The sequence below is a fragment of the Methylophilus sp. 5 genome (genome assembly GCF_000515275.1).
Taxonomy (GTDB): domain Bacteria; phylum Pseudomonadota; class Gammaproteobacteria; order Burkholderiales; family Methylophilaceae; genus Methylophilus.
In genome coordinates this window covers 2833467-2948809 of sequence record NZ_KI911560.1, presented here as the reverse complement: position 1 = coordinate 2948809, position 115343 = coordinate 2833467, and the positions used below count along the sequence as shown (strand labels likewise).

The window sequence follows — 115343 nt, the reverse complement described above, 5'->3', positions numbered from 1 at the left end:
GGCCTTGAATCGCCACGTCTTTATCGTTGCTGGTTTGTTGCAGGTTACCCTGGGTGAAAATACGCTCGGTGGCGACCGGTTTAACACCAGTGCCTAATTGCAAGCCACTCGGCAGCTGGCTCTGTTGTGAGCTTTGCGAACCGACCTGGCGAATGTTCTGGTAGAGCAGGTCTTCAAACACGGCGCGCGACTTTTTAAAGCCGCTGGTGCTGACGTTGGCCAGGTTGTTTGAAATCACGTCCATCTGCATTTGTTGTGCATCCAGACCGGTTTTGGAAATCCATAATGAGCGTATCATCGTTCACTCCTTGGGCTTAAACCCGTTTTCATACTGTAATAGTAGAGCAAGCATTAACCATTCATACTGAAGAGCTGATCTGCTTTTCCAGCGTTGTTTTGCGCGTTTTCAAGCATTTTCATTTGCATTTCAAATTGTCGTGCCAGGCCGATCATATTGACCATGGTTTCTACTACGTTCACGTTGCTGCTTTCCAACGCGCCACCTGCCACTTTGACCGTCGGGTCTAGTGGTGCTGCCTGGCCGTTACTGGTCACAAATAAACCGTCTTCTGCACGTTTGAGTGTGGCGGCTGGCGGGTTTGTGAGTTTGATTCGACCAAGAATAGTGGTGGCGCCAGGGGCTGTGAAGTCATTGACGCTGGAAATCGTGCCGTCACCACCGATACTGACAATCACATTAGGCGGGATGCTGATCGGGCCACCATCACCCATCACATTCAGGCCAGATTCGGTTTGCAGCTGGCCATTTTCATTGACTTTAAGCGAGCCGTTACGGGTATAGCCTTCTGAACCATCTGCACGCTGTACGGCAATCCAGCCGTCACCTTGTACTGCAACATCGAGGTCGCGGCCGGTTTGTTGGATACTGCCTGCCTTGTAGTCGGTGCCTACTGTGGCATCAACGACAAACGCACGGGTTGGCAGGCCGTCACCCAAAATCGGCACAGCTCTAAAACTATCCACCTGGGCTTTAAAGCCAGTGGTAGTCGCGTTTGCCAGGTTATGGGCCGTGGTCGCCTGTTGCTCCAGAATGTGCTTGGCGCCGGTCATTGCGGTATATATCAGACGATCCATAAAGCAGCCCTTATCAAAGAGTTAATGATCAATGATTACTATCTCAGGTTGACCAGTGTCTGCATGACCTGATCTTGCGTTTTGATGGTTTGCGCGTTGGCCTGGTAGATACGCTGTGCGGTAATCATGTTCACCAGCTCTGCCGTCAGGTCTACGTTAGAGTCTTCTACCGCAGAGGATTGCAGTACACCCATGGTGCTGCTGCCAGGTGAACCAATCAGCTCATCGCCAGACTCATAAGAGGCCATCCATTGGTTACCGCCCAATGATTGCAACCCATTTGGGTTAACAAAGTTAGCCAGAATGACGCGACCGAGGTCTTTGGATTGACCATTGGTATAGCGGCCTTGAATAATGCCATCATCACCAATGGTAAAGCTGGCAATACGGCCAGAAGAGTAACCATCCTGGCTCAGCTTGTTCACACTGAAAGAGGAGCCGTACTGAGTGCTTTTTGAATAATCAAAACTGATATTCATCGCTGCGCCACCAGTGGTCGGGGTGAAGGTGATTGGCGTAATGCTTGAGTTGGTCGAGTCATAGCCACCAGCATTAAATACCATAGACGGGGTGGGGGTTGGCGTCACATCGGTGCCATCCACTGTGGTATACACGCCCCAGGTGTTGGCTGCTGTTTTCACATAAAAGTTTTGTACATTGTGCGAGTTGCCCAGGTTGTCATACACCGTAATCGCGGTAGAGTTGGTATAACTGGTTGGGTCCGTTGAGCTAAATGGCGTTACGGTCTGGTCAATGTTGGCACTGGACGAATTCAGGTTCAAGGTGCCACTGATTTTAGTACTTGCTACCGGTTGCAAGTCACTGGTGTCGATCTGGATTTCAACCGGGCTAGAACCATTGAGGTTGTCTGCACTGTTACCCATCAGGCGTTTGCCATCACTGGTCACAATATAGCCGTTTTTGTCCATTTGAAACTGACCATTACGGGTATAAGTGACTGCGCCATTATTGCTCAGGCGGAAAAAGCCGGCGCCGTTAATGGCAACATCCAGCGTGTTGTTGGTGGCCGTAATATTGCCTTGGGTAAACTGCTGGGCAACATCTGAAATTTTGGTACCGATACCAATTTGTGTCGTGCCAGCACCACTCAGGGAGGCGGCGAACACATCGGCAAACTCTGCACGAGACTGTTTAAAGCCAACAGTGTTGGCGTTGGAAACGTTGTTACCAATCACTTCCAGCGCTTTAGACGCTGCGTTTAAACCACTTAAGCCTTGTGAAAAAGCCATGTTATCTCTCCTTGGTAAGGACTAAAAATGTAAGTATTGAAAATTAGAAAATCTCTGAAATATCAGATGCAGACACAGTCGTGTTATTGCTTAAATTCAGTTTGGCGCCACTGGTGCTGGTGGTGACACTCTGTACCTGCGCCAGGCTCAGTGCAGTGCTGGTGACTGTGTTGTCGCCCGTTTTTGCGGTAATTTCATAGCTATAGTCGCCACTTGGTGCGGTGGTGCCATCATCGAGTTTGCCATCCCAGCTCAGTGCGTTGACACCAACATCCTGTTTGCCAAACGTGAGCGTACGTACGGTGGCACCAGAGCCATTTTTAATGGCCACGGACAAGCTGTCAGCCCCGTTAGGCACATTGACGCCGAAATAACCGCCAGTCTCTGTATGCGTGAGCGTTTTACCTTCGACTAATACATTGCGACCTATCATGCTGGTGGCCTGGTAGGCCTGGCCTAATTGCACGCTGCCGATCAGGCTGCTCATGGTTTCATTCAGCTTGTTAATGCCAGTCACCGTATTTAACTGTGCCATCTGGCTGGTCACCTGGGCGTTATCCATCGGGTTTAACGGGTCCTGGTTTTTCATCTGAGTCACCAGCAGGGTCATGAAACGGTCTTGTGTTTCATCGGTGGTACTCGTGCTGCTACGTGTGTTGACTGAGTTTAGTAAATCCTGTGACACTTGGTTGTTGGTATTGACGGTGGTCATGCTGAATGTCCTTTCTGCAGGTTATTGACCGATATTCAATGTTTTAAGCAACATGGTTTTGGCCGCGTTCATGGTTTCCACGTTGTTTTGATACGCGCGTGACGCTGAAATCATGTTCACCATTTCTTCGGTCACGTTGACATTAGGCATGGTGATATAACCATCGCCATTTGCCATTGGGTGTTTAGGGTCGTAGACCATTTTGCCAGGCTTGTCATCTTCAATCACACGGTCAACTTCTACCGTACTGCTCTTGTTCGCAGCGTCCTGTACAGCTTTAAACACCACCTGTTTGGATTGGTAAGGTTTGCCATCCGAGCTCACCACGCTGTCCGCGTTGGCCAAGTTACTGGCCACCGTGTTCAGGCGCAGCGATTGCGCACTCATGGCAGAGCCGGAAATTTTAAATACGTTAAACAGAGACATCACAGACCTCCTTTAATTATTGCTGACCGTTAATGGCGGACAGCATCTTTTTGATCTGGCCGCCTATCATCGTCAGGCTGGCCTCATAACGGATACCGTTATCAACATAAGCATTACGCTCTACATCCATGTCTACCGTGTTGCCGTCGGCCGAGCCTTGCACCACAGAGCGGAACAGCGGGTCACTGGCGCCACTCACATAACCACTGTTACCCATGCCGTTGAGGTGGCCACTATTGGTTTGTTGCAGTGCGCCACCGCTGGCCGGTGTGCCAGCAGAGGCATTCGGCTGCAAGGCTGCCTTCATGGCAGACTGAAAGTCGATGTCACGTGCTTTATATTGCGGCGTGTCTGCATTGGCAATATTCGATGCCAACAACTCTTGACGTTCATTGCGCACGCGCAATGCCGTCTGATGGAAATTCAGTGCGGCGTCCAGTTTGTTTATCATCGTTTATCCTTTCCTGGCTTTTCTCAAGCCTTGCTCAACGAGCCCTGTTTAACAAGGTGTTGCTCGCACCTCTAAAGTTTTGTCTGCTGTGGCCGATAACCCGATTAAGCAGGTCTGCTTTGACACACATGACTTTTACTAGCTATGCCCAGTGTACGCCGCGACCTATGCAATGATTCTCGAATTAAACGGGGGAAATCCCCTTTAATTCCGAAATTAAACCTGCCCTCAATGCGTAGAATAGGGCACATGAAACAACCCAAGCTCCCTGTTGTGATGATCATCGTCGGCCTGTTATGGCTGATGAGCGTTCCTGTGCAAGCGGCAGACCGTGCCGTGATTGCAAACCAGCATGCGCTAGCGTCAGCCGCAGCAGGTAATGATATGCACAGCCGCCTGTATCAAACTGTGATGCAGTATGTACAAAATCAGACTCAAGGGTATCCGGGCAAAGTGAATATTGAGATTCAGCCGCTGGATAGTCGTATCCGCATTGCTGACTGTGCCTTAATGGAAGGCTTTACCGTACAGGGCGCCCGTTTGTGGGGTAAAACCCATATCGGTGTGCGTTGCTTGCAGTCTGACACCAAGCTCTGGACGCTGTATGTGCAGGCCGATGTGCAAGTATGGGGCGAGTATGCTGTGACAGGCTTGCCTGTTGCCCAGGGCTCACCGGTACAAACCACAGATGTCGTCATGCAGTCAGGGGATTTAAGCAAACTGCCAGCGGGCATCATCACTGATCTGACCATGCTGGCTGGCAAACAGGCCACCTTAAATTTGCCATTGGGCACCGTGTTAAGACCAGAGTTGCTTAAGTCTGTGCCGGTGATTATGCAAGGGCAAACTGTACAGTTAAATAGTCGAGGTGATGGCTTTGTCATCTCGGCCGATGGCACCGCCATGCAAACCGCCAATGTGGGTCAGGTGGTTGATGTGAAAGTCAGCAGCGGCCAGATTATAAAAGGCGTTGCGCAGTCTTCTGGTAAGGTAGACATTCGCTTTTAGTCAGATGGACAACGTTTTTTAATTGAAAAATGTCTGAAAATTATAAACATGCGATAAAAAGTATATTAAGCACTAAAGTTCGCTTAAACTATGCCGATAGTACTGTTAACGAATGAGGGTTTTGGCTTTGATAAACCCTGACACAATTCAAAATCAGAAGAGGTACGGCATGAATATTTCAGATTCGATTAAAAAAATGGGTGTTGGCGTAGACAAGCCGACCCTGGATAAAGGCACTGCAAGTAAAGGCAGTGAAAAAGCAGCGAGCACATCGACTGCCTCTTCAGATAATGTGACTTTATCTTCTGCCTCGGTGCAGTTGCAGTCATTAAACGCTGGATCGGCCACTGGTGAAGTGTTTGACACGAATAAAGTCGAAGAAATTAAAGCCGCGATCGCACGTGGTGATTTTTCAGTCGATACCGCTAAAGTGGCGGATGGCTTGCTACAAACCGTGAAAGATTTGATACAACCTAATAAAGGGTGACAATTATGACCACTGCAAATCATTTATCTTCTTCTCCAGTGACGTTTGAAAAAGACGCCGCGCTGGTGTCAACACTGTTGAGTGATTTGCAGTCTGAGCAGTCGGCCTTGGTCACTGCTGACCTGGATGTGATTGAACGCATGGTAGACAAGCGCGTAGAGTTGCTGCAAGCTTTGGGCGCTGCGGCTAACTCTCGTTATGATGCGCTAGCCGCAGCAGGCTTTGAGCCTAACGAGCAAGGCATGTCTGTCTGGTTGCAAAAGCAGTCCAGCCAATTGTTAGATAGCGCCTGGGTCACTTTTCAGCAAGAGCTGACACAAGCCAAAGAACTGAATCGCCTGAATGGCATCCTGATTAACAAGCACTTTTTGCGCAATCAGGAAAAACTGGATGCTTTAAACGGCAAAAGTGCTGCGCCACAGTTTTATGGCAAAAATGGGCACGCCCACCGCGCAAACACCAGCCGCGGCAGTTTTTCAGTCTAAGCACGCATACAGATTTAAAAAGCAACAGCCGAAGGGTTTCCCCTTCGGCTGTTGCTTTTTGTGTGCTAGAAAAAGCATGCCCGGTGCAGGGCGAGCTAACTCAAACCATCTAATGTTTCCCAGCGGGTGAGTTTCTGCAAGACCAACGTTTCAATCTCTGCCAGCCTGTCTTGTAGCTGTTTCACGCGCTCAGGCGCCTGCTTGTAAATATCACCTTGCGCAAACTGGGCTTGAATCCCGGCTTGCTCTTGTTCCAGTTGCTCAATCTCTGCCGGTAGCGATTCCAGTTCACGCTGCTCTTTGAAGCTCAACGTTTTTCGGCTGGTTACCGTTGGTGTGGGTGTGTTCGCTACTGAAGCGGCAGCAGATACTTTTGGCGTAGGCGTTGGTTTGCTCACACGATCCTGGCTAAATCTTAACCAGTCATCGTATCCACCACCAAATTCGGTTAGCTTCCCTTGCCCTTCAAAAGCAATCACTTGAGTGACGGTATTTTCTAGAAATGCCCTGTCATGGCTGACCAGGAAAAGAGTCCCTGAATAATCCTGTAATAGCGTCTCCAATAACTCTAGTGTATCAATATCCAGATCATTGGTTGGCTCATCTAATACCAAGACGTTGGCAGGGCGCGCAAACAGGCGCGCTAACAGTAAACGGTTGCGTTCACCACCGGAAAGTGACTTCACTGGTGAGCGCGAACGTTGTGGTGGGAACAAAAAGTCCTCCAGGTAACTGATCACATGTTTACGTTCATTGCCAATTTCAACAAAGTCTGAGCCCGGGCTAATGGTATCGGCTAAGGTTGCCTCTTCATCTAGCTGCTCACGCATCTGGTCAAAATAAGCGACATTTATTTTTGTGCCGCGCTGAATGTCGCCACTATCTGCTTCAATGTCACCTAAAATAAGTTTCAATAGCGTGGACTTTCCAATGCCGTTTGGCCCTAATAAACCGATTTTATCGCCACGTAAAATACGTGTGCTGAAGCCTTTTATTAATGTTTTGTCGCCATATGACTTATAGACCTGATCCAGCTCTGCAACCAGTTTTCCGCTACGTTGGCCAGCATCCAGGTTAAGCTTGACATCGCCCTGGCGCTCACGTCTTGCTGCACGGTCTAAACGTAGCGCTTCTAATCTTCTCACGCGTCCTTCATTACGGGTACGACGTGCTTTAATCCCCTGGCGGATCCAGACTTCTTCTTGAGCCAAAAATTTATCGAATTTAGCCGCATGGGTTTCTTCAACGGCGAGTAACTCTTCTTTTTTAATTTGATATTGTGAAAAGTTGCCCACAAAATCTGTCAGATTGCCACGGTCAAGTTCGGTGATGCGTGTGGCCAACTTGTCTAAAAAACGGCGATCATGGGTAATAAACAACACACTGCCATTAAATCCCAATAGCAAATCTTCCAGCCACTCGATGGCTTCCAGGTCCAGGTGGTTAGTCGGCTCATCGAGTAATAAAACTTCAGGCTCTGCAACCAGCGCACGCCCAAGCGCGACCCGTTTACGCCAGCCACCGGACAACGTGGAGACCAATACATCTGCATCCAGCTTCAAACGGCTTAGCACGGTTTCAACGCGTGATTGTGCTACCCAGCCATTCTGCGCATCCATTTCATGCTGCAATGCCTGCATGCGTTCCATCAACGCCTCAATATTGGCATCTGGCATGCCCATGTCATGGGTGACCTGATGGTAGTCAATAATGGTTTGTTGCAAACTGCCTAACCCTTCTGCAACAGCTTCAAATACGGTGTGTGTATTATCCAGTTCAGGCTCTTGTGGTACATAGACCACGCGCACGTTTGGCGCACGCCATACGGTGCCATCATCTAGTTTGATGGTGCCGGCAATGGCTTTAAGTAAACTAGATTTACCGGCCCCATTGCGGCCAATCAAGCCAACGCGTTCACCAGGATCTAACTGAAAGGAGGCTTGGGCAAGTAAGGCATGATGACCAAATGCGAGACTGGCATTGTCAAGCGTAATATGAGGCATAAAGGGCGTAGAGCAGCGCTGATTGAAGGGGCCACCATTGTAAACGACATCAAACTATAGAATATGCTTAATACGTAAATATAAAGAAGTTATCAGTGTATGTGTTGTGAAGGTGAGGGCAGGGTATCTAGCGACAGTACGCCACCACGCAAAGAGACATCAGGTGCCGGGCGCGTATCCGGTTGATACTCCTCCACCCAGCGTTGCAAGTCTTGCTTGATTTGCGCCTCTTGCAAGTGTGGAGTATTGGTGAGCCATTCCAGCAGGTTGGCTAACCAGCGCGCGTCTGCACTACGTGCTTGTGCGATGCGTAATTTTTCATGGCTGGTGGGCAAGGTGTTCTCATCATCTGCCAGCAGCTCTTCATAGAGCTTTTCGCCCGGGCGCAAGCCGGTAAATTCAATGCGAATATCCTGCTCTTGCAAGCCTGATAGTTTAATCATGTCGCGCGCCAGGTCAATAATCCTGACCGGTGTGCCCATATCGAGCACAAACACTTCACCGCCATTGCCCATGGTCGCTGCCTGCAACACCAGCTGTGCCGCCTCGGGGATAGACATAAAGTAACGGGTGATTTCGGGATGTGTAATCGTCAGCGGCCCGCCATGTGCAATCTGCTCGCGAAACTTGGGGATCACACTACCGCTACTGCCCAGCACATTACCAAAACGCACCGTGATAAAACGCGTACTGCTATTTTCGGTATGTTGTAATCCCTGGCAAATGAGCTCGGCCAACCGTTTGCTGGCGCCCATCACATTGGTTGGGTTCACTGCTTTGTCGGTAGACACCAACACAAAGGTGGGCACGCCCGCTGCCTGGCAGGCCGCAGCAATCTGATAGGTGCCATACGCATTGTTTTGCAAAGCCTCCACCACGTTAAAGTGTTCCATCATAGGCACATGCTTATAAGCACCTGCATGTAACACCACGTCTGGCTGATGGCTTTGCAAAATACGCTGAATACGTGCCTGATTTTTCACATCTGCCACCAGATAAACCAACTCAGTATTGGTTGGCCACTGGCTAAACTCTTGCTGCAGGGTATACAGCGCATATTCAGAAATATCCAGGCAAATTAACTGCACAGGGTGAAAGCTCAAGATCTGCCGACATAACTCAGAGCCAATCGAGCCAGCAGCACCCGAGACCAGCACCACCTTATTCGCCAGCATACTACTCAGCCCATGTGTATCGAGCTGCACCACATCGCGCCCCAGCAAGTCTTCTACATCAATCTTGCGGATCTGCGACAAACTAATACGACCACTGATCAGGTCCGACATCGCCGGCAAGGTCAACACCTCCATGCCATCTACCTTACGCGCCGCCTCAACCGCCAGGCGCCGTTTTTCATGTCTGCTCCCTGGCATCGCAATCATGCAGTGTTGGCAGCCATGTCGCGCTGCAATCTGCGCCATATCGTCCAAACCACCTTCAACCTTGGTATGCATGATCTCGCGTCCAACCAGCTTATCGCTAGGGTCTATCATCGCCACCACACGCCACTCAGGGTTTTTGCTCAACTCTTTAATCAGGTTAAAAGAAGCGTCCTCTACACCAATCACGATCACAGGCTTGCCTTGCAAAGCAACACCGTTAAACAAGCGGCGCTCTTTCCAGGCACGATAGATAAAACGGCTGCCGCCCATGGTTAACAGTAATAGCATGGGGTTCAGAATGAGTACTGAGCGTGGAATGATGATTGTTGGATGCACCAATAAGGCGAAGGTGGCACTCAGTAATGCTGCAAAAGCCACTGCGCGCATAATGCGTTTTAAGTCAGGTAAGCTGGCAAAACGCCACACGCCTTTGTATAAGCCAAAGCTGTAAAAGCAAATGCTATGAAAAATGAAAATGACTGGCAGGCTTTCCAGTATATAACCGATGAATTTTTCTGGGATATGAAAATTGAAGCGTAGCGCAAACGCCATCCACCATGCAATCATGATCACAATTGCGTCATGAGTGTATGCCAGCAATGATAAAAAACGAGCCAGAAATTTAGGCATGCCTTAACTACCAATCAATTAATGCGTGATGTTATCACGTCTTAACACTTTGATTGCAGTTAATAAAATAATCTTGAAATCCAGCCAAACTGATTGGTGGGCAAGATAATATGCATCTAAAGCCACTTTTTGCGGGATTGGAATTTCATCCCTGCCATTGATTTGTGCCCAGCCTGTTATACCAGGTTTTAATATATGCACTCCGTGCTCTGTGCGCAGACTAACAAGGTCATCTTGGTTAAATAGGGCAGGGCGTGGCCCCACAATCGACATGTCACCTTTAAGTACACTCCATAATTGCGGTAACTCATCCAGACTGGTTTTTCGGATAAAACTGCCAATAGGTGTAAGAAAACTATTGGGATTGCTTTGTTGATTCATTAAATGCGTGGCAATTTGTGGGGTGCCTACACGCATTGAGCGAAATTTAGGCATACTAAACAGCTGGTTGTTTTGACCAACACGCTGACTCCAGTATAAAGCAGGGCCGGTTGAAGTGAGCTTTACCAATACGTAAGTCATCAGCACTAGTGGGCCAAGTAATAACACTGCAATCATGGTTAGCAGGATATCTAATATTCTTTTAATCAACATATATGGTCACAGCGCGTTTAATACCTTCATCCAATTGCAGGATGGGTTTCCAGTCTAATAATTGTTTTGCTTTGCTTACATCTACCTGCAGATTAGCCAAGAGCTGATCACTCAGAGTGCCTTTGCCTAACAGTTTAAAAAAAGTACGCAACCAAGACTCAGGAACGGGCAGTAGCCATGCAGGTCGATTTAACGCTTTTCTAATAATCGTAATGAGTTCGGTTAAAGACACATCCTGATCGTCGGAAATCAGAAACGTCTGATCAGCCGCTGCAGGGTGTTGGCAACAGAGGCTAATAAAATGACACAAATTATCAATACCAACCAAGCTCCGTTTGTTATGGATGGCTCCAAATGGCAACGGGATCGGATATTTGCACAAGGAAAGCAATGTTTTAAAGTTCGCTTTAGGGTTGGGACCATAAACGAGTGGTGGCCGGATAATTGTCAGCGCAGTTTCAGAGGCTTCAAAAAACGCTTTTAATGCCAGCTCAGCTTCCCATTTACTGCGTGCGTAATCATTATGAGGTTTAGGGATGTCCTGTTCAGTAAAAGGATGCGAGCCTGAATGTTTACCATTAACACCAATTGAGCTAATAAATACAAATCTCTTAATCGCAAGTTTTTTTGCTAACTCAGCCACCTTGAGTGTATATCCAATGTTTGCTTCATTAAATGCGTGGTAAGCGTCCTCGCTTGTTTCGCGCAATATATGTGCACGACCAGCCAAATGTATCAGACAGTCATACTTGGTGGTGGCTGTATTTTCATGGGAGCTGTTGCGTTGAATGGCTGTGATATGGTGGCCTTGGTTCGCAAGGTATCGCGTAAGTGATTTTCCAATAAACCCGCTCGCCCCGGTGATAAGAATATTCACGTCAGCTACTCTTTAGGTTTCTGGATAAATTGCCATATGCGATTAAACAGCTTCCCAAATATGAACTTTGCTATCGAGAAGTCAGGGTAGGCGGCTTTGAGTGTATGGATAATCTCTTTATTCTGCGCCCAGATGTTTTTCAGGTTTTTATTTGTTGTACCGCCGGTTCGCATGTTGACTAACACGTTGTCAATATACGCGGTTGTGATATTTTTTTGCTCAATAAACCTGAATAACAGTTCGAAGTCAGCAGCTATTTTATAGCTAAGGTCAAACAAGCCATATTGCTCATAAACTTCTTTTCTCACAAAGAAAGTCGGATGAGCAGGCATCCAACCACTTTTGAATAGCCCTTGTTGATAAGGCCTAGATTTCCAATAACGCACCACACGCGAGGTGTCGTGTTGGTCAACATATACCAGGTTTGCAAAACAGGCCTGTATGTTGGGGTTTTGGAATGCCTCTACGACTTGGGTAAGCACTGTGTTATCGGTATAAAAATCATCAGCATTGAGCAAACCGATGATATCTCCAGTGGCCAGTTTCAGCCCTTTATTCATGCCATCGTAAATACCTTTGTCAGGCTCTGAAATATAGCGTGTGATGCTGTCAGCACTTTTAACAATAGCCATGGTGCTATCACGAGAACCACCGTCTACAATGATATGTTCCTTGTCATTGTATTGCTGCGAGGCTACTGATGTGATGGTGTCTGTGATGGTGTCTGCACTGTTATAGCAGACCGTAATAATAGATATTTTCATTGGGTTTCAAACTAAGTTTTTTTCTAATCTGCTGTTGAGTGGTTTGACTCTAACAACAATATGCTTTGATCAGTAAAGTCGCTATGGAATAAATGTGCGAATTTTTCCAGTTTCTCAGCCGGCCAATCCCACCATGCAATCGAAAGTAGCTTCTGAATCGTAGCGGGATCGAATCTATAGCGAATCAATTTTGCAGGAACTCCACCAACAATTGCATAAGGCTCAACATCTTTATTAACAACAGCGCCAGCAGCAATAACTGCGCCGTGACCTATTTTCACACCATCAAGCACCAGTACACCAGCACCAATCCACACATCGTGACCAATATGAACATCAGCGAGCTCCTGAAAATGATTTTTTTTGCTGAATGTAAAATTAGCTTGTTTTAGCGTAGAAAAAAAAGCGGGGTGTGTCGAAATCCAGTGTGTTGGATGACGTCCAAGGCCACCTACTCTGGTGCCTGGACCAATACTACAAAAATTTCCTATGTGAGAGGATTGAATCCGAGCACCTGCAATGTAAGTGAATCGTCCCAGATCGGAGTTTTTCACAATGCTCCCTGCGTATAGCCTATTAAACCCCCTGAAAGTAGATCTATTGTCAGCGTAGCTGAAAGCCGAGCTTTTAAAGCAACTCAATTTAAATGAATATAAAAGCCGTCTAAAAAAAATCCAAATGAATACGTCAAACATATTTTCTCCACCCATTTGTGAGGCGGTAGACGAAGTTGATATATCGCAGTAATTTTACTTTTCTGTAATATGTAGCCAGTTTCTTTTCTACTTCTTGATCGACCACTACGTGCTCAAGTGAAACGGTTACTGGTTGATTCGAGATTGCACCAGAGAAGGGGTTATATCGCCATTCAGCACAATGAGTCCCAGAGCCATCTATGCCAATATTTCTAACTAAAGAGACACATGGCATAAGCGTTAATTTCTGTTTTAAAAACAAACTGGCATACCAGCGTATATACCAGGAGTTGTTTTTTCCTTTAATCTGGTTTTGGAGCATTTTGACGTAATTGTGCGGACCGTTTTTATTAAATGAACCAAGTGACTTACTTTGCGATAGTTTAGTGAGTAGCGCAGAGCCATCCACATTAAAATCACCCCAAGCTCTACTCCAAGTAGCCCAGCCCCAGCTTTGAGGCATTTTTGAAAGGAATGTTTTATTTTTTTCTGCCAGGTCTATGGGATACATATAGCCAGAGACACTGCTGACCTGAGTTTGAAACTCATATACTGATAGGCCATCATTCATATACTTTAAAAAGTAGGGAGATGTTTCCAGATCGTCTTCTAAAACAATCACTTTGCCATACTGGCGACAAAGCTGGGTCACGCCATCAATAATTGAATTTGCGAGCCCCCAGTTTTCTTCTCTTTCAATAATCGTAATGGTCTGAAACCCTGAAATTTGACGGACATACGCCCTGACTTCGCTAACAGCGTTTTGAGCATCTAGATTTTTTGCGGCATCTGAAAAAATATAAAGGTCAGACTGAGCACACTCAGGATTTTTTAACAGTGCTTGTACTGTTTCCAGTGTGTGCTGCGGGCGATTGTAAACAAAAAGGGCAATAGGAGCGTAATTCAAAGTTTTGTACTCATTGTGAGATCGTTACTGTTAACTGATTTTTCTTATTAAGATTTTAACAGGGATGCCATTGAAAAGTGATCGTATGCCTGAGCATGTTATTCGATCATTTTCCTTTGAGAAACTCTCTTATTGTTTTAAACCATTGTTGATTAAAGTAAAAACTTAGAACTAGGTAAGAAATAGAGCAAATTAATAAGCTAAATATTATCCTCAAAAGTGGAGCAGTGATAAACATAACGCTCAAATAACTGATCACTACAGCGCAGACTGACGTTAGTAGAGGTTTCAGTAAAAGGAGGGAGTATTCTATAAAAGTGATGCCCGAGAGCGGTCTGACCAAGAAAAACCAATTGGGCCAATAACCTATCAATCCCAGAAGCACCATGGATGTTGCCATGCCCGTTGCACCATAGTGACTGCCTAACCAAATCGCAGGTGGGGTGATAAACAGCCATGTCAGGTTCCATTTAAAACTGAGGTCTGCGCGGCCTTTAGCCATCAATAAGCTCCCCACCGGATTACCTGTAGATCTTAGTAGTGCCCATTCTGCAAAGATTTGCATTAACGAGATGGTCGAGGTCCAACTCTCACCCAGATACAAAGCGACCACTTCTGGGGCAAAAAAGATCAAAAAGATGTATATCGGAAAATTGATCGATGCCGTCATGAGCATCGTCTGTAAATAGATGCGTTTCAGCAAAGCTGGGTCATTTTGCGCTTGCGCCATTACAGGCAGGCCTACTTGCGTCACAATCGGGTTAACAATCATGGCGATATTCAAGTTAAGGCTTTTGGCGATGCTATATTGGCCAATGGCCTGCGCTGACATCATTTTGCCCCCCAGTAAAACATCAATTTGTGAGTTGAATGAGTTGGCAAGGTTGTTAGCCATCATATAGCCGCCAAATTGCAAGAATTCACGAATTTCGCTCAGCTTTAGTCTTATTAGTGGTCTCCAGCCATCTGATAAATAGATCCATGACAACAAGCTACTTAATACTGAGGTGATTAATGCACCAATGAGTAAAGAATAAACCCCAAACCCAACAAATGCGGAGGTGATGGCAGATATAAAGCCTAAAAGTGCCGCTGATACATCCACTTTGGCCAGAGGCGAAAAATTGAGGCTTTTCTGTGCTTTTAAGCGTAGCTGTAGGCCAATAGAGCTCGCTATCATTGCCAGCGCAGCCAATGTAATTAAGGTATCCAGATTTGGCTGTTCATACCATGTTGCCAGCAGCCCGCTAAACAGCACGAGAGTTATCGCTAATAAAGATGTGACACAAACATTGAGCCAATACAGGCTTGATTGCTGGGTGTTAGAAATGTTCTGGTGATGAATAATCGCATTACTGATGCCAGCATCTGCGAAAATCTGCAAGAAAGCCATGATGGACGTCACGATAGCAGCAAGGCCAAAATCCGCAGGCGTTAATACTCTGGCTAAAATGGCAATCTGAGCAAATTGCAAAAATGCTCTGGTAAACAACGAGAATGAGGTCCACCTGATGGCAGAAAATGCTTGTTTCTTGAGCGTCATTTGACCAATGGTTTTTTGGCTGTTACAAAATAACCTATTGTTTCCGCGCTCCAATCGGAGTCTAGTTTGTCCAGATGCGGGGCAATCATTTGACCGACATACCAAAAAGGCATGCAAGCAATCATAAAGAGTCTTTTAAGCAAACGAGGGCCGCGAATAACTCGCAAGCTAAAATAGTTAAACTTTAAAAACCACATGCTAAAAAAACCGGATTGCGGCTCAACCGCAATATCAATAAAGCCAGCCTTTTCTAATAGATACTTAAGACCATAGGGGGTATATCTAAAGAAATCGTATGGTACCTCATGCAACCACCATTGCCATGGCACCTGCATCACGAAGTTTCCACCAGGTTTTAGAATGCGGTTAGCCTCGTTGAGCATTGTTTGTGGCTCGCGCAGGTGCTCCATGACTGACATAGAGATAACAGTGTCGGCAACTTCTGAGTCGATAGGGAGTTCAAGATTGAGGTCGGCGCTAATATCCGCATGCGTGTTATGGTAGCTGCCAGTCCAGTCGACCCCTATGTACCTCTCGGCATAACTAAGAAAAAACTCCTTATGAGGAGCTTCGCCACAGCCCAGGTCGTAGAGTTGACCTTTGTATTTGTCGGTATGCTTTTTTAGAAAGCGATCACCGATATCATAAGCTAACCAGTTGTAAACGCGGCGATTGGAGTGCTTGCCGCTAATCTTTTTCATAAAAACTCACAACACTTTTGACTACATGGTTCAATGAATCTTGGTCAAGATTAAGCCACATGGGCAACCTAATCAGTCGCTCGCTCTCTGTAGTTGTGAACTGATCTGCACCATCGAATCGGGAAAACTCTTTCCCAGCGGGCGCATTATGTAGTGGTACATAATGAAAAACTGCATTTACACCCTCACGTTTTAAATGAGATAGTAATTCAGTTCTTTGTACCAGACTCTGAGTTTTAAGATAAAACATATGGCCATTATGTTGGCAATGTTCAGGAACGATCGGAAGTTCGAACTTTTTCTGCGTTGCTAAGTAACTTAGTTGTTCGTAGTATTTGTTCCAACTTACCAGCCTGTTCTCAGTGATTTGGTTTGCTTGCTCTAATTGTGCCCAAAGGTAGGCCGCTTGTATCTCGCTCGGCAGATAGCTACTGCCAATATCTACCCAAGTATATTTGTCGACCATGCCACGAAAGAACTGGCTGCGATTCGTACCTTTTTCCCGAATAATCTCTGCACGTGCAACAAATTGCGGATCGTTAATAATGAGTAACCCACCTTCGCCGCCACTGGTGAAGTTTTTAGTTTCATGAAAGCTGAACGCTGCTAAATGACCAATCGAGCCTAGTTGTTTACCTTTGTAGGTCGACATCATGCCTTGGGCTGCATCTTCTACCACATACAATTTGTGTCGATTAGCAATATCCATGATGACATCCATGTCGCAGCCAACACCTGCATAATGCACTGGCACAATCGCTTTAGTCTTCGGGGTAATTGCAGCTTCGATCAAACGCTCGTCTATATTCAAGGTGTCAGGCCTAATATCAACGAATACAACCTTAGCACCACGTATGACGAAGGCATTTGCTGTGCTCACAAACGTGTAGCTAGGCATAATGACTTCATCTCCAGGTTGAATGTCCAGAAGAATGGCAGCCATTTCAAGTGCTTGGGTACAGGAGGGGGTCAGTAACGCTTTTGAACATGCCAAATGTATCTCAAACCACGACTGACATTTTTCTCCATATTGTCCATCGCCAGATAGCTTTTCGCCTTGTAATGCGTCAGCAATATATTTTTGCTCATTACCTGTCAAGGGTGGTTTATTAAATCCAACGTTCATTTTTTAAAGCTTTTCATAAAACTAGGGGCATTTGGCCCGACATTAAAAATCAAGTCTAAAACACTGACGCCATGCTCAAATGAGCCAAACATCTGGGGGTATTCCGGATAGTCAGAGTAATCCATCCACTCCACTTTAATGCCCATTTCATCAGCAATATCTTCATTAAAGTAATCTTTCGCGGCTGGTCCGCTAATATAGCAGTCTGCGCCTGCCTGCCTGCAGATACCTAAAAGCTTTTCGGTTTGTCCTTCTTCCAGAATAAACTCGCTAGACCACGAAAGCTTGGTGGTGATGCCAAGAATGTCATTTATTATCTGAATTAACTTGAAGTTCACTTGGCTTAGGTACTCTTCATTCATCGACACATACATGTCTTCAAAGCGCGCACTATATTGCTTAAAGTAAGGTGCTTTTGAATAACACTGTTTGATACTAGACCAGTGTTGTTTGGCCCAGTCTGGATCAGAAATGCGTGTTTCATTAATTTTCTGAAAGTATTTACCTTTAACTTCAACAGGTATTGTAAGCCATGCTGGGCCTTGAGGCATTTTGATTTTGTTGCGATTACGCCAGTCTCTACGCGTATATTGCATATCATCATACAAAACAAATTCATCTACGCTATTAATTAAATCAAAATAGCCTTTCCAGGGAATGTAATTTGATTGAACAATTGCTACTTTTTTCATGCATTTTCCAATACTGCGAGCCCAAATCCTGTTTTTCCGTACCCATTGCCGTTGTAGAGCATATACCTGGTATTTTCATGGTCGAACACATATGGATAGCAGGTCATTTCGGCATCCCAACCTTCAGCCTCTGTGTCTAAACCATTAATTTCGGGATGTCTGAACCAATGTTTTCCATCTTCAGACTCTGCATATCGAATGCGATATGTCTGTATGCCTTTAGATGCACGCGAAGAAAACCACATTTTATAAAGTCCATTTTTTTCTTTTATTACTCTTGGGACGGAAATCGCGTATTCAAAATCATCAGCAAAGTCTATTGCGACAATGCCTTCTCTATTCCAGCTGATACCGTCACTAGATTCAGCATATTTTATGTGATACTTGTGAGTGACTTTCCCTGTATGGTCGTGAAACCAGCCTGTACATGAAAGATACCAAATCTTGAAGATACCTTCATCGTACATAACGCAATTGCTTGCTACGAAGTGAGGCTCATCTTTTGTTCGATCCAAGATAGGGCCTGCGAAAGGTTTTCTGAAGGTTAAGCCATTATCTAAGGACTCTGCGATGCCAATTGCATTTCTAAACGGGACGGTTTTTCCAAGATTCCATCCAATGTAATACATTCTTTTGATGCCATTGATATCTATAATATCTGAACCCATTACACCACTGTCATCGAAACAACCAATATCCCCTTTGGATAATACTGGTTGTTCAGATATTGCAAGGATATTTAATGTGTATAAATTGAATATCACGAAGCCAATAGATGACTCTTGATCACTGTTTCTTGTGCTAAAAAAAACTTTGATGTTGTCGCCATCAATTGATTCAACAAATGGAACCGATGCATGGGAAATCATCCAAGGAAAGTTACTTTTTGGCTCAAAAACTTGGCCTAATTTTTTCCAGGCTTGCATTAAGTTAAATGCCTTTAAGCCGCGAGCTTGGAACTCTCGAGCGTTCAGTTGATACGCCCATATAAACGCCATCTGGTAGAGCATCACTTAATAGCAAAACACCTGCCCCAATAACGCATTTATCCCCGATTACTATATGGTCTCTTAATGTTGCATTTACCCCGACAAAACATTGCTCTCCAATCTCAACGCCACCAGAAATAACGGCATGAGAGGCAATAAATGTATGGTCTTTGATTTTTGAGTGGTGCCCGATATGATTGCCACTCCATAAAGTAACGTTATTTCCAATAACAACAAATGGTTGAATAGTATTGTCTTCTAAAATGAAACAGTTCTCACCAATGAGACCATCGTTGAGTACGGTCGCCTTAGTACTGATATAGTTTCCTAATGAGTAACCCATTGATTTTGCGGCTAAGTATTTTTCTTTTCTAACTGCATTCAATTTCGAATAACTAAGGGCAATGAACATGTCATATTTATCAGGAGGATAGTGCGAAACAATATCTTCAAATGCTACGACAGGATGTTCAAGGAAAATGTTGCTTTCTAAAAATTGACCGTCAACCGTGAAAGCTGCTACTTCATATTCAGAATCGGAAGTAAAGTAATAATGAGCTAGCTGAGCGATATCGCCAGTACCGAAAATAATCAACTTCTTCATAATTGTTTCCTCACCAAAATAGTGAACTCATATAAACCATAATCATGGATTAAGGATACATGCCTAGAGTATTTTCGTTTGCATAGATCAAAAAACTGGCATGGGTCGGCGTAGTAAAGATAGTCACGCATTTTATCTTTATCTGAGTAAGAGGTGAGACAATTAAACGCAAAACCCACCTTACTTGTATCACTTAGAACATCTAGCGTTTGTTCTATGTAAGATAGCCACTCAGCATCTGAGTTTTCCATGCGAACATTAAATATCCCACTTGCAACGCCAAAATCGGCTACTAGGTTTGGCGTGCTAGCGCAGGAAAAAATTGCATTATTTTGGTCTCTATACCGCAACTCTGCGGCCCGGATCATGGCTTCCGAAATGTCTATGCCGTAATAGTTAAATTTAGAATTCTGTTCTAGCAAATACTCATAAAGTGCCCCATATCCGCACCCAATATCATTAATAGAGAATTCTCCATTAATATCGATTAATTTTGTTAGTTGTTGGAAGCGCAAAACTTGGCCATCTTTCCCATTCCAGTCAACACCTTGAGGGGTATCGCCATGAGCTGTTATTTTGGAGGTGTAGTATTCTGCAACTTCAGAAAAAATTTTGTTTTTCAAAATCATTCAATCCAGGTTTTTAGAGTTTCAACTAAGCTATCTTTTGAAAATGAGTTCTTTACGCTTTGTATATTAAGACGTTGTGTTGTGCTGTCGAGTAAGTCAATATTTAAGTTTTCATTAGTATCGAATACCTTAATGTCGTACTCCTTAAATACATCACTCAGTGTTGACTCGGAATTAATATAAACTTTTTTCCCGAGTCCTAGTAACGTTATCGCATTACCAAAGGCTTGCTGCCTTTTGTGATTGAAAATGGCTATATCAATACTGGCTAGAAAAGCTAAGTATTCATTAAATGGCATTAACTCTTTTAGTGGGCGGAGTTTATCGCCAAAGAGTTCATATCCTTTGTTTATGACAAGGCTAGCATACTTCATATCCCCATAAGATAACGGTACAAACAGTTGGATATTTCTGTCCCTGAATGGAATAAGCTTCTCAAAAATAAGTAAATGTTGGTTCGATGGGTCAGCTGAGTTGCCTACCTGAATATTGATAGTAGAGTGGGCGTCATCATCAATATCATAGTGTTTATATGTATTGCTGGGATAATTAAAGCACTTAATATGAGCACCAGTGGCACCATACCATTTTCTTGCTAAAACAACGTCTCCAGTGGTTCCATTAACCAAAAATCCTAAACGCTTGATAATGTGTTTGCGAATTTTTTCGTATATACGTGCTTTAAAGGTAATCTTGGGAGCCTGGAAATGATATAAATCGCCCCCCCACATAATCCAGTAGCACTTTTTTAGCAGCCAAGGCTGTAGAAATAGTAACGATACAACTATCGGATTGAAGAGGCTGTGTAAGATGATTTTTTTTGATGAATTCATTTTCAAAATCAGCTCAAATATCTGATAAGCGTGATTGATATGAATGACATTTTTATCTAACTTGGTAGGGAAAGTTTGCAGGTTTCCAAACAGTAAAAAATCATGTTTTGAGAATGAAAAGTTTTCTTTAACTAGGTCGATGAACGGCGGGATAAATTTATCTAGCCTGCAAATGTGTAATGTTTCATTATTTTGCATTGAGCTGGTTCCTGCCTGAGTATGGCTACCTGTTTGTGCTTCTGCGAAAGAGGCCGACGCTTAAGGTCTATGGAGCATTAAATTACGTTACGAGGCGATGTCCGACTTAATAAAGTCAGTGTAAGCAGCCTTTAAGCCATTCTTTAATTCAGTTTGAGCTGTCCATCCCATGTGGTTAATTCTGCTGGAGTCCATTAGTTTGCGCATAGTGCCGTCTGGTTTGCTGGTATCAAACACAATTTTTCCTTCGTATGCTGTTATTTCTTTAATGGTTTCGGCTAATTGAGCGATTGAAATGTCTGCGTTATAGCCGATATTTAGAATGGGAGGAATGCCATCATTTCTGTCTGCTGCTATGAGGCTAGCAAAGTCGGGATCCGCTAAGCCTAAAATGTGTGTGCATGCTTCAGCCATATCTTCGCTATATAAAAATTCACGCTTGGGGGTACCTGTTCCCCAAATCACTACCTCGGGTTGACACTTTACTTTTGCTTCATGAAACCTTCGAATCAATGCCGGAATCACATGACTGTTTTCTGGGTGGTAGTTATCGCCAGTGCCATAAAGATTGGTTGGCATGGCAGCCAAAAATTGTGTGCCATATTGGCGGTTATAACTCCAGCACATCTCTATGCCTGCAATTTTGGCTAATGCATATGGACGGTTTGTTGGCTCTAGGGGGCCGGTAAGCAAGTGCTCTTCTTTAATTGGTTGAGGTGCACTTTTCGGATAAATGCAGCTGGAGCCCAAAAAAAGCAGGCGCTTGACGCCACTTACATATGACTGATGTATGACGTTGGTCTGAATAGCCAGGTTTTCATGGATAAACTCAGCTGGAAAGGTGTTATTGGCGTGAATGCCGCCAACCTTGGCTGCAGCTAAAAATACGTATTCAGGCTTTTCTTGGGCAAAAAACGCAATGACTGCTTGCTGTGAAGTCAGATCAAGTTCCGCATGGGTACGCATCACCAGATTGGTGTAGCCTTGCGCTAATAACGCTTTGACGATTGCTGAACCAACAAGGCCTCGATGACCAGCAACGTAGATTTTTGCATTCTTTTCCATAGATTACTCGTGATAATCCATGGCTTGATAGCCGTGCTGCTTGATGAGTTCATCTCGCTGCGCAGATTTGTAATCTTCACGGACCATTTCAGCAACCAAGTCTTCAAAGCTGGTTTTGGGTACCCAGCCCAGTTTCTCTTTCGCTTTGGTCGGGTCACCCAGTAGCGTGTCTACCTCGGTGGGTCTGAAATAACGCGGGTCCACTTGCACAATACATTTGTCACCCCAGTAACCCTTTTCCTCTACACCGTTGCCTTGCCATGTGACGGTGATGTCTAATTCCTTGGCTGCTGCATTGACGAAGTCACGCACACTGTATTGCTTGCCGGTGGCAATGACGAAATCTTCAGCTTGCTCTTGCTGTAGCATCAGCCACTGCATTTCAACATAGTCTTTGGCATGGCCCCAGTCTCGCAATGAATCTAAGTTGCCAAGGTACAAGCAATCTTGCAGGTTAAGTTTGATCCTGGCCAGCGCCCGCGTGATTTTACGGGTGACAAATGTTTCGCCGCGGATAGGACTTTCGTGGTTAAACAGAATGCCGTTACAGGCGTAAATACCATAGGCTTCACGGTAGTTAACTGTAATCCAGTAAGCGTACATTTTAGCTACGGCATAAGGACTACGCGGGTAAAATGGAGTGGTCTCTTTTTGTGGTGTTTCTTGTACCAGACCATACAGCTCAGAAGTTGACGCCTGGTAAAAACGGGTTTTTTTCTCTAGGCCAAGAATACGAATGGCCTCCAGAATGCGCAATGTACCAATGCCATCCGCATTAGCTGTGTACTCTGGTGTTTCAAAACTCACCGCAACATGGCTCATGGCGGCCAGGTTGTAAATTTCATCTGGCTGAACCTGTTGAATGATTCTGATCAGGTTAGTAGAGTCTGTCAGGTCGCCGTAGTGCAGGATGAAATTATGATGCTCAATATGCGGATCTTGATATAGGTGGTCGATTCTGTCAGTGTTAAACAATGAAGATCTACGCTTAACCCCATGCACAATATAGTCTTTGCCAAGTAATAGTTCAGCGAGGTAGGCACCGTCTTGACCAGTGATGCCGGTAATTAAAGCGACTTTTTGTGACATAGTTTGAACTGCTGAGTTAAAAAGTGTTTGGATTATAACATGAGCAATATTTAGCTTACGTTTGGAGAAGTTCTAAGTCTTATGTTGTTTTACTTGCCAGCATCGCCTTAATATTCGCCATCTTGCTCTTACCATAATCTTTACTAGCCACCTGGTCCGGTCCGTTAAACGGGTTGCCGAAGTGTTTGACGTCATCTTTGGGGAGTTCTGCAATAAAGCGGCTTGGCTCACAGGCTTGCATTTCACCGGCGCGTTTGCGTTTTTTGCACCAGGTGATGTTGAGTGATTTTTGTGCGCGGGTGATGCCTACATACATCAGGCGGCGTTCTTCTTCAATTTGATCAGCGTCAATCGAGTTGGTGTGCGGCAAAATGCCTTCTTCGCAGCCGATTAAAAACACGTGGCCGTACTCCAGGCCTTTGGAGGCGTGCAGGGTGGAGAGTTTGACGGCGTCTGGCTCGCTGTCTTCGCGGCCCTCCAGCATGGTGATGAGTGACACCATTTGCGTCAGTTCGAGCAGGTTTTTGCCATCTGATTCATTGCCGTATTCGGTTGAGCCTTCGCCTTTTTTGCTGAGCCAGCTGACAAACTCAATCACATTGCCCCAGCGCGACTCAGCAGCACGGGCTTCTTCACCATCATACAAATAAGTTTCGTATTGGATGGCGGTGAGCAAGTCGTTGAGCACTTCGCCAGCTGGGTCTTTGACAGCGCGGCCTTGTAGTGTCTGGATATAGCGGCAGAAGGTGAGCAGGTCTTCGAGCTGTTTGGCACCCACGTCGTGTTGAAAGCCGCCTTCAAACGCAGCGGCAAATAACGACATTTTGTGCGCACTGGCATATTCACCCAGGCGCTCCAGTGTGGTGTTGCCTATACCTTTTTTGGGCGTGGTGGCGGCACGGATAAACGCTGGATCATCATCTTCGTTAGCAACCAGGCGCAGGTAGCTGATGATGTCTTTAATCTCGGCTTTATCAAAAAAGGATGAGCCGCCAGAGATGGTGTAGGGGATTTTGTGGTTGCGCAAAAATTTTTCGATAATGCGCGCCTGGTGGTTGCTGCGGTAGAGGATCGCATAATCTTTATAGGTGGTGCGATGCTCGAATTTGTGAGCCTGCAACTTCATGACCACGGTTTCGGCTTCGTGTTCTTCGCTTTGGGTGGCGGTCACATGTAATAGATCGCCGGTGCCTAGCTCACTCCACAGTTTTTTCTCAAACAGTTTCGGGTTGTTGGCGATCACCTGGTTGGCAGCGCGCAAAATGCGCACAGTAGAGCGGTAGTTTTGCTCCAGCTTGATGACTTTGAGTTTTGAAAAATCGGTGGTGAGCTGGCGCAGGTTTTCCACGTCGGCGCCACGCCAGCCGTAAATTGCCTGGTCATCATCGCCCACAGCAGTAAATTGGCCGCGCAAGCCGGTGAGTTGCTTAATCAGCTTGTACTGGCAGGCGTTGGTGTCCTGGTATTCGTCAATCAGCAGGTAGTGCAGTTTGCGCTGCCATTTGTCCAGGGTATCGCCATGCTGCTCAAATAGCTCTACCGGCACTTTAATCAAGTCGTCAAAGTCGACGGCCTGATAGGCGCGTAAGGTTTGCTGGTAAAGCTGGTAAACGCGGGCGGCGGCATGTGTGAGCTCTTCGTCGGCCAGTGCTTTAGCCTGGTCAGGGCTCACAAACGCATTTTTCCAGCCAGAAATTTGCCATTGTGTTTTACGCAGCAACTGTTTGTCTGTGGTGGCCAAAATGTCACTGAGGATCTTAAAGCTGTCTGAGGCATCCAGAATAGAGAACTGCGGCTTATAACCCAGCAGCGCAGCTTCTTGACGCAAAATGTGCAGGCCCATGGAGTGAAACGTGGTCACGGTCAGGCCTTTGCCACTTTTGCCTTCTAGCAGCGGCGTGACGCGCTCTTGCATTTCACGCGCGGCTTTATTGGTAAACGTGATGGCGGCAATTTGGTTGCCTTTATAGCCTGCCTCGTTAATCAGGTAGGCAATTTTTTGCGTAATCACGCGTGTTTTGCCACTCCCTGCACCGGCCAGTACCAATAAGGGGCCGTCAAGATAATGAATTGCTTCGCGCTGTGGGGGGTTCAGTAGATGCTGCATGGGGAACTTCAGGGTTTGTGGTAAACAACAAAGCGGGGGAGGGAATTAGCCTGTATGGACTATTTAACCCCTTCATTTATATGGGTATAGTCGCTCAACCATAGTATTATGTTTTTCAGGTAAACTAACTTTGTCCGCCCCTGTGTTTGATCTCAACAGTGTCATTCTATCATCAATTGGACTTACCTTAACGCTGGTTCTGGTCTTGTTGATTTTTGGCGCCTATCAGCAACGCAACCTGATCATGCATTGGGTACGCGGCCTGCTGCTATTAGGCGCTGGGCTTGCTATTTATTTTCTTTCGCAAACCTCTCTCATCTATGGTCCGCCCAGCATTTACGAGGCCGCTGCGGTCACGGTCATTGCGCTCGGTGTCAGCCTGTTTGTCAACGGTATCCGCCTGCTCAGGGGCTACCGTGTTTATCGTTATTGGGCCTTGCTGGTGGTGACAACCTTGCTCGCCTGCAATGCGGTGATGCTGAATACACATACGCCGGACAGATGGATACTCCTTAGCAACCTGGTCGTGTTAATGTGGGTGTTTGGCTACGGTAGCCGCAGCCTGGTCGGGCATGGTAAAGACTTTGTGGCGCATGTGTTCTGGCTGTGTTGCAGCCTGTTTGCGGTGGTTAGTTTAATGCTGGCTTTTCTGGCAGTGAAAGTGATGCTGGGGGAAGATGGCAGCTTGCAGTCATTTGCGCAGTGGCATATCCATGCCTATATGATGAGCGCAGCCATGCTGGTCATCACCGCGGTGACCAGTTTGTTGGTGCTGGTGATGCATGTGCGGGCGCAGGCGGGTTTACAGGCGATTGCCACGCTGGATGGGCTGACAGGTGTATTAAATCGCCGTGGCCTGCAAGAGGCAGCCACGCGCATGCAGGCCGTGTCACAACGTATTCGCTTACCCATGGGTATGTTGATTGTCGATTTAGACTACTTTAAAAAGGTCAATGATGTGTATGGGCACCTGGTGGGCGATGTGGTGCTTAAATCTTGCGCGGGCACCATACGTGCCGCATTGCGAGGTGGCGATGTGATTGGCCGTTATGGTGGCGAAGAGTTTTGTATTTTAATGCCCAACACGGGTGAGCATGAGGCGATGATTCTGGCGGAGCGTATCCGCCGTATTATTGAGGTGACGCCGGTGAGCATTGCTGGTGTAGAGAGCATGAGTAGCGACACGCAGGCCATCAAATGCACGGTGAGTGTGGGTGCGGTCAGCTCTGAAACCGTGGGTTATGTGTTAGAGGGCCTGTTTGCCGGGGCCGACCAAAACTTGTACAAAGCTAAACAAAATGGCCGTAATCGCATTGCCAGCAATATCGACCAGCTTTTAAACAAGCCGCCAGACGCTGGCAAACCTGCCAAGCGGCATGCCAGCCTGATTGCTTGAGTGTTTGATTAAGCTGTGGCGGTTATAAGCTATCTGGCTCAGGGGCCGCTTGATCTTCAGCGGCTTTTTTCTTTGCGGCGGCGCGTTCTGCGGCCTCGGCGATCATCTCTGCCCGGCTGTGCGGGGATTCCAGACTGACGCGGCCAATGGCGCCGCTACGGTAATCGGTGAGTAAGGCCATGGCGGTGCGCTCCATATCCCACGCACCATCGTTACGTTTGTAGCTGCGGCGTTTGGCAATCGCTTGCAGCAAGTCGATGCCGTCCATACTGGTCACGTCCAGCTTCATCACATCGAGTTTAAAACGCGTGTTCATCAGCGCTGGATACTGTTTTAATAACAGGCTGCCCAAAAACTCGGCCACATCTTCATCAATCACCGCATTGCGGCCAATGGCGTGGCTGGCGGCCAGCAGATAACCATCTGACTCATGCTCGATTTTTGGCCACATCATGCCTGGTGTGTCAGTAATGTTGGTGCTGTCGCTCAAATCAAATCGTTGCTGGCTTTTAGTCACGGCGGGCTCATCGCCCACTTTGGCCGCACGGCGGTTAAGCAGGGCGTTCATTAAGGTAGACTTACCCACGTTAGGGATGCCCATGATCATCATGCGCAACGGTTTAAGTGGCGTGCCGCGGTGCGGTGCCAGTTGGCGACACAAATCCGGGATTTTTTTAGCGTCCCCTGGTTTTTTACACGACAGCGCAACCGCTTTGGTATTGGGTTGTTTGTTAAAGTAGTTTAGCCAGGCCTGGGTGACTTGCGGGTCGGCCAAATCTGCTTTATTGAGGATTTTGAGGTTAGGCCGCTGGCGAAAATTGCGCATGTCCTCAATCATCGGGTTGTGGCTGGCGGCTGGCACACGCGCATCTAGCACTTCAATCACTACGTCGATGTGCTCCAGTGTTTCTTCTGCTTTTTTGCGGGCAGAGGTCATGTGCCCAGGAAACCATTGTATCGCCATATTTTTGCTCCATCTTCAACTCAAAAAATACGGTATCAATGTCCTTTGCCGTACCCAGTATTGGTTTATTCCATGCTGACAATGCGGTGATTGCGATGGGTTAAATCAACATAAGCGCCTATTTTAACATTTAAGCGGCCACTCCTTAAATATTGCGCAAATCCGCTTGTTTATTTCCAGCTATAGCCTAAGGTGAACAGGGCGCGCGTATCACCTTTAACGCGGTCATCCACCGGGCGGCTATCGTAGTTATAGTCGACCTGCGTGGATGCACTCAAGCCAAAAATAAACGGAAACCGCAGACCGGTCGAGCTATACACAAGTATTTGTGACGGCGAGCTTGGCGTATATAACACCTCATGCCGGTGAAATGCCTGTACAAATGAGTCAAACAGATACTGGTTATAGTTAACGGCCCAGCGCAAAGCGGCATGCCTGTCATCACTTTCTTCGTAATAATCCTGTGTAATCAAAGACACACCGCCCTCGACTGACAGATTCAGTTTTTCACCCTCAAAAATCTGGTAACCAGACCCCACACCATAGGTGCTACGCAGTTTAATATCTCTAAAGCGGTCTTTTTCCTGGATGGTGTTGAGGTAGCTAAACCATTTTTTAGTGAAAAAGTGGTCATACTGCCCGCGCACGCGCGCGTTGTTCTGTGTTTGCTGGTCGTTATCTTCTGCCCAGTAGTAATAGCCTTGCACCGTATAACGATTATCCAAGCCGCGTAACACCGACTCACCGTTAAACTGCATGTTGCGGTTAGTGCTGTTGCCATTGTTAAAAGCGCCGCCCAGGCTTAAGTTGCCGGTCCAGACATAGCCTTCACCAATCAGGTCGCGGCTGGGGTTGATATAGTGGATTTCATCAAGCTCGGTATCTACCAGCGGGGTGTTGGTTTCTTCATCCAGAATCACCTGGCCTTCATCCGTGTGTATCAGGCGGCCGTTGACAATGCTGCCATCAGACAGCTGCATCAGTATGGGTTTGTCAGCATCTATGCTGTGAATATCGTTCCAGTTAATTTTCACTTCGTCGGCATAGCTGGTTTTAACCGTCAGCTTGTTGGAGATTTTAACGCCTAATGTGCCGGTGATTTTATCGCCATTTTTTAGCCAAATCGTATCCGCAAACACGAGGTTGGAAAACATGGATAAAGTCGCGGGCAGCAGCAAAACGAGTTTGACCGTTTTGCGCGAGGCTAAAAAAGCCAGCTTGGTGACACTGTAAGGCATAAATACTCCCTGATACGATTGAACAACAGCGCTGTTAAGCAGCGAATTGAATGCAGCTGATGCAAACCCGCTGCAAAGGCGGTGATGCTGATAAATGCTGACCGCCTGCTAATAGACAAGATTCGCAAAACCGCTTTTGAGTTCCCGAAACGATGCGCAACATCGAAACCGCAGCCAATACTGTTAAACTGGCACATTGGTATTTTAAAGCAGCAATACGCATGGTCAACCCACACTTGCCGCCCGAAGTGAAGCCCGGGCAATCACTCCCCTTATTGCAGGCGCTGCATATCCTCACGCGCGATGGCAAACTCAATCAGGATAGCCGCCGCAAACTCAAGCAGGTTTATCATCTGGTGAATTTTATCGAGCCATTGATGCAAGCGGTGATGGACAAACAATCGCAGCCGGTATTGGTAGACCACGGTGCAGGCAAATCTTATCTCGGCTTTATTTTGTATGACTTATTGCTCAAGCAACATGCTGCGGGGCAAGTGATCGGCATTGAAAGCCGCGGCGAGTTGATTGAAAAGTCACGCCAGCTTGCGCAAGAATGCGGCTTTGACCGCATGCAGTTTGAGCATTTAACTGTGGCTGAGGCCATGCAGTCGCAACAATTGCCAGCAACCGTGGATATTGTGACCGCATTGCATGCCTGCAATACGGCGACGGATGATGCCATTGCATTTGGCTTGCAAAAGCAGGCGCAGTTTATGGTGCTGGTGCCTTGCTGCCAGGCCGAGGTGGCAGAGGTGATGCGCCAGCACAAAGCCGAGACGCTGGCCCAAACTTTTCTCAGTGAGTTGTGGCGTCACCCTATCCATACCCGTGAGTTTGGCAGCCAGGTGACTAATGTATTACGCTGTCTTGAGCTTGAAGCGCATGGCTACCAGGTGACAGTGACAGAGCTGGTTGGCTGGGAGCACTCGATGAAAAATGAGCTCATCATTGCTAAATATACCGGTCAGCGTAAACGCAGCGCCCGCGAGCGCGGGCAACAACTGCTGGAGCAGCTTAATTTAAGCAGTCTTGCTGCGCGCTTTAACTTTCAATAAGCGCCTATTGGCCTGTAAAAAAGCCTCTGACACTGGGGAGGCATCAGAGGCGAATGGAGCGTATTACATGCCCCAGGGAAGAGACTTTACGAGCAAGGCTTAAAAACGCTTGCCGACCCCTAAGCTGATCACCCAAGGGTTGATGTCCAGAGAGTCAATTTTTGCCCAGCGGTTGCCAGTGGTCGCGCTTTTCATTTCAACATCAGTATCCATCCAGACGTACTTCACATCCGCGTTCAATAACCAGCCATCTTTCAGGTTGATATCCACACCCGCTTGCAAGGCTGGGCCAAAGCTGCTGCGGTCAATTTTGATTTTTTCGCCTGCCGTCGCGCCAGAGCTAAAGCGCAAGTTACGGTCTAGCATAAAGGTGGCATTCAAGCCTGCGCCCACATAAGGGTCAATGGTCTGGTCAGGGTTAAAGTGCCATTGCACGGTGAGTGTCGGTGGCAACGCATCAATACTGCCCAGATGCTGGTTACCAACCACGCCAGCACTGTCGCCGCTGATTTTGACATCATGTTTGCTACCCAGCGCTAAAATCAGCTCGGTGGCAATGTTTTTGGTCCAGTAGTAGCTAATGTCCAATTCTGGGATGGTGTTGCTGTCGACTTTCAAGTCGGCACTGGGTGTCATCACACTCGCCCCCACAGCTTTGTTGACTGTGCTGCCAAGCCGACTGCTTTCGTTAGGGCTTACGTTAGTTGCACGCAGACGAACAACCCAGTCACCTTGTTCGGCATAGGCATTGGTGGCAGGCAATAAGGCGGCCAGCATTAAACAGATTGCGGTTTTTTTCATTGTGATCACTCCATTAGGTGCATTGATTTGAGGCCATTGTAGGTTTACTGGCTAAACCTGATATTGACCCAAATCAACTCGACACGGCTTTGTGTGGCGTGAGGTGACCTAAAGTGAGCAAGCGAGGCGCGGATAGCAAGTTGTTGCTATCCGGGTGGTGGGTGTTGAGGTAAAACTAATAGTCGTTACGCTGTTTCCAGGCATCATCCAGCACTTTGGATTTTTGCTCAAAAATAGCTTTTTTGGTTTCCAGGTCTTTTTCTGTCTGCGCTTTGTCTGATTGATATTGCTTCAGCTTAGCCTGCTCCTGTGCAACCAGGGCTTCCTGCGATTTAATTCTCTGCTCAAGGTCAGTCAGTTTGCTCATGGCATCGCCAACGGCATCACGCGCAGTGGCGGCATCGGTTTGCTCGTTAAGAATATTGCGGGCAAACACTGGTTGGCTCAGTGTGGCAATCAGTAATAAAACAGAAACAGTTTGTAGACGCATGCGGCACTCCGTGAAAAACGTAATAGCAAAATAGCGAGGTGATTATAAGGCCAATAATACATAGATGTCTCTGGTCGCCAAACCATTGTTGGCAATGAAACATTGATGATTAGTAACCATCAGGGGCATAAGGTTCCTGATGGCTGCTGGCATCTAATCAACACGCACGCTGCGTTATAGACGTTTTGCCTCTGGTGCCCATTGCTCAGGAAAGCTGCTCGCGCCAATTTTTGGATCAAAAGCCTGAATATCAAACGTAACCAGTTGATGAATATAAAAAGGATCGTTTTCTACCATCTCTTGTATCACGGACAACTGCTTGCCAAACGCTAAAATAAAACCGCCAATATTGCTTTCAAGTGGCCCGGCCACAAGGATGGCACCTGTGTGGATATAGTTTTCCAACCAGGCCTTGTGCGACTCCAGATGTTGTTTAATCTGCTCGGCGGTTTGAATATATTTAATAGTGATTGCGTATAACATGCATTTCTCCTTTAGTTAGGCTGTGTGTGCAGACAGGTCGGTGAGGTTGATCAGTGCTGCAGGGATGGCGTCTTTAGCTGCGCGGATGCCTTCAGCTTTGACTTGCTCGCCTTTTGAAGCGCCTTCAGCGCTAACAAAGTGGATGTCGCGAATGCCCATAAAAGCAAAAAAAGCCTTGAGATAGCTCTCTTGAAAATCCATGAATGCTATGGCAGTGTTTGCATAAAAGCCACCTCGCGCCGAAGCCACAATAATACGTTTTCCGCTGGCCAGGCCAACCGGGCCATTGGCTGTATAGCTAAACGTTCTGCCCACTTGAGCCAGGCGATCCAGCCAGGATTTTAATTGGGTTGGCACTGAGAAGTTGTACATGGGCGCGCCGATGACAATGAAGTCGCTAGCCAGAAACTCAGTGACCAATTGCTCGGAAAGTTGATGCTCTTTTAAGGTGGCATGGTCAAAGTCGGTCAAGCCGGTGTTTCGAAATCCGGCAGCAATTGCCTGAGTCAGGTGCGTGACTTCATTTTTAACCAGATCACGGTAGGTCACTTGCGCGTGGGGATGGCTGATTTTAATCTGAGCCACGATGCTCGCTGACAACTCACGGGTGATGGAATCGCTCTGCATCATGCTGGAGTCAATATGCAAAATGTTCATGTTGGCCTCATTGTTAATAGAATCTACTGGGTTGAAAAACTGCATAGCAAGTATTTTATAGAGGCTTTATTCAGGCGATAAGGTGGCAAATAAGACATAATTCATGCAAAATTCGCCATTGTGAGTGTCGTTAAGGAGAACATTGTGCGTATTGCGATTGTTGCAGTTGATGGCAGCTTGCTCTCTGCGATCGCTGGGTTATCGGACTTATTCTGGATGACGAATCAAATGCTCAACACACTGCCAGTGAGTAGCGTAGGGCATTTGTCAAATCTAAGTCAGCTTTGCTTTGAAACCATCATTGTGAGCGCCGATGGCAAAAGTTTACGCGACCCTCAAGGGCGGCTGATCCCGGTAGATCATTCGTTTGGCCAAGGGCTTAAATATGATGCTGCTTTAGTGGCCGGCATGGCACTCGGCCCGGACGGCCTGCCGCCTGGCGCGCCTTCGATCACCGAGGCTGCCGCTTGGCTCACGCAACAGCACCGCCAGGATGTACTGGTCGGCGCTGCTTGTGCGGGCACATTTGTCTTGGGTGAGGCTGGCCTGCTTGATCATCGGCGCTGTACCACGACATGGTGGTTACATCATGCTTTTAAACGAAAATTTCCCAAGGCGCGGACCGTATGGGGGACTGCAATCGAAGAGCAAGACAACATTGTTACCACCGGCGGCCCTTTGTCCTGGGTTGATTTGGCATTGCATATCATCAAGCGTCTTGCCGGGGCCGACGTGGCTAAAATGGTGGCTGATTTTTCGGTGACCGATAGCCAGCCACTGCCGCAGATGGTCTATGCGCCGCGCGGCTTCATGAATACGTCCGACCCTCTATTACTCAAGGCTGAGCAAATTATCCGGCACAATCATCCTCAATTAACGGCTACCGGCCTGGCCAAAGCCGTTAACCTGAGTGAGCGAACGCTCCACAGGCGCCTCAAAGACTTAACCAATGAATCACCAAAACAGTTCATCACCCGCGTCAGAATTGAGACTGCCTGCGTATTGCTTGAAACACCAGGCGCCAGCATTAAACAAATTGCATTGCAATGCGGCTATACAGAAGAGACCGCCTTCAGGCGCGCTTTCACTAAGCTGATCGGCATGACGCCGGTAGATTACAAACGGTGGTCTAGTGCCCGTTATGGTGGGCAACATGCTCTCAGTTAACATATGTACAGTGATCTGATGCCCTAGCCGTTCATTACGGATAAAAAGTATCTACTGCCGCAGTTGCGATGTTTATGCTGCGGTTTTATTTTAAATTTATGTGTTAATATTGGTTAATAAAATTAAACTTAATTGAGGCTGTTCGTGAGTAAATGAATAGCTATCCAATTGCGTAAAATCTGTTGCGGCTGGCTAACCACTTTAAATCGCTGTAAATATCTTGAGTTTAATACAGCCGCAGCGTGCTTAATGCAGCATGCAGTACAACTGACATAATTTCTAACATAATCGTAAAAACTGAAAGAAACCAATGAACATCAATCAATGGGTATATGCATCTCTGGCTATCTTTGGCATGTCTAGTCATGCGCAAGCCATGCCAACAGGTAGTTTGGTATTTAATGAACCGACTGGCATTGTCGGCGCGAATGATGTAGTGGAAGTGTCACTTAAATTCACCTTGGATGCCAGCTCTGAAAGAATGGATTATTTAGACCTTTCAGATGCGCCAGCAGACTGGCTTTCAGTCACAAATAAAATCTATACGACCGGGTATCGATGCTCCACTGATACATTTACGGGAGGGTGTGGTTTTTCAACAGGTACTCCCTATGCTGCAAATTTTGTTGATACTGCCGATGGTTATGAAAAGATTCAAACATTGGTCTTAGAGCCTGGCGCAAGTGTTGATTTTTTGGGATTAACTTACACACCCAATGGGAGTCCTGTGCCTAGCGGCACTTATAGTTTATTTCAGTTTTCTGTACTAGAGAACTTAATTGGCACAAAGTTGCAGCAGCAGTTTGATGCGGACGGCAACTTGATTTTAGACCTGGATGGAAACCCGTTGCTTGTAGAGGCTGCTGTAGAAACGGGTTATCAGGTTGTCGCTCAAACATGTGCTGATGAGTTTGGAGTAGGGTGCTCTGGCAATCAAATTTTTACCAGAACTGTGTCAGCGGTGGCAGAGCCTGAAGTCTATGCCATGTGGCTGGCAAGTATGGGCTTGTTGGGCTTGATGCGCCGTCGTCAATGGTTTGTTTAATGTATAAGCTACTGACAGAAGTTGCGTAAGGCAACAAAAAACCGCCGTATATCGGCGGTTTTTTTTATTTAATCTAATCTTAATTGCTTAAGACCAAAGTTAATTATTTGTTCATGACGTACATTGTCACTTCAAAGCCAAAACGCATTTCAGTAGCAGCTGGTTTAGTCCACATAATGATCTCCTTGGTTGTTTATTTAAACGCATCATGATTGATGTGCTTGCATGACTCTCACTATACGCCGCGGTTTAAAAATGACCCTGAAGCGAATCCGTAAAAACAGCTCATGATTTTACCTAGAAGTGACGCTGTTTATTCATGGCTGGCCTGAGTGCCAAACACGGGCAATTGCTCGAAGGCTTCCACGGATAACGGTTGCTCATTGAATAATGCGGGGTAAATAGCGTGCCGCAGTTGGGTGTGAAAGTCTGCAATGCGTTGACGATGCGCCAGCAGGTGGGTCACATTACTTTGTGCCACATTTTCCAGGCTACGCTGTACCCACACGCTGGGCAGTAGCAGGCCTAGCTGTTGGGTGGCCTGGTCACGCTGCTTCAGTATGTGTTCTCTTGCTGCAACTTGCGCCTGCAGTTGAACATCGGCCATGTGTTGAAAAGCGTAATACCATTTCCAGTGAAAGCGGCCGGTAACGGGGGCGGAGTGTTGCCATTGCGGATACAAGGCATAAAACGGGTCCAGGGTATTGGCTTTGGGTAAGTCCCAGGCGCCATGCACCAGTTGCCGGTGTTGCAGGGCAATCTGGCTACCATCTTGTAACGGTAATTGCCGATGTAACCAGAGCTGGCCCAGGTTAGGTAATACTACACAGCACAGTAACCAAGCGCTCGCCAATGCCAGTGCATTGAAACTGGCGTTGAGTGCGCGGCCATGCAGGCTAAAGCCCGCGCAGAGGGCCGCCCAAAACAGAATGTAAAGCAGGCTGGTTGCCAGCACCTGTAACAAGGGCAAAATAAACAGCGAATGTGCTATTGCAAAGACCAGCACTGGCAGCGTGAAGGTGGCTGCAATCAGCAGCGCCCGGGTCAGCACGCGTTTTAACCAGAATTGCGCCGGAGAGGCCACCAGGCTTTGTAAAAACAGCAATCTTTGCGCCTGATGCTCGCTGGCTTTGAGGTCGTGCAGCAAGGCAATGCAGAGCAGGGGTGAAAAAAACACCAGCCAAAACGCATAATCAAAACTGCCCAGCATGACGTATTCCGGGTGATGCGATTCACCATCATACAATTGCCCTTGCAGGCCAAGCAGGCGTATGCGCTGCACATATGGCGTGACCAGCCGGTTGCCCAGGGCAATAAAACTCCACTCGGCAGGCGGGTGGTAGACATTATGAAACACGTAGTAACCAACCTCACCTGCATCCAGGCTGCCTTCATGCTGGTGAAGGTGCACAAAGTCCTGCTTGCGCCTAGCCTCCTCTTGTTGGGCATGGCTGATTTGTGCGCGAATATGCTGCATATTTTGCCAGCCATTGAGCAGGCTTAGCGCCGTGAGGGCAATGCTGAATAGCAGCAAAGCGACCATGCTGCGCTGTTTAAGTAACAGCTTTAATTCGTGTTTCATGTGCGTTGGCTCACCTTGAAAAGAAATACGCCGGGCAGCAATATCCAGCCTAGTAGAATGAGAAAAGCGGTTTGCAGGCTGGCCTGGCTAACATGCATATTGGCCATTGTTATGGCCGGGCGTGGCGCGTGCTGCCAGAACTCAGCCGACACACGCGTATTTTTATCGTCAGCGTGTACAACCTTGTGGCTATGAATGCTGTTGAGGTATTGAATCAACTGGTAGCGGCGATTTTCTGCCTGGCTAATAAATGCTTGATGATGCGCCAAATCGTTGCCGCTGCTGGCCATCTGCACGTATTGCAGCGCCAGTGCCGGTGTTAACCAGCACCATAGTCGTATGCTGGCATTTTGTTTCGCCAGTTGCTGGTCATGCAGTGCTTGCTGCTCGCGATACACCGCGGTGGTCAGGCGTTCGCCTTCTTGCATCAGCAAGCCGTTATAGTTAACGGGTAAATCTTCAATGCGCGTGACTGCATATTGCTTGAGTAGTTGGGCTTTAAACGCAGCAAAGTGCGGGTCTTGCGGATTATGGCTGTCACCAATCGCTTTGAGCTTAATTTCGGCATGATATTCAGCCTCGGTGCGTGGCTGGGTAGGGTGCAATACCTGTGCCAGGTTAGCCAGCCCGCGTGGAAAAATAATGCATATACACACCCAGCACAGCAGCAAGGTGAGCAAAGCACTATGCAGTTGACGACTATGCCAGGAAACCGCCACCACCAATAAACACCAGCCTGCGATATACATGATTTGTGCTAATAGCATGGCTGCCAGCCTGAGCTCAAGCTGATCACTGCCTCTGCTCCAGACCCAGGTGAGCGCGGCCTGTATGCATAGCAAAAGCAACAGGGGTAAAAACAAGGCTAGCCATTTGCCAACCGCAATCTGCCAGCCAGGCGTGCCGTTACCGCGCATAAACGCCAGCGTGCCGGTGATTTTTTCTGCGGTGATGGTGTTGTAAGCCATCATGATTAAAAACAGAGGCATCCACCATTGCACAATCATGGCGGGCGTCATCAGCGGAAAACGCCCAAGGCTGGTGGCTTCGGTGGCAGGGTTAAAGTTGGCACTGTTTAAGCGATGCGCCTCCAGATACACCAAGTGGCCAGATTGGTCGAGAATGCCCGGTTCGATGACGCTGAGCGGATGCAGTGGTTTGGCGACAAAATCACCATAATGCGACACCCGGTGCGGATGGCGGTTGGGTTGAGATTGCCAGTCCTGCTGGCTGCGTTGCGTGACTTCTGCCACGGTGCGTGCATGGTCTTGCCAGTGATGGTGAGCGGCGAGGGCGGCAATGAGCCACAGCGCCACCAGCACAGTGAATAGCAAGGCAGGCACACGGGCATGCCACAAACGCCGCCATTCGTTGCAGGCGATTTTTAAGAGCGGCGTGAGATTCATAGCTGCCCCTGGTAAAGTCGCTTGAGGTTATCTAAGGTCAGCGCCTGCTGGTCTATGCTAACTGCGGAGAGCTGGCCGTTGGCCAGCATCAGCAAACGGTCAGAAAATGCCATGGCCGAGAGCACATCATGCGTGACCACTAATACGCCCATGCCCTGCTGTTTGCATTGCATGATCAACTGGTTCAGTTCTTCGGTCGCCTGTGGATCAAGGCCAGAATTTGGCTCATCCAGCAGTAATAGCTTGGCTTGTTTTGCCAGCGCCAGTGCCAACATCACTTTTTGTTTCATGCCTTTGGAGTAATCACTGCAGGGGCGGTGCCAGGCCTGTTCCGGCAAGCCGGCCATGCTCAAACAAGTGGTGATATTCAATGTTTGGCTAACGGCCCCCAGGCTCAAAAAGTAACGAATGTTTTCAATGGCAGACAGGTGGCCATACACGGCGGGTTGTTCGGGCACATAGGCCAGTTGTGACAGTGCCTGCTGGCGTGCCTGCAAGAGGTCTATGCCTGCGATGTGTATTACACCTGTTTGCATGACGCGCCCATCATGCAAGCCAAGAATGCTTTTGAGCAGGGTGGATTTACCAGCACCATTGCTGCCTAAGACCGAGACGACTTCGCCCGCCTGCAATGTGAGGTCAAGCTGCTGCAATACCTGGCGCCCGGCAAAGCTGAGGCTGAGTTGCTGAATAGCTAAAAGTGCGGTCATTTGAAATCCACCGTGGCTGTGAGCATGAAGTTACGGCCTGCGCCGGGGGCAAAGTTCAACTGGTTCAATGCGCCGGTGCTGGTAAAGTCATAGACGTACTCATAATATTTATCAAAGATATTGTTGGCCAGCAAGCTGACTCTGCCCCAGTTGGTTTTATAGTCGATATTGGCATTGGTTAAGGTATAGGCGCCATATTTACCGCCCTGGTTGCTCTCGTTCACGTAGTAAGCGCCTTGCCTGTCGATATGCAGGCGGGCAATCCAGTCTGTATTCGGGGTGAATTGCATACCCACCGAGGCGGTGTGATCGGGGATGCCGCGGATACGGTTACCTTGAAAGTTGGGATGCAGGGCATCGGGTTCATCAATTTTTGCGTATACCTTGGAGACGTTGCCCCAAATACTCCACGCATCATTCAATTTGTAGTCAAAGCTGGCATCCAGCCCCTGCCTGCGGGTGGCGCCAATCAATTGGCGTGTACCATCAATATTGATAAATTCATTGTTTGCTTTTTGTTGCCAGTATGAAACGCGGCTATTCAAGTCATGTCCCCATGCGCTTTTCAGGCCCAGCTCCCAGCCATCATTGATGGCGACCTTGACCGGGACGGTGCCCCCAAACGTATTGAGGTCAACGCCTGTGGGCGTTTGAAAGCTGCGCCCGGCATTAATAAACACCGTTTGCTGTGCATTCACATTGGCAAACAGGTTAAATTTGGGTTGCACAATGGTTTGATCATCCAGCATGGAGGTGACCAATGTCGTGCCGTTTCTCACAAAGCGATTGTTAGGCTCGCTATTGAGGCGGTCAACGCGATAGGCAATATTCCAGCGCAGCCAGTCTAGTGGCGTATTTTCAAGCTTTGCGTAGATCCCTTGTGCAGTAAAGTCATAATCTGCATCACGCCGGATCGTGGTTAAGCGCTGTCTGAATTCGCTGACCGCCTGGTGCTCAATGTCGTAGCCTGACTCCAATGCCCACTGTGGGTTTATTTTCCAGTTTAATTTAGCAATCAACCCGGTAGAGGTTTGTTCTTCAAAACGGCTTTCAACGCCTGGCGAGCCAACAAACCGCACATTGCGTTCGCGATCAAAATTTTGCCAATAGGTTTTGAGGCTTAAGTCGACGTCATTATTAAAGAAATAATCATAATGCAGGCTTAAGTGTTTAAATTCTTTTTCGCCGCTATCGTTGAGCGCATTGGCTGCCACGGCCGTCGGATGAGCTCTCGCCAGTGCTTTGGGCATATAGCCCGGCGCTTCCGGCGAGTTGTATTGGCCGTATTTGGCACTCAGCGCCAGGGTAGCTTGCTCAAAGTCTAGCTGCCAGCGACCGGATAAGGCAATTTTTTCGTTCTCGGTGTGGTCACGGTAACCATTGCCTTTGCGGTAACCAATGGCGTAGTTTTGGCTAAAGTTACCTTGTTTTTCGCCATAGTAGCCTTGCATTTCACGCGTGTTAAAGCTGCCATAACCAAACTGTAATTGTTTGCCGGCGTCTTTGCGTGTTTCAACCTTATAGTTGCCTGCGGTAGCAAACAAGCCGGTGCTGGCATCACTGGTGCCTTTAAACACTTGTATGCTTTGAATATTGGTCGGAAATAAATAGTCCAGCTCACTGAGGCCAGAAAACAAATTGGATGGAATGCCGTCGACCAGCAGTTTGGCATTAGGGGTTTCGCCATCACCGCTAAAGCCGCGAATAGAAATTTCTGTATTGACAATGCCCTGACTAAAACGCGACAGCACCACGCCCGGGGTTTTGCTAAATAGCTCCAGGGTGTCGGTCACGTGCTCATATTCCAGCTCATCACGTGTAATCACGTCGACCGACCCGGCCAGGCCTTTATCTACATTGAGCACGGCTTGCTTGCCCAGCACCACGATGGTATCAAGCTCTATTGGGGTGTTGATTGCGGCGTCTTTTTTGTCTTTAAGTTTGCGCTCTGTGTCTATTGCCTCTTCATCGGCGCTGGTGCGTGCATCTGCTTCTGCGGCTAGCGTGGGTAACGCCGGCCATAGCAAGAGTGCGATCAGGCTGGCAATGGTTTTTCTTTTCATGTGTGTTCTCTTTATTATCGAATATGTTTACCAGAGGGCATCCAGCGCCAATAGTACGCGTTGCTCACCATGCGGCACCTCGGGTGAGCGATGCATCACGCCCGCATGCTGATTGCCTTGCCAGGCACTGCCCTTGAGCAGCACAAGCGCAAACGCCGGTGCTTGCATAATGACGGGCAAGGCCCGGCGATGCGTGTCAGTGTCTAGCCATTCTGTGCCCGGCCCCAAATAGGTGCACAACAGGCGAATGCCCGTGCGATCTATATGAAACTTGGGGCACATGGCTTGAGAGGTGACTTCAAGCCGCAAGCCAATGTGCGGGCATCCGAGCAAGTCTGCGTACACCGCCGCTAATTGTGCCATATCTGTCAGCAATGCCTGCTTACCTTTCCCCTCTGGCAAGCCTATTTGCCTATGCAGCTGGTTGCTCATTACTTGCGTGGTATCCACTGTGATGCGCACCCCGGGGGCGATGTGGTGTGCCGTTTGTGCCAGATATTGCTGAATGGCAGGCGCAGCTGCACGCGTAACCATGCATACTTGCTGGTCTTTAGCAAAAATGGGCAATAGTGCCATAGGGTTGAAATTGCTGGCATTCAACCCACGGTCGCTCAACTCAGGAGGATGCAGATCGTGGCTGCTGGTCGCTGTCGCCAGCATGCTAAAACACCTCCGCTAGCAAAGTCTCCTGGTCTTGAGGCCTCTCCACTGACCATAGTGGAAACGGGTCACTGAATTGGCGCCAGGCGTCCATGCCCAGGGCAATTTCGTCATCTGTTAACAAGCAAGCATCAAACGCGGCTATGAGGGCTGCCTGATTCATATGCATGCCGATGATGACCAGCTCCTGCTGGCGATCACCATAGGGCTCTTGCCAGCGGGATTTGATCTGCGCAAAACTCTCGGCATCTTCAGGCCAGTATTCATTAGGCGTGACTACCCACCACATGCCTGCCAGTTCTGTGCGCGTCACTGCGCCAGCTTGCGACCAGGTCGCACAAAACTCAGGGCGGGAGGCGATCCAGTAGCGGCCTTTAGAACGGATGACACCTGGCCACTCTGTGTTAAACCATTGCCATAAACGTTGCGGATGAAACGGTTGGCGCGCACGATAAACAAAGCTCGCAATACCGTATTCTTCTGTTTCTGGCACATGCTCACCGCGCAACGCTTGCAACCAGCCAGGTGCGTCAGCGGCTTGGTCAAAGTCAAATAGCTCTGTGTTCATGATGCGCTGTAATGGCACTTTGCCAAAACGGCTATGCAACAGTTGCGCGCGCGGGTTGAGCGTTTTGAGTATGCCTTCGAGTTGGCCGATTTCAACCGGTGTCATCAGGTCAGTTTTATTCAGCACCAACACATCACAAAATTCAATTTGATCTACCAGTAAATCAACAATGGTGCGTTCATCCTCGTCACCAAGCGCGAGGCCGCGGTCGCCTAGCAGCGCTTGCGAACTGTAATCTTTAAGAAAATTGTAACCATCGACCACGGTCACCATGGTGTCGAGTTGGGCAACATCGGCCAGCGACGTACCGTCTTCGTCTGCAAAGGTAAAAGTTTCTGCGATGGGCAGTGGCTCAGAAATACCGGTGGTTTCAATCAACAGGTAATCAAAGCGGTTTTCTTTGGCCAGCCGCGTGATTTCAAGCAGTAAATCTTCACGCAAGGTGCAGCAAATGCAGCCATTGCTCATTTCGACCAGTTTTTCTTCCTGGCGCGACAAGGCTGCGCTGCCGTCACGCACCAGTTGCGCGTCGATATTCACTTCTGACATATCGTTGACAATCACCGCCACGCGCTTGCCTTCGCGGTTATTGAGAATGTGGTTGAGCAGGGTCGTTTTACCGGCGCCGAGAAATCCGGACAGGACAGTCACAGGCAGTTTCTTCATCTTAAAGGATCCTTAATGATTAAATTGTCGTTCGCGACGCTCATGGCGTTCTTGTGCTTGCAAGCAGAGCTTTGTGGTAGGCCTGGCTAATAATCGCGCCAGGCCAATCGGCTCACCTGTTTCTTCGCAATAACCGTAACGACCATCGCCAATACGTAACAAGGCTGCGGCGATGCTCTTTAAATGTTTGCGTTCGCGCTCACGTGTTTTGAGCTCCAGGCCATGTGATTCTTCTTGCGAAGCACGGTCTGCCGGGTCTGGCGTATCGTGTTGTTCGTGCAAGTGACAACTGGTCAGGCGCATGTTGTCATGCAAGATTTGGCGCTGGCTTTCGAGCAAGCGTTGAAAGTAGGCTAGTTGCGCCGGATTCATATAGGCGTCTTCCGGCATGGCGAGCAGTTCAGGTTCGGTGAGCATGATGGCAACTTTGTTGCATTGCAATTAAGTTGCATTTTAGCGGCAGTGAATTTATTTTGCAACTATGTTGCAAAAATGTGCAGTGTTGACTTCATTAAATGGCGTTGATTAAAGCGCCAGATAGGGGATTTAAGTGGCGGTTTGCTGGCAGTCCGGGCAAATGCCCTTTAAGCTGATTTCAATGTGCGAGACCTGGTAAGTCTCGAAAATGCCAGCAGGAATATGTGCCGCCAGTTCGTGGATGCACAATACGATTCCGCACTGTTGGCAGTGCAGGTGGGCATGACCATGGTTGCCAAGCAGGCCAGAATTGCTGAGCAGGGCTGGGTTGCTTGATGCCCCTGCTGTTTTGTAGCTGCGTTTGGGCGCATTGAGCTGGAACTTCCAGGCACGGTCATCGGTGGATATTTTGTGAATGAGGGCGTTTTCCTGCAACCAGTCCAGCACCCGATAAACCGTGACGCGGTCAATTTCTTTCACGCCGTGCAGCGCGGTCAAAATCTCGGTATGACTCAAGGCAGTATGAGAGTTGATCATGGCGGTCAGCACGGCCATACGCGCTTTAGTTGGGCGCAGGCCAGCATCGGTGATCAGTTGTTCGGCAGTTTGCATGGCCAAAATTATGAACTACACGACAACATCGAGCAACCTGCCTTTTGCCGCGCCCAGTCCGGACGTTTTTGCGCAAACGCCGCCATGCCTGCCTGTTCGGTATAGGGTTGGCGCAATACCTCTAATAATGTCAGCAGGCGAGAGTTGTCGCCTTGGGTGGCTAAATCAATCGCTTCTTGCGCTAAGTAGTTGCGCAACACATAAATCGGGTTGGCGGCAGCCATCTGTTGCAGGCGCTGCTCAGGCGTATGTGTCGATTGTTGTATACGTTGGCTGTAGCTGTGTAACCAGGTTTGGATATCGGCGCCAAACTGCTGTTGTCCTTGTTCGGTGTAAAAAGCTTCTATGAGTGTTGCCAGTTGCGGATGCGCAATATCCAGTTTCGCCAATCGGGCGAAGAACAGTGTTTGGTCGACTTCAGCGCGCTGCATCAACTCAAAAATATGGTTAATCAGCTCACCATCGCCATCTTGCCAGTGATCGAACCCAAACTTGCCAGCCAGGCTGGACGTCAGGGCGCGTATATAGGTCTGGTCATAAGTGGTCAAGCCATCAGCCAGGCCTTGCGTTTCCGGTAGCAGGGTGCCCAATGCTTCGGCCAGCCGCTCCAGGTTCCAGCGTGCGATATCCGGTTGACGGCCAAAACAGTAGCGGCGGCCTTGGGCATCGGTGGTGTTCGGTGTCCAGCCTGGGTCAAAGTTATCTATCCAGCCATACGGACCATAGTCAATGGTCAGGCCTAAGATAGACATATTGTCGGTGTTCATCACGCCATGCACAAAACCAACCCGCATCCAGTGTGCGATCATGAGGGCTGTGCGTGTACAAACCTCTTCAAACCATGCTTCAATCAGGGCGGGTGCCGGATTGTTAATGTCTAATGTCAGACCGGTGGTTGGCCACCAGTCAGCAAAGTCGCGGTCTAGCGTAAAGCCGACCAGACGCTGTAATAAAGGTAATTCGTTACGGCTGGCGAGTATTTCAAAGTGGCCAAAACGCGTGAATGACGGCGCCACCCGACAAACAATGGCGCCTGGCTCCAGTTGCGGGTTGCCGTTGTAAAACATATCACGCACCACTTGGTTACCGGTGGTCACTAGGCTTAAGGCACGTGTAGTGGGCACGCCCAGATGATGCATGGCTTCGGAGCATAAAAACTCGCGCAGGCTGGAGCGCAGCACGGCGCGGCCATCTGCCGAGCGTGAGTAGGGGGTTTCACCCGCGCCTTTGAGTTGTAACTCGTAGCGCTTGTTATCGTTGATTAATTCACCCAGGTAAATCGCACGGCCATCGCCCAGTTGCCCGGCCCAATGCCCAAATTGGTGGCCACCGTAGCGCGTGGCATAAGTGAACATGCCATCCAGCGCACCATTGCCGCCCAGTGTTTTTATAAGGTCGCCGTCTTGCATGTCTGTGGCAGAGAGGCCTAGCATGGCGGCGACTTCTGAGCTGTAGGCAAGCAATTGCGGATTTTTAACCGGGGTGGGTTGCACCGCTGACCACAAGCAATCGCTGACTTGCCTAGTGTAATTGTCGGTAATGGGGTCGCCCGGCAACTCACGGGTGAAGCGGTTATCAAAATGTAAGCTACGCATAAGGTGGATTATAGTCTGGTCAAGGCTGCGGCTGGTTATTAATCAGCGATGAGTATGCTGCGGATGCGCGCTGATGGCGCGGATGTTAAGCACTAGGCGCTGGCTTGACCAAATGCTGAGACATAAAGCCACGCACCATCAGCAAGCTGCTTTATCTGCGTGCGTCCGCGTTGATCGGCAGCTGATAAACATGCTTTTCTGTTTTGCCTGGCGCTTCTCGGGTAAAATAGCGTTTTGAATACACTCAGTGTGATCTCCACACGTTTAATTTCCCCACATGAATGTTTTTTACGAAGAAGACGGTGGCTTTAAAGTCGCCTCCATCATGTCTGAGGCCGATAGCAGCATGCAAGTCGAGGCCAGCACCGGCAAACGCAGCAAAATTAAAACTGCCAATGTATTGATGCGGTTTGATGGCAGCTTATCTGGTTTTATCGAAGCCGCCCAAGCTGAATCTGACACCCTGGACACTGACTTTTTGTGGGAGTGCTGCGGTGAGCCCGAGTTTGCTTTTGAGGACCTGGCCCAAGAGTATTACGGTGGCAAGCCAAACCGCCAGCAGGCAGCAGCGATCGCGCTTAAATTGCATGCTGCCCCCATGTATTTTTATCGCAAAGGCAAAGGCCGCTATAAAGCCGCGCCAGAAGACACGCTAAAGGCGGCCTTGGCCGGGCTGGAGAAAAAGCGCCAGCAAGCCGAGTGGATGGCGCAGATGGTGATACAACTCAAGGCGCACACCTTGCCTGAGGGCTTTAATGCTAAATTAGACCAGTTATTGTATGCGCCAGACAAAGGCAGCCTGGAGTGGAAAGCGCTGGAGCAAGCAGCGGCGGAGTTGAAACAATTGCCAGTGCAAGTGTTGCATGCCGCAGGTGCCTTAAGTTCAGTGCATGATTATCACTTGGGGGCTTTTTTACGTGAGTATTTTGCGCACGGCACGGCTTTTCCTGCTTTTTCATTAGCAGAGATGACGGCAGAGTTGCCGTTGTCGGCGGTGCAGGCGTTTAGTATTGACGACAGCACCACCACCGAAATTGATGATGCGTTATCGGTGACGGCATTAGCCAATGGCAATACCCAAGTCGGCATTCACATTGCGGCGCCTGCCTTGGGCGTGGCGCCACATGAGGCGCTGGATAACGAAGTCATGAAGCGTTTGTCTACGGTGTATATGCCGGGGCACAAAATCACCATGCTGCCAGAAGTTGCCATTCGACCATTTAGCCTCGATGCAGGTGAAACCAAGCCTGCCTTGTCGCTCTACCTCGAGGTGGCGCCTGACTTTAGCATCGTGCATCAGCATAGTTGTTTAGAGCGCGTGCAGATTGCAGAAAACTTGCGCCATGACACGCTGGAGCCCTATTTTAATGACACTACGCTAGAGCAAGACAGTGGTCATCCCTTGTGGTCGTCGCTGGTATTTTTGTTCCACTTTGCCGAAAGCCTGGAAAAAGCGCGCGGTAAATATGACCCGACCCGGCCGCAACCCGTAGATTACAATTTTTATGTGAATGATGGCGTGGTGGATATTGTCAATCGCCAACGTGGATCACCGATGGACAAACTGGTGGCAGAGCTGATGATTGCCGCCAATAGTCAATGGGGCTTGTTGCTGGCCGAGCATGATGTGCCTGGCATTTACCGGGCGCAAAACGGCGGCAAAGTGTATATGACCACCAAAGCCGAAGGCCATCAGGGCCTGGGCGTGGCACAATATGCCTGGTGTACTTCGCCACTGCGCCGCGCGGTCGATTTAATCAATCAGCGGCAATTAATCAGCGTGCTGACGCTGCAAGCGCCAGTCTACGCGGCCAATAGCGATGAAATTGTCGGCCATATGCGTAACTTTGACCAAACCTATAATGCTTATAACGAGTTTCAAACACGCATGGAGCGTTATTGGTGTTTGCAATACCTGGTTCAGGAAAACATCAGCGAAATTGAGGCGACCGTTTGGCGCGAAAACCTGGTGCGCCTAGAGCGCTTGCCTTATATGACCAAAGTGCACAGTTTGCCTGCCACTAAACCTGGCAGTAAAGTGCGATTGGCGATTCAGAACATAGATACTTTGCTGATGGAGCTGGAGTGCAAGTTTATTGGGTTGATCGAAGAAATCGCCCCGGATGTTACGGCTGACGGTGACGCTGGTGACGCCGCAGATGTGGTAGCGGAAGGCGTATAATGTTTAAATTCAACCGCAAAATCCACAAAGCCGTGTCTGATTTCGAGATGGTTGAAGTGACTGAAACCGATGGCGTGCGCTCTATGCACCTGGGGTCGCCAACCATACAGAGCAGCATGCAGGTCAAAGACCCTTATGCCCTGGTGTTGGCCTACTCATGGGGCGTGTTAAGCAGCTTGCTGTTTAAACCAGAGAGCCGACAGCTGGCACTGGTGGGCCTCGGTGGCGGCTCAATTGCCAAATATGTCTGGAAGTACTGCCCGCAGATCAAGCAAACGGTGATTGAGCTCAACCCGCAGGTAATACAGGTCGCACGCAGTCATTTTTTTGTGCCAGATGATGACGAACGGTTGCAAATTATAGAAGGTGACGGCATCGCTTATATCCAGCAGCGCCCGGGTGGCTGCGACTGGTTGATGATGGATGCGTTTGGCAGCAACGGCTTGCCGCCTGATTTTTGTACGCAGTCATTTTTTGATGATTGCGCCGAGGCATTGACGCCAGATGGCTTGTTTACCATTAACCTGTGGGGCTCAGACAAAAAGTTTGATATCTACATGCAGCGTATGGAGCAAACTTTTGAGCAGCGCGTCTTAATGATGCCGACCGGCAAGCCCGGTAATATCATCGTGTTTGGTTTTAAGCCAGAATTGGCCATGCCAGACCTGGCTAGTTTGCGCAAACGCGCGCAAGAGGCCATGCAAACACACCATATCAATTTTCTAGACCTGATAGACCGCCTGCAAGGCGCTAATCCTAATAACGGCAAGGAGTTCACATTAACATGAGGCTGAATGGCTGCGCGGGCGAATTACCGCGTTGCACGGTACTCGATATCCTCATGAACGACATGTACATTCCGCTATCTGCGTGCCGAGCGCTTTGTACTACATCCCGCTCACGCACTCAGCACCATTTAATAAGGTATTTATGATCAATAACCAATATTTCGCAACCTGCCCACGTGGTCTGGAAGCTATTCTCGTTGAAGAGCTTAAACAAGGTGGCGCACGCGACATCAAAGCCACCGAGGGCGGTGCCAGTTTTAGTGGTGGCTTGTCTGTTTGCTATTACGCCAATGTGCACTCACGCGTGGCGACGCGTATTCTGATGCAAGTCGGGCGTGGCACATATGTAAACGAAGACGACATTTATCAGGGCGCCTTAAAAATCAACTGGCCCAACTGGTTCGACGTCAAACACAGCATGATGGTGAAGGTCACTGCCGTGCGTAGCCCGTTGAAAAGCCTGGAGTTTATTACCCTGCGCGTTAAAGACGCCATTTGTGACCGCTTTCGTCAAAGTGTCGGCAGCCGCCCCAATATTGATACACGCGAGCCTGGTGTCAGGGTGCATGTCTACCTGACCGCCGACAGCTACCAATTGTATGTTGATACCTCTGGCAACGCTTTATATCAGCGCGGCAACCGTAAAAACAGCATTGAAGCACCACTGCGTGAAAACCTGGCTGCCGGTATTTTAAAACTCAGCGGCTGGCAACCTGGCCAGACATTGCTCGACCCAATGTGTGGTAGCGGTACTTTTCTGCTTGAAGCGGTGATGATCGCACTCAATATTGCACCGGGGTTAAACCGCAATTTTGGCTTTGAAAAACTCAAAAACTTTGAATCTGATAGTTTTAAAAAAGTCCGCAACGCCGCGGTCAAAGCGGTGAAGCCGGTCAGCTTTCAGGGCATTTACGGCTCAGACATGGATTTGCGCGCCGTGCGCGTGACCAAACAGAATCTGGAAATGGCGGGCTGGCTAGACGCAGTACAACTCACGCATTGGGAGTTTACCCAGGTTGTGCCGCCAGCAGACAGTGGCGTGCTGGTTGCTAACCCGCCCTATGGCGAGCGTATCGGTGAAGAGGACACACTGGCAGAGCTTTATCCTGAAATGGCCGCTGCACTTAAACAAAAATTCTCTGGCTGGAACACCTATTTTCTGACCAGTGATTTGCGCATGCCTAAATTGATGCGCTTAAGCCCGAGCAAGAAAACCCTGCTGTATAACGGACCGTTAGAATGCCGTTTGTTTGAAATTAAAATGGTGGCGGGCAGTAACCGTAAAGAGAAACCAGAACAGCCTGCTGCAGATTAACGCATACTGAACTTGTGTTAGTGCAGATACAGATCGTTTTAATCATTTGATTTTTGTTTTTGATTCATCGGCGTCTATCTGCGGTCATCGACAGCAAAATTTTTTTTTATTCAGCATGTTTACTCAATAATCACAGGCAAAACGATAGATGACAGATTCCATTGATGCATTACGGGCACGCGTGAATGCCTTTGTCGAAGAGCGTGACTGGGCACAGTTTCATTCGCCCAAAAATCTGGCCATGGCCATGATCGTTGAGGCAGCCGAAGTGGTCGAGCATTTTCAGTGGATGACAGAGTCTGATAGCCGTCAGCTGGATGAAGACACTCAACAACAAGTTGGCCAGGAGCTAGCAGATACCTTTGTTTACCTGATGCGGATTGCGGAGGTGTGTGGCATCGATTTGATTGCCGCCGCCAATGCAAAAATTGACTTGAATGCGCAAAAGTACCCGGTTGATAAATGCAAGGGTAGTAACGATAAATATACCAAATATCAATAATTTATATTTACTATTAAAAGTAACTTGTCATTAAGGATTGCATGATGGCCACGCCTATTCACTCCCCAGTCACTGCGTTACTGACGCAACACCAGATTGCTTTTCAAGTCATTGAAATCCCCTTGAGTGATGACAAAAAACCTATCCGTAGCCTGGAAGAGTTACTGTCTGCGCAAGGGCTGGATCCACAATCGGTGGTGCGTAGTGTAGTGTTTAAAGGTGAGCATAGTGGCTTTAGCTTGTTGGCTGTTGCGGGGGGGGGGCGTGCCGATTGGGCCTTGTTGCGCGCGCATTTGAATGAGCGCAAATGCCGCATGGCAGAATATGACGAAGTGCCTGAGGCGACCGGCTATGTGGTGGGTGCCGTGCCGCCGATTGCATTGCCTGACAGCCTGCGGGTGTTGGTTGATAGCAGCGTCGCGCGTTATGAGGCTGTGGTCATTGGCAGTGGCGTATTGGGTTATGCATTGGCGCTACGCACGGCTGATTTATGGCCCTTACTTAATGGCAAAGCACAGGGCAGCTTTATCAAAGAGTAAGTGGGTTTAAACCTCATGCCTTAATTGGCAGCAGTGCTGTTGACCTGTGTGCCATTGATCGCTGCAATCAGGTGTTCAAATTTGGATTTGTCACTGCCACGAATGATCCATTTTTTTAAGCCTTTGTTCCAGCTGGCACCGGCCTGTTTAATTTCTTCTTTATGTTTGTGCGTATTCCCCGTCAATGCATACGCCTTACCGTGTGGTTCCAGCGTGAGTTGTTGGTCTGCTGTGTGGGACTCAGCTGGTGGCGTATCAATGGTTGTGGCATTGACCGGCGGCTGTGGTTTACTCACTGAGGTGGCAACGGCAGCATCCTGAAACGATTTAAGCTCCATCAGCTTGGCGCGGATTTGCATGCACACCGGGTTGGTGGCTGCCAGCCAGTTTTTGTCATGCCGGTTGGCTTCATATTGCCCCGGTAGTATGCCCATCAGGTCAGTGGGTAGCCTTAAGTCCGCCACGTGATCTGGTGTGATAAAAAAACACCGCTCAACACCGAGGCGGCCAATAAACAAGCCTAACTCAAAAATCACATTGTCGCGTACCACCGGATTCTGCTGGCCACGCATAATATTGAGGTCGTCGGGGCTAAACACAAATATGCCAAAGTCTGAGCTGCGTAGTGCATTAATCAGACTGTAAATAGTGGTGCCTGAGATTTGAAACACGCCGTTGCTCCATACCGTGCATTCAGCATCGCGCGTCAAATTGGCATGTATGGCATTGGCAATATCCAGCCCCTCGCGCGAAGAGCCAATAAACAGTTTGGGTTTCATCACATCACTCCTTGTTATTGCGCGTTAATTATCATAATTTAACAATTGTAGCTGTGGTGAGTGATGGTTGCCACAAAAATAAAAAAAGCCCGGCAAACCGGGCGTTTTTATCAAGAGACTGTGTGCAGCTGATTTAAGTGTTTAATCACCAAAAATAGTGTTTAAAGAGTTACTTTTACTGCTTTCTAGCATCACTGACGCTTTGCCTGGGCTTTCGCTAATCGTATTGACCCAATCCTGGCTCATGCTTTCAACGTCGGTGCCAGATGACGTGCCCATCAAGCCGGTGAGGCCTGTGCTGTCGTCATTAGAATCCTCGCCATTGCCAAATATCAGCGAAGCATTGCTCAATTGGTATTGGCGCAATTGTTGCATCAAGCCTTTGGCGGTATAGGTTTCAGGGGCATTGTCTGTTGTGCCCAGGCTCACCTGGGCGCTGGCGGAGGCATTGGCCTGGCTGTCGCTGCCTGAGCTTGTTTCTTGCGCGAGTTGGCTGATGGCGTCACTAGCGGTCGTGGCGCTGGTGTCGGTGTTGTAGGCTTTGTTCAAAAGTGCCGAGACATTGCTTTGAATATTGGAAATCGACATGGATATCCTTCGTCAAAAAATAATACAGCTACCTTACCGCTTATCTTGTTAACGGCATCAACATAACAAACTTTAAAAAATCCTTTATTTCAGCGTTTAAGCCTTTGTGATTGGCCGGTTTTTAGTCAGATAGCGCGTCGGCCAGCCTCGATTTATGGTATGGTTTCAGCCTTGTTCGATCTCACTCTTTTCTCTGGCATTACATGACTTCAGTCCGCTATTGTGTCAATGGTAAATTGGTCTCTGGCGTTGCGCCGACCAATCGCGGTTTTGCTTATGGCGATGGTATTTTTCGCACCATGCGCTTGCTTAATGGCGAGCTGCAAGACTGGCCACTACATTATCAGACGCTGCTGGCCGATTGCAGCAAAATCCAGATTGTATGCCCCTCTGCCGAGCTACTGATGCAAGAGTTCAAATACCTGATGGCAGCAGGAGATGAAGCAGCGTTGCCATCCGGCATTGTTAAAATCATTATTACCCGTGGTGACGGCGCGCGCGGCTACGCACCACCAGCTATTTGTGAGCCAACGCGTGTGTTAATACACAGCGCACTGCCAGTTTATCCTCCTGAGATTTATGCCACCGGTGTGGCGTTATATACCTGCCAAACGCGGCTGGCATCACAGCCGCTGCTGGCAGGCATTAAGCATCTTAATCGGCTGGAAAACGTACTGGCGCGCGCAGAGCTTAAAGACCCGCGCTTTTTTGACGGTGTGTTGCGCGATTATGGTGACCATGTGATTGAAGCGGTGAGCGGCAACTTGTTTATCAGCAAAGACGGCCTGGTGATGACGCCTGCGCTCGATGCGTGTGGCGTGGCGGGCGTGATGCGGCAAAAAATACTCGACTGGTATAAAACCCATGGCCAGTCGGTCGTATCGACCGGCCTGTTTATGGAAAACCTGTTTGATGCCGATGCGGTGGTCATTGCCAATAGTGTGTATGGCGTGTTGCAAGTGACGCAGATTGACGAGCAGCTGATTGCAAGCAACGATTGGGCCAAACAGCTCAGGTCAGATTTAGCTTATGTGGTTCATTAAGCAAGGTGTGAAGTACGGCGTGTCGCTGCTCGCTGCAAGTGGGCTGGCACTCGCGATCTGGATGGTGATTTTCATGATCCGGCCTTTGCCCATGGCCTCAGAAACTATAGGCGTACAGATTCCGGCTGGTGCCAGCGTGCGCGGCATTGCCGATCAATTAGTCACAGCAGGCGTACTCACTGAGCCCTACAGTTTTTTGCTGATGGTGAAATTGAGTGGTGGCGGTAGTCAATTACAGGCGGGCGATTATGCCTTTAACACGCCACTGCAGGTTATGTCGCTGATCGACATCCTCAAGCATGGCACGTTTGACCAATTTAAATTACAGCTGATTGAAGGTAAAACTTTTGCCGACTTTAGGCAGAAGCTGGCGCAAATGCCTGGCATCCGGCATGACACATTACTGCTGTCAGACAGTGAGTTGATGCAACAGCTAAGTGGGCAAGCGCAGCATCCTGAAGGCTGGTTTTTCCCGGATACGTATTTTTTGGATGCGCAGAGCAGTGATGTCGAGCTCTACAAACGTGCCTACCAAAAAATGGTGCAGCATTTATCTGCTGCCTGGCAAGGCCGTCAGGCTGGGCTGCCTTACCAGTCTATGTATGAGGCACTGGTGATGGCATCCATTGTTGAAAAAGAAACCGGGGTTGAAGAAGAGCGCCCGCAAATCGCCGGCGTGTTTGTGAATCGCCTGCGTAAACACATGCGCTTGCAGACTGACCCCACGGTGATTTACGGCATGGGTTTGCGCTACCGGGGCAATATCACCAAAAAAGATTTACTGACTGACACACCTTATAACACTTATACGCGCAGTGGTTTGCCGCCGACGCCGATTGCGTTGCCAGGGCTGGCCTCAATTCAGGCAGCACTGCATCCGGCCAAGACCAATGCCTTGTATTTTGTGGCTAACGGGCAAGGCAGGCATGTGTTTACCAGTTCGCTGGAGGCACACAACCAGGCTGTACGCGCGTATCAATTAAAAAAGCACTAAGCAGATAATATGCAAATAGGGAAACTTGAATAATGGCGGGCTTGTTTATCACACTGGAAGGCATGGACGGTGCAGGTAAAAGCACGCATATCCCAACGATTTTACAACTGCTGGCTGGTCGTGGCCGTGAAGTGGTGTCTACACGTGAGCCTGGCGGCACACCGCTGGGAGAAGCGTTGCGCGAACTCTTGTTACATAAAGAGATGCACGTAGAAACCGAGTCATTGCTGATGTTTGCTGCGCGCGCCGAGCATTTACAGCAAGTAATATTACCGGCATTGCAGCGCGATGCGATTGTGGTGTCAGACCGTTTTACCGATGCGTCTTATGCTTACCAGTGTGGCGCACGCGGCCTGCCGTTAGACAAAATGCAGCAATTGGAGCAATGGGTGCAGGGCACGTTGCAGCCAGATGTAACGTTGTTATTTGATGTGCCGGTTGAGGTGAGTTTGCAGCGCCTGGCCGGCGCACGCGCACCAGATAAATTTGAAGCACAGGGCGCCGAGTTTTTTGCTAGATTGCGCGCGCAATATCTGGCCAGAGCCGCTGAATTTCCGCAACGGTTTCGTGTTATTGACGCACATCGCTCGCTTGAAGAAGTTAAGAAATTAGTTGAAGAAATAATTTCAACCCTATGATTATAAATAATGATTAATAATATTTATCCCTGGCAGGAATCTTTGTTTGCACAATGGATGCAAGCTGGTGATACGCGCCACCATGCGTTGTTGTTGTATGGAAAAAGCGGTATCGGCAAGCTGGATTTTGCGCAAACGATGGCGGCGGCTTTACTGTGTTTACAGCCGCAGCAAGGTTTTGCCTGCGGTGAGTGCCAGTCTTGTCACTGGCTGTCAGAAGGCGCACACCCTGACTTTAGGGAGATTACGCCAGAAGACGACGATAACGCTGACAGCGGTAAAAAGAAAACGCGTAAACGCCAGCAAATCCTCATCGACCAGACCCGCGCTTTGCACGATTACTTGTCACTCACGTCTCATCGTGTCGATGGCATTCGTGTGGTGTTGATTCACCCGTTAGAGGCCATGAATATTGCGGCATCCAATGCCTTATTAAAACTATTGGAAGAACCGCCGCAGCGCACGCAGTTTTTGCTGGTGTCGCATCAGCGCCAGGCCTTGTTGCCAACGATTTTAAGCCGTTGCATGCAGGTTGAAATGCCGGTGCCCAGCCAGGAGCAGGGCTTGCAATGGCTGCAAACCCAGTCTGTGCCTGACCCTGAGTGGGTCTGGCATTATAGTGGCGGCGCACCCACCAGCGTGCAGCAGGACAGCCTCGATTGGCATGCCTGGTATCAGCAGTTTCGGCCGCATCTGGTAAACGGTGCCATGATAGACATTGCCGCAGCGGTGCCAATTTTAATCAAGCAAGGCATGGAGCAGGCGATACAGGTGCTGCAAAAGTGGTTGCTGGATGTCTGGCTATGTTGCCATCGGCAGCCCTTGCGCTATCACCCCGGTGAAGCCGCACCATTGCAGGCACTGGCGGGCACGGTAAACCTGTCGCGTTTACTGGCATTTCAACAGCAGCTAAATCGTTTTAAAATGACCGCACAGCACCCGCTCAATCAAGAGCTGCAACTGGAGCAGTTATTGCTGCAATACAAAAAAATGTTTGGCTAACTCTTTTGGGCGTCGCGCACTTAAATATTTTGGAGCTTAGGTCATGAACGACACACAACCACCTGCCGCCGCAAAACCCGGTGTTTTGTCGCTGGCGATCCGCGAAAAAGCGGCACTGTTTGCCGCTTACATGCCTTTTGTCAAAGGCGGCGGTTTGTTTATTCCAACCAGCAAACCTTTTAAAATGGGCGAAGAGATTTTTATGCTGCTGACCTTGCTGAATGACCCCAATAAGCTCAAGGTTGTGGGCAAAGTGATCTGGATGACGCCGCAGGCTGCGAATAACAAGCCGCAAGGCATAGGCATCCAGTTTACGGATAAAGATGGTGGTGCCGAGGCCAAAAAGCGCATTGAGACGATTCTTGGGGCTGCGCTGAAGTCGAGCCGCCCGTCAAACACCATATAGATCTGTGTTAACTCAGGCCTGAATAACGCTTTTTGCTGGAAACCATATGTTAGTCGATTCGCATTGCCATCTTAATTTTCCCGAACTGGTCCAAAATATGGACCAGGTGCTTGAGAGCATGCAAAGTAATCAGGTGGGGCATGCTTTGTGCGTGTCGGTGACGCTGGACAAATTTCCAGAAGTGCTGGCGATTGCCGAGCAATACCCGAATATTTACGCCTCAGTGGGCGTGCATCCAGATTACGAAAACATCCAGGAGCCAACAGTAGATGGCCTGGTCAGTTTGGCGAATCATGCAAGAGTTGTCGCCATCGGTGAAACCGGGCTGGATTACTTTCGCCTGACCGGTGATTTGGAGTGGCAGCGTGCGCGCTTTCGTACCCATATCCGCGCGGCCAAAGCCACCGGTAAACCACTGATTATCCACACCCGCAATGCGGCCGAAGACACCTTGCGTATCATGCAGGAAGAGGGCGCTGCAGAGGTGGGTGGTGTCATGCATTGTTTTACCGAAAGCTGGGAAGTGGCACAGGCTGCGATTGCGATGGGCTTTTATATCTCGTTTTCTGGCATCGTCACCTTTAAAAATGCAGTGGCCTTGAAAGAAGTGGCGCAAAAGGTCCCGTTGGGCAGCATGTTGGTTGAGACGGATTCACCTTACCTGGCGCCTATCCCTTTTCGTGGTAAAACCAACCAGCCGGCGTATGTGCGGCATGTGGCAGAAGAAATTGCGCGTTTGCGAGAGGTGCCATTGCAGCAGATTGTGGAGGCGACGACGGCAAACTTTTTTAATCTGTTCAAACACGCCCAGCCATGCAATTAACCATTTTAGGTGTCGGTTCCAGCGCGGGTACGCCCGCCGTTGGTTGCCGCTGCGCGACCTGTGTCTCGACTGACGTGCGCAATAAGCGCACACGTTGCTCCAGCATGGTCACATTGGACGATGGCCGGGTGATTTTAATCGACACCTCGCCTGACTTAAGGCAGCAGGCCTTGCGTGAACACATGTGCCGGGTCGATGCCGTGTTATACACGCACACCCACGCAGATCATTTGCATGGCATTGATGACCTGCGGGCTTTTTGCCAGATCAACCGTTGCCAGATTCCGCTGTATAGCTACCCTGAAGCGATTGCGCATATCCAGGATAAGTTTGGCTACACCTTGCGTGATCCTATTCCGCAGTATTGGGATTTGCCGGTGTTAGCCGCGCATGTGGTCGAGGCGCCATTTGAGGTGGCTGGGCAATGGGTGACGCCAGTGCCGGTGATGCATGGCAAGATTCGCATTTATGCGTACCGTATCGGTAACCTGGTTTATATGACAGATGTGTCAGAGATCCCTGAGAGCTCATACGATTTATTGCAGGGGGTGGAGCTTTTGCTGATTGATTGTTTACGTGAAAGCCCGCATCCCACCCATGTCAGTGTATCGCAGTCGCTGGCCCTGATTGAGCGCATAGGCGCCAAACGCAATGTGCTGATTCATATGACGCATGAGCTGGAATACCGTGCTTTGCAAGCCAGATTGCCAGCCCATATTGAAGTCGGTTACGACGGCATGCAACTGCATATTTGAGGCTTGCTCTGCAATAATAGCCGGGCGCTGGTCAACCGAATTCAGTCATAAACAGTTATACTTTCACAAAATAATCATTGAGAACGATCAACTTGATTCGTTTGAAAATTTAATACGTTGGATTTTGGATAACAGGAATTAAAACATGAAGTTATACGCAAAAATTTCAGCAGTAATGGTTGCCACCTCATTGCTGTTCGCCGCCACGTCTGCATTTGCTGGTAAAATCTACAGCGAAGACGAGTTCATTACCGGCTTTAGCGGTAAATCAAAAAAAATCATCATAGAAAAACTGGGTCAGCCGTTTAAAAAACAACAGTCAGTCAAACCCAGTAATGCCAACAGCATGATAGGCAACGTAGCCAAACAGCAAGATAACTCCAAACCGGTGCAGGTCGAAATGTGGTACTACAAAAACCTGGTCAAATATGATGACAAAAATACCTACAAAGAAACCGAAGTGACATTTGTGAATGACCGCGTCATGAATATCGGGTTTTTCAATAACCGATAACGACTGCTGTTCTGCTTAAAAAGCTGTGTGTTTACACGGCTTTTTTTACGTCCATCTTCATTACACCTGCGCCTCTGCACCGTATTCTTTCCCTGCGCCGACTTCACGGCTGTTAGTTTTTGTTTGTTAATATTGGTTATTTAAATTAACTAATGTTAAAATTTATGTCTGTCTGTAGGAGTGCCTGCAGGTGAGCATTATTTATTTCAGACTAAAAGCAGAGCGTCATGCCGTGTATCTCCTCTAAACAACCAATCTGGTTATTGCATCGTGTATTCAGTGGGCTGCTATTGCTATGTAGCGTTTTACTTAGCCAGGCAGCGTATGCGGCGGCGATTGATTTACCTCAAGAAAATGCCCAGCAGTATCAGCGGCAACTAGAGCGCGCACGTCAGCTTGAGCAACAACAACAGCCTGCAGTCGATGCGCGTGATGCTGCAACCAAGCTGCAAAAGTCAGCCTTGCAGTCCTCAGAAGTGATGCCCATCGAAGAATTACCTTGTTTTGCCATCCACAAGGTGAGTTTAAGTTCTGCTGATAACACGCCGGTGGCGCCTTTTCAGTTTGCACTGGATAACACGTTGAAAGCGGGCGAAAAAGGTGAGCCATTGCTGGGGCGATGCTTTGGTGTCTCAGGCATTAATGCCTTGGTTGCCAGAGTGCAAAACCGCATCATTGCACGCGGCTATGTCACCACTCGCGTGCTGGTTGGGCCACAAGATTTAAGTAGCGGCCACTTAATATTGACGGTGATCCCCGGCCGTATTCATAAAATCCGGTTGGCGGCAGACGCTAATCCGCACGTGTCGTTATGGAATGCGATACCTATGCAAGCGGGTGATTTGCTGAATCTGCGCGATATTGAGCAGGCGCTAGAAAACCTGAAACGCGTGCCGACCGCAGATGCGGATATCCGCATTGAGCCTGCCAGCGCAGAGGATGTTTCCACGCCAGGTTTAAGTGATGTGGTGATTCAATACCAGCGACAATTCCCGGCCCGGGTGACATTGAGTGCCGACGATGGCGGCACGCGTTCTACTGGTCGTTATCAGGGCGGTGTGACCGTGTCGCTGGATAGCGTGACCACACTCAATGATTTGCTATATGTAAGCCACAACCGTGACTTAGGCGGCGGGCAGGATGGCATACGCGGCAATGAAAGTACAACGGCCAGTTACGCCATTCCATGGGATTACTGGATGTTTGGAGTGACGGCCTCCAACAGCCACTTTTACCAGCAAGTGGCAGGCATTAACCAAGGCTATATTTTTAGCGGTGACAGCGAAAGTGTAGAGGCCAAGTTGGCACGGCTGGTTTTTCGTAATGCGTTTAATAAAACCACATTGTCCGTTAAAACCTTTTTACGTAGTTCTAGCAACTATATTAATGAGGCAGAAATCGAGGCGCAGCACCGACGTGTGGCTGGCTTTGAATATGGACTGGATCAAAGTTGGTACTTAGGCCGTGCGGTGTTTGATTATCGCCTCGCTTACCGCAGGGGCACGGGGGCCTATCACAGCCTGGCTGCGCCAGAGCAGGCTTTTGGCGAAGGCACATCGCGCATGCGGCTTTGGCTGGCAGATGTCAGCTTTAGGGCACCTTTGCAATTGCCTATGCCGTGGGGCACCCAAGCCTTGCAGTACAGCGCCAATCTGCGCGCGCAAAGTAACCTCACCCCGCTCACGCCGCAAGACCGCTTTAGCCTTGGTAACCGCTATACCGTGCGTGGTTTTAATGGTGAGCAATTATTGCTTGGCGACCACGGCTGGTTTTGGCGCAATGAGCTATTAGTGCCATTTGCCAGCAGTAGTCACGCTGCTTATCTGGGGGTTGATTACGGTGAGGTAGGCGGGCAATCCACACGCTACTTACCTGGCAAGCAACTGGCGGGTGCTGTGATTGGCCTGCGCGGCAATGTGGCGGTGAAGGCTGCGCAGCTTAATTATGACTTGTTCTGGGGGCAGCCGTTGCATGTGCCGGAAGGCTTGCAGGCGGATGGCAGTGTGACCGGATTTAATCTGAATGTCAGCTTTTAGCGGTTGACGATAGCAAGTAACGCCAAGTGAGATTGCAATGAACAAACAAATCTACCGTATTGTGTTTAACCAGCTGCGTGGTGTGTGGATGGTGGTGGCCGAGCACGTGAGTGGCAGAGGCAAGCTTAAAAGTAGCCAAACAGCAGCGGGTATTCAGGCTTTGCCACACCCGCCGTTGCAGGCAGCAATCAGCCGCAGCGCACGATGGGCTTTGTTGGCCTTTGGCGGTATGTTGCCGTTTGTGGCGGCACAGGCAGATATTGTGGCTGACCCAGGCGCATCTGCGCACCACCAACCGCTAGTGACCAATGCGGCCAATGGCGTGCCATTAGTGAATATTCAAACACCTGACCACAACGGGCTCTCGCACAATACCTATCAACAGTTTGATGTCATGCAAAATGGCGTAATTCTCAACAATAGCCGCACTAATGTGCAAACGCAGTTGGGTGGCTGGGTGCAGGGTAATCCTAATCTGGGTGCAGGCACGGCGCGCACCATTCTTAACGAGGTCAACTCTTCGCAGCCCAGCTTGCTTAATGGTTTTATTGAGGTGGCCGGTAGCCGCGCGCAAGTGATCGTGGCTAACCCGTCTGGCATCAGCTGCAATGGTTGCGGCTTTATTAATGCCTGGCGCGCCACGCTGACCACTGGCGCCCCGGTATTTATTGGCGGCGACTTGACCGCCTATCGCGTCACCGGCGGCGTGATTCAATTTTTGGGCGCAGGCCTCGATACCAGCGCTGTTGACTACACCGATGTGATTAGTCGCGCCGTGGTGGCCAACGCGGGCGTGTGGGCCAAAACACTCAATGTTGTGCTCGGCACCCAGCAGGTCAATGTGGCCAGCAATGGCGATATTGGCACGCTTACCTCAGTGGCTGCAAGCAATGAGCCCACACCACTGGTCGCGCTGGATGTCGCCGCGCTGGGTGGCATGTATGCAGGCAAAATACACCTGATAGGCACTGAGTTGGGCTTGGGGGTGAATAACCAGGGCGTGATCGCGGCGACTACCGGTGAGTTAAGCATGGATATTAACGGGCAGTTGAGCAACCACAATACCCTCGTGGCGCAGGGCAATATGGATCTGAAGAGTCATAGCCTGCAAAACACTGGCGAGGTGTTGTCAGGGGCTGCCATGCAGATTGAGACTGGCGATTTAAACAACCAGAATAAAATCACTGCAGCCACGTCAATGACCGTGAATGCTGATCACATCAGTAATAGCAATGCCTTATTGGCTGCCGGGCAGGATATGCATGTGATTGCTAATCAATTATCCGGTGATGGCAGGGTGCTTGCGGGCGGCAACTTAACGGCCAACTTGCAGCAAGACTACTTGCAAACCACAGGCCTAATGCAGGCCGATGGCGATTTGTTATTGACATCACAAGGCAGCATTGTGAACCAGACCAGCCTGCTGGCAGGAAACAGGCTGCTGATTCAGGCCGGGCAGTTAAACAATAGCGGCGAGTTAAGCGGTGCCAATACCGAGTTGGATATCGTTGATACGCTGATTAACAGCGGGTTGATTGATGGCATTAACACATTTATTAACGCAGATACCTTGACCAATCAAGGTCTGGGTCAAATTCTGGGTGACCATGTGGCGATACAGGCGCGCCGCCTGAATAACCTGGCGCAAACCGTGAATGGGGTGAGCCGCTCGGCCACCATTGCGGCCCGCGAGCGCCTAGACCTCGGTATATCCGAGACTCTGGTCAATCAGTCCAAGAGCCTGATTTTTAGTTTGGGCGATATGGCGATCGGCCGCACGCTGGATGCACAGCACGCCGCCACTGGCCAGGGCGATAGCCTGATGAATAATGACGCCACCATAGAAGCCGATGGCAATATGCTGATCAATATGGCGTCTATCCAGAACCTGAATGCAGGGGTGACGACGGAGTCTGTAGAGGTAGGCACCACCCATTACGACCAGTTTACGCCCCGAGGCGAAGGTGGCTTATATAACAGTGCAGATTATCCCGCCTGGCGCATTGGCAACGAGAATATCTCCTGGCGGTATGGCAGCACTTATAATTTGCCGTTTAACTTTAGGGAATACTGGCGCTATATTTACCATGGCACCACTGCTGAGACACGCATTGCTTCCAGCCAACCTGCTGACATCATCGCAGGTGGTCACCTGAATCTCATTGGCAATGTCACCAATAATGACAGCCGCATCATCGCGGGTGGCGATTTAACCCACAGCGGCGGCAGTTTAAACAACCTCAATATCACCGGTGACACCACCACGACCTATAGCGGCACTGCTTACTATTATGACTACGATGGCGATGGCGGCGGCTTTGATTACGATATTGACCGTTATCCCTATCGACCAGCGCCAGCGGTGACTACCACCACGCTACCAACCACGCAGTATCTGGCCAATACCACCGCCACCAGCAATGGCCAGGTGGCGAGCCTAAATAGCAATAGCTTAGGCAATCAACAGCCAGATGCCGTGCGCGCAAACTCCTTGGCCAGCCTTTATCGCCAGACTGACCCGAGCGCCAGTTACCTGATTGAAACCAGCCCGCGCTTTGCCAGTTATGGGCAATGGTTAAGCTCAGACTACATGCTGAGCCAACTCAGTTACGACCCGGCCTATCAAACCAAACGGCTGGGCGATGGGTTTTACGAGCAACGGCTGGTGCGCGAGCAGATTAACCAGCTCACCGGCAGGCGCTTTCTGGCAGGCTATAGCAACGACCAGGCACAATACCAAGCCCTGATGACCAATGGCGTCACCTTTGCCAATACCCATCAGCTAGTGCCAGGCGTGGCCTTGAGTGCCGCACAAGTGGCACAGCTCACCAGTGATATTGTCTGGTTAGTCACGCAAAACGTGACACTGCCAGACGGCAGCACCACGCAAGCGCTGGTGCCGCAAGTGTATACGCGCTTGACGGCCGGTGACTTAAGCAATGCCGGTAGCCTCATCTCCGGCCAAACGCTCAATATCAACCTCAACACGGCGCAATCCGGGCAAAATACGTTAATCAATAGCGGTACATTGTCGGGGCAGCAAGTGCTGTCAATCCAAGCCGATAATATCCAAAACCTGCTAGGCCAAATCACCGGTAAAACCGTCAGCCTCAATGCGCAGCAAGATATCCTCAACCAGGGCGGCAGCATCAGCGCGCAACAAGCGCTTGCCCTCAATGCAGGCAATGACATCAAGATTGAAAGCACCACCTTTAATAGCAATAACAGCGCACAAACCGGCTTGCAACGCGGCGCACTCGGCTACTCTGAGCGCACCGGCATAGACCGTGTGGCAGGCCTGTATGTGACCGATAGCGCCAATGGCGTGCTTGTTGCCATGGCTGGAGGCAATATTGGGCTCGATGCTGCACACATCAGCAATCGCAGCGAAAACGGCCTCACCGCACTCTCCGCCGGAAACAATATAGACCTGACTACGCAACAAACCGGACTCAGTACCAGCACCGGCGTCGCTAAAAACTACATCAAACGCAGCACCACAGAAGAAGTCGGCACGCAGATCAACACGGCTGGCGATATTCAACTGCAAGCAGGCAACAAACTGGAGATGCGCGCGGCCAATGTCACCAGCGATCAAGGTAACATCAGTGCACAAGCCAGCGACATCGACATCACTGCTGGCAAAGCCACCCTAGACACTGAGCAATACCGCAAAACCAAAAAGTCTGGGTTTATGAGTAGCAGTAAAACTGAGCGACGGGATACCGTGCATGACGAAACCGCCATCGCCTCAAGTTTGAGTGCAGAGAGCATTAACCTGCGTGCAGGTAACGCCCAAACACCGGGCAACTTGAATATCACCGGCTCAGATTTAGTCGCCAGCCAAAATGTCGCTTTAAGTGCTACGGGTAATGTGACTGTGACTGCCGCACAAGAAACGCATCAAGAAACCCACGATTATAAACAGTCTAAAACAGGCTTCTCGGCTAGCAGCACTAGCGTTGGCTATGGCTCCAGCAAACTCAAGCAAAACACTACCATCACCGAGACGACGCAACGCAGCAGCACGATTGGCAGTGTAGAAGGGGATGTATCAATCGAAGCAGGTAAGGCTTACACCCAAACCGCCAGTGACGTAGTGGCCCCGCAAGGCGATATTGACATCACCGCACAAAAAGTAGACATCACCTCTGCTGATGAAACCTACCAGCGCACTGATAAAATGAAGTATAAGCAGAGTGGGGTGAGTGTAGGGATTAGTAATCCCGTGGTATCAGCAATCCAGACCACAGACCAAATGAGCAAAGCCGCTGGTCAAACGGACGACCCGCGTATGCAGGCACTGGCAGCAGCCACCACTGCGCTCAGTGTTAAAAATGCAGCAGATGCTGTAAAGACTGGCAGTGCTGGCAATTTTGCTGATCAGGCAGGCGGCATTAGTCTCAACTTTAGTATTGGTAGCTCCACCGCTAAATCCAGCAGCCAGACCCAGCAAAGCGTGGCTAAAGCCAGCCAGGTGAATGCGGGCAATAATGTGCGTATCACCGCCACTGGCGCAGGCAGCGAAAGTGATCTTACCGTTGTAGGTAGTCAGTTGAATGCCGGGCAAGACCTAAGCTTAAGCGCACAAGATCAACTCAACCTGATCGCCGCTAAAAACACGCAAACCCTACAAAGCAGCAATAAATCCTCCAGTGCCAGCGTCGGTGTCTCCGTCGGCCTGGGCAGTAGCGGCGCAGTCACCCCCACTGCCAGTTTTAACAGCAGCCGCGGTAAAGCGAATGGCGCAGACACTAGCTGGACAGAAACACAGGTGAGCGCAGGGAATAAAGCCACATTACAAAGTGGCACCGACACCACACTCAAAGGCGCACAAGTCAAAGCTAAACAAGTGGTTGCTGATGTAGGCACCTCAGGCCAAGGCAATCTGAATGTCGAAAGCCTGCAAGACACTGCTACTTATCAATCCAAACAAAGCAGCAGCGGCGCCTCTGTCTCATTCGGCAGTAACGGCATCCCCACTGGCGGCAGCGTCAGCGCAGGCAAGCAAAAGATTAATAGCGACTACGCCTCGGTGAACGAGCAATCAGGCATTTATGCCGGAGATGAAGGTTTTCAGGTCAATGTGAATGGCAACACCGACCTCAAAGGCGCCATTATTGCGAGCACCGACAAAGCCATCCAGGACAATAAAAACAGCCTGACCACTAACACACTCACAACCAGCGATATTCATAACAAAGCGGAATATGATGCCAAAGCAATCGCTGCTTCTGTTGGCGTGGGTTCTCAAACCGGCAAACCAACACTATCAGGTGCGGGTTATGGTAAAGACAGTGGAGATGCAACCTCTAAAACAGTCACTGCTGTCAGTGGTGGTGATGTTACTATCAAAGACAATGTTTTACAGCAAAGCCAATCCGGTAAGGATGCGACTGCCACGCTTGTATTGCTGAAGCGTGATGTGCATATCGATGACAAGGGGAATGCTGTCGATGGTCAGGGGAATGCTGTCGATGGTCAGGGGAATGCTGTCGATGGTCAGGGGAATGCTGTCGATGGTCAGGGGAACAGTACCGCTGCCAAAATTTCACCAATATTCGATGCAGACAAGGTAGCCAAGGAGATTCAGGCGCAGGTACAGATCACGCAGGCATTCAGTCAACAGGCTTATCAGGCGGTTGGCACATACGTGCAGGAAAAGCGCCAAAATTTGCAAAACCAGCTTAAAGCAGCAACAACAGCAGAAGATAAGGCTGCAATTCAGGCACAACTTAAGGAGTTGCGAATAGAAGAGCAGGTAATGAATGTTTTAATCGGTGCGGTTGCAGGTACCGGTGGGGCAGCATTTGCTAAAGAGAGTTTGTCAGCTGCGGCAGATCAAATGCGGCGGCTGATGATTGATGATTCGAAGAAGTTTGTTGGTGTCATAGATGCACAAAACAAGGCGCTTGATAATATCGCAGCCGAAAGCTCAGGTGTGCGTGGTGATGACAGTAAGGTGGGTGGTACACGCGTCGACCTAGATATGTTATGTGGGCAAATGAATGAAAGATGTGCTAAGCAACAAGATGCGAATGGCAATGATATCCTCGATCAGAGAGGCATACCAAAGCTAGCGTTAAATGAACAAGGATTTGTCGTATTTAATGCAAAGAAAACCGATGGTTCAATAATGAGTTTAAATGAGTTTATTGAAACTTCTGAAGGGCAGAACATGGTAGGGCCAACTGGCGGAATACAAGGGGTTAAAGGTACTTTGTTTGGCAAGCCTTATGAACCTGGTAGCTGGCAAGATAAGTTGATTGAGTCCTTTGCAGGTAGCCATGATTATATAGGCGGCAGTTTAAGCGGCTTATACGATGAACAAGGTAATATCAGGCGAGGCATGTCGGCTAGCGAAAAGTCAATCTACGATAATTTAGTGACGACCTCTGCAATACCTGTGGCTGCACCTTTTGCCGCATCAGAATTACTTTCGGCTGAGATTTGGCAAGCTATTTCGATTTTATTAAAAGGCGCAAAATGAGGAGTGTTGAAGAACTATTGTTAATTTTATTAATTAGTTTCACGCTTACCGGATGTTATAAATCATGTGCTACTGGAGACCCGTTAGGGTTATTAACTTATTGTGATAAAGCTTCACAGGCAAGACTTTTTAACCCCAAACCCTATGGTGCACACTGGATTAAGGAAAGAATGACGAAGGAGAGTCGGCGAGTGGATATTGCAGCTTGTGGTGCCAAAGGAAATGAAAGTGTCAATTTTTTACCTCGAGAAATTCAGGCAGCAAAACAGTCTGATGATACTAACAGTATAAGTGCAGAAGGACGGCTTACCATGAGGTGGGCCGAATGCATGCGAGATAAAGGTTATGCTTATCTGGAATATTGCGATGCACGTTGCCAATATCCATAAAGTGTAATTTATGGACTGTATCTTGGTAGCACAGATAGCGCCACCAGCGTGCTCATCTTTATAGTCGGTGACAATAACTGTCCAAGCCCCCGTAGGCAAGTAACAAGAGAGTGGGGTCTTGCATTTGAGCATTTTCATGGCTATGTTGGATTGCAAAACCTGCCCCCCTGTGTATACATGACGAGCAAGGAAATACCAAACGAGGAATGGGCAGTACAGAGCGATTTATTCGAGATAGAGTATCCGAACTGGCAATACCCCTATCAGCTCCATTTGCAATGGCAGAGTTCTTGCCTACAGAGGTTTGGACAGCAATTTCTATTTTATTGAAAGGCGCTAAATGAGATTAGTAAACCTATCCATAACGCTTGGTTTAACTTGTGTTCTTTCTGGTTGCCTGTGTATGGGATGCTTTGTCCCGCAATTACCTCCCCCGCCAAAAACACAGATAGACGATTGGGAAAGGTCTGAAACTTCCTCAGAAGTTCGCTTGGCTGACTGGCAGGTGTGTGGAGGACAAAAAAATGGCGATGTGCCTAGAAATCCGAAAAATGCAGTTGAAGGTGAAAACATTCAGCAGGCCTTTAAGAGGCAAAATGCCGAACACCAACGTTGCCTGATTCGTAAGGGCTATCATTATATTGGGCTTTGCAGTACAGAATATTGGAAAACCATGCCAGCTTGTGGAACACCATAGTTGCCTCAATTTGTACTTGCTCGACGTAGAGCGGAGGAGTTGTTAAAGATAGTCACTTCTGAGTCATCTGATGGAGCATGTCAGCTATTGATCGTCGGGGGCAGAGTAAAACTGAAGCATCGCCTTTTTTACTCTCACTCAAAGTATCTGCCGGTGATGGTGGTTTCAACATTAACGTTAACAATAACACTCACCTCAAAGGTGCGGTGATAGACAGTAGCCTTGCCGCACAAACCCAAGGTAAAAACACCCTCACCACCGGCACGCTCACCACAGAAGACCTGCACAATCAGGGCGACTACAAAGCGAGTGCCAGCAGTGTTGGCGTGAGCAAAAACCTCAGTCTGAATCCAGCCACCCAAGGCGACCAACAACCCGCAGGCAGCCCTGCTGGCACCTTGGCACAAGCAGGCATAGGTGGCTTGGCCGTGGCAGACAGCGGTCACGCCGAAGGCGCCACAAAGAGTGCGATTGCTGCAGGCACAGTCACTATTACCGACAATGCCAAGCAACAAAGCACCACCGGCAAAGATGCCCAGCAAACCATCGCCACCCTCAATCGCGATACCCAACACGCCAACGGCAGTATAGATAACCCGTTTAACCAACAAAAAGTGCAAGAGCAGCTAGAGTTTCTACAACTGGCTGGTCAACTCATCATCCAGCCTGTTGCCGCAAAAGTCGCCAAGTGGATAGGCGATACCCTGGATGGTACAAGTAAGGTCGCTGCTCATGCCGTGCTCGGTGCAGCCGTTACGACCTTGCTAGGCACAGGCTGGCAAACGGGTGCTGCCGCAGGCGCCTTAGGCGACCTCCTGCCACAAGCGTTAGAAAAAGCGTTTGAGAAAGACGAAAACGGCAGAATCAAAAACGAAGAAGCGTTTAAAGCCGCTAACACAATCATTAGTGCAGCGCTTACAAGTGCTACGGGTGGCGACATTGCCAACACCATCAATGCGGGTATGGTGACGCAGAATGCGGTGGCAAACAATTATTTAAAACATCAAGAAATTGGCAAATATTGGGATGCTGTTGCCGCCTGCTCTAAAGGTAACGATATTGCTTGCAAACAAAGAGATGAGTTGAAAGCTGAAAGCGATAAGCGCGATGCAAAATTAGCTGCATGTGAAGGCAATACAAGCAGTCAGTGTAATAGTCTGCGCAAAGAAGTACGCTATGCCGAGGCCGAAATCATTAGAAATGGAGGGTATGGCTTTGAAAGTGATTTGCGCTCACTTGGTACACAAACCCAAGCAGATAAAACCTTTGTTTCTGTATTAGATACTACAGAAGGTGTTTTGCAAGGTGGTGTGCATGCAATTGCTGATGGCATTGCTGCATTAGGTAATGGTATTAAAACAGTCCTTATCGCGGCATACGCCAGAGAAGGCAGCCCCGCACAAAAAGAAGCAATAGAGGCTGTTGTTGATACAGGTGCTTCACTTGCCGCACTCACAGATCCAGAAGTGCTTGCAAAAGTAATTAATGGCGCTACCGCTGCTCAACGTGAACAAATCGCAGCAGCATATGAAAATGGCGACGCAATTGCATTAGGCAGAGTCACTGGTGCGGTACTTAGCAATCTGGTCGGCGCTGGAACCATCAAGAATACAGGCAAGATCGCAGAGGCCGTTAAGGTCGCTGAAAAAGCGGCTGTCACAGAAACGGCCATTGCCAAGAGTTTGCTCAGTCGAGCAGATGTCGATGCAGTGAAGCAAGTGAGTGCTGGTAGCAAAGGCAATTGGGATAAAGCCATTAACAGCAGCCTAGACACAAATACTGCTTACGTATTGGATAACGGGCATGCCTACATTACCGATGCAACAGGGCGCGTGAAAGAGGTAACCGGTAATTTAAATCTCACTACCATGGAGAGAAATCTTTATCAGCAATGTGTTACCGGGAAATGTGGCAATGCTGGTGATGAGGGTGGACACTTGATTGCTTCTAGTTTGGGTGGTGCAGGTGATAAAATTAATATCGTGCCGCAGGCGGCTACGCTTAATCGTGGTGATTGGAAAGCGATGGAAAACCAGTTGCGCGAAGCATTGAATGCTGGCAAAGATGTGAGTGTGAAGATTGACATCGGATATCCAGCAAGCGGCGGTGTGAGGCCGAGTGAGTTTAATGTGACGGCGACTATTGATGGCAAAACAGTGCCATTCAGATTTAAACAGTGAGGAAATAATGCAAATCAATTCTACCGAAGATGCCTACATGGCATTAGCTAAGTATTTGCAAGCCTTTATTGGAGTCCGCGATTGGGATGTTGCGGTTTGTAAAATGCATATTTATTCAAAAATGGCAAAAGGCTCTCAATGGTTGGAGTGCAAGAGAATCAGAGAGGAACAAGGCGGATTCGAAGATAACACGGGTGCGATTTGGGATGGCTTAGATGCTGCCCTTTTCCTCCGTGACAACCTCTTGGCGACCACCGGTGAGCGTATATGGGGACTTACCTTTACCCTTTATCCTGATGGTAAATTTAATATTGAATATGACTACAATAAACCAGCTGACTATGAAGAAACAGATGAGCTGATTGCTGGTGACGAAATCGCACAGGGTTTAGCTAATTTAAACAAGGATAAATAGTTAATATTTAGCGTCAAACCGCTAGCGAAACGGACAACCTGCGCATGCAAGCGCTCGCGGCAGGCACTGCAGTCCTGGCTGGTAAAAATGCCTATGACGCCGTGAGCGCCGGGATGGCAAAATCAGGTGCCAATGTTGCCCAGCAAGCGGGCGGCGTGAATGTCAGCCTTTCGATTGGCAGCTCCAAGAGTAGCAGTACCTCAACCCAAACCAGCAACACTGCACAAAGCAGTCAAGTCACTGCCGGGCAAAACGTCAATATCACAGCCACCGGGGCAGGTGAACAATCTGACATTACCGTGATTGGCAGCCAGATTAAAGCGGGTAATGACGCTAGCCTGAAAGCAGATGATCAGGTAACCCTGCTTGCTGCCCAAAACACCGACACCCTCAACAGTAAAAACAAAGGCAGTAGCGCCAGTGTAGGCGTGAGTTTTGGAACAGATGGTTTATTGTTTACTGCAGGAGCAAGTGGCAGCAAAGGCAAAGCGAATGGCACCGACACCACCTGGACTGAAACCACGGTAGAAGCAGGTAACAAGGCCAGCATAGCAAGCGGCACAGACACCACGCTCAAAGGTGCACAAGTCAAAGGCAAGCAAGTCATCGCTAATGTGGGCACCTCAGGTCAAGGCAACCTGAATGTGGAAAGCCTGCAAGACACCAGCGCTTATAAAGACAAACAGCAGAGCGTGGGTGCTAGTGCTTCTGTTGGCTATGGTCGTTGGGGCGCCAGCGCAAACGTGAGCGATAGCAAAACTAAAAGCAACTACGCGAGTGTGCATGAGCAAACTGGTATTTACGCCGGAGATGAAGGTTTTCAGGTCAATGTGAATGGTAACACCGACCTCAAAGGCGCCATCATCGCGAGCACCGACAAAGCCATACAAGACAATAAAAACAGCCTCACCACCAACACACTCACTACTAGCAATATTGAGAACAAAGCCGAATATGACGCTAAAGGGATGAGCATAAGTGCAGGTGTTGGCGTCATCCAACAAGCCAACGGCGGTGGCTTTAAAGCCAGCCCCACGGCCAGTGCCGGTAGCAGTCACTTATCTGACGACACTAGCAGCGTCACCGTTAGCGGCATCAGTAGTGGGCAAGTCAACATTACTGACAATGCAGCCCAGCAGCAAACCACCGGCCAAGACAGCGCAACTACTGTTGCGACACTCAACCGCGATGTCAAAGTCAACGCAGAAGGTAACGCAGTGGATAGCCAAGGCAACGCTACCGCAGGCACGCTCAAGCAGATATTTGATCAAGACAAAGTGCAACGTGAACTCAATGCACAAGTGCAAATCACGCAGGCCTTTAGTCAGCAAGCGCCAAAAGCTGCTGCGGACTATGCGCAAAGCCAATACGACAAACTCAAAAACACAGACCCCAGCGAAGCTGCCAAATGGGCTGAAGGTGGCATTTATCGTATTGCCTTGCATACCGCACTTGGCGGTTTAATCACAGGTGATGTGAGCGGTGCTGCAGGGGCAGGTGCGGTCGCCAGCGCTGCGCCCTTGCTCAATCAACTACAAAGCAAAGTCACACAAAGCCTCACACAGGCAGGTGCTAGCAGTGAAACCGCCAGCACGGTGAGTCAAGCCGTTGCACAACTGACTAGTATGGGTATTGGCAGTGCTATCGGAGGTGTAGCAGGGGCAGGTGCTGCCTTGGTGGTGGATACTAATAACAGGCAGTTGCATTGGAGCAACTACCTTAACGAAAAACAGAGTTGTAATAAAAATCCGTCAGCCCAAGGATGCAGTACGATTTTAGCGATGAGTGGCACTAGCTCTAGGCCTTTGGACTCCTCCATCAGTGGTATTTCTGACCAAATGGTCATTGGTAACTTTGATGCACAAGGGAATCTTGTTAGTTACACCATCGCCGATAATAGTGGGCAGCCAAAATTTATTATGCAGCCTTTAGAGTTTGAGGTTTACCGAAACACAACACCTGGTATTCGTGCAATGATGGAAACCTCACCACAGTGGGCGTTGGATTATGCCTCAACGGTTATTTATCAAGCAGCAGGGCAAACGGATAAGGCAATTGATCATGCTGCGACTACTCTGACTAATAAGCAGATGTGGGTTGAGAATGCGGTTGGGTTGCTTGGTGGCGTGTTGGCGGGTGCTGAGATTAGGGCTGCGCAAACAATAAAGCAAGTTGAAGCGTTGGGTATTCCCGACAATATCAATGTTAGTGCACAGTCTAGACATATTAGTCTAATTGATGGAAGGAGTTCACTTATTGCGAACCCAAATGAGTTGCTAGCAGGAATACATAGTGGGGCGTATACAATAGTTCGCCAAAATCGGCCAGGGACTGTATTGATTGATTTTGGAAAAACTATTGGCAACTTCTCGGATAACGGCGTTCTAGTTGGTCCAAGTCAATATGGATGGGTAAGTTATGGAAAGAATGGAGTTCATATTTATCCTGCTAATCCTGTACAAAGGTAATTTATGAATATTGAAGAAATAGTATCTATTAGTCGTATCCCGCTGATGGGGCAAATCACTCAATCTGTTATTGCTATAGCAGCCGATTACGACCCTTTAAGGAAAGTCATTTTGATACGTTTTTACTTTGAAGACAAAATCTCAGAGCTAGATTATGAAATGATGGAGGAGGTTTCAAATGAAATTTATACAACTGCAATTGATCGTGGATATGATATTACTGATGTCATTGCTGAAGGGGCTGTTGAGCGTAGTAAGTCCCACAAAGAGTTGAGTGGATTGGCCGGGGTTTTATATGCAAGGCATTGTTCTTAAAATCTTGTCAGCAATTGTGAACAAGCCCGAAAGCGAAAACTTAGGGTCAGGTCTTGCATTTCAGTATTTCCATTGCTATGTTGGATTGCAAGACCTGACCCCTGCGTGTGCGTGGCAGGCAGCGGTCACGCCGAAGGCACCACAAAGAGTGCGATTGCCACAGGCGCTGTCACCATCACTGACAATACCAAGCAACAAAGCACCACCGATAAAGATGCCCAGCAAACCATCGCCACCCTCAATCGCGATACCCAACACGCCAACGGCAGCATAGATAACCCGTTTAACCAACAAAAAGTACAAGAGCAGCTAGAGTTTATACAACTGGCTGGTCAACTCATCATCCAGCCAGTTGCCGCACAAGCAGCCAAATGGATAGGCGATACCTTGGATGGTACAAGTAAGGTCGCTGCTCATGCCGTGCTCGGTGCAGCCGTTACGACCTTGCTAGGCACAGGCTGGCAAACGGGTGCTGCCGCAGGCGCCTTAGGCGACCTCTTGCCACAAGCACTACAAAAAGCGTTTGAAAAAGACGCCAGCGGCAGAATCAAAAACGAAGAAGCGTTTAAAGCCGCCAACACCATCATCAGTGCCGCGCTTACAAGTGCTACGGGCGGAGACATTGCCCAAACCATCAACGCAGGCATGGTGACGCAGAATGCGGTGGCGAATAACTGGTTAAAACACCAAGAAAAACTGGACCGTTCTAAATATAGTGCAGATTGTAAAACGGGAAATCAAGACGCCTGCAATAACGCAACCAAACTTGAGCTGCTGGATAAACTGAGAAATCGAGACTTGTTAAACGCTTGCGTCAACCTCTCGCCAGAAGCATGTGCAGCACAACTCAATTTAGATCCTGCCGCGAAGGCCTATCTGGTCGAAAATTTCTATACAATTGGTTTCGGACGTGTCGTCGCACAGTTTGGCGAAAATGCACAAAAAGCGGCTCCACCACAGCAACTAACTGATATTGCCATTAGTTTGATTCCGGTAGTCGGTGATGTTACTGGCTTTGCACAGGCGGAAAGTCCATTTGATTATACTTTAGCGATTATTGGTGCGCTTGGGCCTGCTGGAGATGCTGCCAAGACACTGGTAAAAGAAGCTAAACTACTTTCTGAGACAGGTGATGCTGCTAAGGCGGCGGAGAAATTGGATGAGGCAAATAAGTCTATTAACTTCATGCGAGCTAATCTGCAACATTCTTTGGATAGGGGGCATGGTGCAGATTTTGGTGTCTTAGGGAACACGAACAATACAACCATTAAGCAGTTTCAGGATGCTGTGAATCAGCATTTGACCTCACAAAATACCAAAGTAGTAAATGGCTCATATAGAGGAAACCCAGTAACTCATTTTGTTGACGCCAACACAGGATTGAATGTTATCAAGGACGCTAATGGAAATTTTCTTTCAGGTTGGAAACTATCACCCGCTCAACTAAAAAACGTACTTGAAAGAGGTAAATTATGACCACTGAGGATATTAAAGGTGAGTATTTGCAACTCATTGATTGTTTTTTAAAAGGTGAGATCACTGCTAATGAGTTTAGCTTAGGTTATCTACACAAAATGAAGGGGGATGGCCGTCTTTTTGGTAAATTATACGATTTGCTAGAAGAGATGTTTGGTGAGGCAAACAGTTATACCGATAATCAAGATATATACAACAGTGATCCAGAATTTTACATTACAGATCAAGATCTTAGATTTAAGGCAGTTGCTTTATCAGAAAAGCTTCGATATTTGGAGTAATAACAAGATCACAAGCAAATAATGTTTATCTCGCCATTATTAACTCCTATTGGTTAACTCGCTAGTTCAAGGCTGTAGTGAACTAAATGCTTGCTCCAACAAATCTATTGGTAGTCAGAGCATAGTTTTGGGGTCAGAGTAAAAGTGAAGTATTCCTCTTTTTACTCTGGGGTAACCCTCATTTGACCCCATTGATTTATTCACCAGTTTTTTGATAATAATAATGGCGTTTATCATTGGAGCGGCAGTATTGGTGATACTCGCGTACCTATTACTATTGACGAGTTACGCCAAGCAGGGTTATCAAAAGAGCTACGTAGTTTAGGAGTGAAGTAATGTTTGGTACTTGGGAGTTTGGAATTACGTTTGAGGTGCTAGAAAGGCAGGACGATAGCCATTTTGTATTCGGTTTTTTCAACATCGTCATTGATGATGAACTGCTAATTCACAGAGGGTCAAATTGGACACTCGATTGTATGATTGCTTACTTAAAAAGAACTATTGAAGACATTGAGGCTCAAGGGTTAGTTGAAACCAACTTGGGTAAAGATAATGCTTACATTCAAGCATGCGCTACCAGAAACTATTATTCTTATATAGAGATGGAGCTGATACATGCTTTGAATGAGTTCCCGGAAGATAAAGAGTTGTCAGGCCAGATTGATGACTATGATAAGAAAGTTACAAATATACCCTTTGGTATTGAGATTAAATCATACGGCGAACTATCAAACTATGGCTGGCGCTTTTTCCTATTCGGCGCTGGCGAAGAAGAGCGCTTAATCTACAGTAAAGATGCAGGTAAAACCGTTTTTGAAAAAATCCTTCCTCGCGACACTGTAGAAAAAGTGCTTCGTAGCCTGCCAGACCCCAAGAGTTTGAATGTCTAAAAGCAACCGACCTTTGAAAATAATTGTAGTTAATAATTGATCGTCGGGGTCAGAGCTGTTGGACAATCGCAGGTAAAGCTACCCTAGACAGTGAGCAATACCGCAAAACCAAAAAGTCTGGTTTCAATTGTGGGCTCAGAGTAAAAGTAAAGTTACTCTGAGCTTCCCCAAGTATTCGACCCCAAGTATCCCCAAATTTACATGCGAGAGTCACGCTGCTCTCGCATGTAAAGGTTGGCTGTTAATGTTAATAAATGTTAATATATTATTGTTTTTAATAGATGTTGATTTTGGTATGCGTGGTGCATTTCAATTGGCAAGGCCGCTACTCACTGTCTTGTCTCATCCCCAGCCTCGAACTTATGTGGCTATGCAGCCAGCTTGCTGCTAGCCATGCAAGCTGGCGGTGCTTGGGGTTACCTTAGTCTCTACGTCACTTACTTCTATTTCGCTGTTTGGAAAGAGGATGGTGCAGGCACTTGGTAATTGCCAATACCAACACATATAAGGTGAAAGCAAATAGCAAGGTCATGGTGAAACGTCAATAAATCAAAAAACAATTTTTAATTTTTAAACATATCGAATAGGTACTATGAAACCGAGTAAAAGTTTAACAACAATCGGGTTACTATGGATTGTCATTTCAACTTCCATATATGCACAAGATGTCACTATACAACCGCCTACTTCTGTTGAAAATAGTGCTATCAGCGATGCAGTGCCGCCACCAAGGCTTACGCCACAAGCAACAAATGATATTCCAGCTGCATCAGTCCAGATAGAGAAAATTAAAATAATCTATAGTCAATATAGCCCTAGTGGCAGCGTTTTGAAAAATGAATTAGACGAAGTGCGTATTATCAAGCCTTCTAACACTGGCAAGGAGTTGCTGAAACAGGTTGGTTTAAATGTATTGTTGTTGCCTTTAGGCGTAGTTGGCTTTTCTGGCTTTGGGAAAACTGATTTGCAAGGCGATAAAATTGACGAAAACACTTTGCAAAATCGTACTAACTTAGTAAACCCTATCGCGACTAAGTATATTCAAACGGTGAGTAGCAGCATTAATGAAGCCATTGCGAAAGACACCGTTTTGAGCACCCAAACCTTTAAAAAGCCTTTGATTGTTTCTAATGGGCTAACCAGGTTAATTTACGAAAATCTGCAGGATTCATCAGAAAAGCCTGCTCAATATCGGTTGTATACGCAGTTGATTGTTTACAAACCTGGTGAAGGTTGGTTTTTTGGTGGCGCACCCAATCAAGTTGACTGTAGCCAGATATCTCAACAGCTGTTTACTCAAGCTCAATGGGCTGAGGATGATTATAGACAAGTAAAGCAAGCATTCGATAAGGTGTTGATTGAATGCCAAGTAAAAGTTGTGGCTGAATTAAGAGCGTTACTTGCAAATTAGTCAGAGGAGCCTGTCATATTAGGCTGATGCTTGCGCTAAACGCAGTACGTTGCATGCAGGTTTACCCCACTGCGTCCGCATTTATTCGCGGATATCAATAACCGTTAATCTGCGCTTCGGGCAATAAAAAAGCTGTGTTTACACACAGCTTTTTCTTTTTGTGACAGCTGTTACGTGCTCTAGCAATCTGTGTGAAATAACAGGATCAGCGTAGGTAAGAGCACCAGGTTGACGACCATCGCTGATAATAATCCGCAAAAAATCACGACCGCCAACGGGTGTTCAATTTCATAGCCTGACACCGGGCCTGCCACAATAATCGGTAGCAAGGCCATGCTGGTGGCCAGCGTGGTCATGCTGATGGCCCGGAAGCGGTCTGAGACGGCGGTGATTAATAAGCGAGGTGTCGTATTGTCGCCGGTGAGACGCAATTGCTGGTAGCGCGAGATTAATAAGATGCCGTTGCGAGCGGCGATGCCCATGACTGCGATGAGGCCGATCATGGCGCCCAGTGACAGGGTGCCGCCAATGAGCCAGATGCCAATGAGTCCGCCTGCCACAGCAACCGGGAGCACGGCGAACAAGATGGTGGTTAGCTGCAGTGATTTTAGGCTCATCAATATCAGTAAAAACACGACGAGTAAGGCGAGCAGGGTGTACATCGCCAGTGTCAGGCTGGCTGTTTTTTGCTCGGTGTATTCGCCCATGAATTTGACGTAATAGCCGTCAGGCAAGTCTAGCTGTTGCACGCGCGCTTCTACCGCTTGGGCAACGCTGCCAATATCTTTGCCAGCGACGTTGGCTGCAATATCAATTTTTCTCGAAGCGCCTTCGCGTTTGATTTCATTGGGTGTCGGCTGTACGTAAACATCTGCAATGTCTGCCAAGGCCAAAATTGCGCCTGTGCTGCTCTGAATTGGGATCTGCCTGAGTGCCTGCACGCTGTCTTGCGCGGGGGTGTGGCTGATTAAACGCACATTAAAGCGGGTTTGGCCAACATAAATTTCACCCTGCACCTGGCCTTGAGTCATCAGCGCCAGTGACTGTTTAATCTCAGCCTCTGTGATGCCGTAACGGTCAGCGGCCGCTGTTTTTAGGCGCACATGAATACGTGGAATCAATACCTGTGACTCGACTTTGAGGTCGATCAAGCCGTCAATATCGGCAATAGATAAGCGGATACGCTCAGCTTGGGTGCGTAAGTCGTCGAGATCATTGCCGAATAAACGAATCACGATGCTGGCGCTGTTGCCAGACATCACTTCTTTGGTCCGCTCTTTAAGGTAGGTTTGCACGTCGGTAAAAATGCCCGCATAACCTGCAATGGTCTGGTTGATTTTCTGCATGGTGGCTGCATAGTCCGCCGTGGGTGAAATGCTGACCCAGAGCTCGCCAAAGTTGGGGCCGACTACTTCATCTGCCACTTCGGCGCGGCCAATATGTGAGCCGAGGTTACGTACGCCTTCAATCTGCATCAGTTCATGGCTGGCACGCAGCGTCATGGCTTTCATCTGCGCAATAGACGTGCCCGGGCGTTCAACAAAGTGCATTAAAAAGTCAGTTTCTTTAAAGGCAGGCAAGAATTCAGTGCCTAAAAAAGGCAGGCTAGCCAGCATGCCACATAAAAACAGGCCGCCACCGGCAATGATGTGTTTTGGTTTTTCCAGGCCTCGTTGCAGCCATTTTTCAACACGTGCTGGTAAGCTAGACGCACGCTCTGACGGGCTGTGGTTTTGTTTAAGAAAACAATAAGCCAGCACGGGCGTGACGATGAGTGCCACCAGCAAAGAGGCTGAAATCGCCAGCAAATAGCCATACGCCAGTGGTTTAAAGAAGGCCCCTGCGATGCCCTGCAGAAAAAACACCGGAATAAATACCGACATCACAATCAGCGTGGCGTAGATGACCGAGCCACGCACTTCATACGAGGCTTGTGCAATCACCTTGATGATCGGTTTAGGTTGCGCCAGTTGCTGGTTCAGCGTCATGGCGCGCAAAATGTTTTCCAGGTCGATAATCGAGTCATCCACCACTTCGCCCAGCGCAATCACCAGCCCGGCCAGCACCATGGTATTGATGCTGACGTTGAGCCAGGTTAACAGCAAAATAGCGGTGACTAATGACAAGGGAATAGCCACCAGGCTAATCAGGGCCGCGCGGGGGTTACGCAAAAACAAGAACAGGATGATGGCGACCAGGCCGATGCCGAGCACCAGCGCCTGTTTTAAGTGCTGTAGTGCCTGCTCAATAAAGGTCGCGGGCCTGAAGATAGACGCATCGACCTGCACGCCATGCAGGGCAGGTTTGAGTTCTGCCAGTGCGCGGTCAATCTGCTGCGTAACCGTCAGCGTATTGGCATCCGGCTGTTTTTCTACAATCAGCAGCAGGCCATCGCCCTGGTTAATCACCGCATCGCCAATCGGCAAGGCATGGCCCCAGTCTATGTCGGCAACTTGGCCTAGCTTGACCGGAATACCGTTGCTATAGCCCACCGTCATCTGCAGGTAGTCTTCTTTATCCAGTGTCGGCCGGTCATAGGCAACGACCAGGCGTTGTTGCGCCGTATCCAGATAACCGCCGCTGTCCGGGCGGATGGCCGATGCCAGACGCTGGCCCACCTGGGTGGCTGTGAGTTGATGTTGTGCCAGTTTGGTGGCATCAAAGCGCACTTGCAACTCCTGGTCGCGCAGGCCCCACATTGCCACATTGGCAACGCCTGGGATGGCCATCAGGCGCGGGCGTATGGTCCACAATGCCTGGGTACTGAGTTCTGCAATACTATGCTCTTTGCTGCTTAAGCCTATTTTTAGCACGCGTGACATAGACGATAGCGGTGGCAACATGACGGGTGGCTTGGCGATGGCAGGTAAACGTTGCCTAGCCAGTAGCAGCCTCTCTTGTACCGACTGCCTGGCTTCGGCCAATGATGTGCCCTGGTCAAACAACATGACGACCGAAGATAAACCAAGCACCGACTTTGAGCGCAGGGTTTTCATATGCGGGATGCCGTTCATGGCATGCTCAATCGGGATGGAAACCAGTTGCTCGGTCTCGACACTGGAGAGTCCGGGCACCTCGGTCTGAATTTCGACCTTGACTGGTGCAAACTCCGGGAAGACATCCATCGCGGTATTAGGGATAGTTTTAAACCCTGCCAGCATGAGCAATGCTGCCAGCACGATAACCAGGTAGCGGGCCCGAATGGCGCGCATGGTAAATCTTTTCAACATATTGAATCCCGTTGTATTTAGTGGGTATAGCCGGTTTCGACGGCAAACAGTTCCTGCGCGCCTTGCGTGACAACCGCTTTGCCGACCAGACGCTGGTCTGACAAGACACAAGTGTGCGCGCCAGACTGCGTGATAAACACTTGCTGGCGGGCAAAGTGCGTTTCATCTTGCTGCATATAGAGCCAGGTGTTGCCATAAATATCCACCACCGTTGCCGAGCAGGGCACTGTGCTACGTGCCTGCGCTTGCGTACGTTGCGGAATCTGTAATGTAAGTCGCTGCAACGGCACAATGTCGCCCTGCGATTGCAAGGTGTAGACCAGCTTGCGTGTGCCTGTGAGTAAGTCACTTTCTGGCGGGTTAGGCACAGGGTTCAAGACATAATCAGCCGAGACGCCCGCCGCGCCCGCGAGCCACGCCTGTGCGGCGAGGTTTAATTGCCCGACTTGTGCATGCGGCACATAAGCCGTCACCCACAACCGGTTTTGCTGTACAACATCGACCAGCCTAGCGCCCGCCACCATCAGTTGGCCAGCACTAAAGTAAAGGTTACTGATCACGCCAGTGCTAGCCGCTTTAATGTGATAAGTGCCTGCCGAGCCTTGTTCTACCGCTTGTTTGAGTAGCTCACGTTTTTGTTTGGCCGTGCGCATATTGGTCTCGGCAATGGCAACATTGGCTTGTGCATCATCGACCGCTTTCTGGCTGCCTACATGTTGTTGCAATAACTGTCTGACGCGGTTTAAGGTGAGCGTATGGGCAGATAGCTGTTTTTCGGCAGTCTGCAATTGCCCCTCTGCATCTGCCAGACTGGTGATCAGGTTTAGTCTGGCCTCTGGTGTCACTACCGGGTTGATTGTAAACAGAACTTGCCCGGCCTTGATTTTGCTGCCAACGCTGAGGGGTGTAGCGCCGGCGGACATGACATAGCCGCTCATAGGCGTGCTGTATGCAGCCAGCGCCTCAGGTGCCAGGCTGGCTTGTGCCGGGTAAGTCAGGGCGCTAGACTGACGCGCGACCACCACTGGCGTGGACATGATGCCTAGCTTTTTAACGGCCTCACTTGAGAGGCTGACCTGATTCAGTTGGCTTTCTGACACTGGTGTGGGCGATGGCTTGGTTTTATCAAGGCTGTCTGCAGCCAGCAACTGGCTAGTTTGGCCTAACGTCAGCAGGGCTGACAGCAACAGTAGTCTGGTCACGTTGTACGCTGGCAGCGGTTGGTGAGTAACATGCATGAAAAATCACTTTCTATAGAGAATCAAGGGCGTGCCGTAGCATGGCTGGTGCTGCGCATTAAATCTGACCAGTTGCCGATCAGGTCGGCTTTTAACTGCGTTTCGCGCAATTGCAAGCTGAAATAGCGTTTGCTGCTCTCGAGGACATTTAAATAGGCAATATCGCCATCCCGGTAAGCGTCTTCTGCATACTGGATGGTTTGCTTGGCATTCGGTTGCAATTGTGTGTGCAACTGCTGCCACTCCTGGCAATCGCGCTGGTATTTAAGATGCGCACTGTTGATTTCTAACGACGCCTTTATTTTGATCGCCTCAGCGTCTTGTTGGGCCTTTTCAAGCTCAACATCGGCGCGCTGGCGTTGGCCCTGGTTTTGGTTAAACACCGGCAACGTAGTCCTGATGGCAGGTGCAAGCACATGCCCGCTGGTTTGGCCGCTGGTGGCGTCTGCCACCACTGCCGTGCCTAACCAGTTGAATTTATTAAGTTGCTGTTTTGCTTTGGCCGCGGCCATGTTGGCTTCGGCAGCCAGAATGTCAGGCCGGCTGCTCAAGGCCACCGTTTTAAGCTGCGCAATATCGACCGGTGTGCAGGCCGGCACCAACTGCTCACTGAGTGACAGCGTTTTATTTTCATCCATCCAGCCCAGCAGATGCATCAATTGGGTGTGCGCCAGTTGTGCATCCATTTCGGCCAGTTGCAGGTCTCTGGCAGCAAGCAGGGCCTCGTTTTGCGAGAGCAGGGTGTCTTGTGCGCTGATATCCCCCAACTGTTCACGCGTGCTGGTCAGGCTGGCGATGGTTTGGTTTAGTTGCAGCGCCTGTTTTAAGCGCTCGCGTTTTTCGTTGGCAATCACGGCTTGCGCATAAGCCATGCGCGTATCACGAATCAGGCTAAAACCAGATTGCATCAGTTGATACTGGGTGGCTTGCGCTTGTGCCTGCATTTGCTTTAGCCGGATTGGCCGCAACAAAATAGCCTCGATAGGAAAGTCGATGGCATAACGGTAGGGTTTATTGGCCGCGCTAAACGCATAAAATAACGACGGGTTTGCCAGTTGATTGGCTTGTTGCACGTCTGCATTTGCCAAATTGAGTTCGCTTAACTGTGCCTTGAAGGCCGGGTTTTGTTGTAGTGCCAACATCACCGCGTCATATTCCGACAGTGTGGTGCTCGCTTGTGCTGCCGGGGCCGTCGCTTGCAGTGAGGCGTCTGCCTCTACAATATGTTGCACTAATTGCGCTGGCTGCACCGTTTGTGGTGTCTGGCAGGCCGCCAGCAGTAGCGTCATGTACACGCCTGCTGCTTGCTTGAACTGGGTTCGCATGAATAAATCTCTGTGAGTGATAACAGGGTTGCATCATGCCTGCCGATTCTTAAGGCAAACTTAAGCCGCTTTTTAAGGCTGCCTTAAGTTTGTTTGGTTAGAATGGCAACATTCAACGAGGGAGATAAGCCTTGAAGTTATTGCTGGTAGAAGACGACCACATGATAGGGGAGAGCCTGCAGCAGGCCATGCGCTCACATGCCATCTATTGGGTACAGAATGCCATGCAGGCAGAAGCCGCGCTTGCCAGCGAGCAGTTTGACGCCATGTTGCTTGACTTAGGCTTGCCTGGTAAATCTGGCATGGCGTTACTGCAGTCATTAAGGCAAGCCGACAATCGTGTGCCTGTGATCATCATCACTGCGAGGGACGCGATCGAGCACCGCATACAAGGGCTCGATGCCGGGGCAGATGACTATGTATTAAAACCGTTTTCTGTCGAGGAGATTGAGGCAAGGCTGCGCGCGATTTTCAGGCGAAAAGAAGAGCGTCACTCTAACCAGGTTCGCGTCAATGACATGGTGCTCGACACCGCCAGCTATACCTTGACCATGGGCGAAATCAGCCAGCGGCTGTCTAGCAAGACTTTTGCCATTATGCACAGCTTGATGTCACAGCCGGGCATGATCTTTTCTAAAACGCAACTCGAAGAGCGCTTGTATGGCTGGGGCGACGAAGTCGAGAGTAATGCGGTAGAAGTGCATATCCACACCATCCGCAAAAAGTTCGGTGCCGACATTATTCAAACCATTCGTGGGATTGGCTATGCCATTAACGAGAAAAAAGAATCATGATCAAGTCTATTCGGGCTGAATTGGCAATATACCTGTCGATAGCCATGGTTTGTATCATAGGCCTGCTGTCATTTTTATCTTATCAATCAACCGCTGACGAATTAGGCGAGTTATATGATGCCAACCTGCAGCATCTGGCCGAGACCCTGCTAAACAATAACCAAATAGACACGCTTATCGGACGTCATGCGGATGCCGGCGTGAGCCCGAATCGCCCGGCTAAGTCACACATAGGCGGTGAACAGGATTATTTAATCCAGATTTTAAATCAGGGCCAGCTTGTTTATCAGTCGCACCAGCGTGACTTTGAGGTCAATACCGCAAGTTTGGGGTTATCCACGCAGTGGGTGGGCAAAAAGCGCTGGCAAGTGTTTATTGCAAAACAGGGCAGCATCACCTGTATTGTGGCGCAAGACCTTAAACTCAGGCAGCGCACCATTCGTGAAGTCGCCATTCACCTGATTATTCCGCAATTGCTGATCGTGCCATTGCTGATCATGGGCATGTTGCTGGTGATTGGTAAAACCTTTAAACCATTGCTCAGCTTGTCGGCAGCGCTGGATGCTCGACCTGCTGATGCACTGGCGCCTCTGGCCGTCGAGCAACAACCTGCAGAACTCAAGCCGATTATTCAAGCTCTGAATCGCTGGATGCACAAAGTGAGTCACACGATTGCCATGCAAAAGCGCTTCACCAGCGACGCGGCGCATGAGCTCAGAACGCCGGTGACGGCGCTCAAGCTGCAAATCAGTGCCATGCAGCATGGCGACAAAAGTGCGCTAGATCATTGTCTGCAACAAGCACAGAGTGGTATTGCACGTATGGAGCGCCTGGTGCATCAGTTGCTCACTCTGGCTAAAGTCGACCCCGAGGCGCGCCGGCAAGAGATGCAGTCTTTTGCCTTAACCCCTTTGGTGGTCAAAGTGCTCAATGATTTAAAGCCGCTCTACACAAAAAAACAGCTGGATATTGGCTTCACACGTGCCGATGAGGTGACCATGACTGGCCTGCCAGACGAGATTGAAGTCCTACTTAATAATATTATCGTCAATGCCATCCACTACACCCCCGCGCAGGGTGTGATTAATCTTTCACTCACGGCCTTCGAGGGCGGGCTGCGATTTGAAGTAGAGGATAGCGGCCCAGGCATCGCCCCGGAAGCCTTGGAGAAAGTATTCGATCGCTTTTATCGTGCAGAGCTCTCGGAAGGCACTGGCTCAGGTCTTGGGCTGGCGATTGTGAAAGAAATTGCTTTGAAGCATCAGGCTACTGTCCATTTGATGAATAAGCCAGCTAACACCGGGCTGGTCGTCATCTTTGAGCAGAAGGTCATTCATCGATAGAAAAAGCATTCAAAACCCTCTTCAATTGATAATAAATGTAAACAATAACGCAAACAAATGTTAATATTTGTGTTGACGTTTATTTTTATTTTTGTTTAGGAGAGTATTGATGATAAAGCATTCCCTTATTAGCACGGCCGTTTTATTGGCCTTTAGCCAGGCAGCCTCTGCTGCCCCGGTCGTGGTTAGCGCTGATGCCGCAGATGGTTACGGTATGTTCCTCGATTTAAGCGCACAAGTGACCGCAAAAGCAAATGTATTCCCTCTTGGCACTGTCACCGTAGGCAATGCGACGGTTGGCATTAAAACGCCAGTCGCACTGGGTGATATCAGTGTAGCAAGTGCAGGTACGCCGATTCCAACCCAAACCAACTCAACCCTGAGCCTTGGTTTGAGTACGAGTGGGGCGGGTAATGGTGTGTTATCAAATATAAATCCGCTATTAGCCTTGCTGATGCCGATACAAGCTGGCTCTGCCACTTTTTCAGCGTCTGGTGCATATATCGAAAACAATCCTGTTCTTGGCTCAAACAGTGCCATTGGTACAGGCAGTGTTGAACATTTGAATCTGAGCGTATCTAGTGCGCTGGCATTACAGGCCGACCTCATCAGTTCCACCTCTACAGTCACGGTGAATGAAAGCACCGGTTTATTTACGGCAAATGGGGATAGCACTTTTGCAGGGGCCAGCCTCAGCATTCTGGGGCATTCGATTGATTTGGCTGCCGCTGCCGCTGGTGGTGTTTCTTTGGATCTGGGGCTGTTGGGCCATGCTCAAATATGGGCCAATGAAAGTAAATATTGGGCCGATGGTGTGGTTGCCAGCAATTGCAATGGCGCGACATTTAGTTGTGCGGTGCAAACCAATGCCTTGAATATTACGCTGGATGATATTGGCATTAACGCATTGGGCTTGTTAGGGGTCGCTAATCTTTCAGCCACTACCGACCTGTGCATTACCGTTGGGCATTCCTATGCATCGCTGACCGTGACGCCGGTACCAGAAGCGTCTTCATCTTTGATGATGATGCTCGGCCTGGGGGCTCTCATGGCACTGTCGCGTCGTCGTGTATAGGTCACGTTCTTAATATAAAAAAGCCCCTGAATTTGAACTGCCCCCCAAAAGTTGGACATATGTCCAACCTGATGGGGGTTTAGTTTTATGTCCAAGCATAGTCATGCTTTCAAGTTAAAAATAGTACGTGAATACCAGGAGACTGCTAAAGGTTATAAACAGCTGGCAGTTGTATACAATGTTGACGCCAAGAGCCTGCGCCACTGGATCAGGTTATATCAGCGACATGGGCCTTCATCCTTAGCCAAGCGCCACACGCATTACACTAGTGATTTCAAGCAGACGGTGCTGACCGATATGAGGCAGCAGTCATTATCGATCTTGGAAGCTGCAGTCAAATTCAATATACCTTCACCCAGCATTGTCTCTGCCTGGCAGAAGCTTTACGATGCGGCAGGGATTGCAGGTCTGCAAAGCCAGAAGCGAGGGAGAAAGCCTATGTCCAAAGCCAAGCCTACCACTAGCAAGATGCCAGAGCGTCCTGTGGCTGAAATGACGCATGCAGAACTCATCAGAGAGTTAGAGTACAGACGTGCGGAAGTGGCTTATTTAAAAAAGATACAAGCCCTGGTTCAGGCATCAGACAGCGCGCTCAAGCGCAAACCGTCACCGAACTAGGGCAGACCTATCATTTAAAAGACTTGTTGTGCATCAGCGGGCTTGCGCGTAGCAGCTATTACTATCATCTCAAGTCTCAAAGGATGGTGGATAAGTATCATCAGCTCAAACAGGTGATTGGACAGATATACCATCATCACCATGGCCGCTATGGCTATCGACGTATCCTGCTGGCACTCAGACACATGGGACATCAGATCAATCACAAGACCGTGCAAAAGCTCATGCAGCAATTGGGGTTGGCAAGTACCGTGCGACCCAAGCGCTATCGCGCATATAAAGGGCATGTGGGAGCCGTCGCTCCCAACCTGCTGGATAGGCAGTTTGAAGCCACTGCACCGCATCAGAAATGGGTCACGGATATCACCGAGTTTAATATCAGAGGCCAGAAGTTATATCTATCCCCTATTCTGGATTTGTATAATCGGGAAGTGATTGCATATACCGTAAAAGAACGGCCGCAGATACGCGCAGTGATAGAAATGCTTGAACAGGCTCGCAGGCAATTAAAGACGATGTCGCGGCCTGTATTGCATTCAGATCAGGGATGGCAATACCAGATGCGGGTCTATCAGCAGGCACTGGCTGATCATGGCATACGGCAGAGTATGTCACGTAAGGGTAACTGTCTGGATAATGCGGCGATAGAGAGTTTCTTTGCTGTGCTTAAAACCGAATTGCTACATAAGAGTAAGTTTGAGAGTGTAGAGGTATTCAAGAGTGCCTTGCATGAATACATTCACTATTACAATCATGAAAGAATCAAGCAGAAGTTAAAAGGACTGAGTCCGGTTCAATTCAGACTGCAGTCCTTTGGGTAATATCCGACTCTTAAAACCGTCCAACTTTATGGGGTCAGTTCAAATTCAGGGGCTTTTTGCTTTACAAGGTGTATTGAATACTTGCTATGTTACACATCAGTTTTTGACTGGCATTACTCAAGCATGCATAGTCAGATGAACCTCATGAAGCCATGTTAAATGGCCGCATACATCTCAACTGCAGCCATTCAGCACTCATTGCTGGTTACTTAATTAGTGGTCGTGGTTGCTTGGTGAACATGAACCACATGGCGGTGGTGGAGGTGGCGTGCATGGGCGCGGTGCAGGTATGCAACCACCACCATGACCACCTCCGTGATGACCGCCGCCATGATAACCACCGCCGTAACCGATTTGGTACCATGAGATAGGCCCGTAATTGAAGTAACCAAAGCCGCCAGAAACGGTTTGTGTTTCAGATTGAGTAAGTTGGTTGATAGCCATATTTTACCTCTTAAAAGTTAACGTTAATTGAATTCGCTGGCAGTGGCGCTTCACTTATTACCAACTGTCATTGCTGAATGAGTTGCCTTTAATCGTCATTTTTACGCTAAGTTAAAATTAGTGCATTTTTGACGGTGAGCACTTCGTTGCTAATTAACCTGAAGTGTTAACTAATGTTAAATATAAACATAAATTAAAACAAGTTAATTTTTTAAGATTGGGCAAGGTTTTATTGAGGGGGATAAATGTGAGGTGGCATTTAAAATACAAAACGCCCGATACAGCGTATCGGGCGCTCATTCAAACTTGATGCATCGGTCAACTTAATTGAAGACACAACCCGTTTTGACAGGCTTACCTATACTGGTGAGGTAACAGGGTTATACCAACCGATAGGCAAGTAATTGATGCCAGGTTGATTGAAAACACTAAATACACTGCCCATGCTAAATGGGTTGTACGGATAACCCGGAAAAAAATCTGATCCGCCAGAAACGGTTTGTGTTTCAGATTGGGAAAGTTGATTAATAGCCATTTTTTACCTCTCAATAGTTAACATGGATTCAGCTTTCAGTCGTTGCTGTTGTTTCGCAACGATTGCCATTACGGGCTGAATAATTTTTTAAACGTCATTTGTACGCTAAGTTAAATTAGTGGATTCTGACGATACACATCTTGTGATTTACCAGATATGTTAATAAATGTTAAATATAAACTTAAATTAAAACAAGTTAATTTTTTTAAGAGATGGGCTATTCACGTTTAACACGATTGCTGGGTGGTGAGGGGGCTGTGTTTAGCATGAGATTTAAAATGAGGCTGATACTGGCAAACCCATGCCAGAGCCTGTGTTGATAGCCAGGTTCTAATACGTATATATTACAGAGAGAGTGACGCTTCACCCGCGAGGGGATAGCAGCTCTATAAAGCGCTAAATGTATTTTTTCTTAATAGTAAAGGATAGGCAAGCGACTTGGGCGCTTGTGCTGGCGTTATCTTAGGCCTGAAGTTAAGCCTTTGATTTAGCGCTAATCTATAGAGTCCGTAGATGAAAAAATGAAGTGTTAAACACAAGGTTCTTGCGCGATAAAACTAACATGTTAGGCAACAAAATCAAGAGCAGCCTAAAAGATAAATCTGGGGTTTAAACCAAGAGTGAAGCAGAAAGGGTGTTAAACTGCCTACCTGATGATGAAAAACAATAAAAAAGCAAAGTTGCGCGTAACCATTAAGTTATTTGCACAAGTGATTGTTTGTTCAAAGGGGGTTGTAAAACGATGGTGCCCAGAAGAGGACTCGAACCTCCACGTCGTTAAACACTAGTACCTGAAACTAGCGCGTCTACCAATTTCGCCATCTGGGCTAAAGAAGCTGTGCATTTTAAAGGAAGAATAAATATTGTCAACCAGAAAAACGAAAAAATCCCTGCGTGCAAATGACCCGCAGGCCCAGCGAGAAGCTGAGTTATATCAAACACCACTGCCGAGTCGCGAGCTGGTGTTGCAGTTACTGTCAGACCAGGGCGTACCCCTGAGTGCCGACCAAATTTATGTGTTGCTCGACATCAGCCATGATGAGCGAGATATTTTTAATCGCAGACTGGGAGCCATGGAGCGAGATGGCCAGTTGATGCGTAACCGCAAGGGCGCGTTTTGTCTGCCCGATAAGATCCACCTGATTGCAGGCACCGTATTTGGTCACACCGATGGCTATGGCTTTTTGCTGCCAGACGATAAAACCAAAAACCCGGAAGACATCTTTTTGGGCCCCAAAGAGATGACCTTGGTCATGCATGGCGACCGCGCGATGGTGCGTTTGGCGGGTGTAGACCGCAAAGGCCGCCCGGAGGGTAAGCTGGTTGAAGTGCTGGAGCGTGCCAATAAAACGCTGGTGGGGCGCGTGATTCGTGCGCAGGGCGTGACCATTGTGGCGGCAGAAGACAAGCGTATCAGCCAGGATGTGTTGATTCCTTATCACCTTGATATGGATGCGCAAGTTGGGCAGATTGTGACGGTTGAGCTCACAGAGTATCCGTCTTCACATTCTAGCCCGATGGGTAAAATTGTAGAGATTTTGGGTAACTATGCTGATAGCGGCATGGAGATCGAGATTGCTTTGCGCAAGCACCACTTGCCGCACCTGTTTAACCCAGCGGCGGTTAAACAGGCTGAAGACTTCCCCAGAACTGTGCAGGCCAAAGATTACAAAGGTCGCAAGGATTTGCGTGACCTGGCATTGATTACCATTGACGGTGAAACGGCGCGTGACTTTGACGATGCCGTGTTTGCCGAGCCACAAGGTAAAGGCTGGCGACTGGTTGTCGCCATTGCTGATGTGAGCTTTTATGTGCAGCCGGGCGATGCGTTGGATAAAGACGCTTATGACCGTGGTAACTCGGTGTATTTTCCACGGCGCGTGATCCCCATGTTGCCAGAGGCTTTGTCTAACGGTTTATGCTCGCTTAACCCGGATGTTGAGCGCTTGTGCATGGTGTGCGATATGCAGATCGATAGCCAGGGCGTGGTCAAACAATACCAGTTTTACCCGTCTGTGATGTTATCTAAAGCGCGTATGACCTACACTAAAGTGGCTGCGTTGCTGCAAGGCGAAGATGCGGCTTTAGCTGAAGAATATGCCTGGCTGTTGCCGCATGTGCAAAACTTAAACAGCTTGTTCAGGCTGATGCTGACCCAGCGCGAAAAACGCGGTGCAGTTGAGTTTGAGTCGACCGAAACCATGATGGTGTTTAACGATAACGGCAAAATCGACAAAATCGTGCCCGTGGTGCGTAATGACGCGCACAAGCTGATTGAAGAGTGCATGCTGGCAGCTAACGTGTGTGCAGCGGACTTTTTACTTAAAAACGAGCAAACCTGTTTGTTCCGTATTCACGAAGGCCCAACACCAGAAAAACTGGAAGCCTTACGCCTGTTTATGGGTGAGTTTGGCTTTGGTGTGGGTGGCGGCGAGAACCCGAGCGCTAAAGATTATGCCAAGCTGATGCAGCGCATTAAAACGCGGCCAGATGCACAGTTGCTGCAAACGGTGATGTTACGCTCGATGCAACAAGCGGTGTATAGCCCGGATAACGCTGGCCATTTTGGCTTAGCATATGAAGCTTACACACATTTCACCTCGCCGATTCGTCGTTACCCGGACTTGCTGGTGCACCGTGCCATTAAAGCTGTGGTAGAAGGCAAACGTTATCAGGCCAAAGACTGGCATCAGTTAGGCGTGCATTGTTCAATGACCGAGCGCCGGGCCGATGATGCCACGCGTGACGTGACCAACTGGCTAAAATGCTTTTACATGCAAGACAAGGTGGGCGAGGTATTTAGCGGCACTGTGGCCGGGGTGACCAGCTTTGGTTTGTTTGTGGCACTGGATGAAGTCTACGTTGAGGGCTTGTTGCACGTGACTGACCTCGGCAATGATTACTTTATTCATGATAAAGCACGCCACGAAATGGTGGGCGAACGCACCGGTGTGCGTTATCGCCTGGGTGACCGGTTGACTGTGAAAGTGGTGCGGGTAGACTTGGAAACTTCGCGCATAGACTTTACGCTGGTTAGTGCGGTGGAGGGCTCGGCCGACGCTGAGGGCGGCACACTCACGAAAGGTGAACAACCAGCCAACACCAGCGCGCGTACGACCAAAGCCAGCAGCGGTACTCGTGCACCAGCGAAAGTGGCGCCAGCCGCTTGGGCAAAGTCGTCAGAACCTACGCAAAAGTCGTCACCTGCAAAAAAGTCGTCTACAGCGGCTAAACCGTCCCGCACACCAGGTGACAAGCCTGCAGCAAGCAAGGGCGCCACAGGTAAGTCACGCTCGGCCAAAGACAAAGGCCGTCATTCGACGCAAAAAAATAAAGGCAAACCAAAGGCAAAAGCCCGATAATAGCGCCTTGAGTTAGTTTTTGCGTTTTTAAGCAATCTATTCGCGCAGTGCGTGGCAATATTTATGTTATTGCCGGGCCTGCGCGATTCGTGTTTTTATCTTTTGCTGCATATAGGCAAAAGTCACCAAGAAAAATGAGGAGTCACTATGTCAGAAACCCGCATTCTGTTCGGTTTTCATGCGGTGTTGAGTCGCATGCGCCAGCATGGCATCAGCATTCAGGAAATTATTATTGATCAAGACCGTGTAGATGCACGCATGCGCGATTTGCTTGAAATGGCAAAGTCGCAAAATATTCGTGTGATTCAATCTGAGCGTCATCGTTTGGATGGCTTTATTGGCGCGCATGGCCGCCATCAAGGGGTGATTGCCCGCGTGGTTGAAACCCCAATGCCATACAAGGACATTCATGATGTGCTGGAGTCCGACCTCGATGAACCACCATTTTTCCTGATTCTGGATGGTGTACAGGATCCGCATAACCTAGGCGCTTGTTTGCGTGTGGCCGATGCGATGGGCGTGCATGCGATTATTGCACCTAAAGACCGTTCTGTCGGCTTAAATGGCACTGTGCGTAAAGTCGCCAGCGGCGCGGCAGAGACCGTGCCATTTATTTCTGTGACCAACCTTGCCCGCACGATTCGTGAGTTAAAAGAGGCCGGGGTTTACATCATCGGCACCACTATGGACGCGCCAAGCTCTTTGCATAACACCAAACTCGAAGGCCCGATTGCACTGGTGATGGGTGCTGAAGGCGATGGCATGCGCCGTTTAACACAAGAAACCTGTGATGCGCTGATTACCATTCCGATGTTTGGCTCGGTGCAGAGCTTGAATGTGAGCGTGGCCAGCGGTATTGCATTGTATGAAATTCGTCGTCAGCGCGTGTTGGCTGGCGGCAAGCCTGAATAGTTAAGCCTGCCCCATGTTGACCTTGCATGATTTGTGGCTGCAGTTGCGGCAGCACGCCCGGCGTTTGTGGCTGGGCCAGTCGCTGGCGTTTCTGGGCGCCATCGTCGCCGTGCCTATTCCTTTGCTGATGCCCTTGCTGGTCGATGAAGTTTTGTTGCATCAGCCCGGCAAGCTCACGCAATTAATGACCTGGCTACTGCCAGCCGGCTGGTTGGGGCCGATGGCGATTATTGTGCCGGTGACGCTACTGACCATGACATTGCGCCTTGGCAGCGTGCTGCTCGGCGTGGCCACCACACGCATTTTTGTCGGGTTATCCAAGCAGGTGACCTTGGGTGTGCGCCAAACATTGCTCGATAAACTCTCCCGCATCCGCATGCAGGTTTATGAAAGCCTGGGTGCCGGCCAGATCACTGCGCGCTTGCTGACCGATATTGAAACACTGGACAAGTTTTTGGGTGAAACCATTGCCAAGGTGCTGGTGGCCGTACTCAGTGTGATCGGTGTGGCCGTAGTGTTGCTATGGATGCACTGGCAATTGGCGCTGATTATCCTGTTGCTGAATCCATTTGTGATCGGGCTGACCATGGTGTTGGGTAAAAAGGTCAAAGTGTGGAAGCAGCGTGAAAACAGTGCGTTTGAAATGCTGTCGCAATCCGTGACCGAAACGCTAGAGGTCATGCAGCAATTGCGTGCCAGCAATAGTGATAAACGCTTTTTAGATAAAGCTAAACAAGCTGCCGAAGCTGTGCGTGACGCGGCGACCGCTTCTGGTTGGAAGTCTGATGCTTTATCGCGTTTGTCGTTCGGCATTTTTCTGTTCGGATTCGAAATCTTTCGTGCTGTCGCCATGCTAATGGTGGTGTTTTCCAACCTGTCTGTTGGGCAAATGATCGCCGTGTTCGGCTACTTGTGGTTCATGATGGGGCCAGTGCAAGAGCTGTTATCAGTGCAAGTGTCTTATTACGCAGCCAAAGCCGCATTGGGGCGGATTAATCAGGTGCTGGCAGCTGATGAAGAGCCGAACTATCCAGCGCAAGTGCATGATTTTTCTACGCAAAGCCCGGCGGCGATTAGCTTGCAGAACGTCTCCTTTGCCTATGGTGAGGGCAGCGCGATTCTTGACGACGTGACGCTCAATATTGTGCCTGGCGAGCAAGTGGCGCTGGTTGGCGTGTCTGGCGCAGGCAAATCCACGCTGGTGCAATTGCTACTGGGGCTGTATGCGCCTAGCAGCGGTCAAATTTTGTTTAATGGTCAAGCCATTGAGCAACTTGGCTATGCACAAATCCGCGAACATCTTGGCGTGGTGTTGCAACAGCCCATGCTGTTTAACGATAGCGTGCGGCAAAACCTGAGCCTCGACCAGCCATATGCCGACGATGCACTGTGGCAAGCGCTAGACGTGGCGCAGTTGGCACAATTTGTACGCGACCTGCCTGAAGGCCTGGACACGCCATTGGGTCGCAGTGGTGTGCGTTTATCAGGCGGGCAACGCCAGCGCTTGGCCATTGCGCGCATGATGCTCAAGCAGCCGCAAATCGTGATTCTGGATGAAGCGACTTCTATGCTGGATACACATACCGAAGCCTTGTTGCATCAAGCCATGCGCACCTTTTTGCGTGGCCGCACCACGATTATCATTGCGCACCGTTTATCGGCCGTTAAAGAAGCCGACCGCGTACTGGTGTTTGACGGTGGCCGTATTATCGAAGAAGGCCAGCACGAGACGCTGGTACAGCAGGCGGGCAGTGTGTATCAGCGGTTGTATGGGCAGCAGGGGTAGTGTTGTGGACGGTGATATTCCTCAATCCAAATCCTGAGCTAATAAGATACTTTTCGATTTTTCTATAATGAAGATGCCATGAAGGTTTTCTGAAGCTCAGTGAAGACGCTGCCTGATGCTGTTCCAAGAAACTTTCTGCCATCTTTAAACTTGCATACAAAGGTTACATCTTTTCCTTTGGCTCCAATAATTAAGCCTGCAACAAGGCCCGCTGGTCCAAGAAGAACGCTTCCTGCAATACCCCAACCGGCGGCTCCGCCGACATTAATAACAGATTCTTCAGTTGCTAGCTCAAGGTGTTCAATTTGTGATGGAAGAATTTTCTCTCTAAAAAATGAGCCTTCCTTTTTCATTAGAAATTTTCCATGCACATATTGGCTTTCTAAGCCTTTTTTGAAATCCCCAGCCAGAATATCTATTCTTCCAAGTCCCATTTCTTATCTCTTCTAAATTATTGCTGTGCATGAACACGAACGGCGGTAACCCCATTTTCACTAACGTCTACGCTAGTTATGAAATACAGCTTTTCATCAATTGAAACGCTGTCAATTTCACTTTGATTTATTATGGTGTTTGAGTTCTCACCGTTTAAAAGTAAAACTTCTGCTCGGTTAAAATATTCGACTTTTGAAATGTTTACTATCGATCCGTCATGCTTGTTTAGGGTAACGTTAACCTTTTTAGTTGGTGTGACTGCCATGCTTCATCCATTTTTATCGAGATTCGTTAAAAGTTATTGTTAGCTGAGCAGTTAGCTCTTAGGTAACAACTTGGATTGATAGTATAGAGCGCCAATATGACCGTCAATACCACATGACAACTTGGATTTGGTGCTAGATCGAACTGGTTTGAAATACCACGTCTTTAGGGCATCGTTATTTATGGCATGCGCGACACTTCGTGACCAGGTTTCGAAGTTTCACCAACTTCATTCAGCACATGCGTAATTTCCCCCGTACCGCCCAGTGACACGCTGGTGACGTGGCTAAAACGAATATTCTCGCCTGCGGGTGCTTCAATCGCGCTATTGAGTTTGACTTCAGGGTTTTCGTTAAAGAAGCAATAAACTCCCATGCCTATGGCGGTGTGGCGGGTGACATGATCGCCCACTTTATAAGAAGCAAATCCATTAACCCTTCCATTCATCCAACTTGGCTGGTTAGGTACGTCATAAGGCGCTTCGCTTTGGTAAAAGTAGACCGCGCCATTCTCACCATTCCAGACGGTTTGGTAGTTGTGAAAGTGTTCGACAAAGAGGCCGTACATGGTGACGTCATCCCCATTGACGACGATGCCGTGTTTGGTTTTATTGGTTGCCCAGCCAATGCCGTTGCCGTGGTCGCCGCGCCATACCCACAGGTTGTCACCAATCACATGGTTGCTGTTAACGATGACGCTATGCATGGCATTGCCAACCGCGGCACCGCCCACCCTGAAAAACACGTCATGCAGGGTAGTAGGGTTTTCCGCATGGCTGATGACACTTTTGCTGTCGCCGACTTGCAGCAATACGTCAACGTTTTTTTCACCGGCATCGAATAGTACGCCGCCCAGTTTGACGCCGTCGATATCGGCGATGGTCATGGCAGCCTTGCCCGCGACTGGTTGCAAGGTTGCGATACCCAGGCCCAGAATCACGGTATTAGGCAGGCCGACGTGCAAGGGTTGGTCCAATTTGTAGATGCCGGGTGTTAATAGCAGGTGCTTGCCCTTATTGAGGGCGGCATTGAGCGTGTATGCGGTATCTGTGGCGGCTTTGGCAATATAAAACTGCGACAAAGGTAACGTTTCACCTTGTGGGTGATTGTCTTGCCAGGAGATGCCTTGTGTATTGATGCGCAGTGCGGGTACAAACACCTGATAAGCGCCCGTATTGTCTATGGTTAAAAACGGCTTTTCACGCACCACTGGCGTTTGCTCGACCACGGTATAAGGCGGGTTGGGCCAGTGTTGGGCATCTGGCGGGTTTTTCACGCCGACAAACACCATGTTCCAGTTGGCATTGGTCCAACTGCCCAGGTTTACGTTTCTGCTTAGCCATTGCTGCTGGGTGCCTGAGTTAATTTGCTGATCAATGAGGCTGTCGGCAATAAAGCCGCCGCTGGACCAGCCGCCGTTGTCATCCAGCAGCATATTGCCGCGCACATGAATACGGCGCAGTGGCGCGGCTTGCGATACCGCCCATTGCATGGTGCCGTTATCGGGGGTCACTGACAGGTTTTCTACGCTACGCCAAAAATTTTGCGTGGCGTCACCGTCATGCCAGGCGGCATTTACCTGTATGCCACCTTGCAGAATGACATCGTCAGGAAACTGCCCTAAGCCCAGCAATTGCGTATAAAAGCCAAGGTTGACTTTGTTATGGTAAACGCCCGGTTTAAAAAGTACAGCATAGCGCTCAGGGCCAAACTGGTTGCTTTCTTGTTGCTTAAATAGGGTGTCCAGTTTGCTCTGAATCGCATCTGCCGCCATTGCTGGATCCAGGATGATGACGTTTTCACCAAAGTCGGGCGTGACTGGCGGTGTTTTTTGTGCTTCAGTAGTTGCCTGGCAGCCCAGTAACAGCAAGGCTGAAAAGCCAGCGCTAAGGGTTTTAAGGGTTGAGGTGTTTGGCAAAAACGAACGCATAAACAAGTAGCTTTCAATCGAAGTCATTTCATACATGACCGCAACATGGCGGATGAAATTCAACTTTTTTCATTTTCTATACATTGCCAGGAGCGTGTGGCAATACGATGATGCGGCATGACTTACCCAAGGTTGAGGGTGCTCAAAGTGTCGCGGCGAACGCGTGCGAGCAAGGCTGCGTCATCAATCAAAGACTCGCCAAATGACGGAATCAGTGCTTTGAGCGTATCTTGCCAGTCTTTGCTTTGCATGCGGCTGGCAAAGCAGCGTTGTAGTACATCGAGCATGGCTTTCACGCTCACCGACGCCCCAGGTGAGGCGCCCAGTAGCGCGGCTAAACTGCCATCGCTGCTGGCGACAATTTCAGTACCAAACTCCAGCTTGCCCCAATGTTGATGGCAGCGCTTGATAATTTGTACGCGCTGCCCGGCATGTGCCAGTTGCCAGTCGTCATTGTGGGCATCTGGCAAAAACACGCGTAAGGACTCCATGCGTTGCTCATGGCTTTGAAAAACTTCTTTAATCAGGTACTTGGTGAGGTCCAGGTTATGACGACCCGCGCCCAGCAAGCTCTTGAGGTTTTTAAATTTAACTGACTTGGCCAGGTCAAATCGCGAGCCTTGTTTGAGAAAGCGCGTGGTGAATCCTGCGTAAGGGCCAAACAGCAATGCCGGCTGGCCTTGTATCATGCGTGTGTCCAGGTGCGGCACTGACATGGGTGGTGCGCCGACGGCGGCCTGGCTATACACTTTCGCCTGGTGGCGCTTAATCAGTGTTTCGTTATTGCAGATCAGCCATTGGCCGCTGACCGGAAAGCCGCCATAACCATGTGCCTCGGGGATGCCGGATTGCTGCAATAACGGTAGCGCACCGCCACCAGCCCCTAAAAATACAAATGGTGACTGGTAGTTTTGTGTGTGCCCCGTTGGCAAGTGTTGAATATGCACTTGCCAGCTGCTGTGTTCGCGATGCTGTTGCTGCTTGAGTTTGGTCACCCGTGATTGTGTGAGCAGGGTGAAATTGGGGCGGGTTTTCAGGTAAGCCACCAACTGACGGGTCAGGGCGCCAAAATTGACATCCGAGCCGTGCGCAACGCGGGTGGCTGACATATTTGCGTCCGGCTGACGTCCGGTCATCATCAGTGGCACCCAGTCACCCAGTGTGCTGGCTTGGTCACTCCATTGCATCTCGGCAAATAAGGGGTGGGCTTGTAAAGACTCAAAACGCTTGCGCAAAAATGCAGCATTTTCTGCGCCCCACACTGCACTCAGGTGCGGCACGCGCTGAATAAAATCGGCGGCATTTAACACGCCTTCTTTTGCCAGGCTGGACCAGCATTGCAGCGAGACTTCAAACGCGGCATTAATCTCAAGTGCCCGCCGTATCTGAATATCGCCATGTTTGTCTTTAGGCGTGTAGTTGAGCTCACAATAACCTGCGTGGCCGGTGCCCGCGTTGTTCAATGCATCTGAACTTTCAAGGGCAACATCATCGAGTTGTTCTACCATGCAAATATGCAGCGTTGGGTCGAGCCGATGTAGCAGAACTGCCAGCGTGGCGCTCATAATGCCGCCGCCAACCAGCAATACATCGAGATCAGTTGTTGCCATGGTATGTGATTCCCCTGTGTTGAGGCGCCTGGATGTCAAACGCACAATCATAATGCCGCCGCGCATTATAATATAAATCGAAAAACACGCTGCATTAGCCACACTTTATAGGTGGTAAAGCCGTAGGTGTAGTGCTTGCACAAACTTGTCAACAAAAGGCTTTTGCGGTAATCTCTAGCATTCGCCAGAATTGGTTTAAAACTAGAAAAAAACGAATCCTGACTTGAGGTTAGAGCAAACAGTTCGCAAGTGCAATTGTGTGGCGCGCGACAAGTTTGCCAAGGCTTTGCAAGCGGTCAGGTTTATCTGTGCAATACATGATTGGGGTGCGTATGAAAAATCCGCTGGAATCTGTCGCTGGGTCCATCATCTCAGGGTTGCTATTAACCCTGGCTCTGGTTTTTTTCCTGAAAAATTTTATTGTGGCAGGGAGCTAATCCATGGAGCTGATGCCCGCACTCGCACGCTGGATCCATTTTTTGGCCGGGATTACCTGGGTAGGTTTGCTTTACTACTTTAACCTGGTGCAAATGGCAGGCCTGAAAGCCGCAGCAGCAGACGGTACTGCTGCCGGCATTAACAAGCATATTGCCCCACGCGCATTGCTCTGGTTTCGCTGGTCGGCTGTGGTGACCTGGCTCGCAGGCGCTGCTTTGCTCGGGCCACATTTTACCGATGCTTTTGCATTGCGTAATGGATTTGAGCTGATTGGCGTGGGTGCCTGGTTAGGCACTATTATGCTGTTTAATGTTTGGGCGTTAATTTGGCCCAACCAGAAAAAGATTCTTGGTTTTGTGCCCGCGGATGATGCGGCTAAAAATAAAGCACGACGTATTGCCATGCTGGCATCGCGTACTAATTTGATGCTCTCCTTACCCATGTTATTTTTCATGGCTAATGGATTGAGTCATCGTGCAGTATTAGGTTTTTAACGGGTTTAAGGCGTTTACGGCGGCTTAAGCCGCCGTTTTTGTTTTTTGAAAAAGGGTTTGAAATGCATTCGGAACACTTAATGAACACCTATGGCAGGCAGCCTGTGACTTTTGTCAAAGGCGAGGGCGTCTGGTTAACAGACACTGCCGGTGATCGCTATCTGGATGCGCTGTCAGGCGTAGCAGTCAACGGCTTGGGTCACGCCCATCCAAAATTTGTGGCTGCGCTCAATGCGCAAATTGCCCGGCTGATCCATGTTTCTAATATTTATCAGATTGCCGAGCAGTCTGCCTTGGCCGATAAACTGGCTGAGCTCTCCGGCATGGATCGTGTGTTCTTCTGTAACTCTGGTTGTGAAGCCAATGAGGCTGCCATTAAACTGGCGCGTCTGTATGGCCACAACAAGGGCATAGACCATCCTGAAATCATTGTCATGGATCAAAGCTTTCATGGCCGCACCATGGCAACCTTGTCTGCCACCGGCAACCGCAAGGTGCAAGCTGGTTTTGAGCCTTTGGTCAGTGGGTTCTTGCGCGTGCCATTTGATAATATTGACGCGGTTAAAACCATTGCTTCACACAAAAATAACGTGGTTGCGATATTGGTTGAGCCCGTGCAGGGCGAGGGTGGCGTGCATATTCCGGCTAGCCTCAAGGCTTACTTGCAAGGCTTGCGTGAGATTTGTGATGCCAACGGCTGGTTGCTGATGCTCGATGAAGTACAGTCTGGCATCGCCAGAACCGGCACCTGGTTTGCTTTTCAGCATACCGGTATCGTGCCAGACGTGATGACCTTAGCCAAGGGCTTGGGCTCAGGTGTGCCGATTGGCGCTTGTGTTGCACGTGGCGTTGCCGCTGAAACTTTCACCCCGGGCAAACATGGCTCTACGTTTGGCGGTAACCCGTTAGCAACCGCTGCGGGTTTAGCCACGCTGGATATCATTACCGAAGAAAAACTGCGTGAAAACGCAGAAGAGGTGGGTGATTATATTCGTGAGCAATTTACTGCTGCGCTCAAAGGTGAGGCGGGGGTTATCAATATACGCAATGCTGGCATGATGATTGGTATTGAGTTAGATAAGCCCTGTGCAGATCTGGTCAAGCAGGCACTGGCAGCCAAGTTGCTGATTAATGTGACTTCAGAAAAAGTAATTCGTTTGTTGCCATCGCTGGTGATGAGCAAACAAGAGGCGGATGAGCTGGTGAGCAGACTGGCGCCGCTGATATTGAATTTTTTAAAGGCAAGCGCTTGATTTAACAAGTGCCCAACACACTATGAGTATTAAACATTTTTTGCAGTTTAACGACCTGACCCGTGACGAGATTGAGCATATCTTTGCCCGCGCCAAATGGATTAAATCGCAATTTAAAAACTACAAACAATACTGGCCGCTGGTAGACCGTACCCTGGTCATGATTTTTGAAAAAGCCAGTACGCGCACGCGCTTGTCATTTGAAGCGGGCATGCAGCAATTGGGTGGCTCTGCCATTTACCTGAACACGCGCGACTCGCAACTGGGTCGCGGTGAGCCGGTAGAAGATGCAGCACAAGTGATTTCGCGCATGAGCGACATTGTCATGATTCGCACTTTTGAGCAAAGCATCATCGAGCGCTTTGCGCAAAACTCACGCGTGCCGGTGGTCAATGGCCTGACCAATGAATACCATCCGTGCCAGATACTGGCCGATATTTTTACCTTTATTGAGCACCGCGGGTCGATTCAGGGCAAAACCGTGGCCTGGATTGGCGACAGCAATAACGTGTGCAACACCTGGTTGCAAGCGGCAGAAGTGCTCGACTTTAACGTACATGTGTCTACGCCGCCTGGCTACGAAGTAGAGCCTGAGCGCGCCAATTTGTATGGCACTTCGCACTTCGAGTCGTTTGCCGACCCGATGGAAGCCGCACGTGGCGCAGATTTGGTGACCACTGATGTGTGGACCTCAATGGGCTTTGAAGCCGAAAACGAAGAGCGCCGCAAAGACTTTGCCGACTGGCAAGTCGATGCTGACATGATGAAAGTGGCCAAAGCCGATGCCGTGTTTATGCATTGCCTGCCTGCGCACCGTGGTGAAGAAGTCTCTGCCGAGGTGATTGATGGCGCGCAAAGCGTGGTGTGGGACGAAGCAGAAAACAGATTGCATACGCAAAAAGCATTGATGGAATATTTGTTGTTAGGAAAAGTGGCTTGATTTCACAAGCCAGATGAATTCAGTTTGGGATAATTTAGATGAGCGATATTAAAAAAGCGGTATTGGCCTATTCCGGCGGCCTGGATACCTCGGTGATTTTGAAGTGGTTACAAGATACCTATCAATGTGAAGTGGTGACGTTTACTGCTGACCTGGGCCAAGGTGAAGAGCTGGAGCCTGCGCGTGAAAAAGCCAAAAAATTTGGCGTCAGCGAGATTTACATTGATGACTTGCGTGAAGAGTTTGTGCGCGACTTTGTGTTTCCAATGTTCCGCGCCAATACGGTGTATGAAGGTGAGTATCTGCTCGGCACCTCCATTGCGCGTCCGCTGATCGCTAAGCGCCTGATTGAAATCGCCAAGCAAACCAATGCCGATGCCATTTCACATGGTGCGACCGGCAAAGGTAACGACCAGGTGCGTTTTGAGCTGGGTGCTTATGCGCTCAACCCGAATATTCAAATCATCGCCCCATGGCGTGAATGGGATCTGTTGTCGCGTGAAAAACTGCTGGCTTATGCCGAAAAACACAGTATCCCGGTTGAAATGAAGCACAAGCAAGGCGGCAGCCCATATTCTATGGATGCCAACCTGTTGCACATTTCTTACGAAGGCCGTCACCTGGAAGACCCATCAGCCGAGGCTGAAGAAGACATGTGGCGCTGGACCGTGTCACCGGAAAAGGCGCCGGATGCGGCTGAGTATCTGGACATTGAGTTCAAAAATGGTGACATTGTTGCCTTGAATGGTAAAGCCATGAAAGCGCACGAGATTCTGGCTGAGTTAAACCGCATCGGTGGCAAACATGGCGTTGGTCGCTTAGACTTGGTAGAAAACCGCTATGTGGGCATGAAGTCACGTGGTTGCTACGAAACGCCTGGCGGTACGATTATTCTTAAAGCACACCGTGCGATTGAAAGCATCACGCTGGACCGCGAAGTGGCGCATCTGAAAGATGACCTGATGCCACGTTACGCCAGCCTGATCTACAACGGTTACTGGTGGAGCCCTGAGCGTGTGGCGCTGCAAACGCTGATCGACCATACGCAGGCGACGGTGAATGGCTGGGTGCGTGTGAAGCTCTACAAAGGTAATGTGATTGTGGTCGGCCGTGATAGCAAAACAGACTCATTGTTTGACTCGACCATTGCAACGTTTGAAGACGACAAAGGTGCTTACGATCAAAAAGACGCGGGCGGCTTTATCAAACTCAATGCTTTACGTATGCGCATTGCCGCGAACCTGCACAGCCGTAAAAAATAACTTTTATGGCTAATCGACGCGTCATTGCCTATGACTCCACCCTGCGTGATGGCGCGCAGGCACAAGGCGTGTCTTTTTCAGTTGAAGATAAACTCAAGGTCGTACAACGCCTGGATGCGTTAGGCATAGGCTACATAGAAGCCGGCAATCCTGGTTCCAACCCTAAAGATCTTGAGTTTTTCGCCCGCGTTGGTGAGTTGCAATTACAGCATGCCAAGATTATTGCTTTTGGCAGCACGCGCCGAATTGGTATTTCGGCGGCAGAAGATAAAAACTTGCAGTCACTGCTGTCTGCTAATACGCAGGCAGTCGCGATTTTTGGCAAAAGCTGGGATTACCAGGTCACAGATATTCTGCGCACAACCTTGCCGGAAAACCTGGCCATGATAGGCGACACCATCGCTTATTTAAAAGCGCAGGGCAAAGAAGTGGTGTTTGATGCCGAGCATTTTTACGATGGCTATAAAGCCAACGCTGATTACGCCATGCAAACCTTGCAAGTCGCGGTGGAAGCTGGCGCGGATGTGCTGGCTTTATGTGATACCAATGGCGGCACGTTCCCGAATGAAGTGTTTGCAATCACCCAAACAGTGGTTAAACAGTTTCCAGCAGTGCAGGTTGGTATTCATTGCCATAATGACTGCGAGATGGCTGTGGCTAACTCGGTTGCCGCCGTACAGGCTGGCGCGAGTCAGGTGCAAGGCACGATTAATGGCATTGGTGAGCGCTGTGGCAATGCTAACCTAGTTTCTATTATCCCCAATGTGCAGTTAAAGCTTGGGTTCGAATGTATTTCGGATGCGCAGCTGGCAGAGTTGACGGCAGCGGCACGCTTTGTCAGTGAAGTGGCTAATGTGACTTTTAATGACAAGGCGCCGTATGTGGGACAAGATGCATTTGCCCACAAAGGCGGTATGCACATTGATGCAGTGAATAAAAACCCTAAATCTTACGAGCATATTAACCCCGGCACAGTGGGTAATGAGCGCCAGATTTTAGTCTCTGAAGTGGCAGGGCGCGGCGCGATTTTACGTAAACTACAGCAAATTGACCCGAGCTTAACCAAAGAGTCTGACGCAGCAGTGAATATACTGGAACAGCTAAAAGCGCTGGAACATGCAGGCTATCAGTTTGAAAATGCTGAAGGCTCGTTTGAATTGCTGATGCAAAAATTGCTAGGTAAATTTGAGCCGTTTTTTAGTTTGAAACATTACAACGTCAATATCGACGAACCTTCTGGCCGTGGTCAAAATTCTACCGCCACCATTCAAATTTGCGTCAATGACCAGGCGTCTAGCGCCACCGTGCAAGGCGATGGCCCGGTCAATGCGCTGGATAAAGCCATGCGGCAGGCGCTGGAGCAGTTTTACCCGGCGATTAAAGACATTAAACTGGTTGACTACAAAGTACGGGTGCTGGATTCAAACCAAGCCACGGCGGCCAAGGTGCGGGTGCTGATTGAGTCTACCGATCAACAAAGCAACTGGACCACGATTGGTGTCTCGTCAGACATTATAGAAGCTTCTTGGCTGGCATTAAAAGATGCGCTGGAATATAAGCTGATTCGTCTTTAACTAGCCTTGGCTAGCATTGATTAAAACGCCACGGTTGACCACATAAACAGCACATTGCCGTTACCCTTGGTGCCTGGCACATAGGTGGCGTTGACGATCACTGTATCGTATCCCACTGCCGCAATCGGTAACAATACAGGCAATGGCTTGTAGTTATAATCGCTTCTGGCCGTGAAGCCGGCCGTCAATCCAACGCCAGCATTCAAGCCATTGGCCTGGCCGACCAGATTTTTAACGTGTCCATAACCCACAATCGGTTCCCAGTCATCGTGGGAGTCTTTAAACGCCATCACATAATAGCCGTCCCAATTGCTATCTGCATCGCGGGTTGACTTGCCTATGCCTAAGCCCCATGGCCGCTCGTTAAATGAATCAATTTTCTCTCTCGAGTACATGCTGCGATTGTGATATGTCACCAGCGGCACATATAAATCTGTTTGATCCGCTTTGTCCCACACATCGACCAGGTGATTTTTTAGTTGCCCATACCAACCTTCTTGTGTCTCTGCACAAGCGTTGAGGCTGGCTGTTGCGATTAATAGTAGTCCGTATATTTTCATATCAATTTTTAAGGGTGTAGGTGTTATGCGCTCTTGGCTGGCTGCAACAGCACCAGTTTTAGCTGTTCCTGCTCAACAGGCCTTAGCGTGACTTGTTGAAAGTGTATCAGCCCATGTGCTGGATGCTGGAATTCTCGCTGGCCGCCTTGTCTTTCCAGCACGTCATGTTGCTTCCAAAATTGTGTAAACTCCGCGCTGGCACTTAATTCACTGACCAATTGCTGCACTTCTGGTTCCTCTAATCGCGAGCGACAATCTGCCCTAAACTCTGCGACCAGTCTGCGCGCGCGCATATCCCAATTGTAAACGAACTGCCTTGCTTGCGGGTTGGTAAAGACAAAACGTAGCAGGTTGGGGCGCTGAGGGTGTGGCCACGCCACATCGAGCAAACCGGTAAACAAGGCGCCGGCTGCTTGATTCCAGGCCAAGATATCCCAGGTGCGGCCCATAATGTAGGCGGGGATCTGGATCTGTGCCAGCATGGTCACCAATGTTTCAGGCGCGGTATCGACCTCGCTTTGATGGGCGTGTGGGTCGCGCCTGTCTGCCATATCAAATAAATAGCTGCGTTCTGATTTACTGAGTTTAAGCGCAGACGCAAGCCTATCCAGTGCTTCGGCGGAGACATTGACCTCGCGTGCCTGTTCTATCCAGGTGTACCAGGTGGCGCTGATGCTGGCCAGTTGCGCCACTTCTTCACGGCGTAAGCCTTGTGTGCGCCGCCGCGAACCTGAAGGAAAGCCGAACTCTTCCGGTGATCCGCGTTGACGCATCGCTTGTAAAAATTCAGCCAGTTCCTGGCGTCTCGTATCCATTTGATTTGCTTATCCTATTAGTCTTAATACTAGTATAAACTGTATTCTTGTAAGGGTATTGAAACTTCGGTATTCTGCGCAAGGTTTATCAATATTTGCGTGGTAAGAAAGGAACAGTCATGGCAAGCAAAACGCTGTACGACAAATTGTGGGAATCGCATGTGGTGCGTGAAGAGGCGGACGGCACCTGTTTGATTTATATCGACCGTCATCTGGTACATGAAGTCACCAGCCCGCAGGCGTTTGAAGGGCTGCGTATTGCAGGCCGTAAACCATGGCGCAACTCCAGCATTGTGGCCAACCCTGACCACAATACGCCGACCAAAGACTGGGACAAAGGCATTGAAGACCCGATCTCACGCCTGCAGGTGGAAACACTGGATAACAACATCAAGGAGTTTGGTGCCCTGGTGTATTTTCCGTTTAAAAACAAAGATCAAGGCATTATTCACGTCATTGGGCCTGAAAATGGCACCACCTTGCCAGGCATGACCGTGGTCTGTGGTGATAGCCACACCTCGACTCATGGCGCCTTTGGTGCTCTGGCACATGGTATCGGCACCTCTGAGGTCGAGCACGTGATGGCGACACAAACACTGGTAGCTAAAAAATCCAAAAGCATGCTGGTGCGTGTAGATGGCCAATTAGGCAAAGGTGTAACGGCAAAAGACGTCGCGCTGGCGATTATCGGCAAAATCGGTACGGCTGGTGGCACAGGTTACGCCATTGAGTTTGGCGGCGAAGTGATTCGTGGCTTGTCGATGGAGGGCCGCATGACGCTGTGTAATATGGCCATTGAAGCAGGCGCGCGCGCTGGCTTGGTCGCCCCCGACGAAAAAACGGCGGCATACCTGGAAGGGCGTTTGCATGCACCTAAAGCGGAGCATTGGGCAACGGCGGTGGCTTACTGGAACACGCTGACATCTGATGCTGATGCCACCTATGACACCGTGGTGAGCTTGAATGGTGCCGAGATTGCACCACAAGTCACTTGGGGCACTTCGCCCGAGCAAGTGCTGCCGATCGGTGCTACCGTGCCTGATCCGGCCACAGAAACAGATGCGACCAAGCGCACCAGTATCGAAAACGCCCTCAAATACATGGGGCTGGCTGCAAATACACCGCTTGATCAGATTCAACTGGACAAGATTTTTATCGGCTCTTGCACTAACTCACGTATTGAAGATTTGCGGGCTGCTGCCGGTGTCGCCAAAGGTAAAAAAGTCGCCAGCAATATCAAACTGGCGATGGTAGTGCCAGGCTCTGGCCAGGTGAAGCGCCAGGCAGAAGCAGAAGGCTTGGACAAGATTTTTATTGAAGCCGGTTTTGAGTGGCGCGAGCCAGGCTGCTCGATGTGTCTGGCGATGAACGCAGACCGATTGAGCCCGGGCGAGCGTTGTGCCTCTACCTCTAACCGTAACTTTGAAGGCCGTCAGGGCCCAGGCGGGCGTACCCACCTGGTCAGCCCGGAAATGGCTGCTGCGGCCGCGATTGCCGGTCACTTTGTGGATGTGCGCAGCGCATAAGAGGAGAACTTTATGAAAGCATTTACTACATTAAGCGGGCTGGCCTGTCCACTCGACCGCGCCAACGTCGATACCGATGCCATTATCCCGAAACAGTTTTTAAAGTCGATCAAGCGCTCTGGCTTTGGCCCTTATCTGTTTGATGAGTGGCGTTATACCAATTACGGTGAGCCAGGCATGGATTGCAGCACACGTCCGCTCAACAAAGACTTTGTGCTTAACCAGCCGCGCTATCAAGGCGCGCAGGTATTGCTGGCACGCGATAACTTTGGCTGTGGCTCTTCGCGCGAACACGCACCGTGGGCAATCGAGGATCAAGGTTTTCGCGTGATTATTGCGCCTAGTTTTGCTGATATTTTCTTTAATAACTGCTACAAAAACGGCATTTTGCCAATTGTCGCCTCTGGCGAGCAGGTCGATAGCCTGTTCAAAGAGTGTCTGGCGAATGAAGGCTACACGTTAAATGTGGACTTAGTGGCTCAAACGGTGACCACGCCGTCTGGTCACTCATTCAGTTTTGAGATTACGCCAACCCGTAAGCACAATCTACTCAATGGCCTGGATGAAATCGGTCTGACTTTGCAGCACGCAGAAGAAATCAAGGCGTTTGAAGAGAAACATAAGGCTGCGCAACCCTGGTTGTTCGCATAAAAACCTTATAAACCTGCTGCGCGATGGATTGGCGTTGTTACGCGGTGCTCGAAATCTTATTGTACTCTATGTACATTGCGGTTTCTGTGCGCCGGGCGCCTAGCCATTCAATCGCTCACGACGGTTTATAAGGGCTTTTATCATGATTAAATATTAAAGTTAGGAAAGATAATGGCATTAAATATCGCTGTATTGCCTGGTGATGGCATCGGCCCCGAAATTATTGCGCAGGCCTTGCGCGTGCTCGAAGTGTTGAAAAAAGAAGGTCTGGACATGACCTTTACTGAAGCGCCACTGGGCGGCCAGGCTTATGACCAGTTTGGTCATCCATATCCTGAATTCACGCAGGAAGTCTGTCGTAAAGCCGATGCTGTATTGTTAGGGGCTGTCGGTGGTCCACAGTATGACAATCTTGATCGCCCGTTGCGCCCAGAGCGTGGTTTGCTGGCCATTCGTAAAGACTTGGGCCTGTTCGCTAACTTGCGTCCAGCCGTATTGTTTCCAGAGTTGGCAAACGCCTCAACTTTGAAACCAGAAGTGGTGGCAGGCCTGGACATCATGATCGTGCGCGAACTAACCGGTGACGTGTATTTTGGCCAGCCACGCGGTATGCGCACTAACGAGCAGGGCGTGCGCGAAGGCTTTAACACCATGATTTACAGCGAGCCAGAAGTACGCCGTATTGCGCATGTGGCGTTTGAAATTGCCATGAAACGTGGCAAAAAACTGTGCTCGGTAGACAAAGCCAATGTGCTGGAAACCACCGAGTTCTGGAAAGAGATCGTCATTGATGTGGCCAAAGAATATCCAGAAGTGGAATTGAGCCATATGTACGTCGACAACGCCGCCATGCAGCTGATCCGCAATCCAAAACAATTTGACGTGATGGTGACCGGTAACATCTTCGGTGACATCTTGTCTGATGAAGCCTCTATGCTAACCGGCTCAATTGGTATGTTGGCGTCTGCTTCATTGAACGAAAGCAAAAAAGGCTTGTATGAGCCATCACATGGCTCGGCACCGGATATCGCTGGTAAAAACCTGGCCAACCCGATTGCGACAATTTTGTCTGTTGCCATGATGTTGCGTTACAGCTTTGATAACGAAACTGCCGCGACCCGCATTGAAAACGCGGTGAAAAAAGTATTGGCTGCAGGTTACCGTACTGGCGATATTTACGAAGAGGGCACCAAACGTGTTTCTTGCTCTGAGATGGGTGACCAGATCGTCGCTGCCATGTAACACTCGCTGTGCAGGCGAATGGTACTGCATCCCTCTCGCGCAGTTTTTAAGATATAGTCGTAACTAGTATTTATTAGGAATTTAAAAATGGCACAATTTGATAATGTCAGTGTAAAAAAGAAAGCCAACGTCTATTTTGACGGCAAATGTGTGAGTCACACCGTTCTGTTTCCAAACGGCACACGCTGTACGGTGGGTGTGATTTTCCCTAGCACGTTAACTTTTAATACCGCCTCACCTGAGCTGATGGAAATTAATGACGGCGTGTGCAAGGTGCGTCAGAAAGACGAAGATCACTGGACCACCTATCAAGGCGGTGAGAAGTTTACTGTGCCTGGAAATTCCAGTTTTGATATTGAAGTCGTAGAAACGGTAGACTACGTCTGCCACTTCGAATAATTGTGATTGCTCGGCAGGACCGCGTTGCAAGCGCTTGTTGTACTGAATGTACTGCCTGCGCGCTTACGTCTTGTCCTGCCGTCGCTTTTGAGGTCTAAAATATGCCAAGCTTTGATATTACATCTGAAGTCGATATGGTGAGTTTGAAAAATTCGATTGATGCTTCGATCAAGCAGATTACCAATCGTTATGACTTCAAAAGCACGTCGGCCAAAATTGAGTTTAACGAAAAAGACAAGGTGATCACCTTGTTTGGGGACAATGACTTTCAGCTGGACCAGGTGAAAGACATTCTGTTGCCAGCCATGGAGAAAAAAGAGCCTGAGTCTTCCAAGCGCCTGGAGCACAAAGACGTGCAAAAAGTGTCAGGCAACAAGGTAAAGCAAGAGTTGCATGTGCGTGATGGCATTGATAGTGATCTGGCCAAAAAAATCACCAAGCTGATTAAAGACAGCGGCATGAAAGTGCAGGCCAGCATTCAGGGCGATACGGTGCGCGTGAACGGTGCTAAACGTGATGTACTGCAAGAGGCGATTGCGTTCGTGAAAAAAAGCATTACCGATTTCCCTTTGAAATACGGTAATTTTAGAGATTAGTCATCGGGAGACAAAGCATGACGAAGTGGATGGCAGTGTTGTTGGCAGTGATGGTATTAGCAGGCTGCAACACGATTAACGGGATGGGTAAAGATATTGAGCAGGCCGGTGAAGCTGTTCAGAAATCTTCCAAATAATTTATTGTTAATGCCGGATGCTCCGGCTGAAATATCGAGTCACTATGTTAAAAGTAGGGTTTGTAGGCTGGCGCGGCATGGTTGGATCTGTGCTGATGCAGCGCATGATGCAGGAAAACGATTTTGCCGAGATTGAACCGCAGTTTTTTACCACCTCGCAAACGGGTGGTGCTGCGCCTAAAGTAGGCAAAGACTCCCCTGCGCTCAAAGATGCCAAAAATATTGACGCCTTGCGCCAGATGGATGTGATCGTCACCTGTCAGGGTGGTGATTACACCAGCGAGGTGTTCCCACAATTGCGTGCAACCGGCTGGAACGGGCACTGGATTGATGCGGCCTCAACCTTACGCATGGAGCAAGACTCCGTCATTGTGTTAGACCCGGTCAATATGCATGTCATTAAAGATGCATTGGCCAATGGTGGCAAAAACTGGATTGGCGGCAACTGTACCGTGTCATTGATGTTGATGGCACTCAATGGTTTGTTCAAGGCGGACCTGGTTGAATGGGCGACCTCAATGACGTATCAGGCGGCGTCAGGCGCTGGTGCACAAAATATGCGCGAGCTGATTAACCAGATGGGTGTAATCAATGCTTCAGTGGCTGGGTTGCTGGCAGACCCGGCTTCTGCCATTTTGCAGATCGACAAAACCGTGGCAGATATTATCCGCAGTGAAGCCTTGCCAACCGCTAACTTTGGCGTGCCACTGGCTGGCAGCTTGATTCCATGGATTGATAAAGACCTGGGCAATGGCCAAAGCAAAGAAGAATGGAAGGGTGGCGTAGAGACCAACAAGATTTTAGGTCGTGAAGTCAATCCGATTGTGATTGATGGCTTGTGTGTACGCATCGGCGCCATGCGCTGCCATTCACAGGCGCTCACCATCAAGTTGCGTCAAGATGTGCCTATGGATGAAATTCACCAGATGCTGTCTGAAGCCAATGAGTGGGCCAAGGTGGTGTCGAATCAGCGTGTGGATAGTGTGACTGAGCTTACCCCTGCGGCGATTACAGGCACCTTAACCACTCCGGTGGGTCGTTTGCGCAAGTTGGCGATGGGTGGTGAATACCTGTCAGCCTTTACCGTGGGTGACCAGTTATTGTGGGGCGCAGCAGAGCCATTGCGTCGGATGTTGAGAATTCTGGTTGAAGCTTAAGTAATAGTTTAACTAGCAGCCCGTAAAGCCATGATTTATTAATGAAATCATGGTCTTTTCGGGCTTTTGCTTTTTATATAATCCTGTTTAATGAGGACTATAGCTTCAAATCGGTGTATTTATTGCTCCAAAGCCGCCTGGGCGCGCTTGCGTGGCTGTCTGAATGATGCTATTTTGACAAACGCCATGAATGAATAAGGGTTAATCGGTGAGTAAATTTCAATTAAAAAAAATAGCCTTTGCCTTGAGTTTGAGTACGGCCCTTTCGGTGCATGCCGCCGGTTTGGGGAGCATGATTTCAAGCTCGAAACTGGGTGAGCCGCTCAATGCGGAAATTGAGCTGCTGGCAGTCACGCCTGCAGAGCTCAATAGCATTCAGGCGGCGTTGGCCAGCGAGCAGGTCTATCAGGACCAGATGCTGGAAAAACCTGCTTCTTATCCTTTTATTAAAATTGAAGTCGGCAACAATACTAAAGGTCAGCCCATCCTCAAACTGACCAGCTCACAACCGATTACAGAGGCTTTCCTGGACATGCTGATTCAGGTGGATTGGCCAACTGGCCGCCTGGTCAAAGAGTATACCTTGCTGCTTGACCCGCCTGGTTTTAACTCTAATTATGTGTCTGAATCTGCCGGATTGCCGGTGACCGGCCAGACAGAAGTAGCTGCGCCTAGCAACAATGCCGCAGCGGCTGTTGCACGTGACACCACGCAGAACACTGCGCCAGAAGCCAGAAAGCCAGTGCAGGCCAAGCCAGTGGTAGCAAAGCCTGCCCCTAAGCAAACTGTTGCGGAGGAATCTGCCAACACAGACGATGCATTAACCACCGAGCGTGGAGATACTTTATATGCGATTGCCAGACAAATGAAGCCTGACAATGTCAGCGTAGAGCAAATGCTGGCAGCGCTGTATCAGTCGAATCAGCAAGCGTTTGATGGTAGAAACATGAACCGCTTAAAGGTCGGCAAGATTATTCGCATGCCAGACCAGGCAACGTTGAACAGTGTGAGCCGGCCGCAGGCAAAAAGTTTGATTGCCGAGCATGCGACCAATTGGCAAGCCTATAAAAACTCGCTGGCAAAAGTTGTTAAAGAAACAGCACCCAGCCAAACAGGCGGCAATACGCAGCAGTCTGCAGGCAAAATTGGCGCCGCAGGTGAAAAGCCTGTGCCTCAAGCCAAAGCGGGTAAAGATGTCTTGAAGTTGTCTGCCGGTGACGAAAAGTCGACCACGCAAGCGGACAAAGCTGCTGCTAAAGCCTCTGCGACTGCGGCGCAAGAAGACGCTACCGCCAAGGCTAATGCCATCAAAGAAGAGCAATCTCGTGCCGCTGCGCTGGAAAAACAAGTCGCAGACATGAAAAAGCTGATGGAGATGAAAAATAGCGCCATGGCGCAAGCAGAGAAAAATGCTGCCCAGGCTGCTGCTGACGCTAAAGTAGCGCCAAAAGCAGCCACTGAGGAAAAACCTGCTGAACAAGCCAGCACGCCAGCTGTGACACAACCAGTTGTGCCGTCAGCGCCTGTTGTAGAAGCCAAGCCGGCACCTGTTGCCGAGCCAGTCAAGCCTGAACTGCCTGCCGAAGCGCCTGTAACTGAGGTTGCCGTGCAGCAGCCGTCATTTATGCATGTGTTGCTAGAGCGTTTGAAAAATATCAGCCCGGTGTTGCCATTGGCATTGATTGCATTGCCTGTGCTGCTTTGTGTATGGGCGTTGATCCGTATTCGTCGTAAAAAACAGATTGATAACTTTGAAGACGTGATTGTGACGTCACCCGCGACCGAGATGCAGAACAATACGGTATTTGGTGATACTCAAGCGGCGGCTTCTGGCGATACCTCTTTTCTGACCGACTTCTCTCAAAGTGGTGTTGGCGGCATGATAGATTCGCATGACGTAGACCCGATTGCCGAGGCCGAGGTATACATGGCGTATGGCCGTGATGCACAAGCTGAGGAGATTCTCAAAGACGCGATTCAAAAAGACCCTGAGCGTCAGGAGCTTAAATTAAAATTGCTGGAGATTTATCAAACGACGGGCAATAAAGTCGCGTTTGAGTCACTCGCCAGCGACGTTTATGCCAAAGCGGGCCCTGCTGATGCGACTTGGTCAAAAGTCAGCGTCATGGGTCAGAAGCTGGATCCAGAAAATGCCTTGTATCAAAGCGTGCCATCAGCAGCTGGTGATGCGGCTATTGACGTCGCCACATCAGCTGCAGCGGTCGCGTTGCCCGTGACGGAAGCGCCAAACGAAGAGGATGCTTATCACTTTAACTTTGAAGCACCTGCGTTGGAGTTTGATGGGGCTTCAGAAGCTGTGGCTGCGGCCAGCGCTGAGCCAGAGACGCTCGCTGAGCGCACAGCTAGCGTTGCCGCAGAAGAAGTCAGTATGGCCTTTGTAGCTGATAAGCCAACGGCCTTGAGTGATGTAGATGCGCTGTCAGTTAATATGCCTGCACCTGATGCAAGTGAGACAGCGCTTGAGTTTTTAAACACACAGCCAAGTTCACTCGCGCCGGCAGATGAGCTTGCTCAAGCTGCAGAGACAGTGCGTTTTGAGGTGGAGCCCGGTTTCGAAGTTGAACCTGGTGTTGAGGTTGAACGTGCTGCCGCTGTAGAATCTGCTACTGATGATTTAACTAGTGATGATTTAAAAGATGGTTTAAGCGTTGACACTGATCTGGCGCTAACACCTAAAGCATTGGATTTGCCTTCTCTTAATTTAGAAGATGAAATCCAACGCGCCGACGCTAGCATTAGCACATTGTCAGCCACCACTGGTGAGCAAACGCTGTCTACTGATGATGCTGTATTTGAGTCTTTGCCTGAATTGTCGCTTGAGCTGGGTAGCCCGAGTGGTGACAAGGCTGAACAGGCGGCAGATGATGGTCTGGAGATTGAGGAAATCAGCCTGGGCTCTGCTGAGGCACTCTTGAATGAGTCGCCTGCTGTAGACGTTGCGGGCGATCATGTGGCTTTTCCTGAAATCTCTCTGGATGTTGCAGAAGCTTCTGTAGCAAGCACTGAGTCTATAGCCGATGAGCCGGAAGAGGTGAATACCAAGTTAGACTTGATTCAGGCCTATATCGACATGGAAGATGTGGTGGGGGCCAAAGAGTTAATTGACGAGGTGCTGGCTGAGGGCGGTGAGCGCCAGCAGCAGCGAGCCAGCGAATTGCTTGCAAAAATTGCTTAAAACAAGGCCGGATTCCCGGCCTTGTTCATATTGTCTGGCGCTGATTGATGGCTGAGCCAGATTTGGCGTAATCACAGGCAGCCCTTATACTAGGCGCCATGAAAATTGCGATTGGTATTGAATATCACGGCGCCTATTTTCAGGGGTGGCAAAGTCAGCCTAATGCAGCAGGCGTACAAGATGCCATTGAGCATGCGATTGCACAAGTGGGTGGTGCCAAAGTGCGTTTGCATGCGGCGGGGCGGACCGATGCAGGCGTGCATGCTTTGATGCAAGTGGCACATTTTGAAACCTCTGTGGTCAGACCGTTAAGCGCGTGGGTGCGAGGCACCAACGCGCATTTGCCTGCCTGGGTGCGTATATTGTGGGCAGTCGAGGTTGCAGATGACTTTCATGCCAGGTTTAGTGCCCGTGCGCGTAGCTATCAATATGTGTTGCATAACCATGCGGTAGCACCCGCCAGTCAGCATGGCCGCGTGGGCTGGTATCACAGGCCTTTGGACGTGGCAGTGATGCAGAAGGCGGTGCCAGTGTTGCTTGGTGAGCATG

At 49.1% G+C, this 115343-nt stretch carries 104 protein-coding genes and 1 tRNA gene (2 of these 105 cut by a window edge); 53 read left to right on the top strand and 52 right to left on the bottom strand.

Features of this window, described 5'->3' with window-relative positions; all coding sequences use genetic code 11:
- The 6 genes in view from flgG to flgB are tightly spaced (at most 53 nt apart) and all read right to left on the bottom strand, a layout consistent with a single transcriptional unit that may run on beyond the window.
- Positions 1–298: the beginning of a flagellar basal-body rod protein FlgG gene (gene flgG, locus METH5_RS0114260; RefSeq protein WP_029149143.1), read on the bottom strand. It extends 485 nt beyond the left edge of the window; only the first 298 of its 783 coding nucleotides appear in the window; its start codon is at positions 296–298; the stop codon falls past the left edge of the window.
- Between the two features lie 53 nt (positions 299–351).
- Positions 352–1095: a flagellar basal-body rod protein FlgF gene (flgF, locus tag METH5_RS0114255; RefSeq protein ID WP_029149142.1), complete on the bottom strand. Its 744-nt coding sequence runs from the start codon at positions 1093–1095 to the stop codon at positions 352–354.
- A 38-nt stretch (positions 1096–1133) separates the two neighbouring features.
- Positions 1134–2345: a flagellar hook protein FlgE gene (gene flgE, locus METH5_RS0114250; protein WP_029149141.1), complete on the bottom strand. Its 1212-nt coding sequence runs from the start codon at positions 2343–2345 to the stop codon at positions 1134–1136.
- A 43-nt stretch (positions 2346–2388) separates the two neighbouring features.
- Complete coding sequence (locus METH5_RS0114245) at positions 2389–3057, bottom strand: flagellar hook assembly protein FlgD (RefSeq protein WP_029149140.1); 669 nt, start codon at positions 3055–3057, stop codon at positions 2389–2391.
- A gap of 21 nt (positions 3058–3078) precedes the next feature.
- Positions 3079–3483, bottom strand: coding sequence for a flagellar basal body rod protein FlgC (flgC, locus tag METH5_RS0114240; protein ID WP_029149139.1), 405 nt, complete (start codon positions 3481–3483; stop codon positions 3079–3081).
- A 16-nt stretch (positions 3484–3499) separates the two neighbouring features.
- A complete protein-coding gene (flgB, locus tag METH5_RS0114235) occupies positions 3500–3934 on the bottom strand; it encodes a flagellar basal body rod protein FlgB (protein WP_029149138.1) in 435 nt (144 codons plus the stop codon).
- A 249-nt stretch (positions 3935–4183) separates the two neighbouring features.
- Between flgB and flgA the strand changes: the two genes are divergently transcribed.
- The 3 genes from flgA to METH5_RS0114220 all read left to right on the top strand — a co-directional run bounded on the left by flgA (position 4184) and on the right by METH5_RS0114220 (position 5914).
- The gene (gene flgA, locus METH5_RS0114230) at positions 4184–4942 is read left to right on the top strand and encodes a flagellar basal body P-ring formation chaperone FlgA (RefSeq protein ID WP_029149137.1); all 759 of its coding nucleotides are present in this window, start codon (positions 4184–4186) and stop codon (positions 4940–4942) included.
- Between the two features lie 169 nt (positions 4943–5111).
- Complete coding sequence (gene flgM, locus METH5_RS0114225; protein ID WP_029149136.1) at positions 5112–5429, top strand: flagellar biosynthesis anti-sigma factor FlgM; 318 nt, start codon at positions 5112–5114, stop codon at positions 5427–5429.
- A gap of 5 nt (positions 5430–5434) precedes the next feature.
- Positions 5435–5914 carry a flagella synthesis protein FlgN gene (locus tag METH5_RS0114220; protein WP_029149135.1) on the top strand — a complete coding sequence of 160 codons (480 nt, stop codon included), beginning with the start codon at positions 5435–5437 and terminating at the stop codon, positions 5912–5914.
- A gap of 95 nt (positions 5915–6009) precedes the next feature.
- On the opposite strand, the gene METH5_RS0114215 is transcribed toward METH5_RS0114220, so the two are convergent.
- The 18 genes from METH5_RS0114215 to METH5_RS0114130 form a co-directional block, all read right to left on the bottom strand.
- On the bottom strand, positions 6010–7917 hold the full coding sequence (locus METH5_RS0114215; protein WP_029149134.1) for an ATP-binding cassette domain-containing protein: 1908 nt from the start codon (positions 7915–7917) through the stop codon (positions 6010–6012).
- Positions 7918–8009: 92 nt separating this feature from the next.
- A complete protein-coding gene (locus tag METH5_RS0114210; protein WP_029149133.1) occupies positions 8010–9929 on the bottom strand; it encodes a nucleoside-diphosphate sugar epimerase/dehydratase in 1920 nt (639 codons plus the stop codon).
- An 18-nt stretch (positions 9930–9947) separates the two neighbouring features.
- Positions 9948–10523, bottom strand: coding sequence for a sugar transferase (locus METH5_RS0114205; protein WP_036307999.1), 576 nt, complete (start codon positions 10521–10523; stop codon positions 9948–9950).
- Positions 10513–11400, bottom strand: coding sequence for an NAD-dependent epimerase/dehydratase family protein (locus METH5_RS0114200; protein WP_029149131.1), 888 nt, complete (start codon positions 11398–11400; stop codon positions 10513–10515). Before METH5_RS0114200 ends, METH5_RS0114205 begins: the two co-directional genes overlap by 11 nt.
- A gap of 5 nt (positions 11401–11405) precedes the next feature.
- Positions 11406–12164: a glycosyltransferase family 2 protein gene (locus METH5_RS0114195; RefSeq protein ID WP_029149130.1), complete on the bottom strand. Its 759-nt coding sequence runs from the start codon at positions 12162–12164 to the stop codon at positions 11406–11408.
- A 23-nt stretch (positions 12165–12187) separates the two neighbouring features.
- Positions 12188–12859, bottom strand: coding sequence for a CatB-related O-acetyltransferase (locus METH5_RS0114190; RefSeq protein ID WP_036307995.1), 672 nt, complete (start codon positions 12857–12859; stop codon positions 12188–12190).
- Positions 12852–13766, bottom strand: coding sequence for a glycosyltransferase (locus METH5_RS15120; RefSeq protein ID WP_036307993.1), 915 nt, complete (start codon positions 13764–13766; stop codon positions 12852–12854). Before METH5_RS15120 ends, METH5_RS0114190 begins: the two co-directional genes overlap by 8 nt.
- Before the next feature lie 106 nt (positions 13767–13872).
- Positions 13873–15309, bottom strand: a complete 1437-nt coding sequence (locus METH5_RS0114180; protein WP_029149128.1) for an MOP flippase family protein — start codon at positions 15307–15309, stop codon at positions 13873–13875.
- On the bottom strand, positions 15306–16010 hold the full coding sequence (locus tag METH5_RS0114175) for a class I SAM-dependent methyltransferase (RefSeq protein ID WP_029149127.1): 705 nt from the start codon (positions 16008–16010) through the stop codon (positions 15306–15308). Before METH5_RS0114175 ends, METH5_RS0114180 begins: the two co-directional genes overlap by 4 nt.
- The gene (gene rffA / locus METH5_RS0114170) at positions 15997–17136 is read right to left on the bottom strand and encodes a dTDP-4-amino-4,6-dideoxygalactose transaminase (protein ID WP_029149126.1); all 1140 of its coding nucleotides are present in this window, start codon (positions 17134–17136) and stop codon (positions 15997–15999) included. The genes METH5_RS0114175 and rffA overlap by 14 nt, the downstream gene beginning before the upstream one ends.
- Positions 17133–17828, bottom strand: coding sequence for a WbqC family protein (locus METH5_RS0114165; RefSeq protein ID WP_029149125.1), 696 nt, complete (start codon positions 17826–17828; stop codon positions 17133–17135). The genes rffA and METH5_RS0114165 overlap by 4 nt, the downstream gene beginning before the upstream one ends.
- Positions 17825–18754 carry a hypothetical protein gene (locus METH5_RS0114160; RefSeq protein ID WP_029149124.1) on the bottom strand — a complete coding sequence of 310 codons (930 nt, stop codon included), beginning with the start codon at positions 18752–18754 and terminating at the stop codon, positions 17825–17827. Before METH5_RS0114160 ends, METH5_RS0114165 begins: the two co-directional genes overlap by 4 nt.
- 4 nt (positions 18755–18758) lie before the next feature.
- The gene (locus METH5_RS0114155) at positions 18759–19421 is read right to left on the bottom strand and encodes an acetyltransferase (protein ID WP_036307990.1); all 663 of its coding nucleotides are present in this window, start codon (positions 19419–19421) and stop codon (positions 18759–18761) included.
- Positions 19418–20050 carry a class I SAM-dependent methyltransferase gene (locus METH5_RS0114150; protein ID WP_036307987.1) on the bottom strand — a complete coding sequence of 211 codons (633 nt, stop codon included), beginning with the start codon at positions 20048–20050 and terminating at the stop codon, positions 19418–19420. Before METH5_RS0114150 ends, METH5_RS0114155 begins: the two co-directional genes overlap by 4 nt.
- A complete protein-coding gene (locus METH5_RS0114145) occupies positions 20047–21081 on the bottom strand; it encodes a TDP-N-acetylfucosamine:lipid II N-acetylfucosaminyltransferase (RefSeq protein ID WP_029149121.1) in 1035 nt (344 codons plus the stop codon). The genes METH5_RS0114150 and METH5_RS0114145 overlap by 4 nt, the downstream gene beginning before the upstream one ends.
- Before the next feature lie 87 nt (positions 21082–21168).
- Complete coding sequence (locus tag METH5_RS0114140) at positions 21169–22146, bottom strand: GDP-L-fucose synthase (protein ID WP_029149120.1); 978 nt, start codon at positions 22144–22146, stop codon at positions 21169–21171.
- A gap of 3 nt (positions 22147–22149) precedes the next feature.
- Positions 22150–23235: a GDP-mannose 4,6-dehydratase gene (gmd, locus tag METH5_RS0114135; protein WP_029149119.1), complete on the bottom strand. Its 1086-nt coding sequence runs from the start codon at positions 23233–23235 to the stop codon at positions 22150–22152.
- Between the two features lie 79 nt (positions 23236–23314).
- Positions 23315–25342 carry a UvrD-helicase domain-containing protein gene (locus tag METH5_RS0114130; protein ID WP_029149118.1) on the bottom strand — a complete coding sequence of 676 codons (2028 nt, stop codon included), beginning with the start codon at positions 25340–25342 and terminating at the stop codon, positions 23315–23317.
- 205 nt (positions 25343–25547) lie between these two features.
- Here METH5_RS0114130 and METH5_RS0114125 point away from each other — a divergent pair, with 205 nt between their 5' ends.
- Complete coding sequence (locus METH5_RS0114125) at positions 25548–26738, top strand: GGDEF domain-containing protein (protein WP_232411061.1); 1191 nt, start codon at positions 25548–25550, stop codon at positions 26736–26738.
- 22 nt (positions 26739–26760) lie between these two features.
- Here the strand turns inward: METH5_RS0114125 and ylqF are convergent, their stop codons facing one another.
- Both ylqF and METH5_RS0114115 read right to left on the bottom strand, forming a co-directional pair.
- Positions 26761–27702, bottom strand: coding sequence for a ribosome biogenesis GTPase YlqF (ylqF, locus tag METH5_RS0114120; RefSeq protein ID WP_029149116.1), 942 nt, complete (start codon positions 27700–27702; stop codon positions 26761–26763).
- A 170-nt stretch (positions 27703–27872) separates the two neighbouring features.
- Complete coding sequence (locus METH5_RS0114115; protein WP_029149115.1) at positions 27873–28940, bottom strand: YdiY family protein; 1068 nt, start codon at positions 28938–28940, stop codon at positions 27873–27875.
- Between the two features lie 221 nt (positions 28941–29161).
- Here METH5_RS0114115 and METH5_RS0114110 point away from each other — a divergent pair, with 221 nt between their 5' ends.
- A complete protein-coding gene (locus METH5_RS0114110) occupies positions 29162–29995 on the top strand; it encodes an SAM-dependent methyltransferase (RefSeq protein ID WP_029149114.1) in 834 nt (277 codons plus the stop codon).
- 99 nt (positions 29996–30094) lie between these two features.
- Here the strand turns inward: METH5_RS0114110 and METH5_RS0114105 are convergent, their stop codons facing one another.
- From METH5_RS0114105 to METH5_RS0114090, 4 genes are all read right to left on the bottom strand, one after another.
- Positions 30095–30796 carry an OmpW family protein gene (locus METH5_RS0114105; protein ID WP_029149113.1) on the bottom strand — a complete coding sequence of 234 codons (702 nt, stop codon included), beginning with the start codon at positions 30794–30796 and terminating at the stop codon, positions 30095–30097.
- Positions 30797–30971: 175 nt separating this feature from the next.
- Positions 30972–31286, bottom strand: a complete 315-nt coding sequence (locus METH5_RS0114100; protein ID WP_029149112.1) for a hypothetical protein — start codon at positions 31284–31286, stop codon at positions 30972–30974.
- Positions 31287–31460: 174 nt separating this feature from the next.
- Positions 31461–31769 (bottom strand): YciI family protein, encoded by a 309-nt coding sequence (locus METH5_RS0114095; protein ID WP_029149111.1) that lies wholly within the window; start codon positions 31767–31769, stop codon positions 31461–31463.
- A 15-nt stretch (positions 31770–31784) separates the two neighbouring features.
- Entirely contained in the window at positions 31785–32426 is a 642-nt protein-coding gene (locus METH5_RS0114090) for an FMN-dependent NADH-azoreductase (RefSeq protein ID WP_029149110.1), read from the bottom strand.
- 144 nt (positions 32427–32570) lie between these two features.
- Here METH5_RS0114090 and METH5_RS0114085 point away from each other — a divergent pair, with 144 nt between their 5' ends.
- Positions 32571–33593, top strand: a complete 1023-nt coding sequence (locus METH5_RS0114085) for a GlxA family transcriptional regulator (RefSeq protein ID WP_029149109.1) — start codon at positions 32571–32573, stop codon at positions 33591–33593.
- A 310-nt stretch (positions 33594–33903) separates the two neighbouring features.
- Positions 33904–34638, top strand: coding sequence for a hypothetical protein (locus tag METH5_RS0114080; protein ID WP_029149108.1), 735 nt, complete (start codon positions 33904–33906; stop codon positions 34636–34638).
- A gap of 103 nt (positions 34639–34741) precedes the next feature.
- Here the strand turns inward: METH5_RS0114080 and pqqA are convergent, their stop codons facing one another.
- The 10 genes from pqqA to METH5_RS0114035 form a co-directional block, all read right to left on the bottom strand.
- Entirely contained in the window at positions 34742–34813 is a 72-nt protein-coding gene (gene pqqA / locus METH5_RS15570) for a pyrroloquinoline quinone precursor peptide PqqA (protein ID WP_081624291.1), read from the bottom strand.
- A gap of 138 nt (positions 34814–34951) precedes the next feature.
- Entirely contained in the window at positions 34952–36220 is a 1269-nt protein-coding gene (locus METH5_RS0114075) for a DUF3526 domain-containing protein (RefSeq protein ID WP_029149107.1), read from the bottom strand.
- Entirely contained in the window at positions 36217–37626 is a 1410-nt protein-coding gene (locus METH5_RS0114070; protein ID WP_029149106.1) for a DUF3526 domain-containing protein, read from the bottom strand. Before METH5_RS0114070 ends, METH5_RS0114075 begins: the two co-directional genes overlap by 4 nt.
- A complete protein-coding gene (locus METH5_RS0114065) occupies positions 37623–38336 on the bottom strand; it encodes an ATP-binding cassette domain-containing protein (protein WP_029149105.1) in 714 nt (237 codons plus the stop codon). The genes METH5_RS0114070 and METH5_RS0114065 overlap by 4 nt, the downstream gene beginning before the upstream one ends.
- Complete coding sequence (locus tag METH5_RS0114060) at positions 38333–40399, bottom strand: TonB-dependent receptor (protein ID WP_029149104.1); 2067 nt, start codon at positions 40397–40399, stop codon at positions 38333–38335. Before METH5_RS0114060 ends, METH5_RS0114065 begins: the two co-directional genes overlap by 4 nt.
- Before the next feature lie 27 nt (positions 40400–40426).
- A complete protein-coding gene (locus tag METH5_RS15270) occupies positions 40427–41059 on the bottom strand; it encodes a DUF1826 domain-containing protein (RefSeq protein WP_051412978.1) in 633 nt (210 codons plus the stop codon).
- A 1-nt stretch (position 41060) separates the two neighbouring features.
- Positions 41061–42293, bottom strand: coding sequence for a zinc metallochaperone GTPase ZigA (zigA, locus tag METH5_RS0114050; RefSeq protein ID WP_029149103.1), 1233 nt, complete (start codon positions 42291–42293; stop codon positions 41061–41063).
- A 12-nt stretch (positions 42294–42305) separates the two neighbouring features.
- Entirely contained in the window at positions 42306–42710 is a 405-nt protein-coding gene (gene dksA / locus METH5_RS0114045; protein ID WP_029149102.1) for an RNA polymerase-binding protein DksA, read from the bottom strand.
- Between the two features lie 129 nt (positions 42711–42839).
- Positions 42840–43322 carry a Fur family transcriptional regulator gene (locus METH5_RS0114040; RefSeq protein ID WP_198290703.1) on the bottom strand — a complete coding sequence of 161 codons (483 nt, stop codon included), beginning with the start codon at positions 43320–43322 and terminating at the stop codon, positions 42840–42842.
- An 8-nt stretch (positions 43323–43330) separates the two neighbouring features.
- Positions 43331–44917 carry a YdiU family protein gene (locus METH5_RS0114035; protein ID WP_029149100.1) on the bottom strand — a complete coding sequence of 529 codons (1587 nt, stop codon included), beginning with the start codon at positions 44915–44917 and terminating at the stop codon, positions 43331–43333.
- Positions 44918–45194: 277 nt separating this feature from the next.
- On the opposite strand from METH5_RS0114035, the gene METH5_RS0114030 reads away from it, so the two are divergent.
- From METH5_RS0114030 to METH5_RS0114010, 5 genes are all read left to right on the top strand, one after another.
- Positions 45195–47099, top strand: coding sequence for a ribonuclease catalytic domain-containing protein (locus METH5_RS0114030; RefSeq protein ID WP_029149099.1), 1905 nt, complete (start codon positions 45195–45197; stop codon positions 47097–47099).
- A complete protein-coding gene (locus METH5_RS0114025) occupies positions 47099–47887 on the top strand; it encodes a polyamine aminopropyltransferase (RefSeq protein WP_029149098.1) in 789 nt (262 codons plus the stop codon). The genes METH5_RS0114030 and METH5_RS0114025 overlap by 1 nt, the downstream gene beginning before the upstream one ends.
- A 142-nt stretch (positions 47888–48029) precedes the next feature.
- Positions 48030–49202: a class I SAM-dependent RNA methyltransferase gene (locus tag METH5_RS0114020; RefSeq protein WP_029149097.1), complete on the top strand. Its 1173-nt coding sequence runs from the start codon at positions 48030–48032 to the stop codon at positions 49200–49202.
- Positions 49203–49350: 148 nt separating this feature from the next.
- Positions 49351–49704 carry a nucleotide pyrophosphohydrolase gene (locus METH5_RS0114015; protein WP_029149096.1) on the top strand — a complete coding sequence of 118 codons (354 nt, stop codon included), beginning with the start codon at positions 49351–49353 and terminating at the stop codon, positions 49702–49704.
- A 44-nt stretch (positions 49705–49748) separates the two neighbouring features.
- Positions 49749–50243: an aminoacyl-tRNA deacylase gene (locus METH5_RS0114010; protein ID WP_029149095.1), complete on the top strand. Its 495-nt coding sequence runs from the start codon at positions 49749–49751 to the stop codon at positions 50241–50243.
- A 20-nt stretch (positions 50244–50263) separates the two neighbouring features.
- Here the strand turns inward: METH5_RS0114010 and METH5_RS0114005 are convergent, their stop codons facing one another.
- Together METH5_RS0114005 and METH5_RS0114000 are read right to left on the bottom strand one after the other, a co-directional pair.
- On the bottom strand, positions 50264–51022 hold the full coding sequence (locus METH5_RS0114005) for a nucleotide-binding protein (RefSeq protein WP_029149094.1): 759 nt from the start codon (positions 51020–51022) through the stop codon (positions 50264–50266).
- 141 nt (positions 51023–51163) lie between these two features.
- Positions 51164–51610 (bottom strand): hypothetical protein, encoded by a 447-nt coding sequence (locus METH5_RS0114000; RefSeq protein ID WP_232411060.1) that lies wholly within the window; start codon positions 51608–51610, stop codon positions 51164–51166.
- A 203-nt stretch (positions 51611–51813) separates the two neighbouring features.
- Here METH5_RS0114000 and pabC point away from each other — a divergent pair, with 203 nt between their 5' ends.
- From pabC to METH5_RS0113905, 20 genes are all read left to right on the top strand, one after another.
- Positions 51814–52653: an aminodeoxychorismate lyase gene (pabC, locus tag METH5_RS0113995; protein WP_029149092.1), complete on the top strand. Its 840-nt coding sequence runs from the start codon at positions 51814–51816 to the stop codon at positions 52651–52653.
- The gene (mltG, locus tag METH5_RS0113990) at positions 52640–53647 is read left to right on the top strand and encodes an endolytic transglycosylase MltG (RefSeq protein ID WP_029149091.1); all 1008 of its coding nucleotides are present in this window, start codon (positions 52640–52642) and stop codon (positions 53645–53647) included. Before pabC ends, mltG begins: the two co-directional genes overlap by 14 nt.
- A 32-nt stretch (positions 53648–53679) precedes the next feature.
- Complete coding sequence (tmk, locus tag METH5_RS0113985) at positions 53680–54285, top strand: dTMP kinase (protein WP_029149090.1); 606 nt, start codon at positions 53680–53682, stop codon at positions 54283–54285.
- A gap of 9 nt (positions 54286–54294) precedes the next feature.
- Entirely contained in the window at positions 54295–55287 is a 993-nt protein-coding gene (holB, locus tag METH5_RS0113980) for a DNA polymerase III subunit delta' (RefSeq protein WP_029149089.1), read from the top strand.
- A 43-nt stretch (positions 55288–55330) separates the two neighbouring features.
- The gene (locus METH5_RS0113975) at positions 55331–55693 is read left to right on the top strand and encodes a PilZ domain-containing protein (RefSeq protein ID WP_029149088.1); all 363 of its coding nucleotides are present in this window, start codon (positions 55331–55333) and stop codon (positions 55691–55693) included.
- Between the two features lie 46 nt (positions 55694–55739).
- Positions 55740–56516, top strand: coding sequence for a TatD family hydrolase (locus METH5_RS0113970; protein WP_029149087.1), 777 nt, complete (start codon positions 55740–55742; stop codon positions 56514–56516).
- A complete protein-coding gene (locus tag METH5_RS0113965; RefSeq protein WP_029149086.1) occupies positions 56507–57271 on the top strand; it encodes an MBL fold metallo-hydrolase in 765 nt (254 codons plus the stop codon). Before METH5_RS0113970 ends, METH5_RS0113965 begins: the two co-directional genes overlap by 10 nt.
- Positions 57272–57416: 145 nt before the next feature.
- Entirely contained in the window at positions 57417–57785 is a 369-nt protein-coding gene (locus METH5_RS0113960) for a DUF2845 domain-containing protein (RefSeq protein WP_029149085.1), read from the top strand.
- 227 nt (positions 57786–58012) lie between these two features.
- Complete coding sequence (locus METH5_RS0113955; protein ID WP_051412977.1) at positions 58013–59821, top strand: ShlB/FhaC/HecB family hemolysin secretion/activation protein; 1809 nt, start codon at positions 58013–58015, stop codon at positions 59819–59821.
- A 37-nt stretch (positions 59822–59858) separates the two neighbouring features.
- Positions 59859–66311, top strand: coding sequence for a hemagglutinin repeat-containing protein (locus METH5_RS15110; protein WP_036307982.1), 6453 nt, complete (start codon positions 59859–59861; stop codon positions 66309–66311).
- Positions 66308–66700, top strand: coding sequence for a hypothetical protein (locus METH5_RS15105; RefSeq protein ID WP_051412975.1), 393 nt, complete (start codon positions 66308–66310; stop codon positions 66698–66700). The genes METH5_RS15110 and METH5_RS15105 overlap by 4 nt, the downstream gene beginning before the upstream one ends.
- A gap of 340 nt (positions 66701–67040) precedes the next feature.
- Positions 67041–67397 (top strand): hypothetical protein, encoded by a 357-nt coding sequence (locus METH5_RS15700; RefSeq protein WP_157381527.1) that lies wholly within the window; start codon positions 67041–67043, stop codon positions 67395–67397.
- Positions 67398–67474: 77 nt separating this feature from the next.
- Positions 67475–69577, top strand: a complete 2103-nt coding sequence (locus tag METH5_RS15835; protein WP_029149083.1) for a DNA/RNA non-specific endonuclease — start codon at positions 67475–67477, stop codon at positions 69575–69577.
- A 7-nt stretch (positions 69578–69584) separates the two neighbouring features.
- A complete protein-coding gene (locus tag METH5_RS0113935) occupies positions 69585–69992 on the top strand; it encodes a hypothetical protein (RefSeq protein ID WP_029149082.1) in 408 nt (135 codons plus the stop codon).
- A 44-nt stretch (positions 69993–70036) separates the two neighbouring features.
- Positions 70037–72460 carry a hemagglutinin repeat-containing protein gene (locus METH5_RS15100; RefSeq protein WP_036307979.1) on the top strand — a complete coding sequence of 808 codons (2424 nt, stop codon included), beginning with the start codon at positions 70037–70039 and terminating at the stop codon, positions 72458–72460.
- 3 nt (positions 72461–72463) lie between these two features.
- Complete coding sequence (locus tag METH5_RS0113925) at positions 72464–72775, top strand: hypothetical protein (RefSeq protein WP_157381525.1); 312 nt, start codon at positions 72464–72466, stop codon at positions 72773–72775.
- 111 nt (positions 72776–72886) lie between these two features.
- Positions 72887–74251 carry a colicin D domain-containing protein gene (locus METH5_RS15830; protein WP_029149080.1) on the top strand — a complete coding sequence of 455 codons (1365 nt, stop codon included), beginning with the start codon at positions 72887–72889 and terminating at the stop codon, positions 74249–74251.
- Positions 74248–74532, top strand: a complete 285-nt coding sequence (locus METH5_RS0113915) for a colicin immunity domain-containing protein (RefSeq protein WP_029149079.1) — start codon at positions 74248–74250, stop codon at positions 74530–74532. Before METH5_RS15830 ends, METH5_RS0113915 begins: the two co-directional genes overlap by 4 nt.
- Before the next feature lie 335 nt (positions 74533–74867).
- On the top strand, positions 74868–75422 hold the full coding sequence (locus METH5_RS0113910) for an Imm42 family immunity protein (RefSeq protein ID WP_029149078.1): 555 nt from the start codon (positions 74868–74870) through the stop codon (positions 75420–75422).
- A gap of 592 nt (positions 75423–76014) precedes the next feature.
- The gene (locus METH5_RS0113905) at positions 76015–76833 is read left to right on the top strand and encodes a hypothetical protein (RefSeq protein WP_157381524.1); all 819 of its coding nucleotides are present in this window, start codon (positions 76015–76017) and stop codon (positions 76831–76833) included.
- Positions 76834–77012: 179 nt separating this feature from the next.
- Here the strand turns inward: METH5_RS0113905 and METH5_RS0113900 are convergent, their stop codons facing one another.
- The 3 genes from METH5_RS0113900 to METH5_RS0113890 are packed head-to-tail and all read right to left on the bottom strand — an operon-like array spanning position 77013 to position 82626.
- Positions 77013–80063 carry an efflux RND transporter permease subunit gene (locus METH5_RS0113900; protein WP_029149076.1) on the bottom strand — a complete coding sequence of 1017 codons (3051 nt, stop codon included), beginning with the start codon at positions 80061–80063 and terminating at the stop codon, positions 77013–77015.
- A gap of 17 nt (positions 80064–80080) precedes the next feature.
- Positions 80081–81301: an efflux RND transporter periplasmic adaptor subunit gene (locus METH5_RS0113895; protein WP_232411059.1), complete on the bottom strand. Its 1221-nt coding sequence runs from the start codon at positions 81299–81301 to the stop codon at positions 80081–80083.
- Between the two features lie 23 nt (positions 81302–81324).
- The gene (locus METH5_RS0113890) at positions 81325–82626 is read right to left on the bottom strand and encodes a TolC family protein (protein WP_029149074.1); all 1302 of its coding nucleotides are present in this window, start codon (positions 82624–82626) and stop codon (positions 81325–81327) included.
- 131 nt (positions 82627–82757) lie between these two features.
- Here METH5_RS0113890 and METH5_RS0113885 point away from each other — a divergent pair, with 131 nt between their 5' ends.
- The 4 genes from METH5_RS0113885 to METH5_RS15560 all read left to right on the top strand — a co-directional run bounded on the left by METH5_RS0113885 (position 82758) and on the right by METH5_RS15560 (position 87277).
- Positions 82758–83420: a response regulator transcription factor gene (locus METH5_RS0113885; protein ID WP_029149073.1), complete on the top strand. Its 663-nt coding sequence runs from the start codon at positions 82758–82760 to the stop codon at positions 83418–83420.
- The gene (locus tag METH5_RS0113880) at positions 83417–84763 is read left to right on the top strand and encodes an ATP-binding protein (RefSeq protein WP_232411058.1); all 1347 of its coding nucleotides are present in this window, start codon (positions 83417–83419) and stop codon (positions 84761–84763) included. Before METH5_RS0113885 ends, METH5_RS0113880 begins: the two co-directional genes overlap by 4 nt.
- A gap of 109 nt (positions 84764–84872) precedes the next feature.
- A complete protein-coding gene (locus METH5_RS0113875; protein ID WP_029149071.1) occupies positions 84873–85838 on the top strand; it encodes a PEP-CTERM sorting domain-containing protein in 966 nt (321 codons plus the stop codon).
- An 87-nt stretch (positions 85839–85925) separates the two neighbouring features.
- A protein-coding gene (locus tag METH5_RS15560; RefSeq protein ID WP_369758911.1) for an IS3 family transposase occupies positions 85926–87277 on the top strand; the annotation gives its coding sequence in 2 pieces (ribosomal slippage) (positions 85926–86426 and positions 86429–87277; 1350 coding nt in all).
- 1722 nt (positions 87278–88999) lie between these two features.
- On the opposite strand, the gene METH5_RS0113855 is transcribed toward METH5_RS15560, so the two are convergent.
- Positions 89000–89084: transfer RNA gene (locus tag METH5_RS0113855), tRNA-Leu, on the bottom strand.
- Positions 89085–89119: 35 nt separating this feature from the next.
- Here METH5_RS0113855 and rnr point away from each other — a divergent pair.
- The 3 genes from rnr to METH5_RS0113840 all read left to right on the top strand — a co-directional run bounded on the left by rnr (position 89120) and on the right by METH5_RS0113840 (position 94316).
- Positions 89120–91618 (top strand): ribonuclease R, encoded by a 2499-nt coding sequence (gene rnr, locus METH5_RS0113850; RefSeq protein ID WP_036307971.1) that lies wholly within the window; start codon positions 89120–89122, stop codon positions 91616–91618.
- Positions 91619–91765: 147 nt separating this feature from the next.
- A complete protein-coding gene (rlmB, locus tag METH5_RS0113845; RefSeq protein ID WP_029149066.1) occupies positions 91766–92530 on the top strand; it encodes a 23S rRNA (guanosine(2251)-2'-O)-methyltransferase RlmB in 765 nt (254 codons plus the stop codon).
- Positions 92531–92543: 13 nt separating this feature from the next.
- Positions 92544–94316: an ABC transporter ATP-binding protein gene (locus tag METH5_RS0113840; RefSeq protein WP_029149065.1), complete on the top strand. Its 1773-nt coding sequence runs from the start codon at positions 92544–92546 to the stop codon at positions 94314–94316.
- Between the two features lie 62 nt (positions 94317–94378).
- Here the strand turns inward: METH5_RS0113840 and METH5_RS0113835 are convergent, their stop codons facing one another.
- The 4 genes from METH5_RS0113835 to mqo form a co-directional block, all read right to left on the bottom strand.
- A complete protein-coding gene (locus tag METH5_RS0113835) occupies positions 94379–94750 on the bottom strand; it encodes a hypothetical protein (protein ID WP_029149064.1) in 372 nt (123 codons plus the stop codon).
- A gap of 17 nt (positions 94751–94767) precedes the next feature.
- A complete protein-coding gene (locus METH5_RS0113830) occupies positions 94768–95016 on the bottom strand; it encodes a hypothetical protein (RefSeq protein ID WP_029149063.1) in 249 nt (82 codons plus the stop codon).
- Between the two features lie 179 nt (positions 95017–95195).
- Positions 95196–96980, bottom strand: a complete 1785-nt coding sequence (locus tag METH5_RS0113825; RefSeq protein WP_029149062.1) for a hypothetical protein — start codon at positions 96978–96980, stop codon at positions 95196–95198.
- 86 nt (positions 96981–97066) lie between these two features.
- Positions 97067–98620, bottom strand: coding sequence for a malate dehydrogenase (quinone) (gene mqo, locus METH5_RS0113820; RefSeq protein WP_081726748.1), 1554 nt, complete (start codon positions 98618–98620; stop codon positions 97067–97069).
- Positions 98621–98994: 374 nt separating this feature from the next.
- Between mqo and METH5_RS0113815 the strand changes: the two genes are divergently transcribed.
- The 5 genes from METH5_RS0113815 (at position 98995) to cimA (ending at position 104515) form a co-directional block, all read left to right on the top strand.
- On the top strand, positions 98995–99486 hold the full coding sequence (locus tag METH5_RS0113815; RefSeq protein ID WP_029149060.1) for a urate hydroxylase PuuD: 492 nt from the start codon (positions 98995–98997) through the stop codon (positions 99484–99486).
- Positions 99487–99548: 62 nt separating this feature from the next.
- Positions 99549–100739, top strand: coding sequence for an aspartate aminotransferase family protein (locus tag METH5_RS0113810; protein WP_051413044.1), 1191 nt, complete (start codon positions 99549–99551; stop codon positions 100737–100739).
- 22 nt (positions 100740–100761) lie between these two features.
- Positions 100762–101679 carry an ornithine carbamoyltransferase gene (gene argF, locus METH5_RS0113805; protein WP_029149058.1) on the top strand — a complete coding sequence of 306 codons (918 nt, stop codon included), beginning with the start codon at positions 100762–100764 and terminating at the stop codon, positions 101677–101679.
- Between the two features lie 38 nt (positions 101680–101717).
- A complete protein-coding gene (locus tag METH5_RS0113800; RefSeq protein WP_029149057.1) occupies positions 101718–102941 on the top strand; it encodes an argininosuccinate synthase in 1224 nt (407 codons plus the stop codon).
- Between the two features lie 5 nt (positions 102942–102946).
- Entirely contained in the window at positions 102947–104515 is a 1569-nt protein-coding gene (gene cimA, locus METH5_RS0113795; protein ID WP_029149056.1) for a citramalate synthase, read from the top strand.
- 20 nt (positions 104516–104535) lie between these two features.
- On the opposite strand, the gene pagP is transcribed toward cimA, so the two are convergent.
- Together pagP and METH5_RS0113785 are read right to left on the bottom strand one after the other, a co-directional pair.
- Entirely contained in the window at positions 104536–105075 is a 540-nt protein-coding gene (pagP, locus tag METH5_RS0113790) for a lipid IV(A) palmitoyltransferase PagP (RefSeq protein ID WP_029149055.1), read from the bottom strand.
- A gap of 23 nt (positions 105076–105098) precedes the next feature.
- Positions 105099–105890, bottom strand: a complete 792-nt coding sequence (locus METH5_RS0113785; protein ID WP_029149054.1) for a helix-turn-helix transcriptional regulator — start codon at positions 105888–105890, stop codon at positions 105099–105101.
- 119 nt (positions 105891–106009) lie between these two features.
- On the opposite strand from METH5_RS0113785, the gene leuC reads away from it, so the two are divergent.
- From leuC to truA, 9 genes are all read left to right on the top strand, one after another.
- Positions 106010–107416 carry a 3-isopropylmalate dehydratase large subunit gene (gene leuC, locus METH5_RS0113780; protein ID WP_029149053.1) on the top strand — a complete coding sequence of 469 codons (1407 nt, stop codon included), beginning with the start codon at positions 106010–106012 and terminating at the stop codon, positions 107414–107416.
- A gap of 12 nt (positions 107417–107428) precedes the next feature.
- Positions 107429–108067: a 3-isopropylmalate dehydratase small subunit gene (leuD, locus tag METH5_RS0113775; protein ID WP_029149052.1), complete on the top strand. Its 639-nt coding sequence runs from the start codon at positions 107429–107431 to the stop codon at positions 108065–108067.
- Between the two features lie 171 nt (positions 108068–108238).
- Positions 108239–109309: a 3-isopropylmalate dehydrogenase gene (gene leuB, locus METH5_RS0113770; RefSeq protein ID WP_029149051.1), complete on the top strand. Its 1071-nt coding sequence runs from the start codon at positions 108239–108241 to the stop codon at positions 109307–109309.
- An 87-nt stretch (positions 109310–109396) separates the two neighbouring features.
- Entirely contained in the window at positions 109397–109708 is a 312-nt protein-coding gene (locus METH5_RS0113765; RefSeq protein ID WP_029149050.1) for a pyrimidine/purine nucleoside phosphorylase, read from the top strand.
- Positions 109709–109809: 101 nt separating this feature from the next.
- The gene (locus tag METH5_RS0113760; RefSeq protein WP_029149049.1) at positions 109810–110304 is read left to right on the top strand and encodes a YajQ family cyclic di-GMP-binding protein; all 495 of its coding nucleotides are present in this window, start codon (positions 109810–109812) and stop codon (positions 110302–110304) included.
- A 17-nt stretch (positions 110305–110321) separates the two neighbouring features.
- Entirely contained in the window at positions 110322–110441 is a 120-nt protein-coding gene (locus METH5_RS0113755) for an entericidin A/B family lipoprotein (protein ID WP_157381523.1), read from the top strand.
- Positions 110442–110485: 44 nt separating this feature from the next.
- A complete protein-coding gene (gene asd / locus METH5_RS0113750; protein WP_029149047.1) occupies positions 110486–111598 on the top strand; it encodes an aspartate-semialdehyde dehydrogenase in 1113 nt (370 codons plus the stop codon).
- Between the two features lie 208 nt (positions 111599–111806).
- On the top strand, positions 111807–114794 hold the full coding sequence (locus METH5_RS0113740) for a FimV/HubP family polar landmark protein (RefSeq protein ID WP_029149046.1): 2988 nt from the start codon (positions 111807–111809) through the stop codon (positions 114792–114794).
- A gap of 98 nt (positions 114795–114892) precedes the next feature.
- Positions 114893–115343, top strand: partial view of a tRNA pseudouridine(38-40) synthase TruA gene (gene truA, locus METH5_RS0113735; protein WP_029149045.1) — the 5' portion only. Its footprint extends 323 nt past the window's final position; the window shows 451 of its 774 coding nt (coding positions 1–451); it begins with the start codon at positions 114893–114895; the stop codon falls past the right edge of the window.

What these genes read in the sequence shown, in the direction of transcription:
- METH5_RS0114205 (WP_036307999.1), bottom strand. Translation starts at nt 10,523, where the DNA reads ATGTTGATTAAAAGAATATTAGATATCCTGCTAACCATGATTGCAGTG.
- METH5_RS0114100 (WP_029149112.1), bottom strand. Translation starts at nt 31,286, where the DNA reads ATGCGTCTACAAACTGTTTCTGTTTTATTACTGATTGCCACACTGAGC.
- METH5_RS0113890 (WP_029149074.1), bottom strand. Translation starts at nt 82,626, where the DNA reads ATGCGAACCCAGTTCAAGCAAGCAGCAGGCGTGTACATGACGCTACTG.
- METH5_RS0114190 (WP_036307995.1), bottom strand. Translation starts at nt 12,859, where the DNA reads ATGTTTGACGTATTCATTTGGATTTTTTTTAGACGGCTTTTATATTCA.
- METH5_RS0113765 (WP_029149050.1), top strand. Translation starts at nt 109,397, where the DNA reads ATGGCACAATTTGATAATGTCAGTGTAAAAAAGAAAGCCAACGTCTAT.
- METH5_RS15100 (WP_036307979.1), top strand. Translation starts at nt 70,037, where the DNA reads ATGCAAGCGCTCGCGGCAGGCACTGCAGTCCTGGCTGGTAAAAATGCC.
- flgE (WP_029149141.1), bottom strand. Translation starts at nt 2,345, where the DNA reads ATGGCTTTTTCACAAGGCTTAAGTGGTTTAAACGCAGCGTCTAAAGCG.
- METH5_RS0114080 (WP_029149108.1), top strand. Translation starts at nt 33,904, where the DNA reads ATGAACATCAATCAATGGGTATATGCATCTCTGGCTATCTTTGGCATG.
- pagP (WP_029149055.1), bottom strand. Translation starts at nt 105,075, where the DNA reads ATGAAAATATACGGACTACTATTAATCGCAACAGCCAGCCTCAACGCT.
- METH5_RS0113800 (WP_029149057.1), top strand. Translation starts at nt 101,718, where the DNA reads ATGAGCGATATTAAAAAAGCGGTATTGGCCTATTCCGGCGGCCTGGAT.
- METH5_RS0114060 (WP_029149104.1), bottom strand. Translation starts at nt 40,399, where the DNA reads ATGAAAAGAAAAACCATTGCCAGCCTGATCGCACTCTTGCTATGGCCG.
- METH5_RS0114065 (WP_029149105.1), bottom strand. Translation starts at nt 38,336, where the DNA reads ATGACCGCACTTTTAGCTATTCAGCAACTCAGCCTCAGCTTTGCCGGG.
- METH5_RS0114105 (WP_029149113.1), bottom strand. Translation starts at nt 30,796, where the DNA reads ATGAAAAAAACCGCAATCTGTTTAATGCTGGCCGCCTTATTGCCTGCC.
- METH5_RS0113825 (WP_029149062.1), bottom strand. Translation starts at nt 96,980, where the DNA reads ATGTATGAAATGACTTCGATTGAAAGCTACTTGTTTATGCGTTCGTTT.
- METH5_RS15270 (WP_051412978.1), bottom strand. Translation starts at nt 41,059, where the DNA reads ATGCTGGCGACAGCGACCAGCAGCCACGATCTGCATCCTCCTGAGTTG.
- METH5_RS0113915 (WP_029149079.1), top strand. Translation starts at nt 74,248, where the DNA reads ATGACCACTGAGGATATTAAAGGTGAGTATTTGCAACTCATTGATTGT.
- METH5_RS0114115 (WP_029149115.1), bottom strand. Translation starts at nt 28,940, where the DNA reads ATGCCTTACAGTGTCACCAAGCTGGCTTTTTTAGCCTCGCGCAAAACG.
- tmk (WP_029149090.1), top strand. Translation starts at nt 53,680, where the DNA reads ATGGCGGGCTTGTTTATCACACTGGAAGGCATGGACGGTGCAGGTAAA.
- dksA (WP_029149102.1), bottom strand. Translation starts at nt 42,710, where the DNA reads ATGCTCACCGAACCTGAACTGCTCGCCATGCCGGAAGACGCCTATATG.
- zigA (WP_029149103.1), bottom strand. Translation starts at nt 42,293, where the DNA reads ATGAAGAAACTGCCTGTGACTGTCCTGTCCGGATTTCTCGGCGCCGGT.
- asd (WP_029149047.1), top strand. Translation starts at nt 110,486, where the DNA reads ATGTTAAAAGTAGGGTTTGTAGGCTGGCGCGGCATGGTTGGATCTGTG.
- METH5_RS0114025 (WP_029149098.1), top strand. Translation starts at nt 47,099, where the DNA reads ATGTTTAAATTCAACCGCAAAATCCACAAAGCCGTGTCTGATTTCGAG.
- METH5_RS0113970 (WP_029149087.1), top strand. Translation starts at nt 55,740, where the DNA reads ATGTTAGTCGATTCGCATTGCCATCTTAATTTTCCCGAACTGGTCCAA.
- METH5_RS0114090 (WP_029149110.1), bottom strand. Translation starts at nt 32,426, where the DNA reads ATGAACATTTTGCATATTGACTCCAGCATGATGCAGAGCGATTCCATC.
- METH5_RS0114150 (WP_036307987.1), bottom strand. Translation starts at nt 20,050, where the DNA reads ATGATTTTGAAAAACAAAATTTTTTCTGAAGTTGCAGAATACTACACC.
- rlmB (WP_029149066.1), top strand. Translation starts at nt 91,766, where the DNA reads ATGTCAGAAACCCGCATTCTGTTCGGTTTTCATGCGGTGTTGAGTCGC.
- leuD (WP_029149052.1), top strand. Translation starts at nt 107,429, where the DNA reads ATGAAAGCATTTACTACATTAAGCGGGCTGGCCTGTCCACTCGACCGC.
- METH5_RS0113755 (WP_157381523.1), top strand. Translation starts at nt 110,322, where the DNA reads ATGACGAAGTGGATGGCAGTGTTGTTGGCAGTGATGGTATTAGCAGGC.
- METH5_RS0113910 (WP_029149078.1), top strand. Translation starts at nt 74,868, where the DNA reads ATGTTTGGTACTTGGGAGTTTGGAATTACGTTTGAGGTGCTAGAAAGG.
- METH5_RS0114180 (WP_029149128.1), bottom strand. Translation starts at nt 15,309, where the DNA reads ATGACGCTCAAGAAACAAGCATTTTCTGCCATCAGGTGGACCTCATTC.
- holB (WP_029149089.1), top strand. Translation starts at nt 54,295, where the DNA reads ATGATTAATAATATTTATCCCTGGCAGGAATCTTTGTTTGCACAATGG.
- METH5_RS0113815 (WP_029149060.1), top strand. Translation starts at nt 98,995, where the DNA reads ATGGAGCTGATGCCCGCACTCGCACGCTGGATCCATTTTTTGGCCGGG.
- gmd (WP_029149119.1), bottom strand. Translation starts at nt 23,235, where the DNA reads ATGTCACAAAAAGTCGCTTTAATTACCGGCATCACTGGTCAAGACGGT.
- METH5_RS0114155 (WP_036307990.1), bottom strand. Translation starts at nt 19,421, where the DNA reads ATGAAGAAGTTGATTATTTTCGGTACTGGCGATATCGCTCAGCTAGCT.
- METH5_RS0113960 (WP_029149085.1), top strand. Translation starts at nt 57,417, where the DNA reads ATGAAGTTATACGCAAAAATTTCAGCAGTAATGGTTGCCACCTCATTG.
- METH5_RS0114075 (WP_029149107.1), bottom strand. Translation starts at nt 36,220, where the DNA reads ATGAAACACGAATTAAAGCTGTTACTTAAACAGCGCAGCATGGTCGCT.
- METH5_RS0114145 (WP_029149121.1), bottom strand. Translation starts at nt 21,081, where the DNA reads ATGCAAAATAATGAAACATTACACATTTGCAGGCTAGATAAATTTATC.
- METH5_RS15105 (WP_051412975.1), top strand. Translation starts at nt 66,308, where the DNA reads ATGAGGAGTGTTGAAGAACTATTGTTAATTTTATTAATTAGTTTCACG.
- METH5_RS0114175 (WP_029149127.1), bottom strand. Translation starts at nt 16,010, where the DNA reads ATGAAAAAGATTAGCGGCAAGCACTCCAATCGCCGCGTTTACAACTGG.
- METH5_RS0113760 (WP_029149049.1), top strand. Translation starts at nt 109,810, where the DNA reads ATGCCAAGCTTTGATATTACATCTGAAGTCGATATGGTGAGTTTGAAA.
- METH5_RS0113875 (WP_029149071.1), top strand. Translation starts at nt 84,873, where the DNA reads ATGATAAAGCATTCCCTTATTAGCACGGCCGTTTTATTGGCCTTTAGC.
- METH5_RS0114010 (WP_029149095.1), top strand. Translation starts at nt 49,749, where the DNA reads ATGGCCACGCCTATTCACTCCCCAGTCACTGCGTTACTGACGCAACAC.
- rffA (WP_029149126.1), bottom strand. Translation starts at nt 17,136, where the DNA reads ATGAACGTTGGATTTAATAAACCACCCTTGACAGGTAATGAGCAAAAA.
- leuB (WP_029149051.1), top strand. Translation starts at nt 108,239, where the DNA reads ATGGCATTAAATATCGCTGTATTGCCTGGTGATGGCATCGGCCCCGAA.
- METH5_RS15835 (WP_029149083.1), top strand. Translation starts at nt 67,475, where the DNA reads ATGTCAGCTATTGATCGTCGGGGGCAGAGTAAAACTGAAGCATCGCCT.
- METH5_RS0113895 (WP_232411059.1), bottom strand. Translation starts at nt 81,301, where the DNA reads ATGCATGTTACTCACCAACCGCTGCCAGCGTACAACGTGACCAGACTA.
- METH5_RS15110 (WP_036307982.1), top strand. Translation starts at nt 59,859, where the DNA reads ATGAACAAACAAATCTACCGTATTGTGTTTAACCAGCTGCGTGGTGTG.
- METH5_RS0114165 (WP_029149125.1), bottom strand. Translation starts at nt 17,828, where the DNA reads ATGAAAAAAGTAGCAATTGTTCAATCAAATTACATTCCCTGGAAAGGC.
- pabC (WP_029149092.1), top strand. Translation starts at nt 51,814, where the DNA reads ATGACTTCAGTCCGCTATTGTGTCAATGGTAAATTGGTCTCTGGCGTT.
- METH5_RS0113955 (WP_051412977.1), top strand. Translation starts at nt 58,013, where the DNA reads ATGCCGTGTATCTCCTCTAAACAACCAATCTGGTTATTGCATCGTGTA.
- METH5_RS0113925 (WP_157381525.1), top strand. Translation starts at nt 72,464, where the DNA reads ATGAATATTGAAGAAATAGTATCTATTAGTCGTATCCCGCTGATGGGG.
- flgM (WP_029149136.1), top strand. Translation starts at nt 5,112, where the DNA reads ATGAATATTTCAGATTCGATTAAAAAAATGGGTGTTGGCGTAGACAAG.
- METH5_RS0114015 (WP_029149096.1), top strand. Translation starts at nt 49,351, where the DNA reads ATGACAGATTCCATTGATGCATTACGGGCACGCGTGAATGCCTTTGTC.
- METH5_RS15700 (WP_157381527.1), top strand. Translation starts at nt 67,041, where the DNA reads ATGAGATTAGTAAACCTATCCATAACGCTTGGTTTAACTTGTGTTCTT.
- ylqF (WP_029149116.1), bottom strand. Translation starts at nt 27,702, where the DNA reads ATGGCGATACAATGGTTTCCTGGGCACATGACCTCTGCCCGCAAAAAA.
- METH5_RS0113840 (WP_029149065.1), top strand. Translation starts at nt 92,544, where the DNA reads ATGTTGACCTTGCATGATTTGTGGCTGCAGTTGCGGCAGCACGCCCGG.
- mqo (WP_081726748.1), bottom strand. Translation starts at nt 98,620, where the DNA reads ATGCGCGGCGGCATTATGATTGTGCGTTTGACATCCAGGCGCCTCAAC.
- argF (WP_029149058.1), top strand. Translation starts at nt 100,762, where the DNA reads ATGAGTATTAAACATTTTTTGCAGTTTAACGACCTGACCCGTGACGAG.
- METH5_RS0114040 (WP_198290703.1), bottom strand. Translation starts at nt 43,322, where the DNA reads ATGCAAACTGCCGAACAACTGATCACCGATGCTGGCCTGCGCCCAACT.
- METH5_RS0114095 (WP_029149111.1), bottom strand. Translation starts at nt 31,769, where the DNA reads ATGTTATACGCAATCACTATTAAATATATTCAAACCGCCGAGCAGATT.
- mltG (WP_029149091.1), top strand. Translation starts at nt 52,640, where the DNA reads ATGTGGTTCATTAAGCAAGGTGTGAAGTACGGCGTGTCGCTGCTCGCT.
- METH5_RS0114020 (WP_029149097.1), top strand. Translation starts at nt 48,030, where the DNA reads ATGATCAATAACCAATATTTCGCAACCTGCCCACGTGGTCTGGAAGCT.
- cimA (WP_029149056.1), top strand. Translation starts at nt 102,947, where the DNA reads ATGGCTAATCGACGCGTCATTGCCTATGACTCCACCCTGCGTGATGGC.
- METH5_RS0113900 (WP_029149076.1), bottom strand. Translation starts at nt 80,063, where the DNA reads ATGTTGAAAAGATTTACCATGCGCGCCATTCGGGCCCGCTACCTGGTT.
- METH5_RS0114130 (WP_029149118.1), bottom strand. Translation starts at nt 25,342, where the DNA reads ATGCAGCATCTACTGAACCCCCCACAGCGCGAAGCAATTCATTATCTT.
- METH5_RS0113830 (WP_029149063.1), bottom strand. Translation starts at nt 95,016, where the DNA reads ATGGCAGTCACACCAACTAAAAAGGTTAACGTTACCCTAAACAAGCAT.
- METH5_RS0114160 (WP_029149124.1), bottom strand. Translation starts at nt 18,754, where the DNA reads ATGCAAGCCTGGAAAAAATTAGGCCAAGTTTTTGAGCCAAAAAGTAAC.
- METH5_RS0114220 (WP_029149135.1), top strand. Translation starts at nt 5,435, where the DNA reads ATGACCACTGCAAATCATTTATCTTCTTCTCCAGTGACGTTTGAAAAA.
- METH5_RS0114195 (WP_029149130.1), bottom strand. Translation starts at nt 12,164, where the DNA reads ATGAAAATATCTATTATTACGGTCTGCTATAACAGTGCAGACACCATC.
- flgC (WP_029149139.1), bottom strand. Translation starts at nt 3,483, where the DNA reads ATGTCTCTGTTTAACGTATTTAAAATTTCCGGCTCTGCCATGAGTGCG.
- METH5_RS0114035 (WP_029149100.1), bottom strand. Translation starts at nt 44,917, where the DNA reads ATGCGTAGCTTACATTTTGATAACCGCTTCACCCGTGAGTTGCCGGGC.
- METH5_RS0114140 (WP_029149120.1), bottom strand. Translation starts at nt 22,146, where the DNA reads ATGGAAAAGAATGCAAAAATCTACGTTGCTGGTCATCGAGGCCTTGTT.
- flgB (WP_029149138.1), bottom strand. Translation starts at nt 3,934, where the DNA reads ATGATAAACAAACTGGACGCCGCACTGAATTTCCATCAGACGGCATTG.
- leuC (WP_029149053.1), top strand. Translation starts at nt 106,010, where the DNA reads ATGGCAAGCAAAACGCTGTACGACAAATTGTGGGAATCGCATGTGGTG.
- METH5_RS0113835 (WP_029149064.1), bottom strand. Translation starts at nt 94,750, where the DNA reads ATGGGACTTGGAAGAATAGATATTCTGGCTGGGGATTTCAAAAAAGGC.
- METH5_RS0114000 (WP_232411060.1), bottom strand. Translation starts at nt 51,610, where the DNA reads ATGTCGATTTCCAATATTCAAAGCAATGTCTCGGCACTTTTGAACAAA.
- METH5_RS0113810 (WP_051413044.1), top strand. Translation starts at nt 99,549, where the DNA reads ATGCATTCGGAACACTTAATGAACACCTATGGCAGGCAGCCTGTGACT.
- METH5_RS0114070 (WP_029149106.1), bottom strand. Translation starts at nt 37,626, where the DNA reads ATGAATCTCACGCCGCTCTTAAAAATCGCCTGCAACGAATGGCGGCGT.
- METH5_RS0113935 (WP_029149082.1), top strand. Translation starts at nt 69,585, where the DNA reads ATGCAAATCAATTCTACCGAAGATGCCTACATGGCATTAGCTAAGTAT.
- METH5_RS0113880 (WP_232411058.1), top strand. Translation starts at nt 83,417, where the DNA reads ATGATCAAGTCTATTCGGGCTGAATTGGCAATATACCTGTCGATAGCC.
- METH5_RS0114215 (WP_029149134.1), bottom strand. Translation starts at nt 7,917, where the DNA reads ATGCCTCATATTACGCTTGACAATGCCAGTCTCGCATTTGGTCATCAT.
- METH5_RS0114005 (WP_029149094.1), bottom strand. Translation starts at nt 51,022, where the DNA reads ATGAAACCCAAACTGTTTATTGGCTCTTCGCGCGAGGGGCTGGATATT.
- METH5_RS0114030 (WP_029149099.1), top strand. Translation starts at nt 45,195, where the DNA reads ATGAATGTTTTTTACGAAGAAGACGGTGGCTTTAAAGTCGCCTCCATC.
- METH5_RS0114110 (WP_029149114.1), top strand. Translation starts at nt 29,162, where the DNA reads ATGGTCAACCCACACTTGCCGCCCGAAGTGAAGCCCGGGCAATCACTC.
- METH5_RS0114210 (WP_029149133.1), bottom strand. Translation starts at nt 9,929, where the DNA reads ATGCCTAAATTTCTGGCTCGTTTTTTATCATTGCTGGCATACACTCAT.
- METH5_RS0114245 (WP_029149140.1), bottom strand. Translation starts at nt 3,057, where the DNA reads ATGACCACCGTCAATACCAACAACCAAGTGTCACAGGATTTACTAAAC.
- METH5_RS0113905 (WP_157381524.1), top strand. Translation starts at nt 76,015, where the DNA reads ATGAAACCGAGTAAAAGTTTAACAACAATCGGGTTACTATGGATTGTC.
- flgF (WP_029149142.1), bottom strand. Translation starts at nt 1,095, where the DNA reads ATGGATCGTCTGATATATACCGCAATGACCGGCGCCAAGCACATTCTG.
- METH5_RS0113965 (WP_029149086.1), top strand. Translation starts at nt 56,507, where the DNA reads ATGCAATTAACCATTTTAGGTGTCGGTTCCAGCGCGGGTACGCCCGCC.
- flgA (WP_029149137.1), top strand. Translation starts at nt 4,184, where the DNA reads ATGAAACAACCCAAGCTCCCTGTTGTGATGATCATCGTCGGCCTGTTA.
- METH5_RS0113785 (WP_029149054.1), bottom strand. Translation starts at nt 105,890, where the DNA reads ATGGATACGAGACGCCAGGAACTGGCTGAATTTTTACAAGCGATGCGT.
- METH5_RS0113975 (WP_029149088.1), top strand. Translation starts at nt 55,331, where the DNA reads ATGAACGACACACAACCACCTGCCGCCGCAAAACCCGGTGTTTTGTCG.